This window comes from Stenotrophomonas sp. 1337, assembly GCF_031455455.1.
GTDB classification, from domain to species: domain Bacteria; phylum Pseudomonadota; class Gammaproteobacteria; order Xanthomonadales; family Xanthomonadaceae; genus Stenotrophomonas; species Stenotrophomonas indicatrix.
In genome coordinates, this window is record NZ_JAVDSR010000002.1 from 284,560 (window position 1) to 397,297 (window position 112,738).

The 112,738-nt window shown below is 66.1% G+C and carries 110 protein-coding genes, 1 tRNA gene, 1 pseudogene and 1 riboswitch (2 of these 113 running past the window's edge); of the genes and pseudogenes, 81 read left to right on the top strand and 31 right to left on the bottom strand.

What is annotated here, in order from left to right:
• The 3 genes from oleC to J2X70_RS05200 form a co-directional block, all read left to right on the top strand.
• A protein-coding gene (gene oleC, locus J2X70_RS05190) for an olefin beta-lactone synthetase (RefSeq protein WP_080150330.1) crosses the window boundary here: on the top strand, positions 1-572 show its final stretch. Its footprint begins 1,087 nt before the window's first position; 572 of the gene's 1,659 nt are visible here — the last part of the coding sequence; the start codon falls outside the window, past its left edge; its stop codon occupies positions 570-572.
• Positions 569-1,555, top strand: a complete 987-nt coding sequence (gene oleD, locus J2X70_RS05195) for a 2-alkyl-3-oxoalkanoate reductase (protein WP_025875844.1) — start codon at positions 569-571, stop codon at positions 1,553-1,555. The genes oleC and oleD overlap by 4 nt, the downstream gene beginning before the upstream one ends.
• A gap of 121 nt (positions 1,556-1,676) precedes the next feature.
• Positions 1,677-1,832: a DUF1328 domain-containing protein gene (locus J2X70_RS05200; RefSeq protein WP_025875842.1), complete on the top strand. Its 156-nt coding sequence runs from the start codon at positions 1,677-1,679 to the stop codon at positions 1,830-1,832.
• Between the two features lie 85 nt (positions 1,833-1,917).
• Here J2X70_RS05200 and ddlA read toward each other — a convergent pair whose 3' ends face one another.
• The gene (ddlA, locus tag J2X70_RS05205) at positions 1,918-3,015 is read right to left on the bottom strand and encodes a D-alanine--D-alanine ligase (RefSeq protein WP_033832740.1); all 1,098 of its coding nucleotides are present in this window, start codon (positions 3,013-3,015) and stop codon (positions 1,918-1,920) included.
• A gap of 385 nt (positions 3,016-3,400) precedes the next feature.
• On the opposite strand from ddlA, the gene J2X70_RS05210 reads away from it, so the two are divergent.
• The 4 genes from J2X70_RS05210 (at position 3,401) to J2X70_RS05225 (ending at position 7,156) form a co-directional block, all read left to right on the top strand.
• The gene (locus J2X70_RS05210; RefSeq protein ID WP_025875838.1) at positions 3,401-4,036 is read left to right on the top strand and encodes an SCP2 sterol-binding domain-containing protein; all 636 of its coding nucleotides are present in this window, start codon (positions 3,401-3,403) and stop codon (positions 4,034-4,036) included.
• Positions 4,033-5,688 (top strand): ubiquinone biosynthesis regulatory protein kinase UbiB, encoded by a 1,656-nt coding sequence (gene ubiB, locus J2X70_RS05215; protein ID WP_033832742.1) that lies wholly within the window; start codon positions 4,033-4,035, stop codon positions 5,686-5,688. Before J2X70_RS05210 ends, ubiB begins: the two co-directional genes overlap by 4 nt.
• Entirely contained in the window at positions 5,685-6,272 is a 588-nt protein-coding gene (locus J2X70_RS05220) for a class I SAM-dependent methyltransferase (RefSeq protein WP_309909426.1), read from the top strand. The genes ubiB and J2X70_RS05220 overlap by 4 nt, the downstream gene beginning before the upstream one ends.
• Before the next feature lie 146 nt (positions 6,273-6,418).
• The gene (locus J2X70_RS05225) at positions 6,419-7,156 is read left to right on the top strand and encodes a pseudouridine synthase (protein ID WP_025875833.1); all 738 of its coding nucleotides are present in this window, start codon (positions 6,419-6,421) and stop codon (positions 7,154-7,156) included.
• 84 nt (positions 7,157-7,240) lie between these two features.
• On the opposite strand, the gene J2X70_RS05230 is transcribed toward J2X70_RS05225, so the two are convergent.
• Entirely contained in the window at positions 7,241-7,759 is a 519-nt protein-coding gene (locus J2X70_RS05230; protein ID WP_032978115.1) for a DUF2059 domain-containing protein, read from the bottom strand.
• Between the two features lie 134 nt (positions 7,760-7,893).
• Here J2X70_RS05230 and arfB point away from each other — a divergent pair, with 134 nt between their 5' ends.
• From arfB to dcp, 3 genes are all read left to right on the top strand, one after another.
• On the top strand, positions 7,894-8,325 hold the full coding sequence (gene arfB / locus J2X70_RS05235; protein WP_025875829.1) for an alternative ribosome rescue aminoacyl-tRNA hydrolase ArfB: 432 nt from the start codon (positions 7,894-7,896) through the stop codon (positions 8,323-8,325).
• Between the two features lie 4 nt (positions 8,326-8,329).
• Positions 8,330-8,932, top strand: coding sequence for a lysophospholipid acyltransferase family protein (locus J2X70_RS05240; protein ID WP_025875827.1), 603 nt, complete (start codon positions 8,330-8,332; stop codon positions 8,930-8,932).
• Positions 8,933-9,043: 111 nt separating this feature from the next.
• The gene (gene dcp / locus J2X70_RS05245; protein WP_025875824.1) at positions 9,044-11,200 is read left to right on the top strand and encodes a peptidyl-dipeptidase Dcp; all 2,157 of its coding nucleotides are present in this window, start codon (positions 9,044-9,046) and stop codon (positions 11,198-11,200) included.
• 340 nt (positions 11,201-11,540) lie between these two features.
• Here dcp and J2X70_RS05250 read toward each other — a convergent pair whose 3' ends face one another.
• Both J2X70_RS05250 and J2X70_RS05255 read right to left on the bottom strand, forming a co-directional pair.
• Positions 11,541-11,987, bottom strand: a complete 447-nt coding sequence (locus J2X70_RS05250; RefSeq protein ID WP_025875822.1) for a hypothetical protein — start codon at positions 11,985-11,987, stop codon at positions 11,541-11,543.
• Positions 11,988-11,990: 3 nt separating this feature from the next.
• Positions 11,991-12,392 (bottom strand): hypothetical protein, encoded by a 402-nt coding sequence (locus J2X70_RS05255; protein ID WP_032978120.1) that lies wholly within the window; start codon positions 12,390-12,392, stop codon positions 11,991-11,993.
• Between the two features lie 233 nt (positions 12,393-12,625).
• Between J2X70_RS05255 and lepB the strand changes: the two genes are divergently transcribed.
• Together lepB and J2X70_RS05265 are read left to right on the top strand one after the other, a co-directional pair.
• On the top strand, positions 12,626-13,252 hold the full coding sequence (gene lepB, locus J2X70_RS05260) for a signal peptidase I (protein WP_025875818.1): 627 nt from the start codon (positions 12,626-12,628) through the stop codon (positions 13,250-13,252).
• Positions 13,253-13,372: 120 nt separating this feature from the next.
• Positions 13,373-14,629, top strand: coding sequence for an MFS transporter (locus tag J2X70_RS05265; protein ID WP_032978124.1), 1,257 nt, complete (start codon positions 13,373-13,375; stop codon positions 14,627-14,629).
• Positions 14,630-14,712: 83 nt separating this feature from the next.
• Here J2X70_RS05265 and J2X70_RS05270 read toward each other — a convergent pair whose 3' ends face one another.
• Together J2X70_RS05270 and J2X70_RS05275 are read right to left on the bottom strand one after the other, a co-directional pair.
• A complete protein-coding gene (locus J2X70_RS05270; protein WP_218788380.1) occupies positions 14,713-15,621 on the bottom strand; it encodes a LysR family transcriptional regulator in 909 nt (302 codons plus the stop codon).
• 349 nt (positions 15,622-15,970) lie between these two features.
• The gene (locus tag J2X70_RS05275; RefSeq protein WP_025875812.1) at positions 15,971-16,939 is read right to left on the bottom strand and encodes a LysR substrate-binding domain-containing protein; all 969 of its coding nucleotides are present in this window, start codon (positions 16,937-16,939) and stop codon (positions 15,971-15,973) included.
• 109 nt (positions 16,940-17,048) lie between these two features.
• On the opposite strand from J2X70_RS05275, the gene aceB reads away from it, so the two are divergent.
• From aceB to J2X70_RS05295, 4 genes are all read left to right on the top strand, one after another.
• On the top strand, positions 17,049-18,671 hold the full coding sequence (gene aceB, locus J2X70_RS05280; RefSeq protein WP_032978130.1) for a malate synthase A: 1,623 nt from the start codon (positions 17,049-17,051) through the stop codon (positions 18,669-18,671).
• Positions 18,672-18,740: 69 nt separating this feature from the next.
• Positions 18,741-20,042, top strand: a complete 1,302-nt coding sequence (gene aceA, locus J2X70_RS05285) for an isocitrate lyase (protein WP_309909293.1) — start codon at positions 18,741-18,743, stop codon at positions 20,040-20,042.
• A 366-nt stretch (positions 20,043-20,408) separates the two neighbouring features.
• Complete coding sequence (locus J2X70_RS05290; protein ID WP_025875806.1) at positions 20,409-21,449, top strand: GGDEF domain-containing protein; 1,041 nt, start codon at positions 20,409-20,411, stop codon at positions 21,447-21,449.
• 15 nt (positions 21,450-21,464) lie between these two features.
• A complete protein-coding gene (locus tag J2X70_RS05295) occupies positions 21,465-23,960 on the top strand; it encodes a putative peptide modification system cyclase (RefSeq protein ID WP_195762980.1) in 2,496 nt (831 codons plus the stop codon).
• A 7-nt stretch (positions 23,961-23,967) separates the two neighbouring features.
• Here the strand turns inward: J2X70_RS05295 and J2X70_RS05300 are convergent, their stop codons facing one another.
• Complete coding sequence (locus tag J2X70_RS05300) at positions 23,968-24,273, bottom strand: NHLP-related RiPP peptide (protein ID WP_309909296.1); 306 nt, start codon at positions 24,271-24,273, stop codon at positions 23,968-23,970.
• Positions 24,274-24,411: 138 nt separating this feature from the next.
• On the opposite strand from J2X70_RS05300, the gene J2X70_RS05305 reads away from it, so the two are divergent.
• On the top strand, positions 24,412-25,587 hold the full coding sequence (locus J2X70_RS05305; protein ID WP_309909298.1) for a putative peptide maturation dehydrogenase: 1,176 nt from the start codon (positions 24,412-24,414) through the stop codon (positions 25,585-25,587).
• A 45-nt stretch (positions 25,588-25,632) separates the two neighbouring features.
• On the opposite strand, the gene J2X70_RS05310 is transcribed toward J2X70_RS05305, so the two are convergent.
• The 3 genes from J2X70_RS05310 to J2X70_RS05320 are packed head-to-tail and all read right to left on the bottom strand — an operon-like array spanning position 25,633 to position 30,424.
• Positions 25,633-27,615: an acetyl/propionyl/methylcrotonyl-CoA carboxylase subunit alpha gene (locus J2X70_RS05310; protein WP_025875799.1), complete on the bottom strand. Its 1,983-nt coding sequence runs from the start codon at positions 27,613-27,615 to the stop codon at positions 25,633-25,635.
• A 26-nt stretch (positions 27,616-27,641) separates the two neighbouring features.
• Positions 27,642-29,252 (bottom strand): carboxyl transferase domain-containing protein, encoded by a 1,611-nt coding sequence (locus J2X70_RS05315; RefSeq protein WP_025875797.1) that lies wholly within the window; start codon positions 29,250-29,252, stop codon positions 27,642-27,644.
• Between the two features lie 8 nt (positions 29,253-29,260).
• A complete protein-coding gene (locus J2X70_RS05320) occupies positions 29,261-30,424 on the bottom strand; it encodes an isovaleryl-CoA dehydrogenase (protein ID WP_025875795.1) in 1,164 nt (387 codons plus the stop codon).
• A 159-nt stretch (positions 30,425-30,583) separates the two neighbouring features.
• On the opposite strand from J2X70_RS05320, the gene J2X70_RS05325 reads away from it, so the two are divergent.
• The 3 genes from J2X70_RS05325 to J2X70_RS05335 all read left to right on the top strand — a co-directional run bounded on the left by J2X70_RS05325 (position 30,584) and on the right by J2X70_RS05335 (position 33,585).
• Positions 30,584-31,192: a TetR/AcrR family transcriptional regulator gene (locus tag J2X70_RS05325; RefSeq protein WP_025875794.1), complete on the top strand. Its 609-nt coding sequence runs from the start codon at positions 30,584-30,586 to the stop codon at positions 31,190-31,192.
• A gap of 205 nt (positions 31,193-31,397) precedes the next feature.
• Positions 31,398-31,916, top strand: coding sequence for a c-type cytochrome (locus J2X70_RS05330; protein WP_025875793.1), 519 nt, complete (start codon positions 31,398-31,400; stop codon positions 31,914-31,916).
• Between the two features lie 229 nt (positions 31,917-32,145).
• Complete coding sequence (locus J2X70_RS05335; RefSeq protein WP_309909301.1) at positions 32,146-33,585, top strand: ExeM/NucH family extracellular endonuclease; 1,440 nt, start codon at positions 32,146-32,148, stop codon at positions 33,583-33,585.
• Positions 33,586-33,638: 53 nt separating this feature from the next.
• Here J2X70_RS05335 and J2X70_RS05340 read toward each other — a convergent pair whose 3' ends face one another.
• Positions 33,639-34,499, bottom strand: a complete 861-nt coding sequence (locus J2X70_RS05340) for a hypothetical protein (RefSeq protein WP_059064010.1) — start codon at positions 34,497-34,499, stop codon at positions 33,639-33,641.
• 43 nt (positions 34,500-34,542) lie between these two features.
• Here J2X70_RS05340 and J2X70_RS05345 point away from each other — a divergent pair, with 43 nt between their 5' ends.
• The 6 genes and pseudogenes from J2X70_RS05345 to J2X70_RS05370 all read left to right on the top strand — a co-directional run.
• Positions 34,543-35,214: an alpha/beta fold hydrolase gene (locus J2X70_RS05345; protein WP_223483419.1), complete on the top strand. Its 672-nt coding sequence runs from the start codon at positions 34,543-34,545 to the stop codon at positions 35,212-35,214.
• Complete coding sequence (zapE, locus tag J2X70_RS05350; protein ID WP_099844649.1) at positions 35,211-36,311, top strand: cell division protein ZapE; 1,101 nt, start codon at positions 35,211-35,213, stop codon at positions 36,309-36,311. Before J2X70_RS05345 ends, zapE begins: the two co-directional genes overlap by 4 nt.
• A 588-nt stretch (positions 36,312-36,899) precedes the next feature.
• Positions 36,900-39,311: a ribonucleoside-diphosphate reductase subunit alpha gene (locus J2X70_RS05355; protein WP_223483420.1), complete on the top strand. Its 2,412-nt coding sequence runs from the start codon at positions 36,900-36,902 to the stop codon at positions 39,309-39,311.
• Positions 39,312-39,438: 127 nt separating this feature from the next.
• Complete coding sequence (locus tag J2X70_RS05360; RefSeq protein ID WP_025875781.1) at positions 39,439-40,458, top strand: ribonucleotide-diphosphate reductase subunit beta; 1,020 nt, start codon at positions 39,439-39,441, stop codon at positions 40,456-40,458.
• Between the two features lie 311 nt (positions 40,459-40,769).
• Positions 40,770-41,369 (top strand): hypothetical protein, encoded by a 600-nt coding sequence (locus J2X70_RS05365; RefSeq protein WP_154231500.1) that lies wholly within the window; start codon positions 40,770-40,772, stop codon positions 41,367-41,369.
• Between the two features lie 80 nt (positions 41,370-41,449).
• Positions 41,450-41,680 (top strand): annotated as a pseudogene (locus J2X70_RS05370) (XVIPCD domain-containing protein); the annotation flags it as partial.
• Between the two features lie 125 nt (positions 41,681-41,805).
• Here J2X70_RS05370 and J2X70_RS05375 read toward each other — a convergent pair.
• On the bottom strand, positions 41,806-42,441 hold the full coding sequence (locus tag J2X70_RS05375; RefSeq protein WP_033832763.1) for a LysE family translocator: 636 nt from the start codon (positions 42,439-42,441) through the stop codon (positions 41,806-41,808).
• A 92-nt stretch (positions 42,442-42,533) separates the two neighbouring features.
• Here J2X70_RS05375 and J2X70_RS05380 point away from each other — a divergent pair, with 92 nt between their 5' ends.
• From J2X70_RS05380 to J2X70_RS05390, 3 genes are all read left to right on the top strand, one after another.
• Positions 42,534-42,944: an acyl-CoA thioesterase gene (locus J2X70_RS05380; protein ID WP_025875773.1), complete on the top strand. Its 411-nt coding sequence runs from the start codon at positions 42,534-42,536 to the stop codon at positions 42,942-42,944.
• A 43-nt stretch (positions 42,945-42,987) separates the two neighbouring features.
• Positions 42,988-43,794: an NAD-dependent protein deacetylase gene (locus J2X70_RS05385; RefSeq protein WP_025875771.1), complete on the top strand. Its 807-nt coding sequence runs from the start codon at positions 42,988-42,990 to the stop codon at positions 43,792-43,794.
• A gap of 166 nt (positions 43,795-43,960) precedes the next feature.
• Positions 43,961-45,064 (top strand): NADH:flavin oxidoreductase/NADH oxidase, encoded by a 1,104-nt coding sequence (locus J2X70_RS05390; RefSeq protein WP_105163262.1) that lies wholly within the window; start codon positions 43,961-43,963, stop codon positions 45,062-45,064.
• Positions 45,065-45,067: 3 nt separating this feature from the next.
• Here J2X70_RS05390 and J2X70_RS05395 read toward each other — a convergent pair whose 3' ends face one another.
• Complete coding sequence (locus tag J2X70_RS05395) at positions 45,068-45,979, bottom strand: LysR family transcriptional regulator (protein ID WP_025875767.1); 912 nt, start codon at positions 45,977-45,979, stop codon at positions 45,068-45,070.
• Positions 45,980-46,092: 113 nt separating this feature from the next.
• Between J2X70_RS05395 and purU the strand changes: the two genes are divergently transcribed.
• The gene (gene purU / locus J2X70_RS05400) at positions 46,093-46,944 is read left to right on the top strand and encodes a formyltetrahydrofolate deformylase (RefSeq protein WP_093820901.1); all 852 of its coding nucleotides are present in this window, start codon (positions 46,093-46,095) and stop codon (positions 46,942-46,944) included.
• On the opposite strand, the gene J2X70_RS05405 is transcribed toward purU, so the two are convergent.
• From J2X70_RS05405 to J2X70_RS05415, 3 genes are all read right to left on the bottom strand, one after another.
• Positions 46,937-47,656: an NYN domain-containing protein gene (locus J2X70_RS05405; RefSeq protein ID WP_309909312.1), complete on the bottom strand. Its 720-nt coding sequence runs from the start codon at positions 47,654-47,656 to the stop codon at positions 46,937-46,939. The genes purU and J2X70_RS05405 overlap by 8 nt on opposite strands.
• Positions 47,657-47,801: 145 nt before the next feature.
• Positions 47,802-48,428 carry a bifunctional nicotinamidase/pyrazinamidase gene (gene pncA, locus J2X70_RS05410; RefSeq protein ID WP_309909314.1) on the bottom strand — a complete coding sequence of 209 codons (627 nt, stop codon included), beginning with the start codon at positions 48,426-48,428 and terminating at the stop codon, positions 47,802-47,804.
• Positions 48,429-48,485: 57 nt separating this feature from the next.
• On the bottom strand, positions 48,486-49,157 hold the full coding sequence (locus tag J2X70_RS05415) for an epoxyqueuosine reductase QueH (protein WP_309909315.1): 672 nt from the start codon (positions 49,155-49,157) through the stop codon (positions 48,486-48,488).
• Positions 49,158-49,297: 140 nt separating this feature from the next.
• Positions 49,298-49,515, bottom strand: a riboswitch (cobalamin riboswitch).
• 154 nt (positions 49,516-49,669) lie between these two features.
• Here J2X70_RS05415 and J2X70_RS05420 point away from each other — a divergent pair.
• Positions 49,670-51,520, top strand: a complete 1,851-nt coding sequence (locus tag J2X70_RS05420; RefSeq protein ID WP_309909317.1) for a patatin-like phospholipase family protein — start codon at positions 49,670-49,672, stop codon at positions 51,518-51,520.
• Positions 51,521-51,569: 49 nt separating this feature from the next.
• Here J2X70_RS05420 and J2X70_RS05425 read toward each other — a convergent pair whose 3' ends face one another.
• A complete protein-coding gene (locus J2X70_RS05425; RefSeq protein WP_309909319.1) occupies positions 51,570-52,523 on the bottom strand; it encodes a DUF1028 domain-containing protein in 954 nt (317 codons plus the stop codon).
• A 404-nt stretch (positions 52,524-52,927) separates the two neighbouring features.
• Positions 52,928-54,322, bottom strand: coding sequence for a short-chain fatty acyl-CoA regulator family protein (locus J2X70_RS05430; protein WP_309909320.1), 1,395 nt, complete (start codon positions 54,320-54,322; stop codon positions 52,928-52,930).
• Between the two features lie 87 nt (positions 54,323-54,409).
• On the opposite strand from J2X70_RS05430, the gene J2X70_RS05435 reads away from it, so the two are divergent.
• Genes J2X70_RS05435 through mmsB form a run of 5 tightly spaced genes read left to right on the top strand, consistent with a single transcriptional unit; the run spans position 54,410 to position 59,950 of the window.
• The gene (locus J2X70_RS05435) at positions 54,410-55,915 is read left to right on the top strand and encodes a CoA-acylating methylmalonate-semialdehyde dehydrogenase (protein ID WP_025875748.1); all 1,506 of its coding nucleotides are present in this window, start codon (positions 54,410-54,412) and stop codon (positions 55,913-55,915) included.
• Between the two features lie 15 nt (positions 55,916-55,930).
• Positions 55,931-57,097: an acyl-CoA dehydrogenase family protein gene (locus J2X70_RS05440; protein WP_025875746.1), complete on the top strand. Its 1,167-nt coding sequence runs from the start codon at positions 55,931-55,933 to the stop codon at positions 57,095-57,097.
• Entirely contained in the window at positions 57,094-57,891 is a 798-nt protein-coding gene (locus tag J2X70_RS05445; protein ID WP_059064019.1) for an enoyl-CoA hydratase, read from the top strand. The genes J2X70_RS05440 and J2X70_RS05445 overlap by 4 nt, the downstream gene beginning before the upstream one ends.
• The gene (locus J2X70_RS05450; protein WP_309909323.1) at positions 57,888-59,063 is read left to right on the top strand and encodes an enoyl-CoA hydratase/isomerase family protein; all 1,176 of its coding nucleotides are present in this window, start codon (positions 57,888-57,890) and stop codon (positions 59,061-59,063) included. Before J2X70_RS05445 ends, J2X70_RS05450 begins: the two co-directional genes overlap by 4 nt.
• Positions 59,060-59,950: a 3-hydroxyisobutyrate dehydrogenase gene (gene mmsB / locus J2X70_RS05455; RefSeq protein ID WP_088100756.1), complete on the top strand. Its 891-nt coding sequence runs from the start codon at positions 59,060-59,062 to the stop codon at positions 59,948-59,950. The genes J2X70_RS05450 and mmsB overlap by 4 nt, the downstream gene beginning before the upstream one ends.
• Positions 59,951-60,098: 148 nt before the next feature.
• Here mmsB and J2X70_RS05460 read toward each other — a convergent pair whose 3' ends face one another.
• Positions 60,099-60,524, bottom strand: a complete 426-nt coding sequence (locus tag J2X70_RS05460) for an organic hydroperoxide resistance protein (RefSeq protein ID WP_004153735.1) — start codon at positions 60,522-60,524, stop codon at positions 60,099-60,101.
• A gap of 111 nt (positions 60,525-60,635) precedes the next feature.
• Complete coding sequence (locus J2X70_RS05465) at positions 60,636-61,592, bottom strand: cation transporter (RefSeq protein WP_025875736.1); 957 nt, start codon at positions 61,590-61,592, stop codon at positions 60,636-60,638.
• 382 nt (positions 61,593-61,974) lie between these two features.
• Here J2X70_RS05465 and J2X70_RS05470 point away from each other — a divergent pair, with 382 nt between their 5' ends.
• The 25 genes from J2X70_RS05470 to J2X70_RS05590 all read left to right on the top strand — a co-directional run bounded on the left by J2X70_RS05470 (position 61,975) and on the right by J2X70_RS05590 (position 84,527).
• Positions 61,975-62,487, top strand: coding sequence for a head-tail connector protein (locus tag J2X70_RS05470; RefSeq protein WP_309909326.1), 513 nt, complete (start codon positions 61,975-61,977; stop codon positions 62,485-62,487).
• Positions 62,484-62,834: a head-tail adaptor protein gene (locus J2X70_RS05475; protein ID WP_309909328.1), complete on the top strand. Its 351-nt coding sequence runs from the start codon at positions 62,484-62,486 to the stop codon at positions 62,832-62,834. Before J2X70_RS05470 ends, J2X70_RS05475 begins: the two co-directional genes overlap by 4 nt.
• Before the next feature lie 14 nt (positions 62,835-62,848).
• Complete coding sequence (locus tag J2X70_RS05480) at positions 62,849-63,205, top strand: DUF3168 domain-containing protein (protein ID WP_025875730.1); 357 nt, start codon at positions 62,849-62,851, stop codon at positions 63,203-63,205.
• A 78-nt stretch (positions 63,206-63,283) separates the two neighbouring features.
• Complete coding sequence (locus J2X70_RS05485; protein ID WP_025875728.1) at positions 63,284-63,943, top strand: phage tail protein; 660 nt, start codon at positions 63,284-63,286, stop codon at positions 63,941-63,943.
• Positions 63,943-64,251, top strand: coding sequence for a phage tail assembly chaperone (locus J2X70_RS05490; RefSeq protein ID WP_025875726.1), 309 nt, complete (start codon positions 63,943-63,945; stop codon positions 64,249-64,251). The genes J2X70_RS05485 and J2X70_RS05490 overlap by 1 nt, the downstream gene beginning before the upstream one ends.
• 47 nt (positions 64,252-64,298) lie before the next feature.
• Entirely contained in the window at positions 64,299-64,556 is a 258-nt protein-coding gene (locus J2X70_RS05495) for a DUF1799 domain-containing protein (RefSeq protein WP_309909331.1), read from the top strand.
• Between the two features lie 83 nt (positions 64,557-64,639).
• Entirely contained in the window at positions 64,640-65,788 is a 1,149-nt protein-coding gene (locus tag J2X70_RS05500) for a phage tail tape measure C-terminal domain-containing protein (RefSeq protein WP_256993999.1), read from the top strand.
• A complete protein-coding gene (locus J2X70_RS05505) occupies positions 65,785-66,114 on the top strand; it encodes a phage tail protein (protein ID WP_025875719.1) in 330 nt (109 codons plus the stop codon). The genes J2X70_RS05500 and J2X70_RS05505 overlap by 4 nt, the downstream gene beginning before the upstream one ends.
• 8 nt (positions 66,115-66,122) lie before the next feature.
• The gene (locus J2X70_RS05510; RefSeq protein ID WP_309909333.1) at positions 66,123-67,271 is read left to right on the top strand and encodes a hypothetical protein; all 1,149 of its coding nucleotides are present in this window, start codon (positions 66,123-66,125) and stop codon (positions 67,269-67,271) included.
• 68 nt (positions 67,272-67,339) lie between these two features.
• Positions 67,340-68,491 (top strand): hypothetical protein, encoded by a 1,152-nt coding sequence (locus J2X70_RS05515; protein WP_309909335.1) that lies wholly within the window; start codon positions 67,340-67,342, stop codon positions 68,489-68,491.
• 38 nt (positions 68,492-68,529) lie between these two features.
• Positions 68,530-69,684, top strand: coding sequence for a carbohydrate binding domain-containing protein (locus tag J2X70_RS05520; RefSeq protein ID WP_309909337.1), 1,155 nt, complete (start codon positions 68,530-68,532; stop codon positions 69,682-69,684).
• Position 69,685: 1 nt separating this feature from the next.
• The gene (locus J2X70_RS05525; RefSeq protein ID WP_309909338.1) at positions 69,686-70,156 is read left to right on the top strand and encodes a hypothetical protein; all 471 of its coding nucleotides are present in this window, start codon (positions 69,686-69,688) and stop codon (positions 70,154-70,156) included.
• A 10-nt stretch (positions 70,157-70,166) separates the two neighbouring features.
• Complete coding sequence (locus tag J2X70_RS05530; RefSeq protein WP_309909340.1) at positions 70,167-71,303, top strand: hypothetical protein; 1,137 nt, start codon at positions 70,167-70,169, stop codon at positions 71,301-71,303.
• Positions 71,304-71,306: 3 nt separating this feature from the next.
• Complete coding sequence (locus tag J2X70_RS05535; protein ID WP_170919629.1) at positions 71,307-71,456, top strand: hypothetical protein; 150 nt, start codon at positions 71,307-71,309, stop codon at positions 71,454-71,456.
• Positions 71,453-72,148, top strand: coding sequence for a phage minor tail protein L (locus J2X70_RS05540; protein WP_025875707.1), 696 nt, complete (start codon positions 71,453-71,455; stop codon positions 72,146-72,148). The genes J2X70_RS05535 and J2X70_RS05540 overlap by 4 nt, the downstream gene beginning before the upstream one ends.
• 62 nt (positions 72,149-72,210) lie before the next feature.
• Positions 72,211-72,951 (top strand): C40 family peptidase, encoded by a 741-nt coding sequence (locus J2X70_RS05545; RefSeq protein WP_309909342.1) that lies wholly within the window; start codon positions 72,211-72,213, stop codon positions 72,949-72,951.
• A complete protein-coding gene (locus J2X70_RS05550) occupies positions 72,944-73,537 on the top strand; it encodes a tail assembly protein (protein ID WP_218788422.1) in 594 nt (197 codons plus the stop codon). Before J2X70_RS05545 ends, J2X70_RS05550 begins: the two co-directional genes overlap by 8 nt.
• Entirely contained in the window at positions 73,534-77,022 is a 3,489-nt protein-coding gene (locus tag J2X70_RS05555) for a phage tail protein (RefSeq protein ID WP_309909345.1), read from the top strand. Before J2X70_RS05550 ends, J2X70_RS05555 begins: the two co-directional genes overlap by 4 nt.
• Before the next feature lie 11 nt (positions 77,023-77,033).
• A complete protein-coding gene (locus J2X70_RS05560) occupies positions 77,034-77,348 on the top strand; it encodes a hypothetical protein (RefSeq protein ID WP_309909347.1) in 315 nt (104 codons plus the stop codon).
• On the top strand, positions 77,348-78,058 hold the full coding sequence (locus J2X70_RS05565) for a hypothetical protein (protein ID WP_139784987.1): 711 nt from the start codon (positions 77,348-77,350) through the stop codon (positions 78,056-78,058). The genes J2X70_RS05560 and J2X70_RS05565 overlap by 1 nt, the downstream gene beginning before the upstream one ends.
• 208 nt (positions 78,059-78,266) lie before the next feature.
• Positions 78,267-79,727, top strand: coding sequence for a SulP family inorganic anion transporter (locus J2X70_RS05570; RefSeq protein WP_309909349.1), 1,461 nt, complete (start codon positions 78,267-78,269; stop codon positions 79,725-79,727).
• 103 nt (positions 79,728-79,830) lie between these two features.
• Positions 79,831-80,286 carry a hypothetical protein gene (locus tag J2X70_RS05575; protein WP_309909352.1) on the top strand — a complete coding sequence of 152 codons (456 nt, stop codon included), beginning with the start codon at positions 79,831-79,833 and terminating at the stop codon, positions 80,284-80,286.
• A gap of 210 nt (positions 80,287-80,496) precedes the next feature.
• Complete coding sequence (locus tag J2X70_RS05580; protein WP_309909354.1) at positions 80,497-81,363, top strand: lysozyme inhibitor LprI family protein; 867 nt, start codon at positions 80,497-80,499, stop codon at positions 81,361-81,363.
• A 129-nt stretch (positions 81,364-81,492) separates the two neighbouring features.
• Complete coding sequence (locus J2X70_RS05585; protein WP_099844663.1) at positions 81,493-82,083, top strand: lysozyme inhibitor LprI family protein; 591 nt, start codon at positions 81,493-81,495, stop codon at positions 82,081-82,083.
• Positions 82,084-82,124: 41 nt separating this feature from the next.
• The gene (locus tag J2X70_RS05590) at positions 82,125-84,527 is read left to right on the top strand and encodes a peptidoglycan-binding domain-containing protein (RefSeq protein ID WP_309909356.1); all 2,403 of its coding nucleotides are present in this window, start codon (positions 82,125-82,127) and stop codon (positions 84,525-84,527) included.
• A gap of 57 nt (positions 84,528-84,584) precedes the next feature.
• Here the strand turns inward: J2X70_RS05590 and J2X70_RS05595 are convergent, their stop codons facing one another.
• Positions 84,585-85,163 carry a hypothetical protein gene (locus J2X70_RS05595; RefSeq protein WP_080150386.1) on the bottom strand — a complete coding sequence of 193 codons (579 nt, stop codon included), beginning with the start codon at positions 85,161-85,163 and terminating at the stop codon, positions 84,585-84,587.
• A gap of 146 nt (positions 85,164-85,309) precedes the next feature.
• Between J2X70_RS05595 and dusA the strand changes: the two genes are divergently transcribed.
• The 4 genes from dusA (at position 85,310) to J2X70_RS05615 (ending at position 89,125) form a co-directional block, all read left to right on the top strand.
• Positions 85,310-86,341, top strand: coding sequence for a tRNA dihydrouridine(20/20a) synthase DusA (gene dusA, locus J2X70_RS05600; protein WP_080150388.1), 1,032 nt, complete (start codon positions 85,310-85,312; stop codon positions 86,339-86,341).
• Between the two features lie 212 nt (positions 86,342-86,553).
• Positions 86,554-86,922: a hypothetical protein gene (locus J2X70_RS05605; protein ID WP_025878314.1), complete on the top strand. Its 369-nt coding sequence runs from the start codon at positions 86,554-86,556 to the stop codon at positions 86,920-86,922.
• 72 nt (positions 86,923-86,994) lie between these two features.
• Positions 86,995-87,678 carry a response regulator transcription factor gene (locus J2X70_RS05610; protein ID WP_004136763.1) on the top strand — a complete coding sequence of 228 codons (684 nt, stop codon included), beginning with the start codon at positions 86,995-86,997 and terminating at the stop codon, positions 87,676-87,678.
• Between the two features lie 22 nt (positions 87,679-87,700).
• Positions 87,701-89,125, top strand: coding sequence for a sensor histidine kinase (locus J2X70_RS05615; protein WP_032978238.1), 1,425 nt, complete (start codon positions 87,701-87,703; stop codon positions 89,123-89,125).
• 73 nt (positions 89,126-89,198) lie between these two features.
• Here J2X70_RS05615 and J2X70_RS05620 read toward each other — a convergent pair whose 3' ends face one another.
• The gene (locus J2X70_RS05620) at positions 89,199-89,987 is read right to left on the bottom strand and encodes a M90 family metallopeptidase (protein WP_080150389.1); all 789 of its coding nucleotides are present in this window, start codon (positions 89,985-89,987) and stop codon (positions 89,199-89,201) included.
• On the bottom strand, positions 89,954-90,229 hold the full coding sequence (locus J2X70_RS05625) for a hypothetical protein (protein WP_025878320.1): 276 nt from the start codon (positions 90,227-90,229) through the stop codon (positions 89,954-89,956). The genes J2X70_RS05620 and J2X70_RS05625 overlap by 34 nt, the downstream gene beginning before the upstream one ends.
• 144 nt (positions 90,230-90,373) lie before the next feature.
• Between J2X70_RS05625 and birA the strand changes: the two genes are divergently transcribed.
• From birA to J2X70_RS05655, 6 genes are all read left to right on the top strand, one after another.
• Entirely contained in the window at positions 90,374-91,339 is a 966-nt protein-coding gene (birA, locus tag J2X70_RS05630) for a bifunctional biotin--[acetyl-CoA-carboxylase] ligase/biotin operon repressor BirA (RefSeq protein WP_032978357.1), read from the top strand.
• A complete protein-coding gene (locus tag J2X70_RS05635) occupies positions 91,336-92,067 on the top strand; it encodes a type III pantothenate kinase (RefSeq protein ID WP_025878323.1) in 732 nt (243 codons plus the stop codon). The genes birA and J2X70_RS05635 overlap by 4 nt, the downstream gene beginning before the upstream one ends.
• A 9-nt stretch (positions 92,068-92,076) precedes the next feature.
• Positions 92,077-92,910, top strand: a complete 834-nt coding sequence (locus tag J2X70_RS05640; protein WP_309909361.1) for an SPOR domain-containing protein — start codon at positions 92,077-92,079, stop codon at positions 92,908-92,910.
• Between the two features lie 41 nt (positions 92,911-92,951).
• Positions 92,952-93,027: transfer RNA gene (locus J2X70_RS05645), tRNA-Thr, on the top strand.
• A gap of 55 nt (positions 93,028-93,082) precedes the next feature.
• Positions 93,083-93,403: a type II toxin-antitoxin system RelE/ParE family toxin gene (locus tag J2X70_RS05650; RefSeq protein ID WP_059064042.1), complete on the top strand. Its 321-nt coding sequence runs from the start codon at positions 93,083-93,085 to the stop codon at positions 93,401-93,403.
• A 46-nt stretch (positions 93,404-93,449) separates the two neighbouring features.
• Positions 93,450-93,827, top strand: coding sequence for an addiction module antidote protein (locus tag J2X70_RS05655; RefSeq protein WP_309909365.1), 378 nt, complete (start codon positions 93,450-93,452; stop codon positions 93,825-93,827).
• Between the two features lie 21 nt (positions 93,828-93,848).
• On the opposite strand, the gene J2X70_RS05660 is transcribed toward J2X70_RS05655, so the two are convergent.
• Entirely contained in the window at positions 93,849-94,784 is a 936-nt protein-coding gene (locus tag J2X70_RS05660; RefSeq protein WP_025878327.1) for a hypothetical protein, read from the bottom strand.
• Between the two features lie 161 nt (positions 94,785-94,945).
• Here J2X70_RS05660 and J2X70_RS05665 point away from each other — a divergent pair, with 161 nt between their 5' ends.
• Entirely contained in the window at positions 94,946-95,722 is a 777-nt protein-coding gene (locus J2X70_RS05665) for a DUF3011 domain-containing protein (protein ID WP_309909367.1), read from the top strand.
• A gap of 59 nt (positions 95,723-95,781) precedes the next feature.
• Here J2X70_RS05665 and J2X70_RS05670 read toward each other — a convergent pair whose 3' ends face one another.
• Entirely contained in the window at positions 95,782-96,231 is a 450-nt protein-coding gene (locus J2X70_RS05670) for a hypothetical protein (protein WP_309909369.1), read from the bottom strand.
• Between the two features lie 286 nt (positions 96,232-96,517).
• Between J2X70_RS05670 and rocF the strand changes: the two genes are divergently transcribed.
• The 3 genes from rocF (at position 96,518) to J2X70_RS05685 (ending at position 98,176) form a co-directional block, all read left to right on the top strand.
• Positions 96,518-97,438: an arginase gene (gene rocF, locus J2X70_RS05675; RefSeq protein ID WP_032978254.1), complete on the top strand. Its 921-nt coding sequence runs from the start codon at positions 96,518-96,520 to the stop codon at positions 97,436-97,438.
• Between the two features lie 167 nt (positions 97,439-97,605).
• A complete protein-coding gene (locus J2X70_RS05680) occupies positions 97,606-97,743 on the top strand; it encodes an entericidin A/B family lipoprotein (RefSeq protein ID WP_019661832.1) in 138 nt (45 codons plus the stop codon).
• A 211-nt stretch (positions 97,744-97,954) separates the two neighbouring features.
• Positions 97,955-98,176, top strand: a complete 222-nt coding sequence (locus J2X70_RS05685; RefSeq protein WP_025878332.1) for a CsbD family protein — start codon at positions 97,955-97,957, stop codon at positions 98,174-98,176.
• Between the two features lie 78 nt (positions 98,177-98,254).
• On the opposite strand, the gene J2X70_RS05690 is transcribed toward J2X70_RS05685, so the two are convergent.
• Positions 98,255-99,067 carry a hypothetical protein gene (locus J2X70_RS05690; protein ID WP_309909373.1) on the bottom strand — a complete coding sequence of 271 codons (813 nt, stop codon included), beginning with the start codon at positions 99,065-99,067 and terminating at the stop codon, positions 98,255-98,257.
• A gap of 108 nt (positions 99,068-99,175) precedes the next feature.
• Here J2X70_RS05690 and J2X70_RS05695 point away from each other — a divergent pair, with 108 nt between their 5' ends.
• The 4 genes from J2X70_RS05695 to J2X70_RS05710 all read left to right on the top strand — a co-directional run bounded on the left by J2X70_RS05695 (position 99,176) and on the right by J2X70_RS05710 (position 103,787).
• Entirely contained in the window at positions 99,176-100,468 is a 1,293-nt protein-coding gene (locus J2X70_RS05695; RefSeq protein ID WP_309909374.1) for a tryptophan--tRNA ligase, read from the top strand.
• Between the two features lie 126 nt (positions 100,469-100,594).
• Positions 100,595-100,903 (top strand): hypothetical protein, encoded by a 309-nt coding sequence (locus tag J2X70_RS05700; RefSeq protein ID WP_309909377.1) that lies wholly within the window; start codon positions 100,595-100,597, stop codon positions 100,901-100,903.
• Between the two features lie 149 nt (positions 100,904-101,052).
• A complete protein-coding gene (locus J2X70_RS05705) occupies positions 101,053-101,985 on the top strand; it encodes an MBL fold metallo-hydrolase (protein WP_309909379.1) in 933 nt (310 codons plus the stop codon).
• Between the two features lie 149 nt (positions 101,986-102,134).
• Positions 102,135-103,787 carry a M28 family metallopeptidase gene (locus tag J2X70_RS05710; protein ID WP_309909428.1) on the top strand — a complete coding sequence of 551 codons (1,653 nt, stop codon included), beginning with the start codon at positions 102,135-102,137 and terminating at the stop codon, positions 103,785-103,787.
• 167 nt (positions 103,788-103,954) lie between these two features.
• Here the strand turns inward: J2X70_RS05710 and J2X70_RS05715 are convergent, their stop codons facing one another.
• Positions 103,955-104,290 (bottom strand): hypothetical protein, encoded by a 336-nt coding sequence (locus J2X70_RS05715; RefSeq protein ID WP_080150462.1) that lies wholly within the window; start codon positions 104,288-104,290, stop codon positions 103,955-103,957.
• A gap of 31 nt (positions 104,291-104,321) precedes the next feature.
• Positions 104,322-105,656: an MFS transporter gene (locus tag J2X70_RS05720; RefSeq protein ID WP_032978271.1), complete on the bottom strand. Its 1,335-nt coding sequence runs from the start codon at positions 105,654-105,656 to the stop codon at positions 104,322-104,324.
• A gap of 221 nt (positions 105,657-105,877) precedes the next feature.
• Here J2X70_RS05720 and yedA point away from each other — a divergent pair, with 221 nt between their 5' ends.
• Both yedA and rarD read left to right on the top strand, forming a co-directional pair.
• Positions 105,878-106,783: a drug/metabolite exporter YedA gene (gene yedA / locus J2X70_RS05725; RefSeq protein ID WP_025878341.1), complete on the top strand. Its 906-nt coding sequence runs from the start codon at positions 105,878-105,880 to the stop codon at positions 106,781-106,783.
• Entirely contained in the window at positions 106,780-107,679 is a 900-nt protein-coding gene (gene rarD, locus J2X70_RS05730) for an EamA family transporter RarD (protein WP_025878342.1), read from the top strand. Before yedA ends, rarD begins: the two co-directional genes overlap by 4 nt.
• 135 nt (positions 107,680-107,814) lie before the next feature.
• Here the strand turns inward: rarD and J2X70_RS05735 are convergent, their stop codons facing one another.
• The 3 genes from J2X70_RS05735 to J2X70_RS05745 form a co-directional block, all read right to left on the bottom strand.
• Positions 107,815-110,673: a TonB-dependent receptor gene (locus tag J2X70_RS05735; RefSeq protein ID WP_309909382.1), complete on the bottom strand. Its 2,859-nt coding sequence runs from the start codon at positions 110,671-110,673 to the stop codon at positions 107,815-107,817.
• A gap of 487 nt (positions 110,674-111,160) precedes the next feature.
• On the bottom strand, positions 111,161-112,477 hold the full coding sequence (locus tag J2X70_RS05740) for an ABC transporter permease (protein WP_025878344.1): 1,317 nt from the start codon (positions 112,475-112,477) through the stop codon (positions 111,161-111,163).
• A gap of 13 nt (positions 112,478-112,490) precedes the next feature.
• Positions 112,491-112,738: the final stretch of an FtsX-like permease family protein gene (locus J2X70_RS05745; protein ID WP_032978283.1), read on the bottom strand. The gene runs 910 nt beyond the window's last position; 248 of the gene's 1,158 nt are visible here — the last part of the coding sequence; the start codon falls outside the window, past its right edge; it ends in the stop codon at positions 112,491-112,493.

The window sequence follows — 112,738 nt, forward strand, 5'->3', positions numbered from 1 at the left end:
TCGACGATGCGCCGCTGCCGGACTGGTCGCAGGCGCGCGTACTGGCCGTGGGCGAGATCGGTGAGATCACCGTGGCCGGGCCGACCGCCACCGACAGTTATTTCAACCGTCCGCAGGCGACGGCGGCGGCGAAGATCAGCGAAACCCTGGCCGATGGCAGCGTCCGCATCGTGCATCGCATGGGCGATGTCGGCTACTTCGATGCGCAGGGACGGCTGTGGTTCTGTGGCCGCAAGACCCATCGCGTGGAAACCGCCCACGGACCGCTGTACACCGAACAGGTCGAGCCGGTGTTCAACACCGTACCCGGCGTGGCACGCACTGCGCTGGTGGGTGTCGGCGCGGCCGGTGCGCAGGTGCCGGTGCTGTGCGTGGAGCTGCAGCGTGGCCAGTCCGACAGCCCTGCTCTGCGCGAGGCGCTGCATGCCACGGCCGCGGCGCGTCTGCCCGAGATGAAGCTGGAACACGTGCTGATGCATCCGGCGTTCCCCGTCGATATCCGTCACAATGCCAAGATCGGCCGCGAGAAGCTCGCCGTCTGGGCCCGCGCCGAACTGGAGAAGCGCGCATGAAGATCCTGGTCACCGGTGGTGGTGGTTTCCTTGGCCAGGCGCTGTGCCGTGGCCTGGTCGAACGTGGCCACCAGGTGCTGGCATTCAACCGCAGCCACTACCCGCAACTGCAGGCGCTGGGCGTGGGCCAGATCCGCGGTGACCTGGCCGATCCGCAGGCGGTGCTGCATGCGGTGGCCGGCGTCGATGCGGTGTTCCACAACGGTGCCAAGGCGGGTGCGTGGGGCAGCTATGACAGCTACCACCAGGCCAACGTGGTCGGCACCGACAACGTCATCGCCGCCTGCCGCGCGCATGGCATCGGCAGGCTGGTCTACACTTCCACGCCCAGCGTGACCCACCGCGCCACGCACCCGGTGGAAGGACTGGGTGCGGACGAAGTGCCGTATGGCGAGGATTTCCAGGCGCCGTACGCGGCGACCAAGGCGATTGCCGAACAGCGCGTGCTGGCGGCCAATGACGCGACCCTGGCAACCGTGGCGTTGCGTCCGCGGTTGATCTGGGGCCCGGGCGACCAGCAGCTGGTGCCGCGTCTGGCCGATCGTGCACGCGCTGGCCGTTTGCGCCTGGTGGGCGATGGCAACAACAAGGTCGATACCACGTACATCGACAACGCCGCGCTGGCGCATTTCCTCGCCTTCGAGGCGCTGGCACCGGGCGCGGCCTGCGCCGGCAAGGCGTACTTCATTTCCAATGGCGAACCGCTGCCGATGCGCGAGCTGGTCAACAAGCTGCTGCAAGCGGTGGGCGCTCCAACCGTGGACAAGGCGATCAGCTTCAAGACGGCGTATCGGATCGGCGCGATCTGCGAGCGGCTGTGGCCGCTGCTGCGCCTGCGTGGCGAGCCGCCGCTGACGCGCTTCCTGGCCGAGCAGCTGTGCACGCCGCACTGGTACAGCATGGAGCCGGCGCGCCGTGATTTCGGCTACGTGCCGCAGGTCAGCATCGAAGAAGGGCTGCGACGACTGAAGGCCGCATCATGACGGCGGCATCACCGCGCTGAAGCCTTCATTACGCGCAGAGATCGCCATCACCGGTTGCACACCGGCAGATGCGCAGGATGGACACAACGCCACCCACGGCCGACCACCTGCGAGGAGCACCATGCTGCATTACGCCGTCATCTTCTTTGTCATCGCCATCATCGCCGCCGTGCTCGGTTTCTCCGGCATCGCCGGTGCCGCCAGCAACATCGCCTGGATCCTGTTCGTGGTGTTCCTGGTGCTGGCGGTGATCTCGATGTTCCGCAAGCGCACATGACCGCTTGAACAGTAGTGCCGGCCGCTGGCCGGCAACCTCGATTACCCGGGGTTGCCGACCGGCGGCCGGTACTGCCGAAGCGCGGTCAGCGCACCGCGCTGTGCAATCGGCGATCGGCGTCGTGCCGTTCCATCGCCAGTTCGATCAGGCGCGTGATCAGCGCCGTGTAGCCCACGCCACTGGCGCCCCACAGCTTCGGATACATGCTGATGCGGGTGAAGCCGGGCAGCGTGTTGACCTCGTTGATGACGATCCGACCATCCGCGGTCAGGAACACATCCACGCGCGCCATGCCGGCGCATTCCAGTACCTGGTACGCCTGAAGCGCGATGTCCTGGATACGCGCCTGCGTCGCCGCGTCGATCGCGGCCGGCACCACCACTTCGGCGCCATCTTCGTTGATGTACTTGGTGTCGTAGGCGTAGAACTCGTCGTGCAGCACCACCTCGCCACAGATGCTGGCCTGCGGCCGCTCGTTGCCGAGCACCGCGCATTCGATTTCGCGGCCGACCACGGCCGATTCCACCAGAACCTTGTGGTCGTAGCGCAGCGCAGTCTGCAATGCCTCGGCGAAACCGTCGGCGTCCTTGACCTTGCTCACGCCCACCGATGAGCCCTGGTTGGCCGGCTTCACGAACAGCGGCAGGCCGAGTGCCGCGATCAGGGCATCGACATCGACCGAATCGGCTTCATGGCGGCGGATGCAGACCCACGGCGCCACCTGCAGGCCGGCATCGCGCAGCAGGCGCTTGGTTACATCCTTGTCCATGGCTACCGCCGAACCCAGTACCGGCGAGCCGACGAAGGGCAGGTTGGCCATGCGCAGCAGGCCCTGCAGCGCACCGTCCTCGCCCAGCGGACCGTGCACGATCGGCAGCACCACATCGATCTGCCCCAGCGCGCTGCCCGCATCGGTCGGTTGCAGCTGGGCCTGCTCGGTGCCGGGCAGAACCGCCAGCGCGGTGCCGGAAGGATGCAGCGCGATGCGCGCCGGATCCTCGGCATTGAGCAGGAAGGTGTCCGGCTGGCTCAGGTGCCACTGGCCCTGCTTGTCGATGCCGATCAGCACCGGTTCGAAGCGCTCGCGGTCGAGCGCGTCGAGAATGTTCTTCGCCGACTGCAGCGAAACTTCGTGTTCGGAAGACCTGCCACCGAAGATGATGCCAACCCGTGTCCGTGCCATGGAAATGCGATGTCCTGTGCGTTGCGTGGCTCCATAGCATGAACCTTCATCGGCCTTCCGCGTGAGGCACAGATGAACCAGAAATCCCTTCGCACGCGTCAATTGCGCATGCCCCTGATCTACCGTGTCGACCAAGGTCGACACCTGCTGAGGTTGCCGGCCAGCGGCCGGCACTACCGCAAATGGCTACCGGAAACCTGTCGAAGGCGGGGTGGGTCCGGTTGCGGGGGTGTCCCCGGCATGGATGCCGGACCCACCCCGCCTCCCTACAGCAAGCCAGCGTTTGACGTTGACGTTGACGTCGCCGTTGCTCTGGCCGTTGCGTCTGCGGGTGCCGGGCGGCAGCCCGGCCCAAGCCCCCCACCCACGCAGGTAGAATGCGCACATGGCTCTTTCCCTGCTCAAGTCCCTCAAGCCGGTCGCTGGCCGTGCCCTGCAGATCGCCCTGAACCGCGCGCTGGCGCTGGATCCGGATACCCGCCACGCACTGGCCAGCCTCGACGGTCGCCATATCGACCTGACCCTGGACGCGCCGCCGCTGGCAATGCGCATCAGCGTCGACGGTGACCAGTTGCGTGTCGGCCCGGTGGATGCGCAGGAAGCCGACCTGGCCGTGCGCAGCAGCCTGGCCGGCGTGCTGGCACAGCTGCCGCTGCTGGCGCGTGCCCGCCAGGGCGCTGACAACGGCAAGGGGCGCGTACGCGTGGCCGGCGATGCCGAGCTGGCGCGCCGCCTGCAGCAGCTGGCCAAGGGCTTCGATCCGGACTGGCAGCAGCCGTTCGTCAGCGTGTTCGGTGACGTGCTGGGCGTGCAGGTGGCCAACACCCTGCGCAGCGCCCTGCAGCATGCCCGCCAGGGGGCGATCGACCTTGCCCACAGCGCCGCTGAATTCATCACCGAGGAATCGCGCGACGTGGTGCCACGTGCCGAGCTGGATGCCTTCCACGATGACGTGGACGTGCTGCGCGACGATGTCGAGCGCCTCGGCGCACGCGTGCAGCGCCTGCGGGGTGCCGCATGAAGGCGCTGCTGCGGGCCAGCCGCATCGGCCGGGTGATCCTGCGTTACCGCCTCGACGACCTGCTGCAGGGCACCCCGGCCGAGCGCTGGCTGCGCCTGGCCAAGCCGTTCGTTCCGCGCGCATCGGCCGCCATCGCGGCACAGTCGCGGGGTGCGCGCCTGCGCCTGGCGCTGCAGGACCTGGGGCCGATCTTCGTCAAGTTCGGTCAGATCCTGTCCACCCGCCGCGACCTGGTGCCGCCGGACGTGGCCAATGAGCTGACCCTGCTGCAGGATCGGGTCAAGCCCTTCGACGGCGAGACCGCACGCCGCATCGTCGAGGAAGCGCTGGGCCTGCCGGTCAGCGAAGCCTTCGCCAGTTTCGATACCGAGCCACTGGCCTCGGCGTCGATCGCGCAGGTGCACGCGGCCACCCTGGCCGACGGCCGCCAGGTGGTGGTCAAGGTGCTGCGCCCGGGCATCGAAAAACAGATCGACGCTGACATCGCCCTGCTCAACTCGCTGGCGACGCTGGTCGAGCGCACCCATCCGCGCGCCGACAAGATCCGCCCGCGCGAAGTGGTGGCCGAGGTGGAGAACACCCTGGCCGCCGAGCTGGACCTGCAGCGCGAAGGCGCCAATGCCAGCGTGCTGCGCCGTTTCTGGGAGAACTCCGACGACCTGTACGTACCGGAAGTGATCTGGAGCCATACCGCCGAGCGCGCGCTGACCCTGGAGCGCGTATGGGGCATTCCTTCCGACGACATCGCCGCGCTGGACAAGGCCGGCATCGACCGCAAGGCACTGGCCGCCAAGGGCGTGCGGGTGTTCTACACCCAGGTGTTCCGCGACAACTTCTTCCATGCCGACGCGCACGCCGGCAACATCTGGGTCGACATCGATCCGGCACGCCGCGACAACCCGCGCTTCATCGCGCTGGACTTCGGCATCATGGGCCAGCTCTCGCAGGAAGATCAGTACTACCTGGCCGAGAATTTCATGGCCATCTTCAACCGCGACTACCGCCGCATCGCCGAACTGCACGTGCAGGCGCGCTGGATGCCCGACAACGTGCGCATCGATGATCTGGAAGCGGCAGTGCGTTCGGTGTGCGAGCCGTACTTCACCCGCCCGCTGTCGCAGATCTCGCTGGCCGAAGTGCTGATGAAGCTGTTCCGCGTGGCCCAGCGCTACCAGCTGACCCTGCAGCCGCAGTTGATCCTGCTGCAGAAGACCCTGCTCAACATCGAGGGCGTCGGCCGCCAGCTGGACCCGCAGATCGATATCTGGGCCGTGGCCAAGCCGGTGCTGGCGAAGATCCTGCGCGAGCGCTACAGCCCGCGCCGCGTGGTGCGCGAGATCGGCAAGCGCCTGCCGGAAATCATGACCCATGCGCCGGACATGCCGCGCCTGGTGCACGCCTGGCTGACCCAGCAGGTGGAAGGTCGCCATGAGCTGGCGATGCGCTCGCGCGATCTGGTTGCGCTGGATGCCAGTGTGCAGCGCCTGCAGAAGCATGCGGTCGGTGCGATCACCGGCGTCGGCCTGCTGGCGATCGCCGCATTGATGTACGTGCTGCAGCCGCCGGGCTGGTACTGGGGCGACGTGCCGGCGTGGAGCTGGGTGTCCGGTGCGGTTGGAGCGTTCGCACTGGCGCGTGCGTGGTGGCGATGATGGATGCGCTGAGCGCGCTCAAACAGGAGCTCGCGCAGTTCGGCAGCGACAACGATGCGTGCGAAACCGAGCGCGGTCGGCGCATGCTCAACATCACCGCCGACACCGGTGAACTGCTGTCGGTGCTGGTGCGTTTCGGCAACGCCCGCCGCGTGCTGGAGATCGGTACGTCCAACGGTTATTCCACGCTGTGGCTGGCCGAAGCGGCGGCCGCGATCGATGGCCAGGTGACCACGCTGGAGTTCGCTGCCGACAAGGTGGCGATGGCCCGCGCGAATTTCGCCCGCAGTGGATTGGGCGAGCGCATCAACCTGGTCCACGGTGATGCCGGGCAGTGGCTGGCGCAGGCCGAGCAGGGCTGCATCGACCTGCTGTTCCTGGATTCGGATCGCCAGCAGTACGCAGGTTGGTGGCCGCAGCTGCGTCGGGTACTGTGCCCCGGCGGCCTGCTGGTGGTCGACAACGCCACCTCGCATGCCGGTGAGATGGAGCCGCTGCGCGCCCTGCTGGCCGCAGACGCGGCGTTCACCACCAGCCTGGTGCCGGTGGGCAATGGCGAACTGCTGGCGCTGCGCAACACCTGACCGGGCGTCGCCCCGGTAGCGCGGGTCGCTGGCCTGGTGCGGTAGTGCCGGCGGCTGGCCGGCAACCGCAGTCATCGGGCGACCTCGACGTTGCCGGCCAGCGGCCGGCACTACCCTGTTCAGCGCGTCATCCGGATAATCGCGCGGTGAGTACCGAACCTGACACCCTCGCCGCGGTCGAGACTGAAACCGCGCCCCTGCAGCTGCTGCACCTGGATGAACGACTGGCCGTGGTCAACAAGCCGGCCGGGCTGATGGTCCATGACAGCAAGCTGGCCCGTGGCGAAGATGATTTCCTCGCCGATCGCCTGCGCGAGCAGCTGGGCCGGCCGATCTTCCTGGTCCATCGCCTGGATCGCGCCACCAGCGGCTGCCTGTTGCTGGCCTTCGACCGTGATACGGCCAGTGCGCTGGGCAAGTCGTTGATGGGCGGCGAGGTGAGCAAGGATTACCTGGCCATCTGCCGCGGCTGGCCGGCCGAGGAGGCCTGGCAGGTCGACCACGATCTGGATGGCGGTCCCGGCAAGCCGGTGAAGAAGCCGGCGGTCACCGACTTCCAGCGCCTGGCTACCGGCGAACTGTCGGTACCGGTGGGCGAGTTCACCAGCTCGCGCTATGCACTGCTGCGCTGCCAGCCGCTGACCGGGCGCTTCCGGCAGATCCGCCGCCATCTCAAGCACCTGTCACATCACCTGATCGGTGATACCAGCCATGGTGATGGCCGGCACAACCGCAACTTCCGCATGCAGGGTGTGCACCGCATGCTGCTGCACGCCGAGCGCCTGCGCTTTCCGCATCCGGATGGTGGCACGGTGGATGTGCGCGCGCCGGTCGACGGTGAATTCCAGAAGGCGCTGGACCTGTTCGGCTGGCAGGCTCCGTAGCGGTAGCGCCGGGCCATGCCCGGCGGCTTCTGCGATGAAACGGCCGCGCTTCGCGCTCGCCGGGCATGGCCCGGCGCTACCGTCTTACTTCTTTTCCGGCTCGTTGACGATCGCTTCCAGATCCTTCTGCAGATCGGCGAACAGCGGCTGCATGCGCGTCTGGATCGCCACCATCACGTTCTGCATCAGCGCCGGGGTCTTGTCGAGCAGGCTCTGGCCGGCCGGGCTCTCGTAGAACTCGGCCATGGCCAGCACGTCTTCCTTGCTGAAGGTCTTCTTGTACAGGTCCACGTACATCGGCCGCAGCTGCTGCCACGACAGTGCCTGGCGCAGGGTCTGGCTGGTACGGGCCTGGATGCGCTGCAGCTGTTCCTGCTGCTGGGCGTTGAGCTTGCGCTGTGCGGCGACCTGCTGGAACTGCTGCTGCTGCATCGCTTCGATCTGCGGCAGCATGGTGTCGATCATGCTCTGCGCACGCGAGGCCGACAGCAGGCGGTTGATGTCGCCATCGGTGGGGGCTGCGGCCAGCACCGGCGCGCTTGCTGCGGCCAGCACCAGCAGCAGGGTCGCGCGGCGCAACAGGGAGGGAACGAAGCGGATCATGCGGAGCGTCCTGCAGTACACGGGATGGCAAGCATACCCCCGGCAAAGGCGAAGGCGGCGTGTTCGGTGCCTGATCGGCGGCATACGGGGCGTGATGGCAGCCACGGCAACGCGGCTGCCGCTACAATGCGCGGATGGGCAGTGGACCGGTCATCATCAGCGCGCAGCTTGAAATCCCCGACGGCGAGATCGTCGAGCGTTTCGTGCGTGCCAGTGGTGCCGGCGGCCAGAACGTCAACAAGGTCTCCACCGCGGTGGAACTGCGTTTCGACGTGGCCGGCTCGCCCTCGTTGCCCGAGCCGCTGCGCGAGCGCCTGTTGGCGCGGCGCGACCGGCGCATGACCGGCGAAGGCGTGCTGGTCATCGACGCGCAACGTTTCCGCACCCAGGATCGCAATCGCGAGGATGCGCGCGAGCGGCTGGCGGCCTTCATCCAGGCCGGGCTGAGCGTGCCCAAACCACGCAAGGCCACCAAGCCGACCTTCGGGTCGAAACTGCGTCGTCTGGACGCCAAACGCGGGCGCGCGCAGATCAAGCGCGGGCGCTCATCACGTGACTGGGAGTGATTGCTTGAACAACCCGACGCCGTTGCTGCCGGCCATTCCGCCGAACATGCCGCAGGTCAAGCCCAACCGTTTCCTGCGCTGGCTGGCGCGCTGCACGCTGCGCATGGGCGGCTGGAAAGTGACCGGTACGCTGCCGAACGTTCCCAGGCTGGTCTTCATCATCGCTCCGCATTCGTCCAACTGGGACGGGCTGTGGGGCATGGCCGCCAAGATCGCACTGGGCATGAAAGTGAAGGTGCTGGGCAAGGCCTCGCTGTTCTGGTGGCCACTGGGCCCGCTGCTGCACAAGCTGGGCGTGATCCCGCTGGATCGCAGCTCGCCGCAGGGCACTGTCGGCCAGGCCGTGGACCTGCTGCGCAACAACGAGAAGATGTGGTTCGCCATCACCCCCGAGGGCACCCGCAAGGCCGTGAAGGACTGGAAGGCCGGCTTCCTGAAGATTGCGCGGATGGCCGACGTGCCGATCCTGGCCGCGTATTTCCACTACCCGGAAAAGACCATCGGCATCGGCCCGCTGTTCACGCCGACCGGCGATGATGCCGCAGACATGGCGACCATCCGCGAGTTCTACCGGCCCTGGATCGGCAAGACCCGCGGCACGGTCTGAGCCAGCCGCTGCTGGCAGCGTAGACGCCACGTCCGGCACATGCCGGGCGCCCGTGACAGGAGTAGGGTGGACGGCTGCCATCCCGTACCGTCTGCCCAAGGAGCGTTTTACATGTCGCGTACCGTAGTCCTGGCCGCCGCCATCAGCCTGGCGCTGGCGGCCTGTTCCGGCAAGGAGTCCACCCCCGTGTCCGAAGCCCAGAATGCACCGGCCCAGCAGCCGGCCGAAGCCTCCACCAATCCGCTGCTGACCGCCAGCAGCCTGCCGTTCCAGGCACCGCCGTTCGACAAGATCAAGGACAGCGATTACCTGCCGGCCTTCGAAGAAGGCATGCGCCAGCATCTGGCCGACGTGCGCAAGATCGCCGACAGCGCCGAGCCGGCCACCTTCGACAACACCATCGTGGCGATGGAGCGCAGCGGCGAGACCCTGACCCGCGTGTCGCGCATCTTCTTCGGCCTGGTCCAAGCCGACACCAACGATGCCCGCCAGAAGATCCAGGAAGAAGTGGCGCCGAAGCTGGCCGCGCACCAAGACGAGATCAACCTCGATCCGAAGCTGTTCGCGCGCGTGAAGTCGCTGTACGACCAGCGTGAGACGCTGGGCCTGGATCCGGTGCAGAAGCGCCTGGTCGAGCACTACTACGACGGCCTGGTGCGCGCCGGCGCACAGCTGTCCGACGCCGACAAGGCGAGCCTGCGCAAGCTCAACGTGGAAGAAACCACGCTGTCCACCCAGTTCCACACCCGCCTGGTGGCTGCAACCGCCGCTGCTGCGGTCGTGGTGGACGACAAGGCCAAGCTGGCCGGCCTGGACGAGGGCGCGGTCAACAATGCCGCCGCCGCCGCCAAGGACCGCAAGCTGGATGGCAAGTTCCTGCTGCCGCTGCAGAACACCACCCAGCAGCCGGTGCTCGGTTCGCTGACCGACCGCGACCAGCGCGCCGCCGTGCTGAAGGCTTCGGAAACCCGTGCCGAGCGTGGCGATGCCAACGACACCCGGCAGACCGTGCAGCGCCTGGCCCAGCTGCGTGCGCAGAAGGCCAAGCTGCTCGGCTTCGACACCTTCGCCGACTACCAGCTGGGCGACCAGATGGCCAAGACCCCGGCGGCCGCACTGAAGCTGCTGACCGACACCGTGCCTGCCGCCACCGCCAAGGCGCGTGCCGAAGCCGGTGAGATCCAGAAGGTGATCGACGCCCAGAAGGGTGGTTTCCAGGTGGCCGCCTCGGATTGGGATTTCTACGCCGAGCAGGTGCGCAAGGCCAAGTACGATCTGGACGAGTCGCAGATCAAGCCGTACTTCGAGCTGGACAACGTGCTGCAGAACGGCGTCTTCTACGCCGCCACCCAGCTGTACGGCATCACCTTCAAGCCGCGCACCGACATTCCGACCTACAACCCGGACATGAAGGTGTACGAAGTGTTCGACAAGGACGGCACCTCGCTGGCCCTGTTCTACACCGACTACTTCAAGCGTGACAGCAAGTCCGGTGGCGCCTGGATGGACGTATTCGTCGAACAGGACGGCCTCACCGGTGCCAAGCCGGTGGTCTACAACGTCTGCAACTTCACCAAACCGGCCGCCGGCCAGCCTGCGCTGATCAGCTTCGACGACGTCACCACGATGTTCCATGAGTTCGGCCATGCACTGCATGGCATGTTCTCGAACGTGAAGTACCCGTCGATCGCCGGTACCGCCACCTCGCGCGATTTCGTCGAGTTCCCGTCGCAGTTCAACGAACACTGGGCGCTGGACCCGAAGGTGTTCGCCAACTACGCCAAGCACTACAAGACCGGCGAAGCGATGCCGCAGGAACTGGTCGACAAGATCCTCAAGGCGCGCAGCTTCAACCAGGGCTATGCGACCACCGAGTACCTGTCGGCGGCACTGCTCGACCTGGCCTGGCACACGCAGAAGGCCGATGCCCCGCTGCAGGACGTCGGGGCCTTCGAAGCGAGCGCGCTGAAGAAGTTCAAGGTCGACCTGCCGCAGGTGCCGCCGCGTTACCGCACCACCTACTTCGACCACATCTGGGGTGGCGGTTACTCGGCCGGCTACTACGCCTACTTCTGGGCGGAAGTGCTGGACCATGACGCCTACCAGTGGTTCACCGAACACGGTGGCCTGACCGCCGCCAACGGCCAGGAATTCCGCGACAAGATCCTCTCGCGCGGCAACAGCGTGGAGCTGTCGACCCTGTACCGCGATTTCCGCGGCAAGGACCCGTCGGTGGAGCCGCTGCTGAAGTTCCGCGGCCTGAAGTAAGCGCGGCCTGAAGTACGAAAAACAAAACGGCGGGGGCAACCCCGCCGTTTTTCGTTGTGTCGCTCATCCACGCATGGCGTGGATCCATGTGTCGACCAAGATCGACACCCATCAAGAGCAGGCCATGCCATTCCGACAGGTCGCGGAAATCTGTCGAAGGCGGGGCGGGTCCGGTTGCGGGGGCGTGAGCGCCATGGATGGCGCGATCGAGCTTACATGGACGTACTTGCAGCGTCCCCCGCAACCGGCCCCACCCCGCCATCCCCCAGGAAACCGGCTTTGGCTGTTGAGGTTGCCGGCCAGCGGCCGGCACTACCGGGTGCCGGGCGCAGCCCGGCCATCACGTCCCTACATGCACCCGGTTCGCCTGCTCGGCCAACCCCAGGTGATCCAGCGCGATATCCAGCGCCAGTACATAGCTCTGCGCGCCGTACCCGGCGGCGATGCCCAGGCGCTGGCCAACACCGGCCGGCAGGCACGGCTCGGCCACGGCGCCATCGTCATGCACTTCCACGTACGCGTTGTGCAGGTAGGGCAGCAGCCGCTGCAGGCGCAGGCTGTCGGCACATGCGCCCGGATCCAGCAGCGTCACCTCGCCACGGCTGTGGTCGGCCACGCGCAGCGCGTCCAGCAGTTCCTGCTCCGAACCGCAGGCGCGGATCGCCACGCTGGTGCCCGCATCGATCGCACGGTGCACCAGTGATTTCAGTACCGGCGCCGGCAGCGGCGCGGCGGTGCGGATCAATGCGCCCGCCGCTTCCGGGCCACGGATGATGAAGATCGACATGGCTCAGCCCTCCCGTGCCAGGCGACGGCTGACGATGGCCAATGACAGCGGATAACCCGCCTGCTGGCTGCGCTGGTCGACCACCACGGCGGCCGGGCCGTGCTGCAGGCGCAGGCGCGCTTCCAGACCGGGCTGGTGCGGCGACTGCAGTTCGATGTACTCCGCCGGCAGACCGTCCAGCGCCGCCTGCAGCGCACCGCCCTCGGCACACCATTGCGCCTCGTCGGCGACGCCGACATCAAGCAGCACCCAGTCCGCGGTGCGCGCCTGCGGCTGGCACAGACACTGACGCACATCGGCCAGGCTGGCGCAGTCGGTGCACAGCACCGGATGGCCGGACAACTCGGCCGGCAGCAGCGGACGCGGCACCGACGGCGACGCATGCCGGATCACCAGGAGGGTCATACAACACCTTGCGCAAAGCGCCCTGCGGCGCGGTAGGCACACGATGCGCGTGGGGGCCGTAAAGGTGCGATGCCCAGTGCCCGGCCCGGGCGTAAAACCTTCATAACGTCCGGCCGGAATGCACCCGGTGGCTGCCGACCGTTGATCGGCACGGGCATGGAGACCGGCATGATGCGCGGGAACCTCACGCCTGCCCTTGCGGTCTGACGCCCACCCACCACCCGGAGCCTGACATGGATGCTGTAGCCCGTCCGCCGTTCCCAGAGCGCGCGCTCACCTGGCTGAAGAAGGAGGCACTGCCGCTGCTGGTGATGCTGGGCCTGCTCGCTGCCGCCCGCGACACCCTCGCCAACCACTATGTCGTGCCCAGCGGTTCGATGCAGCCGACGCTGCAACCGGGTGACCGGGTGGTGGTGGACATGCGCGCCTACGGCCTGCGCCTGCCGTTCACCAGCCAGGAGCTGCTGGCTACCGGCACGCCGCAGCGGGGTGAGGTGGCGGTGTTCGATTCGCCGGCCGACGGCACCCGCCTGATCAAGCGCGTCGCCGCCGTGGCCGGCGACCACGTGCAGCTGCGCGATGGCCACCTGAGCATCAACGGCCAGCCGCTGCAGATCGCCGACCTGGCCGACACCGAAGCTTTCGGAGAGCGCCGCGCCAGCCTCGATCTGGACAGCGGCGGTGGCCCGGACATCGCGGATCTGCAGGTGCCCGCCGGCAAGGTGCTGGTGCTGGGCGACCATCGTGGCAACAGCTTCGACGGTCGCTTCTTCGGCTTCGTCGATGCGGACAAGATCTATGGCCGCGCAGTGGCGGTGTACTACCGCCGTGGCGACGGCTTCGAGTGGCAGCGGCTGTAAGCTTATCGATATGCCAGAAGTATCAATCATGACCTATCAGGTTATGGATCGACTGGATGGACGGGCCTAGTCTGGGACCCGTCCCCTCCAATCCGGCCGCCCCCACGGCCCACCGCTCCCATGACTGGCGATACCCCGGCGGCCCTCGCCGACCGTCCCCGTACTGACCACGCTCCCGTCGACACCCGCATCCAGCAGGGAACGCCGGCCTTCCGCCGCACCGCGCTGGCGCTGTTCCTGGCTGGCTTTTCGACCTTTGGCCTGCTGTACACGGTGCAGCCACTGCTGCCCGAGTTCAGTCGCCACTTCGGTGTGTCTGCTGCCGGCAGCGCGATGTCGCTGTCGCTGACCACCGGCACCCTGGCCGTGGCCATGCTGCTGGCGGGCCTGCTGTCCGATGCGGTCGGCCGGCGCCCGCTGATGATCGTTGCGTTGCTGGCCTCGGCCACGCTGTCGCTGTGCACCGCACTGGTCGACGACTGGGCCACCCTGCTGGTGCTGCGCACCCTGTTGGGGCTGGCATTGAGCGGCGTGCCGGCGGTGGCGATGACCTACCTGGTGGAAGAGATGGACAGCCGCGCGCTGGGCCTGGCGATGGGCCTGTACATCGGCGGCAACGCCATCGGTGGCATGAGCGGGCGCCTGCTGGCCGGCATCATCGCCGACCACTGGGGCTGGCGCTGGGGCATCGGCGTGGTCTCGATCATCGCCATCGCCAGCACCGTGCTGCTGTGGCTGCAGCTGCCACCGTCGCGCCACTTCCAGGCCAGTCGCAGTGGCCTGCGCCAGCTGCCCGCGCGCTGGCGCACGCTGTTCGCCGATCCCGGCCTGCCGTGGCTGTTCGCGACCTCGTTCGTGCTGATGGGTGTGTTCGTCACCCTCTACAACTACCTCGGCTATCACCTGCTGGCGCCGCCGTACCACCTCAGCCAGACCGTGGTCGGGTTGATCTTCAGCGTGTATCTGGTCGGCACCTTCAGTTCGGCGTGGATGGGCCAGCAGGCCACGCGCCATGGGCGCGGTCGCATCCTGGCGATCTCCTTCGGCCTGATCGCCGCCGGCATCGTGCTGCTGGCGATGCCGTGGCTGCCGGCGATGGCAGTGGGCATCGCGCTGGTGACCTTCGGTTTCTTCGGTGGTCATTCGGTGGCCAGCAGCTGGGTCGGCAGTCGTGCTGGTTCGATGCGTGCGGAAGCGTCGGCGCTGTACCTGTTTGCCTACTACCTGGGATCGAGCGTGCTGGGCGGCGTGGGTGGTCTGGCCTATGCCGCGTGGGACTGGCTGGGCGTGTGCGCATTCGCCGCGCTGTTGACCCTGATCGGCGGTGGCATCGTGTGGGCGCTACAGCAGCGCGCGCCGCAGCCGGTGACCGCCTGACGCCCGCCGGGCATGGCCCGGCGCTACCTGGGTGGGCCAGCGGTAGCGCCGGGCCGTGCCCGGCGAGCGCGCAGCGCGGCACCTCACGCTTCGGCAAACGCCTCGCGCAGCAGCCCGGCGAAATTGCGGATCAACGGCGTCACCCCCTCGCGGCGCCACGCCAACTGCACTTCCGAATGCGCGCCGGCATCGGCCAGCGGCACGAAGCGCGCACCTTCCACCCGGATGTGGTCGCACGACGAAGGCAGGATCGCCGCACCCAGTCCCGCAGCGGCCAGGCTGATCAGCGTTGAAGCCTCACCGGCTTCCTGCACGATGCGCGGGGTGAAACCCGCTGCCGCGCACAGCGCGATCATGTGGTCATGGATGCCCGCCCCGGCGCTGCGGCGGAACGCCACGAACGGTTCCTGCGCCAGATCACGCAACGCCAGCGTGCCGCCTTTCGACAGGCGACGCAGGGCAGGGTGGTCGGCATGCACGATCAACGCCAGTGGATCGACGAACAGGCTGTGCGCCACCAGCTCGGCCGGCAGCGTGCGCTTGCGGATGATGCCCACATCCAGGCTGCCATCGAGCAGCGCATCGATCTGCTGCAGGGTGTTCATCTCGCTCAACTGCAGCCGCACCTGCGGATACTGCTGGCGGTACTGCAGGATCGAACGCGGAATCTGCGGTGACAACGGCGTGGCCCGGGTCAGGCCGATACGCAGCTCACCCTGCTCGCCACGCTGCGCGCGCTGCACTTCATCCACCGCCAATTCCACCTGCTGCACGATGCTGCGCGCACGTTCCTGCAGCAGTTCCCCTGCAGCGGTCAGCTGCACACGCCGATGGCTGCGCACGAACAGGCGCGCACCGATCAGTTCCTCCAGCTGCCGGATCTGCTGGCTGAGCGGCGGCTGCGACATCCCCAACCGCTCGGCCGCCTGGCCGAAGTGCAGGGTATCGGCAACGGCAAGGAAGTAGCGCAGGTGGCGGAGTTCGATGGACATGGCCTCAGTCTATCCAGCCCGACGCCGGGAATCGTCATCCACGCATGTCGTGGATCAACCGTGTCGACCAAGGTCGACACCCACCAAGAGCAGGCCATGCCGTTCCGACAGATCGCGGAAATCTGTCAGAGGTGGGGCGGTGTGGGTGGGCAGGACCGTTGGCGCCATGGATGGCGCCATCGAGCCCCCAAGGACGGGTTTACGGCGTGTCCTGCCCACTCACACCGCCCCGCCATCCCACGGAATCCCCGCTGTTGCCTTTGACGTTGCCGTTGCCGTTGCCTCTGCCGTTGCCGTTGCCGTTGCCGTTGATTCGGCAGGTGCAGGGCGCAGCCCTGCCGACAACCCCTCACCGCTCCGAATGCCCGCTCTGGTCGTAATCGCGCGGGCTGAACAACTCTGGCTGGATCAGCTCGATGAACGCCCGCGCCTGCGCCGACAGCGCCTTGCCACGCCGCACGATCACCCCGTAACTGCGCTCCGGGAACCAGCGCTTCATCGACCGTGCGGCCAACCGTTCGCGGTCGGCATCGTTCAGGCACAGCGCCGGCACGATGGAAATACCCATGCCCATCGCCACGTACTGCTTGATCACCTCCCAGCCGCCCACTTCCAGCGCAACGGTGTAGGCGATGCGGTGACGCTGGAACACCTGGTCCACCAGCCGGTAGGTGATCTGCCGTTTCGGCGGCAGCACCAGCGGGTAACGGGCGATGTCGGCCAGTTCCAGCTCGCCACCGCTGGCCAGCGGATGGTCATGCGGGGCGATCAGCACCTGTTCGAAACGGTAGGCCGGCGCATAGCTGAGGTCAGCCGGTACATCGGTCATCGAGCCGATCGCCAGGTCGGCGGCATCCTCGCGCAGCAGGTCGGTGCCGTCGGCGCTGATGGCGTTGTGCAGGGTCAGGCGTACGTCGGGGTAATGCTGGCGGAAGCGTTCGACGATCTTCGGCAGCAGGTACAGGATGGTCGAGCTGTTGGCAGCGATGTTCAGCTCGCCCGCGTCCAGCCCGCGCACCTTGTCGCGGAAGCGCGCTTCCAGACCGTCCAGGCTCTCCACCAGCGGCTGCGCCATTTCATACAGCAGCTGGCCCTCGCGACTGGGCACCAGGCGCCGGCCGCTGCGCTCGAACAGCGGTACCCCCAGCTCACGCTCCAGCGCCTGCAACTGCAGGCTGATGGCCGGTTGGCTGACGAAAAGTGCCTCAGCCGCCCGTGAGACTGAGCCCAGGCGTACCGTCTGGCAGAACGCGCGCAGCGGCTTCAGCCGATCGGATTTGTAGGAAAAACGAGGACTTGGCGGGCTACGCGTGGTCATGGCGTCACAAGTATTAGCACAAATTATGTAAAGCATTGCAAAAACTGTTTTGCCAAATACAGGGCTGCGGCCGCACGGTGGAGTCGTTCCCCCACGCTGGAGTTCTGCCATGTCCGCCGTCGCTTCCGCTGTTCCCTCCACCGCAGCCAAGGCCACGCCGGGCATCGCCCTGGCGACCCAGGTGGCGGGCCAGGCCACCGTGCTGCCGGCGCCGTTGCTGGCCCTGCTGGTGTCCCTGCACCGGGCAGTGGAACCCGGCCGGCAGGCGCGGCTGCAGGCCCGTCGCGAGCGCCAGGCATTCTTCGACCAGGGCGGCCTGCCGGACTTCCGCCAGGACACCACCGCGATCCGCAGCGGTGACTGGACCGTGGCGCCGCTGCCGGCCGCGCTGCAGGACCGTCGCGTCGAGATCACCGGCCCGACCGACCCGAAGATGGTCATCAACGCGCTGAACTCCGGCGCCAAGGTGTTCATGGCCGACTTCGAGGATTCGACCTCGCCGACCTGGCGCAACCTGCTGGCCGGTCAGCAGTCGCTGGCCGCTGCGGTGCGCGGCGACCTGCAGTACACCGCACCCAATGGCAAGCACTACGCACTGCGCCCTTATGAGGAGCAGGCGGTGCTGATCGTGCGTCCGCGCGGCTGGCACCTGGACGAAAAGCATGTGCGCGTGGATGGCCAGTTCCTCGCCGGCGGCCTGTTCGATGCGGCGGTCTTTGCCTTCCACAATGCGCGCGCGCTGCAGTCCAGGGACCGCGGCCCGTACTTCTACCTGCCCAAGCTGCAGAGCATGGAAGAGGCGGCGCTTTGGGAGACCGCGCTGTCGCACATCGAAGGCATGCTCGGCCTGCCGCACGGGCAGATCAAGGTGACCGTGCTGATCGAAACGCTGCCGGCAGTGTTCGAGATGGATGAGATCCTGCACGCCCTGCGCGATCGCATCGTCGGCCTCAACTGCGGGCGCTGGGATTACATCTTCTCGTACCTGAAGACCTTCCGCCGCCACGCTGACCGCGTGCTGCCCGAGCGAGGCCAGGTGACCATGACCCAGCCGTTCCTGAAGGCGTATTCGGAACTGCTGATCCAGACCTGCCATCGCCGCGGCGCACATGCGATGGGCGGCATGGCCGCGCAGATTCCGATCAACAACGATGCCGCCGCCAACGAGCAGGCGATGGCGCGGGTGCGTGCCGACAAGCTGCGCGAAGTGAGCGCTGGCCACGATGGCACGTGGGTCGCCCATCCGGCGCTGATTCCGGTGGCGATGGCGATCTTCGACGAGCACATGCCCACGCCCAACCAGCACCACGTGCTGCGCCAGGATGTGCGCGTGGGTCGCGATGAACTGATCGCGCGGCCGCCGGGCACGATCACCCGCGCTGGCTTCGAAGGCAATGTCGAAGTCTGCGTGCGCTACCTGGCCGCATGGCTGGATGGCAACGGCTGCGTGCCGATCCACCACCTGATGGAGGACGCGGCCACTGCCGAGATCAGCCGCAGCCAGCTGTGGCAGTGGCTGCATACCCCGGGCCAGCAGCTGGACGACGGCACTGCCATCGATCTGGCGCTGCTCGATACCACCCTGGCGCAGCTGCCGGCGCGCCTCGGCGATACCTCGGCGCTGCCTGGCGGCGGCCGCATCGAAGAAGCCATCACCCTGCTGGCCGAGTTGAGCCGCAGCAACGAACTGACCGACTTCCTGACCCTGCCGGCGTACGCGCGCATCGACTGACCGCTGCATGCCGGTTTTCCCGCCGCTTCCTTCCCCGCTGCATCCGCACGAACCGAACTGGAGATAGACATGAGCATGCTGCCCACTGCCGAACAGATCCAGCACGACTGGGACACCAATCCGCGCTGGGAAGGCATCCAGCGCAACTACAGCGCCGCCGACGTGGTGCGCCTGCGTGGCACCGTCCATATCGAGCATTCGCTGGCCCGGCTGGGCGCGGAAAAGCTGTGGAAGTCACTGCATGAGCGCGACTTCGTCAACGCGCTCGGCGCGCTGACCGGCAACCAGGCCATGCAGCAGGTGAAGGCCGGGCTGAAGGCGATCTACCTGTCCGGCTGGCAGGTGGCGGCCGATGCCAACCTGGCCGGGCAGATGTACCCGGACCAGTCGTTGTACCCGGCCGATTCGGTGCCGGCGGTGGTCAAGCGCATCAACAACACGCTGCTGCGTGCCGACCAGCTGCACCATGCCGAAGGCAAGGATGACATCGACTTCCTGCAGCCGATCGTGGCCGACGCCGAAGCCGGTTTCGGCGGCGTGCTCAACGCCTTCGAGCTGATGAAGGCGATGATCGAAGCCGGTGCTGCCGGCGTGCACTTCGAAGACCAGCTGGCCTCGGTGAAGAAGTGCGGGCACATGGGTGGCAAGGTGCTGGTGCCGACCCGCGAGGCGATCGAGAAGCTCAACGCCGCGCGGCTGGCCGCCGACGTGCTGGGCGTGCCGACCCTGCTGGTGGCGCGTACCGACGCCGAGGCGGCTGATCTGCTGACCAGCGACATCGATGGCAACGATAAACCGTTCGCCACCGGCGAGCGCACCGTGGAGGGCTTCTACAAGACCCGCAACGGCCTGGACCAGGCCATCAGCCGCGGCCTGGCCTACGCACCGTATGCTGACCTGGTGTGGTGTGAGACCGGCAAGCCGGACCTGGAATTCGCGCGGAAGTTCGCCGAGGCGATCCATGCGAAGTTCCCCGGCAAGCTGCTGGCCTACAACTGCTCGCCCAGCTTCAACTGGAAGAAGAACCTGGACGACGCCACCATTGCCAGGTTCCAGAAGGAGCTGGGCAGCTACGGCTACAAGTTCCAGTTCATCACCCTGGCCGGTTTCCACGCGCTGAACTACGGCATGTTCAATCTGGCCCACGGCTATGCGCGCCGGCAGATGAGCGCCTTCGTGGAGCTGCAGGAGGCCGAGTTCGAAGCGGCCGAGCGCGGCTTCACCGCAGTCAAGCACCAGCGCGAGGTCGGCACCGGCTACTTCGATGCGGTGACCCAGGCGATCCAGCAGGGGCAGTCCTCGACCACGGCGCTGACCGGTTCGACCGAGGAAGAGCAGTTCCATGGCGAGCGCAGCGAACGGGCTGCGTGATCTGGTCGTGCCGGCCGCTGGCCGGCAACCCTTTGTGTTCCCGCAGTCCTTGATGCTGTCGGCCAGCGGCCGGCGCGACCAGGGCTCGGACTGATCAGGGTGGCCAGGGAAGGGCCAGACGACGCCGGCAGATCGGGGGATCTGCCGGCGTTGTTGTATCTGCGGCTGCTGCGACAATCGGCGTCGCGGTCACCGCAAGCTATTGATATGGCTTTCTTTCTTCCTGCGCCCAACGCGTGTGAATGGGCACGGTTGAGCCATGCAGGGCGGGGCACCGCGTCTTCACAAAAATGAGAAGCGGCGCACAGTTTGATTCACTGATATGCTCCGCGGCTCACCAGGGGACGCTGGCGGCGGGTGCAGGGAATGACCGGCAGGGGTGCGGCCGAGAACATCGACACGACAACCGGTATCGCCAAGGTGGCGATGGCCGAGATCGTGCATGCGCTGCTTTCCGACGAAGAGGTCGCCCTGTTTGCCCGGTTTGCCCAGCCCTGCCGGCTGCAGGCGGGCCAGTGGCTGTTCCACCGCGGCCATCGCGGCGAGTGCATGTACATCATCCTGGAAGGCCTGATCGAGCTGGATTTCGGCGAGGATCTGGTGCTCAAGACACTCGGCCGGCATGAGTTCTTCGGTGAGCTCGGCCTGTTGATGGGCGACCACCCGCGCAGCGCCAGCGCGCGGGTGATGGCCGACTGTCACGTGCTGGAGCTGGGACCGGCTGATTTCCATCGCCTGGTCGAGTCCGACCCGGGGCTGGTGGCCTACTTCCTGCGGCGCACGATCCTGCGTGTGCTGACCAACGAGCAGGCCCTGATCAGCCAACTGCGGCGGCGCAACCATGACCTGGAAGCCGCGCTGGACAACCTGTACATCACCACCCACCAGCTGACCCACACGCGTGAGCTGGTGCGCACCGACGAACTGACCGGCCTGCACAACCGCCGTGGCCTGGCCCTGTTCCTGCAGGAATGCCGCACGCAGGAAGAGGGGCCGCCGCAGGCGCTGCTGCTGATCGATTGCGACCGCTTCAAGCAGATCAACGACCGCCACGGCCACCAGGCCGGCGACCGGGTGCTGCAGAGCATGGGCAACATCCTGCGCTCGATGGCCGGCGAACATGACCTGGCCTGCCGCTTGGGCGGCGACGAGTTCTGCCTGATCCTGCGCCGGGCCAATGTCGAGATCGTGCAGCACGCGGCTGAATTCATCCTCAGCGCGGTGCACGGCCTGCTCGAGCGCAGCCATGGCACCCCGCACGTCAGCCTGGCCAGCATCGGTGCCAGCCTGCTGGCCCCTGACGCGGACTGGAGCGAGTGGTACGCTCGCGCCGATCGTGCGCTGTACCAAGCCAAGCGCGCAGGCGGCAACTGCCTGCGGTGGGCCAATGGCCCGGATGGACACTGAGCGGAGATCCTGGCGATGAATGGCGACAACGGAACGTCGGCCCCGCATAACGCCCAGCTGCGGGCGCTGCTGTTCACCGACCTGTGTGATTCGCTGCAACTGGTGGAGCGTATCGGCGATGCTGCCGCAGCCACCCTGTTCCAGGAGCACGACCGTCTGGTGCTGGTGTTGCAGCATCGCTGGAATGGGCAGTTGATCGACCGTTCCGACGGTCTGTTCCTGCTGTTCGAACGCCCGGTGGATGCGCTCGGGTTTGCACTGGATTACCAGCGCGACCTGCAGGCACTGGGCGAGCAACGCAGGGTCGAGCTGCGCGCACGAGCGGGCCTGCATGTGGGTGATGTGCTGACCTGGGAAAACAGTCCCGAAGCGGTCAAGGTCGGCGCCAAGTCGATGGAAGTCGAAGGCCTGGCCAAGCCGATGGCCGCGCGCCTGATGACCCTGGCGCGCCCAGGCCAGATCCTGATGTCGGCAGTTGCCGAATCACTGACCCGCCGCGCCACGGATGCCTTGGGCGAGCGTGGCCAACGCTTGCTATGGAAGTCGCACGGGCGTTGGCGGTTCAAAGGCATGCCGACCGTCCAGGAAGTGATTGAAGTTGGCGAGATCGGCTTTGCTCCGCTGCGCCCGCCGCGCGCCAACGCCAAGGCACGGCGTGATCTTCCGTTGTGGCGGCAGCCGGTGGTATTGCTGGCGGAAAGCCTGATCCTGGCGTCTGTGGTGGTGGGGGGCTGGTTCCTGCTGCGCCCGGAGCCAGCCATCGCATTCTCAGAGCGCGATTGGGTGGTGCTGGCCGACCTTGAAAATTTCACCGGTGAGCCGGTGTTCGATGAATCGACACGCCATGCGATCCTGATCGCACTGGAACAGTCGCGCTACGTGAATGTGCTGTCCGAAGGCAAGATCCGCGAAAGCCTGGAAATGGCGCGCTTGTCCGGCGATACCCGCTTGAATCGCGGTGCAGCGATCGATGTGGCCATGCGCGAAGGTGCTCGAGCGGTCCTGCTGCCGACCGTACGCCCCAAGGCAGGGGGCTATCAGCTGGGAATCGACGTGGTGGCCCCCGGCAGCGGGCAGGTGGTGCGCAGCTTCACCGTCGCCGCCGACGGCCCCGACCAGATGATGTTCGCGGTGGACGATGTCGTCGGTCGTCTGCGCCGTGGCCTGGGCGAATCGGTGGCCAGCCTGGAGCAGTCCTTGCCGCTGCCGAAAGCCTCTACCCGTGACCTGCGTGCTCTGCGCGCCTATGCCCTGGCCGAGAATGCCCTGGGTCAGCGGCGCTTCGAGGAAGCACGCAATCTCTACCAGGCTGCGATCGACATCGATCCCGGTTTCGCGCTGGCCTACATGGGCGTGGCCAAGCTGCTGGCCCGCACCGAAGAAGGGCGGCAGGCCCGCGAGGCGATGCAGCATGCGCTCGCCCAGCAGGAACGCCTGCCACCGCGCGAGCGCCTGTACCTGAAGGCCTGGCAGGAAGAACTGGAACCGGGCGGCTGGGCCCTGGAGCAATGGCGGACGCTGGCCAAGGTCTATCCCGATTCCTTCGCCGGGCTGTCCAATACGTCCTGGCTTCTGTTGCAGGACAATCGTTTCAGCGAAGCCGAATCCTACGCACATGCGGCGTCCGTACCGCAGGATCCGCTGCGGCTGTATCCGATGGTGCAGTTGGCACGCATCCAGATCGCCCACAACCAACCGCAGCTGGCCGCCGAAACGCTGATGCAGGCACAAGGTCTGCGCGGCCGCGATGATCCCGATGACACCGGCGTCGATGTATTTGTGGCGCAGCGCCGTTACGTACAGGCCGGCCAGCTGCTTGTGAAGCTGCGCACCGGAGATGCGCTGGCGCAGCGGATGCGGCTGCGTGCACAGCTGCTGCTGGCTGCCGACCAAGGTGATTGCGCGTCGATGCAGGCGGCCGTGCGCGCGGACGCACCGGCACCTGAGCTTGCGGACATGCAGGTACAGCAGCGATTGCAGCACGCCAGCGTGACCACGTTGTGCGCGGCGGGCGACAAAGCCGAACTGCAGGCCATCGCAGCGCAGCTGCAGCCGCTGCTGGAAGATCGCGACGATCCCATGCAGCAGGCCCGCAGCCTGCAGTGGCTGGCCCTTGTCTATCTGGCTCAGCGGCAGGGACAGACCGATGTTGCCGAAGCCTGGCTGCATGCCAACGAGGCGCTGCTGCGCGCCCAGCGCAGCCCGATGGTCGGTAAATGGATGCGCGTGGTTGCGGCGATGGGCGAACTGCAGAGGCAACGGCCGGACGCTGCGCGGGCCCTGATCGAGCCGATGCTCGATGGCAGCGAGCCGGTGCAGGCGCACGTGGTACTGCTGCATGCGCTACGTGCGCAGAGCGATGAAACAGGCGTACGCCGCGAGCAGGAATGGCTGGCCCGCCACCGTGGCCAGGCCATTGCCGAAGTCTCGGCGATGCAGGTCTGGCAGCCGCTGAACGTGCACGATGTATCGAGCTGGGCCGCACCGGTGAAGGCGGGCGGCGCGCCCTGAGCCGGTATCAGCCGCCGATGCAATCGTCGACTTTGCCCGCTTCGAAGCAGAACACCACATTCATCGCGGTCAGCGAGCTGGCGAGGTGTTTCTGCAGGCCGTCGCGAACGCGGCGAAGCTCCTCCACCGGGGCGAGCGAGTCGATCTTCATGCAGTCCTTCTCACCCAAGGCAGCATCCAGACCGATGCTGGAGAGGGCCTTGGCCGGCGATTCGGTGAAGCGTTCGCGGAAGGCTGTATCGTTGATGAGGTTGTCCAGAAGTACGCCGGCATCTTCAGCGGAAAGGCGAGGGTCGGTAGCCATGTCGATCATCCAGAGTAGAACTTACGGTATCGGCCACCACCGCTCGGCATTTAGGGCGATGTGTGCATTGCACAGAAGCGCCTCCACAGTACCGCGGCCGTTGCGGGCAACCCGCATACTACGGTTTCCACTGGTGGATGATGAAAGATGCAGATCCGACGTTGCGCTATCGTGATGTTCGAACCCCGCAGCGAGGTCTCGCTGGACCTCTCCCTGCTGCTGCAGGGCCAGGCGGGACTGGTAACGCGCATGCATTGGCAGGCCCTTGCCGCCCATCTGGACGCACCCGTGGGGGTGAGCATCGAGGAAATCGATGTGCTGGGCCGCATCGAGCCGGATCGCTGGGTGGAGCCTGCACAGGTCGGCCTCGAAGGCGCCGCGCTGGCACGCCTGCTGGAGATCGGTCTGGTGATCAGCCAGGAGCCAGGTGAGGCTTCGCATCGTGACCGCGACCAGCGCGTGCGCGACGCCAACTGGTGGCCGCTGTCGGCGTTGCAGCACCGGATGGGACGCTGGGGCGGCATCAACAGCGCGCGTGAGATGCGCGAGCACAAGCTGGTCACGGCGCAGGATCTGCATGCCAGGTTCGGTGCACCGCCCGCCGCAGTGGATGCGCCCGGTACCGACCCCTTGATGTTGCCCGATACGCCTGACGATGCGCGCGACGAGCTGCTGCGAAAGCGTGCAACCTGCCGAAACTTCGACGCGCAGCGCACGTTGGCGCTGCCGCTGTTGGCGCAGGTACTCAAGCGGACCGTGCAGGCACACGCCGCATTGCGGCCGGGGGATGGCATGGAGTTCCTGAAGAAGCACATTCCTTCCGGCGGCGGTCTGCATCCGTTGGAAACCTATGTGGTCGCCCTGGCTGTCGACGGTCTTGCGCCGGGCGTCTATCACTACCACCCGCTGGAACACGCATTGCGACTGGTCGCCGTTGCCACCGACGACCTGCGCACCTTGATGCTGGGTTTTGTGTCCGGGCAGGACTGGTTCGCCGACGCCCCGCTGCACCTCATCCAGGTGGCACGCTTCCCACGCAGCTTCTGGAAATACCGCCACCATCCAAAGGCCTACCGGGCGGTACTGCTTGATGCGGGGCACCTGTCGCAACAATGGATGCTGTCAGCCACCGAGCTTGGACTGGCCGCTTATGTGACCGCGGCGATCAACGAGATCGACGTGGAGAAGGCGCTGGGGCTGGATGGCATCGATGCCAGCCCGGTGATGATATGCGGCCTGGGGTGGCGCGCGGACGCGCAGGTCACCAGTGAATTCGACCCGCTGCAGCAGGTCTGGCGCGGGAATCCGGCTCCGCAACCTTGACCTCGTGGCAGCAGGTAGGCCGGACAACGCCCGGCCCACCCTCCATCACGCTGCTTCGAAATCCACCAGCACCGCGCCGTCGCCCACCTGGTCGCCGGCCTTGGCCCGATAGCCCTTCACCGTGCCATCGGCCGGTGCCTGCAGGGTGTGCTCCATCTTCATCGCTTCCAGCACCACCAGCGGCGTGCCGCGCTTGACCTGCGTGCCCGCCGCCACCAGCGTTGCGACGATCCTGCCGGGCATCGGTGCCAGCAGGCTGCCGGCATCGGCGCTGGCCTGCTCGGATTCGCCCACCGGGTCGTGCAGGGTGAAGCGGTGCTGGCCATCGCTGGCGAACAGGTACAGCTGATCGCCGTCGCGCTGCAGCTGCAGCCGCCAGCGGCGCTCGTCCATCTGTACCGACAGGGTCTGGCCATCGGCATGGCCGACCACCTGTTTCGGCGCTGCGTCACCGCACTGCACGCGCCAGCCATCGGCAGTGGTCCACACCTTCAGCGTGTGTGCCCGCTCTCCCTGCTGCAGCGGCACCGAGCGCGCGGCAGGCACGCCCAGCCGCCAGCCATCCTGTGCCTGCCACGGTGAATGCGGGTCGCGTGCATCGGCGGCAGCGGCAGGTGTGCTTGCCACCGCGGCGATCGCTGCCAGTTCCCACAGCGCCTGCTCACCGTCACCGGTGACCGCCAGTGCGGCCTGCTCGCGCTCGATCAGCGCGGTATCCAGCTTGGCGTTGGCGAACGAGTCGGTCTGCACCAGGCGCCGCAGGAAACCGGCATTGGTGGTTACGCCCACCACCTGGCAGTCGGCCAGGGCCTGGCTCATGCGCCGCAGCGCGGCGTCGCGGTCCACGTCCCAGACGATCAGTTTGGCGATCATCGGGTCGTAGTACGGGGTGATGCTGTCGCCTTCTTCCACACCAGTGTCCACCCGCACGTTGGCCGACGGGGTCGGCAGGCGCAGGCGGCGCAGGGTGCCGGTGGAGGGCAGGAAGCCGCGGTCGGCATCTTCGGCGTACAAGCGCGCTTCGAGGGCATGGCCGTGGATGGCCAGTTCGTCCTGGCGCTTGGGCAGCGGCTGGCCAGCGGCCACGCGCAGCTGCCACTCCACCAGGTCGGTGCCGGTGATGAACTCGGTGACCGGGTGTTCGACCTGCAGGCGGGTGTTCATTTCCATGAAGTAGAAATCGCCGTCCGGGCCGGCGATGAACTCCACCGTGCCGGCACCGACGTAGCCCACTGCGCGCGCGGCATCGACGGCGGCCTTGCCCATCGCGGCGCGGCGGTCGGCGCTCATGCCCGGGGCCGGCGCTTCTTCCAGCACCTTCTGGTGGCGTCGCTGCACCGAGCAGTCGCGCTCGAACAGATACACCGCCTCGCCCTGGCCACCGCCGAATACCTGGATTTCGATATGGCGCGGGCGCTCGACATACTTCTCGACCAGCACGTGGTCGTTGCCGAACGCCGAGGCCGCCTCGCGCTGGCAGCTGGCCAGCGCATCGACGAAGTCCTCGCTGCGCTCGACCTTGCGCATGCCTTTGCCGCCGCCGCCGGCGCTGGCCTTGATCAGCACCGGATAGCCGATGCCGTCGGCCTGGGCGCGCAGGAACTCCGGCGCCTGCTGGTCGCCGTGGTAGCCCGGCGTCAACGGCACGCCGGCCTTGGCCATCAGTGCCTTGGCTGCACTCTTGTCGCCCATCGCGCGGATCGCACTGGCCGGCGGACCGATGAAGGCGATGCCGGCCGCCACGCAGGCGTCGGCGAAGTCGGCGTTCTCGGACAGGAAGCCGTAGCCGGGATGGATGGCCTGCGCGCCGCTGCGGCGTGCGGCGTCGAGGATGGCATCGCTGCGCAGGTAGCTCTCGCGCGCGGCCGCCGGGCCGATGTGGATGGCTTCGTCGGCCAGCCGCACGTGGCGCGCATTGCGGTCGGCATCGGAATACACCGCCACGGTGGCGATGCCGAGGCGGCGGCAGGTGGCGATGACGCGGCAGGCGATCTCGCCGCGGTTGGCGATCAGGACTTTGCTGAACATGGCAACAGACTCGGTCATGGCACAGGTCACATGCGGAACACGCCGAAGCGCGTCTGCTGCGGGGGGGCGTTGAGGCTGGCCGACAGGGCCAGGGCCAGTACCCGGCGGGTATCGACCGGATCGATCACGCCGTCGTCCCACAGGCGCGCACTGGCGTAGTACGGGTGGCCCTGCTGCTCGAACTGGTCGCGGATCGGTGCCTTGAACGCATCCTCTTCCTCGCCCGGCCACTGCCCGCCCTTGGCTTCGATGCCATCACGCTTGACCGTGGCCAGCACGCTGGCGGCCTGTTCTCCGCCCATCACGCCGATGCGTGCGTTCGGCCACATCCACAGGAAGTTGGGCGAGTACGCACGGCCGCACATGCCGTAGTTGCCGGCACCGAACGAACCACCGATCACCACGGTGAACTTGGGTACCTTGGCGCAGGCCACCGCCATCACCAGCTTGGCCCCGTCCTTGGCGATGCCACCCTGTTCGTATTTGCGGCCGACCATGAAGCCGGTGATGTTCTGCAGGAACACCAGCGGAATGTTGCGCTGGGTGCACAGCTCGATGAAGTGCGCGCCCTTCAGCGCGGACTCGGAGAACAGGATGCCGTTGTTGGCGATGATGCCGACCGGATAGCCGTGCAGATGGGCGAAGCCGGTGACCAGCGTTGCGCCATAGCGCGGCTTGAACTCGTCAAAGCGCGAGCCGTCGACCAGTCGCGCGATCACTTCGCGCACGTCGTAGGGCTTGCGCGTATCAGCCGGGATCACCCCGTACAGTTCGTGTGCCGGCAGCAGCGGTTCTTCCACCGGCTGCAGCGCCATCGCGGCTTCGGGCTTGCGCCAGTTGAGCTGGGCGATGATCGCGCGCACCCGTGCCAACGCCTGCAGGTCGTTGTCGGCCATGTGGTCGGCCACACCGGAAATGCGCGTGTGCACGTCGGCACCGCCCAGTTCTTCGGCCGTCACCACTTCACCGGTGGCCGCCTTCACCAGCGGCGGGCCGCCGAGGAAGATGGTGCCCTGCTCGCGCACGATCACCGTCTCGTCGCTCATCGCCGGCACGTAGGCACCACCGGCGGTGCAGCTGCCCATCACGCAGGCGATCTGCGGGATGCCCTGCGCGGAGAGATTGGCCTGGTTGTAGAAGATGCGGCCGAAATGGTCGCGGTCCGGGAACACCTCGTCCTGCAGCGGCAGGAAGGCGCCACCGGAATCGACCAGGTAGATGCACGGCAGGTGGTTCTGCTCGGCGATCTCCTGCGCGCGCAGGTGTTTCTTCACTGTCACCGGGTAATAGGTGCCGCCCTTGACCGTGGCATCGTTGGCCACGATCACGCACTCCACGCCGCTCACCCGGCCAATGCCTGCGACCACGCCGGCGGCGGGCACGGCATCGTCGTACATGCCGTGCGCGGCCAGCGGTGCGATCTCCAGGAACGCGCTGCCCGGGTCGAGCAGCGCATCGATGCGGTCACGCACCAGCAGCTTGCCGCGTGCGGTGTGCTTGGCCCGCGCCGCCTCGCTTCCACCCAGGGCGGTGCGGGCGAGGGTGGCGTGCAGGTCGTCGACTACGGCCTGCATCGCCGCGCGGTTGCTTTCAAACGTTTCGCTGCCCGGTTGCAGCTGGCTGCCTAGGATGCTCATGGGGTGCCTTACAGGGTGCGCTGGAACAGTTCGCGGCCGATCAGCATGCGGCGGATCTCCGAGGTGCCGGCGCCGATTTCATACAGCTTGGCGTCGCGCCACAAGCGGCCGGTCGGGTATTCATTGATGTAGCCGTTGCCGCCGAGGATCTGGATCGCCTGGCCGGTCAGCCACGTTGCCTTCTCGGCGGCGTACAGGATCGCGCCGGCCGCATCCTGGCGGGTGGTACGGCCCTGGTCGCAGGCGCGCGCCACGGCATACACATAGGCGCGGCAGGCACCCAGGCCCACGTACATGTCGGCGATCTTGGCCTGGATCAGCTGGAAGCTGCCGATCGGCTCACCGAACTGGTGGCGTTCGTGCACGTACGGCATGACCACGTCCATGGCTGCAGCCATCAGGCCCAGCGGGCCGCCGGACAGCACCACGCGCTCGTAGTCCAGGCCGGACATCAGCACGCGCACGCCGCCGCCGACCGCGCCCAGCACGTTTTCTTCGGGAATCTCGCAGTCCTGGAACACCAGTTCGCAGGTGGGCGAGGACCGCATGCCCAGCTTGTCCAGCTTCTGCGCGGTGGAGAAACCCTTCATGCCCTTCTCGACCAGGAACGCGGTGATGCCCTTGGCGCCGGCTTCGACATCGGTCTTGGCGTACACCACCAGCACGTCGGCGTCGGGGCCGTTGGTGATCCACATCTTGTTGCCGTTGAGCACGTAGCGGTCGCCGCGCTTGTCCGCGCGCAGCTTCATCGACACCACGTCCGAACCCGCACCCGGTTCGCTCATCGCCAGCGCGCCGACCTTGGCGCCGCTGCACAGGTCCGGCAGGAAGCGCTGCTTCTGCGCTTCGGTGCCGTTCTTGCGCAGCTGGTTCACGCACAGGTTCGAGTGCGCGCCGTAGGACAGGGCGATGCCGCCGGAGGCGCGGGAGATTTCTTCCATCGCCACCACGTGGGCCAGGTAGCCCATGCCGGTGCCGCCGTATTCTTCTTCCACGGTCAGGCCCAGCAGGCCCTGTTCGCCCAACTTGGGCCATAGTGCCAACGGGAACTGGTTGGTTGCATCGGCCTCGGCCGCGAGCGGCGCGATCTCGGCAGCGGCAAAATGGGCCACGCTCTGGCGCAGCAGGTCGATATCTTCGCCGAGGTCGAAGTTCAGGGATGGCACGTGCATTGCGATGGCTCCACGAGGGAAGGTGGGGAATGGACGCACCCGGAAGGGGAAGCGGGCGGCCGTTCACAGCAGCGGCCCGCGCGGGCGATTGGACCCCAGCGTAGCGGGGTTCGGGTAAGAAGTGAATACAAATTCAAAAATTGAAACCAGACTCAGAACATGGCCTACAAACGCTCAGCATTGATGGAAGAACGCCTGGCCGGGGCCCGTGAACGGATCCTGCTGGCCACCCGCGAACTGGTCGCCACCGGCGGCTGGCGCAACGCGCCGGTAACCGCCGTGGCCACCCAGGCCGGGGTCTCCACCGGCCTGATCTACCGCCACTTCCCGTCCAAGGCCGAGCTGTTCGTGGAAGTGCTCAACGCTGCCGTGGCCCATGAGGTGGCGATCATGGAGCGCATCGCCAGTGCGCCGCAGCCGGCCAGCGTGCGCCTGCGCCAGGCCATCACCGCCTTCGTCCGCCGTGCCCTGGCCGGCCCGGGCCTGGCCCATGCCTTCATCGTCGAACCGGTGGACCCGGACGTGGAAGCCGAGCGCATGCGCGGCCGCCGTGCCTTCGGTGACGTGTTCCTGCGCCTGGTGGAAGAGGGCGTGGCGGCCGGTGAACTGCCGGCACAGGACGCGCACGCTGCCGCCGCCTGCCTGGTGGGTGCCTTCACCGAAGCGATGGTGGGCCCGACCGCACCCAGCCGCGAAGCGCACCGCGACGAGGACGCACTGGTCGAGGCCATCTGCAGTTTCTGCCTGCGGGCTGTTGGCGCAGGGTGATGCCGCCGTTGCGCGTGCCGGGCGGCTTCTGCCGCGCTTCGCGCTCGCCGGGCGCGGTCCGGCGCCACCCGCACGCGGCCACGGCCGCATGCTGCGCCGCACCAGCCGTGATGCCTGTTGTCGTGCGTGGCGTGCGTTCTATACTCGGCCCATCACGCAGTCGCTCAGCCGTGGTCCAACGACTATCAGCCAGGGGTAACGAAGAGTGCGGAATTACGATCTGGAGTTCCTGAAACGCTTCTCCATGGTGATCGCGCTGTTGATGGCCATCACCCTCGGTCTGATCCTGCTGGCCGCGTTCATCCACACCCGGATTCCGCCCGAGGTGTCGCCCACCGCCGCCAAACGCACTGAACAGCGCATCTCGCCCACTGGCGCGGTATACGCCGGCAGCACCGGCGCCGCCGCGCAGGCCGCGGCCAAGGCCGCAGCGCTGGCCAAGGCCGCCTCGCAGGTGGCCTACGGCGGTACCAAGGACGGCAAGGTGATCTTCGACAACCTGTGCACCGCCTGCCATACCACCGGCGTGGGCATGGCGCCGACGCTGGACCACTCGCACTGGGACAAGCGCCTGGCGCAGGGCAAGGACACCCTCTACAAGCACGCCATCGAGGGCTACACCGGCCCCGACGGCGGCATCATGCCGCCCAAGGGCGGCAACCCGGCGCTCACCGAGGAGCAGATCCACGCCACCGTGGACTGGATGCTGGGCAATCTGAAATAGCGGACGCCGCCGCGTCCGCTGGTAGTGCCGGCCGCTGGCCGGCAGCCTCATGATCTTTGGTAGTGCCGGCCGCTGGCCGGCAACCACGCATCGCATGAAGGTCATGAGGTTGCCGGCCAGCGGCCGGCACTACCCCGGCTTTGCCCACCAAGGCCGGAACCCCGCTGCGCAGGCGGGGTTTCGCATTTCGGGGTTAGTCTGTGCGCCTCTTCCGTGGAGTCGTCTGTCGATGCGTCGCCGTTCCCTCGCCCTTGCCCTGTCCCTGCTGATGCCGGCATCCGCTTTCGCCCAGGCCCAGCCACAGGTTGCGCCGACCTCGGCGCCTGCGCCACGCAGCCCAGCCACCGTCACCCTGGCCGCCGCGCCGGCCGACTGGCGTGCACTGGATGGACAGCACGTGCGCATCGCCGCGCCGCTCACCCTGGCCGGCACCGATGGCCTGGAACGCTTCGGCCAGCTCACCGTCGCCTTCGATGGCCGCCTGTGGCAGCCGACCGAAGTGGCCGCGCCCGGCAGTGCCGGGATCGAACAGGTGATGGCCGACAACCAGCGCCGCCGCCTGCTGCTGGACGATGGCAGCGATGTGCGTGATCCGGCCAGCGTCGCCTACCTGCCGGGCAACCCGGTGCTGCGTACCGGCATGCAGCTGCGCAACGTGGAAGGCACCGTGCGCGTGGACGCGCAGGGCCGGCCCAGCCTGCAGGTGGATGGTGTACTGAAGCTGCCGGACCTGCAGCGCCCGGCCGTGCCGAGCGTGCCCGGCCGCCTGCACATCGCTGCGTTCAACCTGGAGAATTTCTTCAATGGTGACGGCAAGGGCGGTGGGTTCCCGACCCTGCGCGGCGCGCGCACGCTGGACGAGCACAAGGCGCAGGTCGGCAAGCTGGTCGCCACCGTCAACGCGCTGGGCGCCGACATCGCCGCGCTGATGGAACTGGAGAACGACGGTTACGGCCCGCAGTCGGCCATCGCCGAACTGGTGGATGCGCTCAATGCCGGCCTCGCCGCAGACAGACAGTGGGCGTTCGTCGATGCCGGCCAAGGCCCCGGCAGCAATCCGATCCGCGTCGGCATCATCTACCGCAAGAGCGAATTCAAGCCGCTCGGCACGCCGCTGACCAAGCTCGACGGCCCCTTCGTCGAACACAGCCGTGCGCCGCTGGCACAGGCCTTCCAGGGCAAGGGCGGGCCGTTCATGGTGGTTGCCAACCACTTCAAGTCCAAGGGCTGCCGCGATGCCAGCGGCGCCGACGCCGACCGCAATGACGGGCAGGGCTGCTGGAACGCCACCCGCGTGGAATCGGCCAGGCAGCTCAACACCTGGGTGCAGGCCGAAGCCGCGCGCCTGAAGGTGAAGGACGTGGTGCTGATGGGCGATTTCAACGCCTACGCCATGGAAGATCCGATCCGCACCCTGCACGACCTCGGCTGGCAGGATGCCTTCAAGGTGGCCAAGGTCGAACGGCCCTACAGCTACGTCTACAACGGCTACACCGGCCGCCTCGATCATGCGCTGCTCAGCCCGACCATGGCCAAGCGCCTCGCCGGCGCCGCCGAGTGGCACAGCAATGCCGACGAGCAGGACGCCAGCGGTTACCAGGGCCGCAACGTGCAGGGCCCGTGGCGCAGCTCCGACCACGACCCGCTGCTGCTGGGCTTCGACAAGTAAGCCCTCGCCGGGGTCAGAGCCCATCCCGCAGGAATGGGCTCTGACCCCGGGCATCACTTACCCCAGGCGATCAACCCGATCGCCAGTACCGCCAGCGCCAGTCCGGCCCGGTTCCAGCGCGTAGTCGCCTCGCCGAAGGCGAATACACCCACCAGCGCACCCAGCACCACCACACCGATGTTCATGCCGGCGAACACGGTGGCCGGGCTGTCCGGCATCGACTGGTGCGCATGCACATAGAAAAGAATGTTGCCGCCGTTGAGCAGGCCCAGCAGTGCACCCGCACCCAGGTTGCGCCAGGCCAGGCGGCTGCGCCCACTGAAATGCCGCCACAACTGCAGCGCCAGCATCAGCACGAAGGCCACGCTGAAACTGGCCAGCACCGCCGCCATCGACGGCGTGCCCGACAGCGCCACCTGCTTGAGCAGCACGTCGACCACCGCGAACCCGGCCCACACACCCAGCAGCCAGCCCCAGCCGCCGGCGGAAGCGGCCACTGCCGGGGCGCGCGGACGCAGGCTGATGGCCACCATCGCCAGCAGGCCCAGGCCCAGCCCCACCAGCTTCCACGTACTGGCGCTCTGGCCAAAGAACAGGAACGCCGCCGCCAGCGACAGCAGCAGCGACAACCGCTGCGCCACATCACTGCGGACGATGCCGGCCACCGCCACCGCGCGGCCCAGCACCAGGAAGATCGAGGGCAGCACCACCGCCAGCGCCAGCAATGACAGCCACGGTGCATGCGGTCCGCGCAGTGCGTCCAGTGGCGGCTGCAGCACCACCGCCGTCATCGTCGCGGCGACCAGATAGTTCCAGGTCACCATCTGCGCAACGTCCAGCTGGCGACGGCCAGCCAGCTTCAACAACACCGAAACCAGCACACTGCAGATCACGGCCAGGGACAGGTAGAGCATGGGGCGGGCACAGGGCAGCGGCGGGGGACGCTATCATGGTGCCATGCACACGCCCTCGTTCCCCGTCGCCCCCGGCGAAACCGCCTGCATTGCACTGGAGGGCCCGGTTGGCCCGCTGGAAGTGCTCGTCGACCTGCCCAAGGCCGATGTGCCGGTGCAGCCGATCGTGGCCATCGTCTGCCATCCGCTGTCCACCGAAGGCGGCACCCTGCACAACAAGGTGGTCACCATGACCGCCACCACCCTGCGCGAGCTGGGCATTGCCACGGTGCGCTTCAACTTCCGCAGCGTCGGCGGCTCTGCCGGTGAATTCGACCATGGCGTGGGCGAGCAGGAGGACCTCAAGGCCGTCACCGCCTGGGTCCGCCAGCAGCGCCCGGACGACCGCCTGTGGCTGGCCGGTTTCAGCTTCGGCGCATTCGTTTCGCTGAAGGCTGCCGCCGAGCTGCAGCCCGAAGCGCTGATCTCGATCGCGCCGCCGGCGGGCCGTTGGGACTTCGATGGCATCGCGCCGCCGGCCCGCTGGCTGGTGATCCAGGGCGAGCAGGATGAAATCGTCGACCCGCAGGCCGTGTACCAGTGGCTGGACACCCTCGATGCCCCGCATGAACTGGTGCGCATGCCCGAAACCAGCCACTTCTTCCACCGCAAGCTGATCGACCTGCGCGGCGCGCTCACCCACGGCGTCAAGCATTGGCTGGGCACGGCGGCATGAGCGAGGCGGAACTGACCCCGACGCAGCGCTACGCGGCCGGGGTGGAACGCGGCGATTGGCAGAACGACCCGGCCCAGCATGCGGCCCTGGCCGAGCTGGACCGGATCCATCTGGCCCTGGTGGACAGCGCCGAGGACGGCTGGCTGGACCGCCTGTCCTCGTTCTGGAAGAAACCCGAGCCGGTCAAGGGCCTGTACTTCTGGGGCGGCGTCGGCCGCGGCAAGACCTTCCTGGTCGACCTGTTCTACGACGGCCTGCCGATCAAGCAGAAGTACCGCACCCACTTCCATCGGTTCATGCGCAACGTCCACGAGCGCCTGCGCGAGCACCAGGGCCAGAGCGATCCGCTGGCGAAGATCGCCCAGGAATGGCGCAGCAACCTGCGCGTGCTGGTGCTGGACGAATTCTTCGTCACCGACATCGGCGATGCCATGCTGCTGGCGCGCCTGCTGGAGCGGATGTTCGCCGAGGGCGTGACCCTGGTCACCACCTCCAACACGGCGGTGGAAAACCTGTACCTCAACGGCCTGCAGCGCGAGAGCTTCATGCCGGCCATCGGCCTGCTGCAGCGCTACTGCGTGGAGCTTTACGCCGAAGGCACCGAGGACTACCGCATGCGCGCGCTGACCCGTTCGCCGGTGTACCGCGCGCCGCTGGCCGCCGACAGTGACACCTGGCTGGCCACGCGCTGGGGCGAGTTGAGCGGTGGCCAGCCGGCCAAGGCGGGCAACATCGAAATCGAGAGCCGCAAGATTCCGGTGCGCGCGCGCGGCAAGAGCATTGCCTGGTTCGACTTCGCCGCCCTGTGCGAAGGCCCGCGCGGGCCGTCGGACTACATCGAGATCGCGCACGAGTTCAACACCGTGCTGCTGGGGGGCATTCCGGCCTTCGATCGCCTGAACGAGGATGCCGCGCGCCGCTTCGTCAATCTGATCGACGAACTGTACGACCGCCACGTCAACCTGGTCTGCACCGCCAGCACCTCGCCGGTCGAGCTGTACACCGGTACCCGGCTGCAGGGCGCGTTCGAGCGTACGGCCTCGCGCCTGATCGAAATGCAGAGCGCCGAGTACCTGGGTACCCCGCACCGGGCGTGACAACCGGGGCGGATGCCGGCCGGCATCCGCCCGATGCTTCCGCAGGTCATGGGCTGCCGGCCAGCGGCCGGCACTACCTGATGCCGCCCCGTCCACCGGCTGCCCACTGTCTGCCCACCACCTATCCACAGACTTGTCCCTCGCCTGCGTGGTCCTGTCATGTGAAGCTGTCATCGTTCCGCTGGTGGGGCGCTGATTGCCACCGCGATGACGTGTTTCGGGCTTGACTGCGCAGCCCGTTCCAGCAGGTCCAAAGCGTCCAAACCGGGCGCCGATGGCACGATCCTTGCGGCGCAAGGGATTGCCGAATTTCACTACATTTGGCGTTGACGGACCCAACTACCCCCACTATCTTGTGGCTGTCGGTTGTGGGGACCCCAAGCCGCCGGGTCCATGGAATGGATCGCCGGACCCTCCGGTGATACGCCCTCCATGCCCGCAGCGGCACCGGTCAGCACTGCCAGCGGCAGCCACAGGCGCAGGGTCTCAATTCCTGCGACACCGGTCTGCCACCCTGGGCTGTCATGTCCCGGGCCGCGTCACCCGATGCTCCGAGCCACCATCCATCACGCCAAGAGGACACACGCCGTGACCACCGAGACCAGCGCCACCATCGAGAAGGAAAGCGAATTCCTGTTGACGTCGCCGCCGACGTCCAACGCGATGAGTGTGACCAAGCGCAATGGCACGACCGAGCTGGTGGATCTGAACAAGATCGTCCGCGCGGTGCAGCGTTCCTCCGAGGGCCTGCACGCCGTCGATCCGATGCGTGTGGCCACCCGCACCATTTCCGGCCTGTACAACGGCGCCACCACCCAGGAGCTGGACGAACTGTCCATCCGCACCGCGGCGCTGCTGATCGGCGAAGAACCCGAATACGGCCGCTTGGCCGCGCGCCTGCTGGCCAACTTCATCGCCAAGGAAGTGTCCAACCAGGAAATCCACGCGTTCTCGCAGTCGGTGGGTCGTGGCCACGAAGTGGGCCTGATCAACGACCGCCTGCTGAACTTCGTGCAGACCAACGCACGCAAGCTCAACGATGCCATCGACAGCTCGCTGGACCTGAACTTCGATTACTTCGGCCTGCGTACCCTGTACGACCGCTACCTGCTGCGCCACCCGCACACCCGCAAGGTGATCGAGACCCCGCAGCAGTTCTTCCTGCGCATCGCCAGCGCGCTGAGCGAGGATGTGCCGGAAACCCTGGCGCTGTACAAGCGCATGGGCAACCTGGACTACCTGCCGTCCAGCCCGACCCTGTTCAACTCCGGCACCACCCACGAGCAGCTGTCCTCGTGCTTCCTGCTGGACTCGCCGCAGGATTCGCTGGAATCGATCTACTCCAAGTACGGCGACATCGCCCAGCTGTCGAAGTTCTCCGGCGGCATCGGCGTCAGCTACACCCGCGTGCGTTCGCGTGGCTCGCTCATCAAGTCGACCAACGGCCATTCCAACGGCATCGTGCCGTGGCTGAAGACCATGGATTCGTCGGTGGCTGCGGTGAACCAGGGCGGCAAGCGCAAGGGCGCGGCCTGTGTGTACCTGGAAACCTGGCACGCCGACATCGAGGACTTCCTCGAGCTGCGTGACAACACCGGCGACGAATCGCGCCGTGCGCACAACCTGAACCTGGCCAACTGGATTCCGGACCTGTTCATGAAGCGTGTCGAGTCGGACCAGGAATGGTCGCTGTTCGATCCGCGCGTGGTGCCCGAGTTCACCGACCTGTTCGGCGAAGCCTTCGAGGCCGCCTACCTGCAGGCCGAAGCACAGGGCAAGGCCAACCGCACCATCTCCGCGCGCAAGCTGTACTCGCGGATGATGCGCACCCTGGCCGAGACCGGCAACGGCTGGATGACCTTCAAGGACAAGTGCAACCGCGCCAGCAACCAGACCCTGCGCGCCGGCAACGTGATCCACCTGTCCAACCTGTGCACCGAGATCCTGGAGGTCACCTCGGCTGAAGAAACCGCGGTGTGCAACCTGGGTTCGATCAACCTGGGCAACCACTTCGACGGCAACGGCGAGTTCGATTTCGACAAGCTGGCCGACACCGTGCGCCTGGCCGTGCGCCAGCTGGACCGCGTGATCGACCTGAACTTCTACCCGATCGAATCGGCGCGCCGCGGCAACCTGCGCTGGCGCCCGGTCGGCCTGGGCTGCATGGGCCTGCAGGACGTGTTCTTCCGCAAGCGCCTGCCGTTCGATGGCGCCGAAGCCCGCGCGCTGTCGAAGAAGATTGCCGAGACCATCTACTTCCACGCGCTGGAAACCTCGGTCGAACTGGCCCAGGAGCGCGGCAAGCACCCGTCCTTCGCCGACACCCGTGCGGCCAGCGGCGAGCTGCAGTTCGATGCCTGGAACGTGGTGCCGGAAGATGCCGCGCGCTGGGATGCCCTGCGTGAACGCATCAAGGAACACGGCCTGCGCAACTCGCTGATGATCGCGATCGCCCCGACCGCCACCATCGCCTCCATCGCCGGCTGCTACGAGTGCGTGGAACCGCAGGTGTCCAACCTGTTCAAGCGCGAGACCCTGTCCGGTGACTTCCTGCAGGTGAACCGCTATCTGGTGAACGAGCTGAAGAAGCTGGGCCACTGGACCCCGGAAATGCGCGATGCAATCAAGCTGGCCGACGGTTCGATCCAGGCCATCACCCAGATTCCGGAAACGCTGCGCCACGTCTACCGCACCGCATGGGAACTGCCGATGCGTTCGCTGATCGACATGGCCGCCGACCGTGGTGCCTTCATCGACCAGTCCGCCTCGCTCAACCTGTTCATGGAAAGCCCGAGCATCGGCGCGATGTCCTCCATGTACATGTACGCCTGGAAGCAGGGCATCAAGACCACCTACTACCTGCGTTCGCGTCCGGCCACCAAGATCGCCAAGACCACCGTCAGCCACACGGCCAGCGTTGCGCCGGAAAAGGTGTTCAGCCCGGAGGAGGCCATCGCCTGCTCGCTGGAGAACCCGGAAGCCTGCGAAGCCTGCCAGTAACACCGCGCGGTGGATTAACGCGCGGTGGGTGCCGACCGTTGGTCGGCACTGCTGCCCGACTACGGAAATACCAAGGTAGCGCCGGGCCATGCCCGGCGTTTTGACCCGAGAAGACAAGGAAACACCCATGGCCGACAAGCCCAAGCAGATGCTGCTCGATCCCGGTTTTGAACTGACCCTGCGCCCGATGCGCTACCCGCAGTTCTATGACATGTACCGGAATGCGATCAAGAACACCTGGACGGTGGAAGAGATCAACTTCCAGATCGACATCAGCGACCTGCACAGCAAGATGTCGCCGGGCGAGCGCCACCTGATCCACCGCCTGGTCGCCTTCTTCGCCACCGGCGATTCGATCGTGTCCAACAACCTGGTGCTGAACCTGTACCAGCACTTGAACGCACCCGAAGCGCGCATGTACCTGTCGCGCCAGCTGTATGAAGAAGCGCTGCACGTGCAGTTCTACCTGACCCTGCTGGACAACTACCTGCCGGATCCTGACGAGCGCGTCAAAGCCTTCGCCGCGGTGGAGAACATCGACTCGATCAAGAAGAAGGCCGATTTCTGCTTCAAGTGGATCGATTCGATCCAGGACCTGAAGCGCATCGAGACCCGCGAAGAGCGTCGCCAGTTCCTGCTCAACCAGATCTGCTTCGCGGCGTGCATCGAAGGCCTGTTCTTCTTCGCCGCCTTCGCCTACGTGTACTACTTCCGTTCGCGCGGCCTGCTCAACGGCCTGGCTTCGGGCACCAACTGGGTGTTCCGCGACGAAAGCGCGCACATGGAGTTCGCCTTCGAGTGCGTGGACGTGATCCGCGAGGAAGAGCCGGACCTGTTCGACGACAAGATGAAGCAGGATGTCTATGACATGCTGGCCGAGGCCATCGAGTGCGAAGTGCAGTTCGCCGAGGACGTGCTGTCCGGTGGCGTGGCAGGCATTTCCACCCGTGACATGCGCCAGTACCTGCAGCACTGCGCCGACAACCATTTCCATCGCCTGGGCATGGAGCGCAAGTACAACGTGCGCAACCCGCTGAGCTTCATGGAACTGCAGGACGTGCAGGAACTGACCAACTTCTTCGAACGCCGCGCCTCGGCCTACCAGGTGGGCGTGAAGGGCGAAGTCGCCTTCGACATGAACTTCTGATCGATCCAGTCAGGCCTGTCGCGAAAACCCCGGCCAACGCCGGGGTTTTTCGTTTTTACGGTAGCGCCGGGCCACGCCCGGCGAGCGCGCAGCGCGGAAGTTTTTTCATGGACGCATGCCCAAGCCCGAGCCGTTGCCACCGGGCGCGTGGATGATGGATTCACATGCCATTATCGCCAGCCTTGAAGACTGTGGATCGATTTACCGAGCCGACTTGCCACATCGGCGACTGAGTGCCCACGGCCAGTGACCTGCTTGACTCCGACGTCGTGCTAGATTCGCGAAAGTGGAACTCCCGCGAGAAGTACTTCATGGATGCATGGGTCGAGAAATGCGCCTCTTCATCAAAAGGTGGACTTCGGCGCCGCGCTTGGGTAGCAGGGTATCGCTGCCTCACAATCACTATTGCAGCGTTGGTACTGTCAGCGTGCTCGAGCGGCGCACCACCAGCCCTCTCGCATCATTTGAATCAAAGACAGTCCGTCAAATCAGGGAGTGAAACTGGTATTGAGCGATTCAATAGCGACATCGAGCGTTTGACCAGCGTGCGTTTTGATGATGTCGATGCATTGAATGAACAGCTTCACACGCACCTGGGAGAGCCGACTCGACAGGGCTTGAGGGACGAGCGGATCGCAGAACGCGGAAGGTTGGGTGACCTTGAGGTCCGGAACATCACGCTGAGAAGTCCTGCCGACGATCCTGCGCATGCGAACCTGATCTTTGAGGTCGTGCCACCGAGCATTGTGCTCAAGGAAATCATCTGGGAGGACTCCACCCTGTATCCACCTCACCCCGATGCGCCTGATTCCCGCCCTTACTGGTCCGTGCAGGTGAACAGTGCCACGGTCGTGCTCGGGCTCGCCTCTGACAACGTGACGCTGACCTACGTATCGATCAGGCAGCGCTGACCCCCTGTCATTGCGTTGCGGAGAGAGTTGGCACTTCCATCGACGACTCGCCGTCGCTGCATCGAGTTTCTTCTTCAACAGCTGAACTTGGTGATGCGGACCGTTCTCTCTACATGCAGATTAGGGCTGGTGTGGAACGCCTGGACGCCGAGCATTGGAAGCCGTGGGACGAGTCGAGCCAGCGGATGACCGCGAGCCTGTTGGTACTGGCGAAGGAGCAGGGGCTTTCGCGGGTTGACCATGTTGTGCTCAACAACCCGACAGAAAGCCTGGCTCGTGGGGACAGGGTCTTCATAGTGGAGGGGGCAGTGCAGACTTCATGGAGAAGCCTGTCATGTCCCCACGAGGCGTGAAGGTGGGGTAGGCGATGCCCGCTGTTCCCTTCCGCCAAGGCTGCAGGGGCGTCAGGTGAAAAAGGCGACGCTGTGCAGGGTCATCACCGCCGCCCATCCACCGCCATGCGCACGGCCAACCCGGCCAGCACCGTGCCCATGAACCACCGTTGCACCGCCTGCCAGGTGGGGCGGGCCGCCAGGAAGCCGGCGATGCTGCCGGCCATTATCGCGATCACCGCGTTCACGCTCACGCTGACCAGCAGCTGGGTGGAGCCCAGCACCAGCGACTGCATCAGCACGCTGCCCTCGCTGTCCGGGTGCAGGAACTGCGGCAGCAGGGACAGGTACATCACCGCGACCTTGGGGTTCAGCACGTTGGTCAGGAAACCCATCGCGAACAGCTTGCGTGGGCCGTCCACCGGCAGGTCACGCACCGCAAACGGCGAGCGGCCGCCGGGCTTCAGCGCCTGCCACGCCAGGTACAGCAGGTACAGCGCGCCGCCGATGCGCAGCGCATCGTAGGCGAACGGCACGGTCATCAGCAGCGCGGTGATGCCCAGCGCCGCGCACAGCATGTAGAACACGAAGCCCAGCGCCACCCCGCCCAGCGAGATCAGCCCGGCCATGCGGCCCTGGCAGATCGAGCGCGAGATCACGTAGATCATGTTCGGCCCGGGCGTCAGCACCATGGCCAGCGAGACAAGGGCGAAGGCCAGCAGGTCGGACGTGGCGGGCATGGTGGGTTCACGCAGTGGGGGTGCCGAAGTGTAGCGCCGCCTGCACACCACCTGCCTTAAAATCCGTCTCACCCCACACCCGAACCGCCCCCATGACCCCCATCCCCGAGACCGTGCCGCCGACCGAAGTGCGCATGGCCGAAATCGTCTTTCCCAACCACACCAACCACATGGGCACCCTGTTCGGTGGCCAGGCCTTGGCATGGATGGACAAGGCCGCCTTCCTCGCCGCCGCCCGCTATTCGCGCCGCACCGTGGTGACCGCGCGCAGCGACCAGGTCGATTTCAAGCTGCCGATCCGCATCGGCCAGATGGTGGAAACGATCGGCCGCATCGTCGAGGTCGGCCGCAGCTCGATGAAGGTCGAGGTGGAGCTGATCGCCGAGGACCTGCACAGCGGCGAGCGCAAGCTGTGCACCCGTGGCCACTTCGTGATGATCGCCCTGGGCGACGATGGCCACCCGGTGACCGTGCCGCAGCTGCCCGGCGCGCCGGCGGCCTGAGCCGATGCTTGCGGGGGCGCCGGTGCGCCCCCATCTGGCTGCCATGACCCCGCCGCTCACCGACTTCATCGACCGCGCCCAGCGCTTGTTCGTGCTGACCGGCGCCGGCTGCAGCACCGCCTCGGGCATCCCCGATTACCGCGATGCCGATGGCCAGTGGAAGCGCACGCCGCCGGTGACCTACCAGGCCTTCATGGGCGAGGCCGCCACCCGCCAGCGCTACTGGGCGCGCAGCCTGCTGGGCTGGCCGCGCTTCGGCCAGGCCCGGCCCAATGGCACCCACCAGGCGCTGGCCGCACTGGAGGACAGCGGCAAGCTGCAGGTGCTGCTGACCCAGAACGTGGATGGCCTGCACCAGCGCGCGGGCAGCCAGAACGTGATCGACCTGCATGGCCGCCTGGACCTGGTGCGCTGCATGGGCTGCGAACGCCGCAGCGAGCGTGAGGCGTTCCAGCAGCGGCTGCTGCAGGCCAACCCCGGCTGGGAATTGCTGCAGGCCGGTATCGCGCCGGACGGCGACGCCGATCTGGAAACCGACTTCTCCGCATTTGCGGTGCCCGACTGCCCGCACTGCGGTGGCCTGCTGAAGCCGGACGTAGTGTTCTTCGGCGAAAACGTGCCGCGTGAACGCGTGGCTGCGGTGCATGAGCACCTGCAGCAGGCGGATGCAGTACTGGTGGTGGGTTCCTCGCTGATGGTCTATTCCGGCTTCCGCTTCGTGCAGGCCGCGGCCAAGGCGGGTCTGCCGGTGGCCGCGCTGAACCGTGGCCGCACCCGTGCCGACGACCTGCTGCAGTTCAAGGACGAGCGCGACTGCGCCGAGGCGCTGGCCGGGTTCGTCATCGGGTAGCGCCGGGCCATGCCCGGCGGAAACGGGCTGCCGCGCTGTGCGCTCGCCGGGCGTGGCCCGGCGCTACCCACAACGCGCCCCCACGAAACAGCGATCCACCCACATGGTTGATCTATCGGCCGCACAGCGGTGCAATACGCACCCCCTTTGGTACACCCCCACTGCCGTGAGCCAGCTGTTTTCGCCGATCTCCTTCGGCCCCCTGACCCTGTCCAACCGCATCGTCGTCGCGCCGATGTGCCAGTACTCCGCCGAAGACGGCCGCGCCAGCGACTGGCACGCCATGCATCTGGGCAACCTGGCGCAGTCCGGCGCGGGCCTGTTGATCCTGGAGGCCACCGCGGTCGAAGCGCGCGGCCGCATCAGCTGGGCCGATCTGGGCCTGTGGGATGACGGCACCGAAGCGGCCCTGGCGCAGGTGCTGGCCAGCGTGCGCCGCTGGTCGCCGATGCCGCTGGGCGTGCAGCTGGGCCATGCGGGCCGCAAGGCGTCGGTGAATCGTCCCTGGGACGGCGGTGGCCAGCTGCCGGCCGATGATGCCCGCGGCTGGGCGACCGTGGCCCCCTCGCCGCTGCCGTTCCATGCCGCCGATCCGGCACCGCAGGAACTGGACGAGGCCGGTATCGCCGAAGTCGTTGCCGCTTTCGCCGCCAGTGCGGTGCGCGCCGAGCGCCTGGGCTTCGAGCTGATCGAGATCCACGCCGCGCACGGTTATCTGCTGCATCAGTTCCTGTCGCCGCTGAGCAACCGCCGCACCGATGGCTACGGTGGCTCGCTGCCGAACCGCCTGCGGATGCTGGTGGAAGTGTTCGACGCGGTGCGTGCCGCAGTGTCGGACAAGGTCGCCGTAGGCGTGCGCATCTCCGCCAGCGACTGGGTCGAGGGCGGCTGGGACATCGTGCAGAGCGAGGCGCTGGCACAGGTGCTGGACGCGCGCGGCTGCAATTTCCTGCATGTGTCCAGCGGCGGCCTGCACGAGCGCCAGAAGATCAGTGTCGGCCCGGGCTACCAGGTGCCGTTCGCGGCGGCGATCAAGGCCAAGAAGGTGCGCATGCCGGTGATCGCGGTGGGCATGATCACCGAGCCGGAGCAGGCCGAATCGATCCTGCGCCACAACCAGGCCGATGCCATCGCGTTGGCCCGCGGCATCCTGTACGACCCGCGCTGGCCGTGGCATGCCGCTGCTGCACTGGGCGACAGCGTGGTGCCGGCACCGCAGTACCTGCGCTGCGAACCGCGCGACGCACGCGGCGTGTTCAGCCCGCGCTGAGCACTACACCTGCCAGGCCGGCGGCAGGCCGGCCTGCAGGTGCTCGAACAGCGCGCGGATCTTGGCGGTGAAATCGCGGCGGTCGCTCACGCAGAAGTAGACGTCCATCGGTTCCGGCTGCCAGTCGGTGCCGCAACCGAACACGCATTGCAGGCGACCATCGCGCAGGTAGGGCTCGGCCACGAACGCCGCCAGCCGGGTGATGCCGGCACCGGCGGCGGCCAGCTCGGCCAGCGCGTCGATGTCATCGCAGACCATGCTCGGCGGCAGCGCGGCATCCACCCGCTCGCCGTCCTTCAGCAGGCCCCAGCGCAGTGGCCGGCCATCGGTGGGAAAGCGATGCAGCAGGCCGCGATGGGCGGCCAGCTGCGCCGGTTGCAGCGGCGTGCCGTGCGCCTGCAGGTACGCCGGCGAGGCGCAGAACACGAACGGGATGCGCGCCAGTGGACGTGCCACCAGCCCGTCCTCCAGCTGCGCGCCGATGCGGATGCTGGCATCCACCGCCTCGGCACCGTGCTGCACGGCGCGATCGGTCAGGCGCAGCTCCAGCTGCAGCTGCGGGTAGCGCTGCTGCAATGAGGGCAGCAGCGGTGCCAGCACGTGCCGGCCGAACGCGCTGCTGCTGGCGATGCGCAGGGGCCCGGCCGGCTCCACGTCGCCGGCGGTCACCATCGCCTGCGCGCGCGCCAGGTCGGCTTCGATATGCCGCACCTGCGCCAGGTACACCGTGCCGGCCTCGCTCAGCGCCAGCTGGCGCGTGCTGCGGTTCAGCAGGCGGACGCCCAGATGGGCTTCCAGCCGGTTGATGTTCTGGCCCACGGCGGTGGCGCTGATGCCAAGGGTGCGCGCCGCAGCGGCAATGCTGCCGGTCTCTGCGGTGCGGGTGAAGCTGCGGATGAGCTGCAACAGGTTCATGACCGACCAGCTTGCCATGCGGAAGGCCAAGTATCGCTTGGGTCTGTCCCAAGCAGTCGGTTGCATCGGTGACCATCGTGCACCGCGCAGCGGCGCTGGCCTACACTCCGGCGATGCGCCCCGATTCCATCCTCACTCTCTCCTGTCCCGACCGTACCGGCATCGTCTACCGCGTGTCGGGCCTGTTGTTCGACCACGGCTGCAACATCCTCGACGCCCAGCAGTTCGGCGATGAGGAGAGCGGTCGCTTCTTCCTGCGCGTGCACTTCGACCGCGATGCGGGCCTGCCGCTGGACACCGTGCACGCCGCGATGGCCGCACTGGCCGCAGACTTCGGCATGGACTGGCAGCTGCATGATGGCCGCCGCCGGCCGCGCCTGCTGGTGCTGGTCAGCAAGCAGGGCCATTGCCTGAACGACCTGCTGTTCCGTGCCCACAGCGGCCAGTTGAAGGTGGACATCGCTGCGGTGGCCTCCAACCATGCCGACTTCGCAGCACTGGCAGCGTCCTACCAGGTGCCGTTCCACCACCTGCCGGTGAACGCCGACACGCGCGCGGCGCAGGAACAGCAGATCATCGATCTGGTCGAGCGCGAGCGCATCGACCTGGTGGTGCTGGCGCGCTACATGCAGATTCTCTCGCCCACGCTGTGCCGTGCGCTGGCGGGCAGGGCGATCAACATCCACCACAGCTTCCTGCCCAGCTTCAAGGGCGCGCAGCCGTACCACCAGGCGCACGCGCGCGGGGTCAAGATCATCGGCGCCACCGCGCACTACGTCACCGAAGACCTGGACGAAGGCCCGATCATCGAACAGGACGTGGCCCGCGTGGACCACGCGATGACCCCGCGCGAGCTGGTACGGCTGGGCAGCGATACCGAATCGCAGGTGTTGGCGCGGGCGGTACGCCGGCATGTGGAGCACCGCATCCTGCTCAACGGGCACCGCACGGTGGTGTTCAGGTAACGCGGGCAGTGCCCGGGATGGAGCCCGGCAACCGCCCACGACGCGCCCGCTGCTGCTGGACTGGCCTGGGACAGGTGGAGCGCACGCCATCGATATGTTCCCTCAGCCCTTTGGGAATGGATGACCACATCGGATCCAATACAAAATCGACCCCTTCACGCCGGGCGAGCTTCGCGGCGGGCACGAAGTCGGCATCGCCGGCCATCAGGATGATCTGGCGGACCTGGCGCTTGAGGGCGAGTGAGGAAATGTCGATGCCGATGCGCATGTCCACGCCTTTCTGTCGCACATCCGGTTGCAGCTCATCGGCTTGAAGATCGCCGAAGGTCCGCTTGCCCTTGAGCAGGTCGTCGAAGGTTCGCGATCCGGTCGTCCACGAACTGAAGTCGGTGAGGTGGCCAAGACGCAGGGCGACCTTCCGCTTCTGCTTCAGCGCCTCGTGCAGGCTGGATCTGAACAGTGCTTCGTCGGATCGCGAGTAGTCGATGCACAGCCCCGAAATCGGGTTGTGCATCCTCTTGCACAGCGGCGGGCAACCGTAGAAGAAGATGCGATAGAGATCGCGTCGCTCGCCACTTGCATGCTTCAGATGGGCGAGGGCCCATCGGTGAGCGACCTCGGCGGCGCGTTGAGCGTTGTAGGCGTTGTGGGGCTCGATGCGGCGAAAGCGTTTGATGAAATAGCCGCCATCAATGAGAACTGCCGTCGGCATACCGTTGCCCTCCTGGCTTCGTCCAATGAAAAAGCCCTCGGTTCGGCCGTCCCGCGATCTGTTGGGGGGCGTACTTGGAGGGCTGGATGGGCTCGATTCTGCAGGGGGCGAATCAGGCGCACAAGCGGCAGAGGCGACACGCTGCCTACAGGATCGCGATCCTCGCCTTCGCCAGGGCTTCGCGCACCATGCCGTCATTGGCCTCGGTCACCGGCCGGGTCAGCTCCCACAGGAATTTCACCCGGAAACCCGACTTCACCGCGTCCTGCGCGCTCCACAGCACGCAGTAGTCGCGGGCCAGCCCGCACACGTGCACCTCGCGGATGCCGCGTTCGTGCAGCCAGCCGGCCAGCCCGGTGGCCGGGCGCGTGCCGTCCGGGCCGTGGTTCTCGCGGAAGGCACTGTAGGAATCCACCTGCTGGCGGCTGCCCTTGCGCAGGATCAGGTCGGCCACGGTCCAGTCCACGCCGGGGTGCAGGGCGGCGCCGGTGCCCCCCTGCACGCAGTGGTCCGGCCACAGGGTCTGCGGCTGTGCATGCAGCAGGATGGCTTCAAAAGGCAGATGGCCCGGGTGCTGGCTGGCGAAGGAGGCATGGTTGGCCGGGTGCCAGTCCTGGGTGGCCACCACGGTGCGGTAGCGGCGCTCGGCCAGCAGCGCGTTGATCGGTGCCACCAGCGCATCGCCCTGTTCGCAGGCGAGGGCGCCACCGGGCATGAAGTCCGGCTGCAGGTCGATCACCAGCAGGGCGACATCAGCGGGCAGGGCGGTCATGGCAGGTCCAGCACAACGGAAGATGGGCGGCCAGCGTGGCCGCCCATCGCGCGCACGTCAATCGCCGCTGGCGGTGTCGTTGTCCTGCCCGTAATACAGCAGGCCGATCCTGATGCGCTCGCGGCCGTTCTCGCGACGATGGCGGTTGGCATCGCGCAGCGAGTAGACGCAGCCACAGTACTCCTGCGGGTAGAACTGCTCGCGCTTGCTGATCTCGATCATGCGGCTGGCACCGCCGCCCTTGCGCCAGTTGTAGTCCCAGTACTGCAGGCCCTCGTAGCGCGAGGCGGCGCGCACACCACAGTCGTTGATCTGCGCCATGTTCTTCCAGCGCGAGATGCCCAGCGAGGAGCTGATGGTGTCGTAGCCGTGCTCGTGCGCGTACAGCGCGGTGCGCTCGAAGCGCATGTCGAAGCACATGGTGCAGCGGATGCCACGCTCGGGTTCGTTCTCCATGCCACGCGCACGGCTGAACCAGTTGTCGGTGTCGTAGTCGCAGTCGATGAAGGGGATGCCGTGCTGTTCGGCGAAGCGGATGTTCTCCTGCTTGCGCAGCTCGTACTCCTTCACCGGATGGATGTTGGGGTTGTAGAAGAAGATCGCGTAGTCGATCCCGGAGGCGGTGATCGCCTCCATCACTTCGCCCGAGCATGGCGCACAGCACGAGTGCAGCAACAGGCGCTGGCCGTTGTCGGGAAGGGTCAGGGTGGGGCGTTGGAGCTCGGTCATCGTCGGGTGCATCTGGGCGTGGGCAGCGGGTCTGGACGGAAACCGTGAACAGGACGCGCGCGGCCACATCGCCTGCACGCGCAGGACGACGACGGCCCCGGCAACCTCCCCGCGGAGATTCCAGGTCGAGTCAGGGGACGGTCGTGTCCCCCGGCCGGGGCCGGTATTCGGGCTGATGGACACGGGCCGGCTGGCCCACCTACTACCTGCCGCTTCCCAGGCGCGAGCCCAGTGCTGTTGGCAGGATTCGTTTCCATTCACCGCTGCGGGGCAGCTCCGGAATGGGCGCGCAAGGCGCCTTCACCGGATTCCCGTTTAAATCCCTGCCGCCATCGAAGCCACGGCAGGGATACCTTCGGCGTGCCCACGGTGGACGCGTTGGCGGCAATGGTCAAGGGTCGATGAAAACGCAGGGCTGTGGCGCGTTTCTCAGGCTGTGAGAGTGCCTCTTGCCATACTGGTCACCGACAGACGGGAGGTGGCTCGTGGCGGCGAAGTACTGCGATCTGGTCATGAAAGGCGGCATCACCAGCGGCATCGTGTATCCCAACGCGGTGCTCGCATTGGCTCGCGAATACCGTTTCAAGAGCATCGGCGGCACTTCGGCCGGTGCGATCGCCGCTGCCGTGGCCGCCGCTGCGGCATACGGCGACCGCCACCAGCAACGGGGCGAACAGCTGCCTGGCGACGCCGGCTATGGCGGCCTGTCGGCGGTGTCGGCGCAGCTGTCGCGGCGTGGATTCATCTACAGCCTGTTCCAGCCCGCCGCCGGCGCGCGCGCTGCGTATCGGTTGCTGGTGGTGCTGACCGGCAACGCCGGCTGGCCACGCAAGCTGCTGTGCCTGGCCATCGCGGTGTTCCAGATCGCGCCGCTGGAAGTGCTGGTGTCGTTGGCACTGCTGCTCGGCCTGGGCTGGTGGGGCGGTGGCTGGAGCGGCGTGGCGGCGACCCTGCTGCCGTCGCTGCTGTGTGCCTACGGCGCAGGCGTGGCCGCCGCTGCGCTGCGCGTGGCTCGGGTGGCGCGGCGCAACCTGCTGGGCCTGTGCAGCGGGCTTAGCCGGGATGCAGGCAAGCCGGCGCTGACCGAATGGCTGCATGAAAGCCTGCAGCAGCTGTCGGGCAAGCCGATGGATGCACCGCTGACCTTCGCCGATCTGCACGACGCGCCGCGCTATGCAGGCGAACCGGATAGCCCGCATGCGATCACCCTGCAGATGATCACCACCTGCGTATCGCACAACGAACCGCGCACGCTGCCGTTGGGCGGGGCGCAGTTCTGGTTCCTGCGCGAGGAGTTCGAGCAGCTGTTCCCGGCCAGTGTGGTGCAGTGGATGGTCGACCGTGCCGGCCCAGCGCGCGAGGTTGAAGGCCGCAACTACTACCATCTGCCGCAGGGCGCGTCGCTGCCGGTACTGGTGGCCACGCGCATGAGCCTCAGCTTCCCGCTGCTGATCAGCGCGGTGCCGCTGCATGAGCCCTCGCGTCGCGAACGTCGCTGCGAGCCGACGTCGACGGCTGCAGGAGAGGCCGGACACAACGTGGCCGACAGCATGGAAGGGCTGACCAGCGCGGGCCAGGGCTGTGGTCCGGTGATCACCGCGTTCCGGGTGTGCTGGTTCTCCGACGGCGGCATCAGCAGCAACTTCCCGATCCACCTGTTCGATGCCGCACTGCCGCGCTGGCCGACCTTCGCCATCAACCTGGTCTATCCGCAACGCCCCGAGCCGGTGGTGCGCGAGAGCGACAGCCGCCAGGCGCTGGAACGCGCGGTGTTCCTGCCTACCGAGAACCGGCATGGATGGCAACGGCACTACCAGTCCATCGCCACGCCGCTGGCGGCCGGTGAGCTGGGCCGCTTCCTGTTCGCGGTGGTGGCCACCATGCAGAACTGGCGCGACCTGCTGCAGGCGCGTGCGCCGGGGTATCGCGACCGCATCGTGCATGTGAGCCTGCAGGGCGACGAGGGTGGCATGAACCTGGACATGCCACAGGAGGTGCTGACCCGCATCGCCGACAAGGGCAGCCTCGCCGGTGCGCGCTTCTGTTCGTTCTCGTTCGAGAACCATTACTGGATTCGTTGGCGCAACCTGGCCTCGGCTTACCAGCGCTACACGCTGGAGATATCGCGCACCGATGATCCGGCGCAGCAGGTGCTGGCCTATCGCGCGGCCTATGCGATGGTGGCCACCGGCACGCCGCCACCGCCGTCGTACAAGCTGGGTTCGGAAGACAAGCGGCTGGCGTCGCAGCAGCTGTGGGGGCTGATGGTGGAACAGGGCCGCAGCTGGGATGACCTTGGCCCCGACCTCACCGACGGCTCGCCACGGCCGTTGCCACAGATGAAGGTGACGCCGATCTATTGATCGCGGTGCGCCGCTGCGCTCGCCGGGCATGGCCCGGCGCTACCGTTGGCTATCGCCACGCCTCGACCACTGCATCGCCGCGCAATGGCGCATACAACGGCAAGGCCAATTCCTGCTTCACCCATCCCGGGTTGAGCGCGCGCAATCCCGCCAGGTACTCGCGGGCCAATGCGGTTTCATCGTGCGATATCGCCAGCCGCGCCGCGCGTGCCCATGTCCGGTCCCAACCATGCGCCAGCGCCAGCGAGGTGGCCAGCGACGCACGTGCGCCGGCCACGTCGCCCTGTTCCCACTGCTGTTCGGCGCGGATGATCGCTTCATTCGAAAGCCGCATGTCGTACAGCTCGCGCAGGCGCGCCACGGCACGCGGATCGGCATCCACGCGCAGGTCGGTGTCCTGCCAGTCGCCGCCAGGCGTGCGCACCAGCAATGCCGCCGACCATTGCCCGCTGCGTTGTCCACCCGCCGCTTGTCCCGCTTCCAGCGCTGCCAGCAGGCGCGCGGCAAGCGCACCGTGGGTGGTCGTAAACGCGCGTTGCATCGCCGCCAGCACGTCCGGCCCGGCCAGTCCGTTGCCTTGCACGCTCACCTTGCCCTCGCCAACGGCACCGGCCCAATCGGCCCGCTGTGCAGTGGCGCCGGTGTACTGCGCGTTGCCGCCTCGCGCACTGACCAGCCCGACCTGGCGCTCGGCGATGGTGGTGCCATCGAAGTCGCCATCCTCGTCCAGCAACTGCTTGAGCACCTGCGCCGGGGTGCGACCTTCGGCCAGCAGCGCCAGCCCCTTCGAGCCGTAGGTCGGGTTGGTTTCGAACTGGCTGGCGACCGCGCCGACCTTCGCCTGCGCCCACGGCACGCCGACACCGCCGACGGCGAGATTGTGCGTGGCGACAGCCACACCGCAGTCACCGGCTTCGTTGCAGGCGGCAATGGAAAAGGTCGCCCATGCCGGTGCAGCGACAGCAGCGAGCAGCAAGGCCAGGCAGGGGCGCAGCATGAACATGGTCGTCTCCGGTGAAGGCGTTGAACTGGGATGCAACGGACGCGCGGAAGGTTTAGTAGATCCACGCCATGCGTGGATGAATCCCCATCGAAATCGAATATTTCGACAATTCGTCGAAGAGCATCCACGCATGGCGTGGATCTACCGTGTCGACCAAGGTCGACACCCACCAAAAGCAGGTCATGCCATTCCGGCAGATCGCTGAGGTCTGTCGAAGGCGGGGTGGGTCCGATTGCGGGGGTGTCCGCGGCATGGATGCCGCGGCCAAGCCCCCATGGACGGGTTTACGGCGTCCCCCGCAACCGGACCCACCCCGCCATCCCAGGTATAGCCAGCTTTTGACGTTGACGTTGACGTTGACGTTGCCTCCGCAGGTGCAGGGCGCAGCCCTGCCGGACCGCCCCCTATCGCCCCGGCAACTGGGTAAACGCGCGCTGCATGCAGTCCTCGCGCGGGCACACCCGGCAACCCGGCCCGATCGACACCGAATTGCCCGGGCTCTGCACGTCCAGCCCCAGCGAATACACCAGCCGATCCGCATGCTGCAGGTCACACCCCAGTGCCACCGCGAAGGTCTTGCGTGGCTGGCCGTGGCCGACCGGGCCGCTGCTGACCTGCCGTGCCAGCCAGAAATGGCGGCGGCCATCGGGCATGCGCGCGGTCTGGGTGAGGATGCGCCCGGGCTGGTTGAACGCCTCATAGACGATCCACAAAGGGCAGGAACCGCCCACCTGCGAGAAATGGAAGTCGGTGGCCGAGTGGCGCTTGGACACGTTGCCGGCGCGGTCCACGCGGATGAAGAAGAACGGCAGCCCCGGCGCACTGCGGCGTGCCAGCGTACTCAACCGATGGCAGACCGCCTCGAATCCCACACCGAACTGATGCGCCAGCAGCTCGATGTCATAACCGCTGGCCTCGGCCGCGCGCAGGAAACGCATGTACGGCATCACCAGCGCACCGGCGAAATAGTTGGACAGGCCGATACGCGCCTGTGCGATGCGGGCCTCGTCGGTGAAGCCGGTGCGCGCGATCACCGCATCGATCTGCGGCAGGTAGCCGCGCAGCGCCAGCTCGACCGCCATCTGGAACGCCTGCTGGCCCGGCTCCAGGTAGTCGGGCAGCCACAGCGTACGGCTGCCGGCATCGTACTGGCGCTTCTCGCGCCCGGCCTGCAGCGCGGCCACTTCCACCAGCACCCCATGGCGGTCGGCCAGCAGCTGGCGCAGCCGTGGCGCCACGTGCCCCGGCGCCAGCCCCCATTCGGCGAACAACTGCTCGGCCAGTTCGTCCAGCTCGGGGATGTGGTTGTGCATGCGGTTGAAGAACTCGCGCACCTGGTCGCCGGCCGGCAACGTGCTGCCCGCGCCCGGCTCGCCCAGTTGGAACTCCAGCGCGGCGGCATGCTCGCGCAATGCCAGGTGGCGGCGATGCAGGTCCAGCAGCGCGCGGCTGACCTGCGGCAGGTTGCCGGCCAGCGCGCGCAGTTCGGTGGCGCTGACGTCGGCCAGGCCCAGATCGCGCAGGGTCTCGCCCAGCGACTCCTGCAGCGCGGCGGGCTCATCGTCGTCGAACAGGGTGGAAACATCGCCCAACACCTCGCCCAGCTTCTTCTGCACCGCAGGCGTCAGCGGGCGCTTGTTGCGCTCGATCTGGTTCAGGTAGCTGGCCGACAGCCCCAGGGCGCGGGCAAGGTCGGCCTGGCTGTAGCCGCGCTGCTCGCGCAGGCGCAGCAGACGCAGGCCGAGCTGGCGCTGGGGGGCTGAATAATTCACAGGATTAACAGGAACCGTGGCGGGCATTGGCCAGATTAAGCGGATTCAGGCCGGAAATCGAGGCGTGGCCTGTGAATAATGCCAAGCATCTTTCGCACCCCGTGGATTGTCGTCATGACTGTTGCAGCGCCCCGTATCCGCATGCTGATCGATGGCCAGTTCGTTGAATCGGCCACCTCCCACTGGCAGGACGTGATCAACCCGGCCACCCAGGACGTGCTGGCCCAGGTGCCGTTCGCCACCACGGGTGAAGTCGATGCCGCCGTGGCTGCCGCCAAGGAAGCCTTCAAGACCTGGCGCAAGACCCCGATCGGTACCCGCGCGCGCATCTTCCTAAAGTACCAGCAGCTGATCCGCGAAAACATGAGCGAGCTGGCGCACATCCTCACCGCCGAACAGGGCAAGACCCTGCCGGACGCCGAAGGCGATGTGTTCCGCGGCCTGGAAGTGGTCGAGCACGCGGCCGCCATCGGCAACCTGCAGCTGGGCGAACTGGCCAACAACGTGGCCAACGGCGTGGACACCTACTCGATCATGCAGCCGCTGGGCGTGTGCGCAGGCATCACCCCGTTCAACTTCCCGGCGATGATTCCGCTGTGGATGTTCCCGATGGCCATTGCCACCGGCAACACCTTCATCCTCAAGCCGTCCGAGCAGGACCCGATGGTCACCATGCGCCTGGTCGAACTGGCGCTGGAAGCGGGCATTCCCAAGGGCGTGCTGAACGTGGTCCACGGTGGCGAAGAAGTGGTCAACGCCATCTGCGACCACCCGGACATCAAGGCGGTGTCGTTCGTCGGTTCCACCCGCGTCGGTACCCACGTGTACAACCGCGCCTCGCTGGCCGGCAAGCGCGTGCAGTGCATGATGGGCGCCAAGAACCACGCCGTGGTGCTGCCGGACGCCAACAAGGAGCAGACCCTCAATGCGATGGTCGGCGCGGCCTTCGGTGCGGCGGGCCAGCGCTGCATGGCCGCCTCCACCCTGGTGCTGGTCGGTGAAGCGCGCGGTTGGGTGCAGGACCTGGTCGAAAAGGCCAAGACCCTGAAGGTCAGCGGTGGCACGGTCGCCGGCACCGACGTCGGCCCGGTCATTTCCTGCAGCGCCCGTGATCGCGTTGAAGGCCTGATCGCGTCGGGCGTGGAGCAGGGCGCCAAGCTGGTGCTGGATGGCCGCAAGCCGCAGGTCGATGGTTTCGAGAAGGGCAATTTCGTTGGCCCGACCATCTTTGCCGGTGTCACCACCGACATGCGCATCTACCAGGAAGAAATCTTCGGGCCGGTGCTGGTCATCCTCGAAGCGGAAACGCTGGATGAGGCCATCGCCATGGTCAACAGCAACCCGAACGGCAACGGCACCGCGCTGTTCACCCAGTCCGGCGCCGCAGCACGCCGGTTCCAGGAAGACATCGACGTCGGCCAGGTCGGCATCAACGTGCCGATCCCGGTGCCGGTGCCGCTGTTCTCGTTCACCGGTTCGCGTGCTTCCAAGCTGGGCGACCTGGGTCCGTACGGCAAGCAGGTGGTGCTGTTCTACACGCAGACCAAGACCGTCACCGCGCGCTGGTTCGACGACGAGACGCTGAGCCACGGCGTCAACACCACGATCAGCCTGAAGTAACCGCAGGGAGCAGCCATGAGCCACTCGATGACGACGGAACAGGAAGAAGCGCAGCAGGCGTACCGCGAAGCGGCGCGTGACTTCGCACAGGCCGAACTGGCGCCGCACGCCGCGCGATGGGATGCGGAGGGCATCTTTCCGCGCGAGGCGATCGCCAAGGCCGGTGAACTGGGCTTCTGCGGTCTGTACATGGACCCGGAAGTAGGCGGCAGCGGCCTGAGCCGACTGGACGCCGCCGTCGTCATCGAGGAGCTCGCCAACGTCGACCCGTCGACCGCGGCCTATATCAGCATCCACAACATGGCCTCGTGGATGGTCTCCAAGTGGGGCCAGCCGGCGCTGCGCGACGCGTGGGGCAATGACCTGTCTTCTGGCAGCAAACTGGCCTCGTACTGCTTGACCGAGCCGGGCGCCGGTTCGGACGCGGCCTCGCTGAAGACCACCGCCGTGCGCGATGGCGATTTCTACGTGTTGAATGGCTCCAAGGCCTTCATCTCCGGCGCCGGTGCCACCGAGCTGCTGGTGGTGATGGCACGTACCGGCGGTGCCGGTGCAGGCGGGGTCAGCGCGATCGCGGTGCCGGCCGACCTGCCGGGCATCAGCTATGGCCGCAAGGAAGAGAAGATGGGCTGGAACAGCCAGCCCACCCGCGGCATCACCTTCGAAAACGTCCGCGTACCGGTCAGCCACCTTCTGGGAGAGGAAGGCGGCGGCTTCAAGCTGGCGATGAAGGGGCTCGATGGTGGCCGCATCAATATCGCCGCGTGCTCGCTGGGTGCTGCGCAGGGCGCGCTGGATGCCGCACGCCGCTACATGGGCGAGCGCCGCCAGTTCGGCAAGGCGTTGTCCGAATTCCAGGCGCTGCAGTTCAAGCTGGCCGACATGGCCATCGAGCTGGTTGCCGCGCGGCAGATGGTGCATACCGCTGCGCGCAAGCTCGATGCCGGTGCCAGCGATGCCAACGTGTGGTGCGCGATGGCCAAGCGTTTCGCCACCGATGCCGGCTTCACCATCTGCAACGAAGCCCTGCAGATCCACGGGGGCTACGGCTACATCCGCGAATATCCGATCGAACGCCTGCTGCGCGACAGCCGCGTGCACCAGATCCTGGAAGGCACCAACGAGATCATGCGGGTGATCGTTGCCCGTCACCTGCTCAACACCGAAGAGGAACTGCGATGAAGGATTGGCGTACCCAGGAGCACGTGGGCCTGAAGGTCGAGGCCGATGGCCACACCGCCGTGGTCACCCTGAACAACCCGCCGGCGCATACCTGGACCGTGCACAGCCTGTCGGCGCTGCGCGACCTGGTGGGCGCACTCAATGCAGACCGCGACATCTACGCGCTGGTGATCACCGGTGATGGCGAGAAGTTCTTCTCCGCGGGGGCCGACCTCAACCAGTTCGCTTCCGGCGACAAGGCTGCCGCACGCGAAGCGGCACGCCGTTTCGGCGAAGCCTTCGAGGCGCTGTCCGCATTCCGTGGTGTATCGATCGCTGCGATCAACGGCTACGCCATGGGCGGCGGCCTGGAGTGCGCGCTGGCCTGCGACCTGCGCATCATCGAAGACCACGCCCAGGTTGCGCTGCCGGAGGCCACCGTCGGCCTGCTGCCGTGCGCCGGTGGCACCCAGAACCTGCCGCGCCTGGTCGGCGAGGGTTGGGCCAAGCGCATGATCCTGCTCGGCGAGCGCATCAACGCCGAAACCGCCGTGCGGATTGGTCTTGCCGAAGAAAAGGTCGGCAAGGGCGAAGCCAAGGCGCTGGCACTGGAATGGGCGAAGAAGGCCGGCAAGCAGAGCCCGACCAGCATTGCCGCCTGCAAGACGTTGGTGCAGTCCACCCGCACCGGCACCCATGCGTCGGCGCTGGTGGCCGAGCGCGAGGCCTTCGTCGATCTGTTCGACACCGCCGACCAGGTCGAGGGCGTGAGTGCCTTCCTTGAAAAGCGCGCCGCGCAGTGGAAGAACGCATGACCACCGACACCGTTGCCGAGCAAGCATCGGTGCTGTTCGAAGAGCGCGTGGCCGGCAACGGCACGCGCATCGGCATCGCCACGCTCAACGCACCGCGCACGCTCAATGGCTTCTCGCTGCCGATGGCGCACCTGCTGCTGAAGCAGTTGAATGCCTGGGCCGACGACGACGGCATCGCCATGGTGGTGCTGCAGGGCGCCGGTGAGAAGGCGTTCTGCGCCGGCGGTGACCTGCACAGCCTGTACCAGAGCATGCGTGCCTACCGCGACGCCGGCCAAAACGATATCCGCGGGAACGACTACGCCGCCGAGTTCTTCGACGTCGAGTACCGCGTCGACTACCTGATCCATACCTACGCCAAGCCGATCCTGTGCTGGGGCCACGGCATCGTGATGGGCGGCGGCATTGGCCTGATGTCCGGTGCCAGCCACCGCGTGGTCAGCGAACGCTCCAAGCTGGCCTTCCCGGAAATCACCGTGGGCCTGTTCCCTGACGTGGGTGGCAGCTGGCTGCTGCCGCGCGTGCCGGGCAACGGTGGCCTGTTCCTGGCCCTGACCGGTGCGCTGCTCAACCCGGGCGATGCGATCTATGCCGGCCTGGCCGACGTGCATGTGGCCGAGGAACGCCGCAGTGCGGTGTTCGATGCGCTGCTGCAGGTCGCGTGGTCGACCGATGCCGCACGCAACCACGAGCGCCTGTCACAGCTGCTGCTGTCGTTTGCCAGCGATGCGGCTACCGGACCGCTGCTGGCCAACGCTACGCAGGTCGATGCGCTGTGCGCAGGCGATGACCTGGCCGCCGTCGTCGAACGCATCAGCACCCTGCAGACCGATGACGCGTGGCTGCAGGCCGCACAGAAGACCCTTGCCGCCGGTGCGCCGGGTTCGGCACGGTTGGCCTTCGAACTGCAGCGCCGCAGCGCCGGCCAGGATCTGGCCAGCGTGTACCGGCTGGAATACATCACCGCCCTGCATTGCGCCGCGCATGGTGATTTTGCTGAAGGCATCCGCGCGCTGCTGATCGACAAGGACCGCAATCCCTCGTGGAACCCGGCCACGCTGGCCGATGCCGACCGCGCATGGGCCGATACGTTCTTCGCTTCTCCCTGGGCCGATGCCGCGCATCCGCTGGCCGACCTGGGTACCCCTGTCGCTGAAAGGAGCCTTGCATGAGCCGCGTTGCATTCATTGGGTTGGGCAACATGGGTGGCCCGATGGCCGCCAATCTGGTCAAGAACGGCCACACCGTACGTGTGTTCGATCTGGTGCCTGCCGCGGTGCAGGCGGCGGTCGACGCGGGTGCCAGCGCAGCGGCATCGGCACGCGAGACCCTGGCCGAGGCCGAGGTGGTGATCTCGATGCTGCCGGCCAGTCGCCATGTTGAAGGCGTGTACCTGGGTGATGACGGCATCCTTGCCGCGATTCCCGCCGGTGCGCTGGTCATCGACTGCAGCACGATTGCCCCGGCCAGCGCGCGCAAGGTCTCCGAAGCGGCTGCCGCACGTGGCCTGCAGATGATCGACGCGCCGGTGTCCGGTGGCACTGCCGGCGCACAGGCCGGCACGCTGACCTTCATCGTCGGTGGCGAAGAGGACGCGCTTGAACGCGCCCGCCCGGTGCTGCAGGCGATGGGCAAGAACATCTTCCATGTGGGTGCCAGCGGCGCCGGCCAGGTCGCCAAGCTGTGCAACAACATGGCGCTGGGCGTGATCATGGCCGTCACCGGCGAAGCCATCGCGCTTGGCGTTGCGCACGGTCTGGACCCGAAGGTGCTGTCGCAGATGATGGCGGTCAGCACCGGCCGCAGCTGGGCCACAGAAGTGTGCAACCCGTGGCCGGGTGTGCTGGAAAACGCGCCGGCGTCGCGCGGTTACAGCGGCGGCTTCGGCAGCGATCTGATGCTGAAGGACATGGGCTTGGCGGTGGAGGCGGCGATGAGCGTCGGCGCCTCGATCCCGCTGGGCGAAGTGGCCCGCAACCTGTACTCGATGAACCACCAGGCCGGCCGCGGCAAGCTGGATTTCTCCAGCGTCGTGCAGCTCATCACGAGCGAAAAGTGACCTGGTAATGCCGGCCGCTGGCCGGCAACCTCATGCCCCCTTGCGGGACAACGAAGGTGGGATGGGCGGATGCCCGGTTTCGACCGGCATCCGCCCATTTTTTTGCCCAGCCGCTTGGTAGTGCCGGCCGCTGGCCGGCATCACCGCATCAGGCAACGATCAGCGTCACGTCGATGTTGCCGCGGGTCGCGTTGGAGTACGGGCAGACGATGTGTGCCTTCTGCACCAGCTCTTCCACCTGCTCGCGCGGCACGCCCGGCACGTTGATGGTCAGCTCGGCTTCGATGCCGAAACCGGTCGGGATCTGGCCGATGCCGACCTTGCCGGTCACGGTGGTGTCGGCCGGCAGCGCGACCTTGGCCTGGCCGGCGACGAACTTCAGTGCGCCCAGGAAGCAGGCCGAATAGCCGGCAGCAAACAGCTGTTCCGGGTTGGTGCCCGGGCCGCCAGCGCCGCCCAGCTCGCGCGGGGTCGACAGCTGGATGTCCAGCACGTTGTCGGACGAGACGGAACGGCCTTCACGGCCGCCGGTGGACGTGGCCTGGGCGGTGTACAGAACCTTTTCGATGGACATCGGGATGCTCCTGGTCAGTGGGTGGGTAGTGCGTTGGAGCTTACTTTGCCCGGATTCTGCACACCTTTGGTTGCAATAAATCCGAAAAATTTGATTGAACGTCCTGCCGGCCTAGATCGTCCATTCCCGGTCGGTGGTGAACATGATGGTCAGCCAGCGGTCCGGCGACGATTCGCCCAGCGCATCGCCGATCTCATCACGCAGGTGATCCCATTCCAGCAGGGGCCGCGGCGGGTCGTCCTCACGCACCACGAAGAACAGCTCGATCTGCTCGCCACGGCCCACCTGCGCCACGTAACTCCGGTGCTCGACGAAACCGTGCTTTGCAACAATCGCCCGCGCCACCGCATCCACATGCGCCTGCAGTTCCGGCGGGGTAACCAGCAGGATGCCGGCCAGCGCGCGCCGCACCGTGCCCAATGGCGCGATCATCACCAGCACGCAGACGAAGGCGAGGATGGCCGGATCGATGTACGGGCCGACCCACGCCAGCGACGTGCCACGCACCAGCACGCCACCGAGGAAGGCCAGCAGATAGCAGGCCGACATGCTCGCGGCGATCACCCAGTTCTTCGCATCCAGTGCGATGAACTCCGAACCGATGCGCTGGTTCGCACGCAGCACGAACCAGGCCAGCGCGCTTTCAGCCACGATCGACAGTGCCGCGAAGATGATTGCGGGGCCAAGCGCGATCTGTCGCCCACCCGACATCAGCGCATCGACCGCATTGACCAGTGCGTACAACGCCGCACCGATCATCAGCGTGCCACTGACTCCCAGCACGATCGGTTCCAGATGCCAGAAGCCCATGGTGAAGCGCTGGTTCAAACGCGACTGCACTGCGTCGGTCTGGGTGGACAGCGCGATCAGCCGCGCGACCAGCAGCGACAGCCACGTCATCACCACGTCGATCAGGCCGTAGATGCCATCGAAGATGATCAGCGACGAATTGGCCAGCAGGCCGAATACCACTGCGGCGGCGGCCAGCAGCAGCGAGGCGGCGATGGACAGCCGCAGCACACCCTGCTCGGTGCGTGGATCGAGGAAACGTTCGGAACGGGAAGACATGCAGAAATCCGGCTGGGAAAGCGCCGCGGAAGCGGTGCCGCACCATTCTATCCAGACCACCGCTCGCCTCTGTGACTGCACCGGCGCAGGGCCCGGAAAAGTCACCAGACTGGTGACGGTTTACGGATTGACGGGTGCACACCTCAGGCGTATCTTTTCAACCACGATGACATACAAGCCTCTGGCGACCGCCGGGGGCTTTTTGCGTTTACGCCGCCCGTCGGCACCTTGTCATCGTATTTGCGGCCCTGCCAGTCCTGGTGGGGCCGTTTCTGTTTCCGCCCCGACCCTGCCCTTCTCGCACCGTCCTTGATGACAGCGTGCGGCGTAGCCGCGTGCGCAGGGTCGGGGCATCCAACATCCATCAACGAAGGAGGATTCGATGCCCCTGCTGACACTTGAGCAGTGCCGCATGCACTGCCGTATCGACGGCGACTACGACGACGCCATTCTGGACGACCTGCTGGCCGCGGCGACCGACGCGGCGTCGGCCTACCTGCGGCGGGCGCTGTTTGCCGACCAGGCGGCACTGGATCTGGCGCTGGACCAGTTGCCGCAGGACATGGCGGCGGCGGTGACCGGGCATGAAGCCGCGGTCGCCGCCGCCAATGCCGAGACCAACGCGGCCAAGGCCAAGGCCATGCGTGACGTCGCTGATCGTCGCCTGGCCGTGGCCACCGAACGCAGCGCACAGCTGCTGCAGGGCCTGCCGGCCAACGACAGCATCCGCGCTGCGGTGCGCCTGCTATTGGGCCATCTGTATGCGCATCGGGAAGCGGTGGTGGTTTCCACGCACGCCTTGGATGTACCGGTCGGTGCTGCCGCCCTCGCGATGGAGCTGCCGTTTGGCGTCGCCGCACTGCTCGATCCCTACCGACTGGCGGCGACCCCATGAACGCCGGTCACTTCAACCGTCGCATCCGCATCGAGCGCCAGGATGGGCGCGTCGATGCCTGGGGCCAACCTCTGGATGCGTGGGTGAGCGTTGCCGATCTGTGGGCGGCAATTCCTCTTGAACGTGCCGACACGGTGCAGCGGGTGAAGCTGGACAGCGGGCTGTCCGCAGCGATTCGCCGCCAGCGCTTCCAGGTGCGCCTGGCGCCGGCGCAGCGAGCCGGCATTGGCATCGGAATGCACATCGTGCACGACGGCCACACGTTCGATATTACCGGTGTGGTGCCCGACCTTGGCACGCGACACACCGCCGTGCTGTTCACCGAACAGCTGGCTGCAACCGCCTGAGCGAGGACACTGCGATGAGTTACGAACCGAAGTTGCAGCAACTGCTTGGCGGATTGCTGCAGGGGCGCCTGTACCCGGATGTTCCACCGGACCGAGTCACCTATCCCTGCGCGGTCTACCAGCAGGTGGGTGGGCAGGCGCTGTGGTTCAACGAAGGGTCCATCCCCGACCAGAAGCACGCTCGCGTGCAGCTGACCGTCTGGGCAGACACCCGTGCCCAGGCCAACACCCTGATCCGTGACATCGAAGATCAGGTCTGCGCGGGTCTGCCGAAGTCTGAATCCTTTGGCGCCGCCATTGCCGTGCATGAACCGGCACTCAGGAAGTACGGCGCACGGCTCGATTTCGGGCTGTGGTACGCCAACCCGTAGTTCCACTGCTCCACGTACCACCTGAAGCCCGGCACGCGCCGGGCTTCGTCTTTTTCAATCCACATGAGGAAATGCAACATGGCACTCAAGCTTCCCAAGGGCACCCAGTTCGGCTTCGCACCGGTCGTCTCCACCGCCATCGCCACGAGCGCGATCTCCAAGGCTGCGCCGGCACTGGCCAGCGTCGCCGCCAACAGCGTCGACACCGGCGATGTGGTGGTCATCGAGCTGCCGGGTTGGCCGGCCCTGAACAACCGCGCTACCCGCGCCGGTGCCGAAGCCACCGGCAGCGTTGAACTGCTGGGCATCGATACCACCGACAACGTGCTGTTCCCCGCCACCAGCGGTGCCGGCGTGCTGCGCAAGGCCGGTGCCTTCGTCGACCTGGACCAGCAGGGCGACCCGACCACCGCAGGTGGCGAGCAGCAGTACTGGAGCGGCACCCTGCTGGAGGACCCGACCGGTCGCCAGGTGCAGATGCCGACCTTCAAGAACGCCAAGACCATCACCCTGCCGCTGTTCTACGATCCGAAGAAGCCGTGGTACTCGGCCCTGAAGAACGTCGACGCCAAGGGCGAACCGGTGATCCTGCGCGCCAAGCTGGTCGGTGGTGACGTGCTGTACTGGTACGGTTACCTGAGCTACAACGGCGACCCGACGATGGCCGCCAACACCCCGATGGGCACCACCGCGACGTTCACCGCGCTGGCCGACTCCATCCTGGTCGAGGGCGCCTGATGTTCCAGGTAAAGGCGCCAGAGAGCTTCAAGAGCACCCTGACCATCGTCGGTCACGGTCGCGAGCAGAAGCTCAACCTGACCTACCGGCACCTGCCGGTGGCCGACTATGCGCAGCTGCTGGAGCGGTTGGCCGAGGAGGAACTGAGCGTGGCACAGGCGATCCTGGACATCGTCGTCGACTGGGATGCCGACGTGGCCCTGGATACGGCAGGCGTGGAACTCGCCCTGCAGCAGCAGGCCGGCCTGGATGGCGCCATCATCGGTGGCTACACCCAGGCTCTGCAGGTCGCACGCAAGGGAAACTGATCGAGGCGGTGGGGGCCCTGTACTGGCAGGCCCCCACCGAGTCCGAGTTGCTTCAGCTCGGACTGAAGGCAAGGCATTTTCCGCCACCGCAGGTAACGCTGTGGCCGGAGTGCGTGCTTCCCATCGAGATCTTTTCGCGGGTCTCCACCCAGTGGCGCGTTGGCGCGGGTGGCCCGATCGGGCTGGACTACAACGTGGTCTACCAGGAGCTGCAGCGCGAGGTACTCATACCTGAAAAGTACGATGAAGTGATGGCGGGAATCCGCATCATCGAGCGTGCGGCCTTGCAGCACATGCAGCACTAGTTACAGACAGCCACTGGTTCATGCCGGTGATCCCTTCGCGGCCCCGCCATCTGGTGGGGCCGCCCTCATGCCAGGAGAATTTCATGAGCGATACAACGCTCAACGCTTCGGCTGCCGCAGTCGAGGTCAGTGCCATTCTGGACTCTGCCGCACAGGCGGCAAAGCGGAGCATGGCCGAGTTCAATGCGCTGACTCAGCTCCAGCAGCAGTATGTACAGAAGAGCACTGTGCTGCAGTCCGCGCTCAACGGCGTACTTCAAAGCAGCATCTCCCTCGCCGACACCATGGTGAGGAAGCTGGCCGGAACTCTCGCGGTGGTGCAAGCCGCGTTGGACCAAGCGCAGATCGCCGCTGAAGGCGGCAAGCGGGAAACCAGGATGCCAAGTGAAGTCGCCTCCGACGCAACTGCGCGCAATCTGGATCGATTGTCCGCCGACGGCGAGCATCGCAGTGGCTTCCTCGTAGATGCACGGCTTTCGGCCAGGAGCAGATACCTGGCTGGAACCGCAACTGGGAAGGCCGGTGCTGAGAAGGGCAAGAAGGAAGATGACTCGCGGAAGGTAAAGACAGGTAAGCAAGGCATCGAGAACGGATTCCTGGATGCCTTCGAGGCTTACACCGCAAAAGCGCAGGACGCCGCAACGACGACACAGAGTGTCTTCACCAAGGCATTCGATGCAGCAGGAACGGCGCTCTACAACTTCGTCGCTACCGGAAAATCGAATCACCATGAACTTACCAAGGCGTTGATCGCGGATCTGAAGAAGATCGCGATACAGCAAGCCATCGTATGGGGCGTCAAGATGCTCTTCGGCGGCAGCGTGGGTCCGGTGCAGAAGGAGTCGATACCAATTGCCGGTTTTGCCAAGGGCGGGGCGATCAGGTCCCCCAGCCTCTCCGCCTACTCCGGCGGTATCTACAACACCCCGCAGCTGTTCGCATTCGCCAAGGGCGCCGGCGTGTTCGGTGAAGCGGGGCCTGAAGCGATCATGCCGCTGCAGCGCGGGCCCGATGGCCGCCTGGGAGTGGCGGCACACGGTGCCGGCGGCGGTGGCGGGGTGGGTGTGAACATCCGCATCGACAACAACGGTGGCAAGGAAGTCACCAGCAACGAAAGCATGCTGCAGCAGTTCGGCAACGAGATCGGCCAGTTCGTGGAGCGCAAGTACCGTGACCTGCAGATGCGTGACATGAAGGCTGGCGGTGTCCTCAGCAGGAGTGCAGCACGATGACCGACACCTTTACCTGGGCAGCAACCAGCCAGAGCACTGGCACCACCACTGCCACCGTCAAGCGCGCGCGCTTCGGCGATGGATACGCACAGGCCGCGCCGGATGGGCTCAATGCCCGCCTGCGCAGCTACCAGCTGCAGTTCGTCGGTAATCGCAGCACGATCAACGAGATCGTTGCGTTCCTGGATGGCCATGTGGGCCAGAGCTTCTTCTGGCGGGGACCGCTGGGCACCGGTCTGTATGGCTGCGACACCTATACCGACAGCCATCTGGGTGGATCGGTGTTCAGCATCACTGCGACGTTCGAACAGACGTATCAGCCGTAGGAGCGGACATGGATCTTCAGCAGATCGACCTGGACACCATCCAGCCCAACGGCAAGCGGGGCGAAACGCAGCGCCCCGCTTTCACCAAGATCAACCAGAATTTCAAGGAAGTGGGCTTGGCGGTGGATGCAGTTCCCGAGGCGGTCGCACGTGCGGTCTCGGGAAGAAATCGCCTGATCAATGGCAATTTCGACTGCTGGCAGCGGGGTACCAGCTTCAACACATCGGGAAGGTACACGGCCGATCGCTGGTTCCTTCAGATGCAGGGCATCGCCGATCCGGTATTCAGGCGGAACCCCACGGCTATGGGAGACAACAATTTTCCCCGGAGCAAGTACACGCTGTCCGTCAGCTCGAGTGGAAACACCGACGCAGAGAAGCATTTCTTCGTGTTCGAGCAACGTGTGGAGGACGTGCGAACCTTCGCCGATACCCCAAGCACGGTGTCCTTCCTGGTATTCAATGCAGGCGCGGGGGGGCGCAGGATCGCACTGGAGTTCGCGCAGACCTTCGGCGCAACGGGCAGCGCTCCGGTACTGGCCGTTGCACCTGAGATTTTCGAGCTCGCTCCTGGCCTGAACAGAATCCGCAAGACAGTGACGCTGCCCTCCATCTCGGGAAAAACACTATCTGATGAAGGTGCCGCCGTGATGTGCGTGTGGGTATCTGCGGGCACGCAGTTTGCCAACCGCACCGCCGGCCTTGGTGCGCAGCATGGCCAGGTCTACTTCGGAGAATTCCAGTGGGAGCGCGGCGCTACGGCCACGGCTTTCGAATGGCGTCCGCTGGACGAAGAAGTGCAGCGTTGTCGGCGCTACTACCAGGCCGATGCCACGGGTTCCTACTTTGACGGCGGAGTTCGCTTCAACGCCGGTGTCGGCCTCATCCGTGGTGACAACAAGGTGTACCTGATCTATCCATTCAGCCAGCGGATGCGGACCATCCCCACGGTCGGATTTTCAAACCTGCCGCAGTGGCGACTCCTTACGGGATCGGGGGCGACGAGCCTGACGGCGCTCAACGCGGTCGAAGTGTCTTCGACGAGGATGACCATCATCGGGTCCTTGAACGAAGCCGCTGCCGGTCAGGCCGGGATCCTGCAGAGCGCAGACTCCGCCGACGCGGGTACCGGAATCATCCTGGACGCGGAAATCTGAGATCCGCGAGCACCGCTGCGGAATGCGCTGCTTGGTGCAATCCCCGAAAAGACAAGGAAACAGCAGAAATGTCACGACGAATCATCGACCTCGATTCCATTCAACCGAATGGAAAGCGGGGTGAAACACAGCGCCCGGCCTTCACCAAGATCAACGAGAACTTCGCAGAGGTCTACGATGCCCTGGCCGCGGTGGAAAAGCTTCCAGAGACGGTGGACCACGCGATCAGTGGGCGGTTGCCCGGGCGCAATCTCTTCATCAATGGCGGCCTGCAGTTCTGGCAGCGTCGCACTTCTGGACGTGTCGGCAGCGGCTCGGGAACACTGGGTGCAGAAACGCTCTTTGCTGATCGCTTCTCCAACTCTGCGTTGAGCTGCAGTCATGACATCCAGCGTGTACCGTACGAGGGACAGTTGGGCTATCCCGAAGACACCCGCTCCATCCTCGTGTGCACGGTATCCGGTGCAGTCGCCAACAGCGGCGCCTGGATGGGCCAGAGAATCGAAGGTGTGCGAAGCGCCAGCGGCGCCGTCACGATCTCGGTCTGGGCGAACAGCGACGTAGCCGGGCGCAAGGTGGGTGTGCGTGTCATCCAGGACTTTGGAACCGGTGGGACGCCTTCGCCTCAGGTTTCCACCGAGGCGGGCGTCCTCACGTTGAGCACTGGAGCGTCGCGTCAGTCACTCACCGTGACGTTGCCGAGTACGAAAGGGAAGAAGCTGGGAACCAACGGCAACGACCACATTTACGTGGTCTTCGATCTATGCGCCGGTGGATATGGCGGGGCGTTGGCAGGCCAGAATGGATCCTTCGGCTTTACCCAGTTCCAGGTCGAACCTGGGCGCAATGCAACGAACTTCGACTGGCGGCCGCCCGGCGTGGAGCTGGCCCTGTGCCAGCGCTACTACGAGAAGAGCTACAACCTGGATGTCCCGCCCAATACGCCGCACAACGAAGGACGCGAGGCATTTTCGTTGAACAACCCGGGGGTTGCCCACTACCAGAGCGTGCGCTTCCTGGTGGCAAAACGTGCGCACCCCTACGTGATGATCATTTCGGCTGATACCACCCAGCAGGATGGACACATCGCCGAGGACAACATCTCCCGTGTTCCCTGCGTAGTGAACTACGCCTCGCCATCCGGCTATGAAGTGAGTTGGTCGAACAACCCGGGCCGATGGGGCGGCTGGTGGCATTGGTGGGCCGACGCTGAGTTCTGATCCGTAGCGGTCTCTCACCAGAACAATAGGACCCCGATATGGCAAGAAAGATCATCGACCTTGATTCCCTTCAACCGAATGGAAAACGAGGTGAGACACAGCGGCCGGCGTTCACCAAGATCAACGACAATTTTGCCGAGGTGTATAGCGGCCTGAAGGACGCTCAAGAGGCCGTCACGGCAATTCCAGCAGCCCTGGATGCAGCGTTGGCTGGTAGATCACTGGCCAGGAACTACCTCGTCAATGGTGACTTCCGCTTCTGGCAGCGCGGGTGGGGCCTGGCACAGGGCACAGGTTCGAACTATCTGGCCGATCGCTGGAAGCGTGACAACGGCAACGGAACGCTTTCGATGGCACGCTTCCCGCTGGAGCCGGGCCAGACCGCAGTTCCCGGCAATCCGCGCTGGTACATGAATGTCAACGTGGGCGCCTCCTCGGCCAGGAACAGCTACCAGCGCGTTTCGCAATTGATCGAAGACGTAACACTGCTCAGTGGCAGGAAGCTGACGCTTTCCTTCTATGCGAAGGCAGCGCCCGGATCAAAGATTGCCGTGGAAATCGAGCAGGATTTCCGTGGCCAGGACTCATCGACACAGATGTTTGCTGGCATCGCCACGCTGACAGGAACCTGGAGCAGGTACACGATGACGTTCGATGTACCCAGTGTTTCCGGAAAGAATACCAACGGTGCCGGACACTGCACATGGGTCTCGCTGTGGATGTCCACCGGTCCGGACTTCAACAATCGGGTTCCAGGCCTGGGGCATCAGACAGGCAACTTCGACATCGCGATGGTGCAGTTGGAAGATGGCGCTGCAGCCACCGACTTCGAGCGTAGACCAGACGCATTGGAGCTGCTGCTGTGCCAGCGCTACTTCGAGAAGAGCTACAACATAGATGTACCGCCTGGCACCGCTGATGGGGCCGGTCGGGACAACCAGTTCTATGACCGCTCGGTCGGCGTGGGCAGTACCTCGCACATCCGCTGCCGCGTACTGAAGCGGGCGACGCCTGCTTACACCGTCTACAACGACACAACCGGTGCCGTCAGCCAGGTGTCTGGTGCATCTGGTGGTGCGGGCACGGTGACGTCGATCGTCAACCCAGGCCAGTCCGGAGCCCAGGTCAACTATGTGTCGGCACCCGGGAACTGGGGTTCCTCCTTCCACTGGACTGCAGATGCGGAGCTTTGACATGTATCAACTGACGCACGATCCGGACATCATCAAGTGCACACGCACCGGAGCGTTCATTCCGCGTGGCCACTGGATGTGGCGAGACTATGAGACTTGGATCCTGGCTGGCAACGCGCCTTCGCCAGCGCCGCCGCCCTACCCGGCGGGTTCCACCGAGCACCTCCATCTGCTGCGCCGCCAGGCGGAGCAATGGATGTGCGAGTACGTCCAGACACTGGGGCATACATCCATGGAAAGCTGCTGTAGCTACATCAGCAGCGTGATCTCGGGACTCTCCTGCGAGGCCCGAGCGATGGTGGCGTGGCGCGATGCAGTCAATCTGGCATTGACAAATCTGACCATCGCATCGCCCGAAGATGCGCAGACCTGGGAACAGATCAGGCAGAGACTACCGCAGCCGGAGACATTCGACTGGTTGTGCGGGACTTCCAACAGCGGTCCGCCGGAGCGCGGGTCCGCAGGAATCTAGAGGAGCGTTCATGGCAAGAAAAATCATCGACCTCGATACCATTCAAGCGAATGGTAAGCGAGGGGAAACGCAGCGCCCGGCGTTTACCAAGATCAACGACAACTTCGCCGACGTCTACGCAGGCCTGGAGGGCGTACAGACCGCCGTGGACGGCCTGGAAAGCCGAATGGCAGGCCGCAACCGCCTTATCAACGGTGACTTCCGGGTCTGGCAAAGGGGTACGGCGTTTTCCGCATCCACCGGTGCCCGTCCTACCGCCGATCGCTGGCTGGTGAACGCGCACGCGACCACTCTCTCTGCATCGCGCGACGACATTGCGGCAGGCGGTGGTGCGGCGGGAAGGCTGATCGCAGGTTCCCGTCACCTGCTGAAGCTCGTCGTCGAAAGTGTCGCCGGCGCCGACAGCATGGCACTCGTCCAGCAGCGCATCGAAGACGTGCGTACGTTCGCGGGAAAGCGGGTCACCGTCAGCTTCAAGGCGAGGGCCACGGTCGACAACTTCAAGGTGGGCCTGGAATTCCAGCAGTCGTTCGGCGCCGGCGGCTCAACGGCAAGGGACAGCATCGGCGGCGGCGTCACGCTCGATACGATGTGGCGCTGGCACCAGTTGACCGTGGATGTGCCTGGCATCGCAGGGCAGACCCTGGGCGCCGACAGCTATCTACAGCTCAGCCTGTGGCTGGACGCGGGCGCGAACTTCGCAGGTCGCGCGTTCGGGGCGGGACAGAAGAGTGGCGTGGTCTGTCTGGCTGAAATGCAGGTCGAGGAGGGTGACACCGCGACCGATTTCGATCGCCGGCCCGAAGCGCTTGAACTGTTGCTGTGCCAGCGCTACTACGAAGCAGTTGATGTGAACCGGATCCTGGGAATCACCTACACCGCCAACGGCGATTCGCGCGCCTGCATCCCGTTCAAGGTACGCAAGCGCGTGGCGCCCAGGATCACCTCGCCCTCCACCGCGCTCAACCTGGTGGGCTTCGGCTCCGAAGGCAGTCTCATCAACTTCAACGGCGGCGATCCGGGCTGGCAGTCCACCGTGGACGCGGCCGTGTTGTCCTCGATGTCCAACAACATGCAGCAGTACGGAGCGGTCGTGGTGTGGTCGACCACCTCCCAGGTTCTGGTGCACGCAGACGCGGAGCTCTGAGCCATGAGCGCAATCACGACCGAAACCGGCCGCGTCAGCGGCTTCACCACCAATGCGTCACTGCGCCCCGGACACCGTGTGATCGTGCCCTGCGGTCAGCCGTCCCATCCCGTACCGCCTTATCCCGCCACCGCCCAGGAGCGCACCTCATGATCACCGCCGATGCCCAGCAACTCGAGCCGGGTGGCCGCATTACCGTCTTCGAACTGGACGCCAGCAGTTTCGGTGCCGACCAGCTGTTCTTCCACGCGCACCTGCAGAGCGGTGTGATCATCTGGCAGGGTCAGGAGTACGGCCCCTGGCCGATCGAAGCCAGCGGCTTTGAACGAACCAGCGACCAGCCGCCGAACCCCAAACTTCGGGTCAGCAACATCGATGGCCGCATCACCGCGATGTGCCTGCTGTTCGATGATCTGGTCGGCGCCCGTGTCATCCGTCGGCAGACGCTCGCCAAGTACCTGGATGCAGCCAACTTCGAAGAGGGCAATTCCAGCGCCGATCCGGCAGAACACTTCCCCGACGAGGTCTGGTTCATCGAGCGCAAGGTCGGTGAGGACAAGCAGACGGTGGAGTTCGAACTGACTACGGCCATCGACCTCAATGGTGAGCAGTTGCCTGGTCGGCAGATCATCGCCGGCATGTGTGGCTGGCTGGTGCGGGGTGGCTACCGCGGCCCTTATTGCGGCTACAACGGGCCGGCGGTTGCCGATGGCGACGACGTGGCCACCGATGACCCCGCCCGCGACCAGTGCGGGGGCCGTGTGCGCAGCTGCAAGATGCGTTTCGGCCAGGACAAGCCTTTGCCCTATGGCGGCTTCCCGGCGGCCGGCCTGCTCCGCTCCTGATCCAGCGCTTCCGATTCTCCACTTCCAGGCCCGCTCGCGCGGGCTATTTTTTTGGGTGAAACATGCAACCAACAACCCTGCAGGCCATCCAGGCACACGCCGTGGCCGAGTACCCGCGCGAGTGCTGCGGGCTGATCGTGGCCATCGAAGGCCACGAGCACTATCTGCCGTGCCGCAACCTCGCGGGCACACCCAGTGAACACTTCCGCCTGCCGGCCGAGGACTATGCCGCGGCCGAGGACAAGGGCGAGGTGCTGGCCCTGGTGCACAGCCATCCGGACGCAGCTGCCACACCGTCCGACGCGGATCGGGTGATGTGCGAGCACAGTGGCCTGACCTGGCACATCGTCAGCGTCGGTCAGGTGGATGGCGAGGCACCCGAATGCGGTGACCTGCAGACCATCCAGCCGAACGGCTATGTTGCGCCGCTGGTCGGCCGCCAGTTCGCCCACGGCGTGCTGGACTGCTACAGCCTGGTGCGCGACTTCCACGCGCGCGAACTGGGCATTTCGTTGTCCGACTATACCCGCGACGACGACTGGTGGGACAAGGGCCAGGACCTGTACAGCCTTGAACGGCTGCATGCGGAAGGCTTCGACCTGATCGAGGGCGAACCGCAGCGGGGCGACATGATCCTGATGCAGATCCGCTCGCCGGTGACCAACCACGCAGGCGTCTACCTGGGCGACGGGCAGATGCTGCATCACCTGCATGGCCGCCTGTCCGAAACCGTGCCCTACGGCGGGATGTGGGCCGAGCGCACCCGTTGCATCGTCCGCCATCGCGAGGTGCACCATGACTGACCGTCTTCGTACCATCCGCCTGTACGGCAAGCTGGGTGCGCGCTTCGGGCGCAAGTTCCGGCTGGCGGTGAACAGCCCGGCCGAGGCCGTGCATGCCCTATGCGTGATGCTGCCTGGCTTCCAGCAGTACCTGATGGGTGCAAAGGCCAAGGGCATGGAGTTTGCCGTGTTCAACGGCCGGCAGAACCTGTCGCGGGATCAGCTGCACGACCCGCCAGGGCAGGATGACATCCGCATCGCGCCGGTGATGGTGGGCAGCAAACGGGGAGGCGTACTGCAAACCATCATTGGCATCGTGCTGATCGTTGTGGGGAGCTACACATCTTGGGCTGGCGGAGCTGCACTGGTATCAACCGGCGTCAGCATGGTGGTTGGCGGGATCACCCAGATGCTCTCCCCCCAGCCAAAAGGCCTGGGGGCCAAAGACACACCCGAAAACGCCCCCAGCTACAGCATGAACGGCACCGTCAACACGCAGGCGCAAGGCAATCCTGTTCCGGTGGCCTACGGCGGCCATGACAAGAAAGGCATGTTCATCGGCTCGGCCGTGATCAGCGGCGGCATCCTGGCGGAGGACCAGTTTTGAACCAGATCATTCATTCCGCACAGCGTGAGCGCAGTGCACCCATACCCACACTGGCCGGCGCAAAAAAGGGCGCCAGCAATGCACGCACGCCGGTGGAAACGCCGGACAGCCTGCACTCGATGGCAGTGGCCCGCATCATCGACCTGGCCAGTGAAGGCGAGATCCGCGGTCTGGTAGCGGGCAAGCAGTCCATCTACCTGGACCAGGTGCCGATCGAGAATCCGGACGGCACGCTGAACTTCTCGGGCGTGGACGTGCAGACGCGTTCGGGCACCCAGGACCAGGAGCACATCAGCGGCTTCCCCTCGATCGAGAACGAAGTCGGCGTCAACGTCGAACTGCGCAGCGATGCGCCGGTGGTTCGCACCGTGTCCGGTGCCGATCTGTCGGCGGTGCGCATCCGCTTTGCGGTGCCCGCGCTGCAGAAGACCAACACCGAAAACGGTGATACCGAGGGCTATCGCATCATGTATGCGGTGGACCTGTCCACCGACGGCGGCCCGTTCAGCACCGTGTTGAACGACGCTTTCAGTGGCAAGACCACCAGCCAGTACGAACGCAGCCGGCGCATCGATCTTCCGGCAGGCAGCCAGTGGCAGGTGCGCATCCGACGGCTGACCGCGAACGCCAACAGCAGCACCATCGCTGATACCGTCAACGTGCTGTCGATGACCGAGATCATCGATGCCAAGCTGCGCTATCCCAACTGCGCGCTGGCGGCGGTGCAGGTCGACGCCAGCCAGTTCCAGAACATTCCCACGCGCTCGTATCAGCTGTGGGGGCGCATCGTACGCATTCCGTCCAACTATGACCCGCTCACCCGCGTCTACAGCGGAGTGTGGGATGGCACCTTCAAGAGCGGCTGGACCAACAATCCGGCGTGGGTGTTCTTCGACATCGTCACCAACGATCGCTTCGGCCTGGGTCATCGCATCCCGCTGGACTGGGTGGACAAGTGGCGCCTCTACCAGATCGCCCGCTACTGCGACGAACTGGTCAGCGATGGCCAGGGCGGCAGGGAGCCACGATTCACCTGCAGCCTGTACCTGCAGACCCGCGCTGAGGCATACAGGGTGCTGCAGGACATCGCCACCATGTTCCGTGGCATCAGCTTCTATGCAGCCGGCCAGGTCATGGCTTCGGCCGACATGCCCAAGGACCCGCTGCTGACCTACAGCCAGGCCAATGTCATCGAGGGCCGCTTCCACTATGCAGGCAGCAGCCGCACGGCGCGGCACACCGTCGCTCTGGTGTCCTGGATCGATCCGGATGATTTCGGCCGCCAGAAGGTCGAAGTGGTGCAGCACCTGCCGGGTGTCGCCCGCTATGGCATCAACCAGACCGAAGTGACGGCGGTGGGTTGTCATTCGCGTTCGCAGGCGCAGCGCGTGGGCAACCACATCCTGCACACCGAGATGCTGGAAACCGAGACGATCAGCTTCTCGGTGGGGCTGGATGCCCTGGGTTGCGTGCCCGGCGACATCATCCAGGTGGCCGACCCGAACCGCGCCGGTCGCCGCAATGCAGGGCGCATCCGCAGCGCGGCTGCGCGCACCTTGGTGCTGGACCAGCCGCCGGAGAAGATTGAAGCCGGTGATACCCTGCGTGCGACGCTGCCCAATGGGCATTCCGAAGCACGTACCGTGCAGTCGGTTGATGGCGAGACGGTCACCGTCACCGCGCCGTGGTCGGCAGTACCGGTCGCGCAGTCGGTCTGGGCACTGGAGTCGCCGGAGCTGGCGCTGCAGCAGTACCGCGTGCTGTCGATCAGTGAAGGCGAAGAACTGACCTACCAGATCACCGCGCTCAAGCATGTGCCGGGCAAGTACGCCGCCATCGACGATGGCACGCGCCTGGAGCAGCCGCCGATCAGCATCGTGCCACCCAGCGTGCAGCCGCCACCCGCGAACGTGCGGATGGCCTCGCATGTGGTCGTCGACCAGGGTATCGCCACTTCCGTACTCACCATCGAGTGGGACGCGGCGGACAAGGCGATTGCCTATGACGTGGAATGGCGTCGTGGTGATCTCAACTGGGTCCGTGCCGGTCGCGTGGGTACGCAGAGCCTGGAAGTGCGCGGCATCTACGCCGGCCAGTACCTGGCCCGGGTTCGTGCGGTCAATGCGCTGGGTGCGGTGTCGCAGCCGATGGTCAGCGCGCTGACGACGATTGAGGGCAAGACCACGCCACCGCCAGCGCTGTCTTCGCTCACGGTCCGCAGTCGCGTCTTCGGCATCGAGCTGGACTGGCAGTTCCCTGTTGGTGCTACCGATACCGAGCGTACCGAGCTCTGGTACAGCACCAGTCCTGACCGTGCAGCGGCCATCAAACTCGGTGACTTTGCCTATCCGCAGGCACGGCACCAGATGAATGGCCTGGCAGCCGGCGCGCGCTTCTGGTTCTGGGGTCGCCTGGTTGATCGCAGCGGCAACATAGGTCCATGGCACCCGGTGGGCGCTGGCGTACTGGGAGAGTCCAGCAGCAACCAGGCGGACTATGACGCCTACTTCGCCGGTCGCATCAACGAAAGTGCACTTGGCCAGCAACTGCAGCAGAAGATCGAGCGCGTCAGCGAGGTGCTGCCGCTGGTCTGGGATGCGGAGGCGACCTATACCGCGGGCCAGACCGTCATCCATGACGGCCGGATCTGGAGCTGGCAGGACACTGCAGCGGGCAACGAAACGCCGCCGGGCACGCATTGGAAGGATGTGGGCGATGCGATCGCCGATGCCGGTGCCATTGTCGGTCGGGTCGATCAGCTTGAGATGGATGTCACCGACGTCGACGGCAAGGTGGCTGCGCAGGGGCAGAAAGTCGATGGCCTGTTCGCCCAGGTCAGCGACCACAGTGCGGGCGAGGAGGACTACAACGTCGGTGAGAACGACGTTACCGCCGGCGCCATCACCGTCTACAGCGTGATGGCCGAAAAGGACGCGGCGCTGGCCAAGCGCGTGGACACGGTTGAAGCCTCCATCGATGGCGTACCTGGCAAGATCGAAGGCGTCAGCGCGGCCGTGCAGCAGGTCTCGCAGGCCGTGGTGAATCTGGATGGCAAGGTCAGCGCGACCTATACGGTCAAGGCGCAGATCAGCAGTGCAGGTCAGATCTACATGGCCGGCATGGGGCTGGGCGTGGAGCAGCAGCCCGATGGCAGTTACCAGAGCCAGATCCTGATGCAGGCCGATCGCTTCGCATTGTTCAACACCAACAGTGGCCAGGTCAGTGCGCCGTTCGTGGTACAGGGCGGGCAGACCTTCATCAATCAGGCATTGATCGGCACTGGCTGGATCCAGAACGCCATGATCGGCGATGTGATCCAGTCCAACGCTATGGGAGCTAATGGCCAGCCCCGATGGAGACTCGACAAGAACGGCACGTTGACGATGAATGGCCCCGAGAACGGCGGCCGCCTGACCATCAATGACAGTGTCATCCACGTTTACGACAGCAGCGGTCGCGTGCGCGTCCGCATGGGGATCTGGTAATGGCAACAGGAATGCAGATTTTCGGCCCGGATGGGCAGATGTGGTTCGACACCAACGATCGTGCCGGAAAGGTGATGGGCGATCTCCATGTAAGCAGTAGTGCCAGCACCTACGTCGGCATGGCCGGAATGGGGGAGCCGTTCGCCATTCTGCCAACGACCTTCTGGGACAGCTGGCAAGATCAGAACGGCAACCAGTTCTCGGCGCCGAACATGGCCAGCATGAGCTTTAGGAGCCAGGGGGCCTACGGAGACCACCTGACCCTCAGTTTTACCTTCATGACCACAACCAGTCCCAATGCCTATCTTTTCTACGGGAGTTTCTGATGACCGTCGGTCTTGAGGTAACAAATGACAGCGGTGTTCCCGTTCTTGTCAATTCACACGCGATGGCTTTCTTTGCCGCTGGCAAAGGTGTTGAATCAATCGGTAGCAACACATCGCCGCTGGGCCAGAGTGGCTCTGTCACCCTGCCTAGGCAGAGCGTGCCGTACCTGGTATTCATCCGCTGCAATAACGGCTCCACGCGTATCGGTACCGGCACCGACGGATTCGGCTGGAACATGGCACAGGGGACGACCAGCTTCGAGTGGTGGGCTTGGGGGCGCGCAGCGCCCAGCACCAACGTCGGCATGCAGGTCTACAACGCCGATGGCTCTGTGCAGTGGGACATGAGCAGCCGTCCGCTGCGAATGGCAGGTCTGGTGGATATGACTGGGGCAAGACCTCCGGTGCCCAGCGAGATGTCCAACGAGAATATTCTGACAGGTGATCTGGTAAACGGGCCCGGCGATAATCTTGCCTACCTGCTGTCCGATATCGGCATGTGCCACGATGTCTACGCCATGCCGAGTGGCAATCCCACCATTCGCACCAACATGCGCTACATGGCCGCTATAAGCACGCCGACCGCATCGCAACTGCGCATCAACTTCTGCAGGCGGGCCGCCAATCGTCAGCGGTCCCTGAGCGGAGCGTCCTATCAGACCTTCGCCTCGCGTCTGCCGAGCTTTGTACTGGCAGCCTATACCTACTGATGTGCCTCAATCGACCCGGGCGGCCATTTGAGCCGCCCGGCCCCTTCCCGTAGACTGCGCCCCTTCCACGCTCCCCGACGACGCACTGCAGTGATCACGCCACCCTGACCCTTGCCACCCCTCGGCAGCCGGCCCAACCGGCTCAGGAACCCGCGTCTTTCCACTGCAGCGCCACGTGGCCTCGCCCGCGTGTGCGCGGAGTTTTCCCATGCAAACGTCTTACCCCCTGCGCCAGCAATGGCTCGGCAACCTCCGTGGTGATCTGCTGTCCGGCACCGTCGTCGCGCTGGCACTGATTCCCGAAGCCATCGCGTTTTCGTTGATCGCCGGCGTCGACCCCAAGGTCGGCCTGTATGCTGCTTTCTCCATTGCCGTCATCACCGCGATTGCAGGCGGCCGCCCCGGCATGATCTCTGCCGCCACCGGCGCGATGGCCCTGGTGATGGTCGACCTGGTCAAGGACCACGGCCTGCAGTACCTGTTTGCCGCCAGCATCCTGGCCGGCCTGCTGCAGGTGCTGGCCGGCGTGTTCAAGCTGGGCTCGCTGATGCGCTTCGTCTCGCGCTCGGTCATCACCGGCTTCGTCAACGCGTTGGCCATCCTGATCTTCCTGGCCCAGATGCCCGAGTTGATCGGCCGCGGCCCCACCGTGTATGTGCTGTGCGCCGCCGCGTTGGCGATCATCTACCTGCTGCCGCGCATCACCCGCGCAGTGCCTTCGCCGCTGGTGGCGATCATCGTGCTCACCGCCGTGGTCATCGGCTTCGGCATCGATGTACGCAGCGTGGGCGACATGGGCCAGCTGCCCGACAGCCTGCCGCACTTCCTCATCCCCGATGTGCCCTTCACCTGGGAAACGCTGCGCATCCTGCTGCCGGTGTCAGCCACGCTGGCGGTGGTCGGCCTGCTCGAATCGATGATGACCCTGCAGATTGTCGAGGACATCACCGAGACGCCCAGTGAGCGCAACCGCGAGTGCGTCGGCCAGGGCCTGGCCAACACGGTCACCGGTTTCCTCGGTGGCATGGCCGGCTGCGCGATGATCGGTCAGTCGGTGATCAACGTGACCTCCGGCGGTCGAGGCCGCCTGTCCTGCCTGGTGGCCGGCGTGCTGCTGCTGGTGCTGGTGGTATACGGCAGCGACCTGGTGCGGCAGATCCCGATGGCCGCACTGGTGGCGGTGATGATCATGGTCAGCATCGGCACCTTCAGCTGGCGCTCGCTGCGCGACCTGCGCACGCATCCGCGCAGCTCGTCGGCAGTGATGCTGCTGACCGTGGTGGTCACCGTGGCCACCCACGACCTGGCCAAGGGTGTGCTCAGCGGCGTGCTGTTGTCTGCCCTGTTCTTCGCCCGCAAGGTGGGCCGCATGCTCGACGTGCAACGCGAAGACGTTGCAGACATGGACATGCAGGTCTACCGCGTGCGCGGCCAACTATTCTTCGCCTCCGCCGGACAGCTGGGTGCGGCGTTCGACTACCAGCACGTGGCGCCGAAGGTACAGATCGACCTGAGGGAGGCCCACCTGTGGGACCTGACTGCCGTCGCCGCGCTGCAACGCGCGCAGGAAAAGCTGACCGCGCATGGCGCCGAAGTCAGTGTTGTCGGCCTCAACGCGGCCAGCCAGACGCTGATCGAACAGGTGGGGGGCAGAGGCAGCGCGCACTGATGGCCGCTTGCTGTTTTCGTCTGCAAGTTTTCTGATTGAGGCCTGCCTTCACCGGATGCACTGTGATTTCGTGCATTCGGCACAGATCGGAAAAGGACGAGAGATGAGCGCAGCTCGCGTGTTTCCTTTATTTCTATATTTCGCACTGGGGCTTGGTTTGACGGCGCTATCGCCCAGTGCGGTTGCGACCTCGCCCCGCATCGTTATCGAACATGTTTCCCACCACCGCGCGGGAACCGCTGAGGCGGCGGCGATCGCACGGTGGCTGGACAGCATCCCGGATGCGGATCGGCGGACGATGGAGCTGGGCACGATTACGGTGCAGCAGCGCCGGCCCCCCTCCGATGCCTGGGCCTCTGCCGCAGTGGCCCCTCCCGTTCCGCTTCCGGCCTCGGGTGCTGCCGGTGAGAAGATCACCATCACCAATGAGCTTCCCGGTGGCTTCGTGGAAACCTGGACGTTCCAGTGGGTTGCGGAAGAGGGTGGGGGCGGTTGGAAGCAGACCGATTACGAAACGCACGCGCCGATCGTGCAGCCTGATCGGCCCAACGAGCTGTGATGGAGCGGTGGTGGCCGGTCGCAGCAGGCCACCACCGCTCCAAAGTTGGTCGCGTCAGGTTTCTGCGACGCCGTCCGCGCAAGCTGAATTCAGTCAGCCATCTGAAACCGCCGCTGTCGTAGGATCTGCACCGTGATCGGGGCCGATGGACGGACCCTCCCGGCCGGCACCCGCTGGCCACACGCAAGGGAGATGCAAGCAATGCAGGTAATGGATGCCCATGGGGGCAATGAACAGATCGCCTCCGGCCGTCGGTACTGGAAGGTGCTGGCCCTGTGCCTGGCGCTCACCGCGTGCCAGGCGCCTTCTACCCCGGCATCGGCCGAAGCGGCGGCCGCTCCGGTTCCGCTCGCCGCGGCAGCGCCGGCAGCGCCTCCCCATGCAGTGACCGGTGATTCCTCTCGGTACCCGGATGCGTCCTACACGGACGGTCGCCTGCGCCCGGCTTATGGCTGGTGCGTGGATGGCGTGGAGGATGCGGGCAAGCTGCAGGCCTGCGGCAAGGATGAACTGGCCTATCAGGAAGGGCGCCTGCAGGAGGGTGCCAGCAAGACTGTGACCGGGCTCGACGCTGCTGCGAAGCAGGCTTTCCTTGCCACCCAGGCGACCTGGCGCAGCGATACCGACCGTCATTGCTCCGCTCCGATCAATGCCGGTGTGGATGACCTGCAGAAGGCACAGGAGTGCCGCCTGTTCCGCGTGGCCAACCGTGCCGACGCATTGATGGCGCAGAGCGGCCCGCCCGATACCTCCTACACCCAGGCAACGCTTCGCCCGGAATTCATCCGCTGTGTGCAGCAGGCCCGTGGCATGAACGACCATATCCAGGCCTGCGGCGATACCGAGCTGGCCTACCACCAGACGCAGCTGCAGGCCGAAGTGGCGCGCCTGATGAACGGCCCCGACAGTCCGGCCAAGGACCGCTGGATGGACGAACAGGCCACTTGGGCCGAGGACACCGACAAGCGCTGCAGCCCGGCTACAGAGAGCGTGGGCCAGGCGCTGGACGCGCAGTCGTGCCTCATCAACCGCTACGCCAACCGCGCGGTGGAACTGCAGGCGCGCGAGCGCCGTTGATGTCGGCTGAAACCTGAATTCAGTCAGGCATCGGCATTCTGCGCTGGCGTAGCATCCTCACCGTGATGGGGCCGATGGACGGCTCCTCTTTGCCGACCCACCCGGCGACTCACCAGGGAGAAGCAAGCAATGCAAGCCTTGAGCGCGCCTGCGCGCATTGATCGATCCGCCTTTGAAATCCGACGCGGAATTGCGCTGGTGCTGTGCCTGTTGCTGGGCGCCTGCCAGGCCCCTTCGGCCGACAGCGCCACGGTTGCCGCTGCCGCCAGCGCAGATGAGCCCACACCGGCAGCCACATCGACACCGGCCAGCGCGACGCCTGCAACTACAGCCGCCGATGCCGACGCGGATGCCGATGACTTTCCCGCGCCGCTGCCCGATGCCTCCTACACCCAGGCCAACCTGCGTCCTGCGTACACCCGTTGCGTGGACGCCAGCGAAGCGGTGACAGCACGCCTGCAGGCATGTGGCGACGAGGAGTTGAGTTACCAGGAAGACCGCCTGGCCGAGATCGTCGCCGGTGTCGTGGCAAGTCCCGACAGCAAGGCCAAGGATGACTGGATGGATGCGCAGGCTGCCTGGTGGTCGGACACCAATCGTCATTGCCGCTGGGATCCCAAAACCGATGGCCAGGGCCAGAGGCTGGACGCGCAGTCGTGCCGCATCAATCGCGTGGCCAACCGCGTTGACCAGCTGCAGGCCGCTGCACGGAGCAAGTGACCTCAATCCACCGCATTGCCAACTGAGAGGAGTCCTTCGACATGGATGTAGTGACCGATGCAAGGAAGGCGATGGAACACTGGCATCGCGGCCAGACCTCCGCCCGTTTTGAAACCGACAACCGTGGTCCAGGCTGGATTTCCTCGGGCAAGGGTGACCATGGCGGCGTGTCCTATGGCAGCTACCAGTTCGCCAGCGCCGTTGGCGGGGTGGACGAGTACCTGAAGTCGTCCCGCTATGCGGACCAGTTCCACGGCCTGAAGCCTGCGACGGAAGCCTTCAGCGAGCGCTGGAAAGCGGTGGCCGCACGCGACGAAAAGGGCTTTGCCCAGGAACAGCACGATTTCATCCAGCACCAGTATTACGACGTGCAGATGGATCGCCTGAAGAAGGTCGGCGTGGACCTGCAAGGTCGCGGCCCTGCCGTGCAGGACGCGCTGTGGAGCACGTCGGTGCAGTATCGCAACATGACCCGTGGTGTATTCCAGAATGGCCTGAAACAAGCCTATGGTGATGATTACAAGCTGTCCGAGCTGAGTGACGAGCAGATTGTCAGGGCCGTGCAGGATTACAAGCACGCCAACGTTCAGCGCCATTTCGAGAGCTCGCCCAAGCAGTGGGATTCGCTGCGCGAGCGCACGCTCAATGAAAAGTCCGAGCTGGTTGCGCTGGCGCGCTACGACAGGATCAACCACGACCCGCAGCCGTACCGGGGCAAGACCTACGAACAGGCGTTCGGCGAGCCGGCGCATCGTCAGTCCGCCGCGCGCCCGGCGCGTGCACCGATGGCCGACGGTATGCTGGTGCAGGGCGAACGCGGCAATGAAGTGCTCGCGCTGCAGCAGAAGCTGGCGCAGGCCGGCTACACCGGTGTGGATGGCAAGGTGCTGAAGCCCGACGGCGATTTCGGCAGCGATACCTACCACGCGGTGCGTCAGTTCCAGAAGGCGCATGGGCTGGAAGAAGACGGCAAGGCGGGGCGTGACACGCTGTCTGCACTGAACGCCGGGGTTCGCCCACCCGCACAGACACCTGCACCGCCATCGGCACCCTCGCCGGAACGCCACGAGCCGAAGGCGCCCTCTACGGATGGTGCGCCGGTGGCGGCTGCCCCCGGTGGCGGCCGCATCACGGTGATCGAGCCCTACGGCAATGTCACCAGCAACCGCACGCTGGCCCACGGCATCAGTGGCGAAACGGCCTATCGCGAACTGAAGATCCATCATCCCAACACCAATGCCGAAGCCGTGCGCACCGGCGATGCCCGCAAGGCCGACCGCCAATCGGGCATGGTCGAAGGCGAGATGGAGAACATCCGCACACGTGAGGACAAGAATGACATTCCGCTGGTGCGCAAGGACCTGATCCTCACCGATCGCCTGGGCAGCCGCGATGTGATGATTCCGAACCCGGTGGCCGGCTACGCGCAGTTCAACAAGGACGCGACCAATTCGATCAGCCTCTACAGCCACCCGGCCGGCGATCCGCGCCGTGAGCTGGTAGGCCAGGTGCTGCACGGCGCCGCCGGCACGTCGCCCTACAAGAACGGTGACTTCGTCGAGTATGGCGCCCCGCTGATCCAGCAGTCGAACGCCGGCAGCAAACCGGTGCATGCGCATATCGAAGTGGAGCCGGCGCAGTTCCGCCGCTACCTCGGCGACATGCTCAACGACCGCATCACCCTCGGCGGCAAGGTACACGCGCAGGGGCCGGAAGCAGCGCAGGCCGCACGCGCCACGCAGCAGGCGCCGATGGCCGACGGCATGCTGGTGAAGGGCGAACGCGGCGATGAGGTCAAGGCGCTGCAGGGCAAGCTGGCCGCGTTGGGTTACACCGCCGCCGACGGCAAGGCGCTGGGCACCGATGGCATCTTTGGCAAGGACACGCTGGCAGCGGTCAAGCAGTTCCAGGCCAACAACGGCCTGGAGCAGGATGGCAAGGCCGGCCGCCAGACCCTGGCGCGCCTGGACGACCCGGCCGCAGTGAAAGCCGGCGCGCAGACCGCCGCCGCCCCGGCACGCGCCGAACCGACCGCACCGGCAGCGCCCAGCATGCGCGATCCTTCGCATGCCGAGAATCCGCGCTTCAACCAGGCCCTGGAGAAACTACAGGAGCTGCAGCAGCAGCGCGTGCAGGCTGGCCTGTGCCCGCTGTTCGCCAATGCGCAGGAAACCGAACGCGCCGCCGGCCAGCTGGCCTACGAGAGCAAGGTCGCCGGCATGCGCCAGATCGACCATGTGGTCGCACGCCCGGATGGCAGCGGCTTGTTCGCCGTGCAGGGCAATGTCGGCGACCCGGCTGCGCAGCGCACCTTCGTCGACAGCCGACAGGCCGTGTCGCAGTCGGTCGAGGCCAGCACCCGCCAGACCGAGGAACTGGATGTCCAGTTCAACCAACGCGTGCAGGAACAGCAGCAGGAGCAGGTGCGCAACCGCGGCCTGTAAGCCTGCTGCACTGTGGCCGAAGGCTCCGGGCCCAACGACCCGGGGCCTTCTGTCGATTCATTCTGCAGGGTCGACCCGCCGGTACACCCCGAACTGGGTCCTGCGCTGGCCCATCGGGATGATCAGGGCCAGCAGGACCGCGCCTCCGTCCACCTGCTTCACCACCAGATCGTTTTCCACCGTGCAGGACAGTTCCACGCGCGACCAGACGCAGCCGGCGCCGGCCTCACCCGGTTTGCACGATGACCACCGGTTGATGACCAGCTGTTCTCCTTCGGCGCTGTAGCTCTTGCTGGAAGCGCTGCCTGCAGCCTCGATGCCGGTGCCGTCGGCGGCATGGAAGCGGGCCACCAGCCGGCTCGCCTCCTGGCGGATCGTGACCTGGTGGATGTCCTTGTTGTAGACGCCAAAGAGCCTGGAAAGCGCGCCGATGGGCGCATTTTCCTGTCCTGCCGACAGGTAGGACGGTCGGTTGTCGAAGGTGGCGCCTTCGGTGAAGTCGCATCGTGGGCCCGGCCTGATTTCGGCAAGGCGCGTGTCGCGGACGCTGCTGCAACCACTGCCCAAGGCCAGTCCCGCCAGCAGGGTGAGGCAGGCGAGGCCAGAGCCCGCCAGCGAGGATGCAGTCGGTTTCATTGTGGCTTCCCTTCCAACAGATGCGGTGCAACAGGAACCCGCGTACCGAGTATCCCCACGCAAGGGCGGCAGCGGCAACCCGGCCTGCATCCCCGGCTGCCCGCCGCCATTCATCCGCCCGGTGTAAACTATTGATCTCACTGGCAATGCCAGTCTCCACGATCAACCGCCCGATGACGTCCGCCACCGCCCGTTACGCTGATTCCCTGCGCCTGTCCGTCGCCCCGATGATGGACTGGACCGACCGCCATTGCCGGGTGTTCCACCGCCTGCTGGCGCCGGGTGCGCGGCTGTACACCGAAATGGTGCACGCCAATGCGGTCATTCATGGCGATCGCCAGCGCCTGCTCGGTTTCGATGCCAGCGAACAGCCGCTGGCACTGCAGCTCGGTGGCAGCGATCCGGCGCTGCTGGCGCAGGCCGCGCGCATCGCCGCCGACTGGGGCTACGACGAGGTCAACCTCAACTGCGGCTGCCCGTCCGACCGCGTGCAGGCCGGGCGCTTTGGTGCCTGCCTGATGCGCGAGCCGGTGCTGGTGGCCGAATGCGTGTCGGCCATGGTCGAGGCAGTGGACATCCCGGTGACGGTGAAATGCCGCTTGGGCGTGGACGAAGACGACAACTACGAGGTATTCGCCAGTTTCGTCGATCGCCAGGTCGAGGCCGGCGCCGCGATGGTGGTGGTGCACGCCCGCAATGCCTGGCTGAAGGGCCTGTCGCCGAAGGAGAATCGCGAGGTTCCGCCGTTGAAGTACGACTGGGCCTACCGGCTGAAGCAGGAGCGCCCGGCACGGCCGGTGGTGCTCAATGGTGGCCTGGCCAGCATCGAGGCGGTGCAGGCGCAGGCCGCGCACGTCGATGGCGTCATGCTCGGTCGCGCGGCCTACCACGACCCCTACCTGCTGCATCAGCTGGAAGCGCTGCAGACCGGCGCGCCGCTGCGTCCGCGCGGTGAGCTCCTGCGCGCCCTGCGCCCGTACATCGAAGCCCGCCTGGGCGAGGGCCTGGCCCTCAAGCACATCACCCGCCACATCCTCGGCCTGTTCCACGGCCAGCCCGGCGGCCGCGCATTCCGCCAGGTGCTGAGCGAGGGTGCCCATCGCCCCGGTGCCGACTGGGCGCTGGTCGAGCAGGCGCTGGCAGTCACCGAACGCGAAGCCGACCGCGCCGCTGCGTGACGTCAGTCACATTCCTGACTTGACAAGGGCGGCCATTTCGTCCCGAATGTTCACTTAGCTGAACAACGGTCTGGAGCATCTGGAAAAGTTCAGACCGGATTCACTGCCCGAAACCAAGAATTTGCAAAAGATTTGTAAAACGCCGGGTTCCATTCCGGTGCCCGGATTTACGACTTTTGAACGAATCGCCGTGCTCGGCTAGGATCGCATCGATGTCTTCCGCTCCCTTCCACCGCTGTATTGCCCTGGCCACCTGCGTGGTCCTGGCGGCTGCCCCGCTGTCTTCGGCGCTGGCGCAGGACCCGCAGCGGGAACAGGGGCGCGCAGAAATGATGGAGCGTGGAGGCCGTGGCGCCAGCAACGAGCGCTCGCTGTCCGATGCCGTGCGCCGCGTGCAGCGCACCACCGGTGGCCACATCCTGGGCGCCGAGCGTGTGCCGTTCGATGGTCGTGACATCAACCGGGTCAAATACATGGACGACCGCGGTCGGGTCCGCTACATGGACGACCCCGCCCCGGCACGTTCACAGCCGCGCACGCCGCGGTCGGATATGTCATCACTACGCGGCGATAACCCCTGAACAGGGATAGTTGTCGCTATCAACCCGTACCCACAGGCCTCCGGGCCGCACCCAGCACACTAGGGAGAGTTCATGCGTATCCTTCTGGTCGAAGACGAAGCCCCGCTGCGTGAGACCCTGGCAGCCCGGCTCAAGCGCGAAGGTTTTGCCGTCGATGCAGCGCAGGACGGCGAAGAAGGCCTGTACATGGGCCGCGAAGTGCCGTTCGACGTCGGCATCATCGACCTTGGCCTGCCCAAGATGTCGGGCATGGAGCTGATCAAGGCCCTGCGCGACGAAGGCAAGAAGTTCCCGGTGCTGATCCTGACCGCGCGTTCGAGCTGGCAGGACAAGGTTGAGGGCCTGAAGCAGGGCGCCGACGATTACCTGGTCAAGCCGTTCCATGTGGAAGAGCTGTTGGCCCGCGTCAACGCGCTGCTGCGCCGCGCCGCCGGCTGGAGCAAGCCGACCCTGGAATGCGGTCCGGTTGCCTTGGATCTGGCAGCGCAGACCGTCAGCGTGGCCGGCAGCAATGTCGACCTCACCAGCTACGAGTACAAGGTGCTGGAGTACCTGATGATGCATGCCGGTGAACTGGTCTCCAAGGCCGACCTCACCGAGCACATCTACCAGCAGGACTTCGATCGTGACTCGAACGTGCTGGAAGTGTTCATCGGCCGCCTGCGCAAGAAGCTGGACCCGGATGGCGAACTGAAGCCGATCGAGACCGTACGCGGTCGTGGCTACCGCTTCGCGATTCCGCGTAACGAGGGCTGAGGCCTTCAACAGGCGATAAACGATGTCCGGCCGTCTGTGGTTCTTCCGACGCTGGCGGCCGCGCTCTCTGCAGGCGCGCCAGATGTTCGCCGCGTCAGTGGGTCTGGTCGCGTTCCTGGCCCTGGCCGGTTACGCGCTTGATGCCGCCTTCGCCGATACGGCGAAGGCGAACCTGCGCGAGCGCCTGAAGAACTATGCCACCGCCTATGCGGCCGGCATCGACTTCACCCGCGACCGCTCGCTGTACATCCGCGAGCAGCCGCCGGATCCGCGTTTCGACGTGCCCGGCAGCGGCCTGTACCTGCAGGTCGTCATGCCCGATGGCAAGGGCAATTCGATGTCCGCCGAAGGCCCGATGCTGCCTACCGTCGGCGGCGGCCTGCTGGCTCCGCGCCAGGAAGTGTTCGAAGGCCCGCTGCCGATGATCCAGATCGACGGCAGCCAAGGCTCGGTGTATCGCTATGGCCTGGGCCTGGTGTGGGATGCCGACGCCGACCCGGCCACCGAATTCCCGTACACCATCTACGTGATGGAAGACTCGCGCGCGCTGGGTGCGCAGCTGCGCGTGTTCCGCAGCCGGGTCTGGTTCTACCTGGGCGGCATCGGCCTGATCCTGCTGCTGCTGCAGACGGTCATCCTGCAGTGGAGCCTGCGCCCGTTGCGGCGGGTGATCACCGAACTGACCAAGGTCCAGCGCGGCGAGACCGAGCGCATGAGCGAACGCCACCCGCGCGAGCTGGAGCCGTTGACCGACAGCATCAATGCCTTCATCGAGGGCGAGCGTGAGAACCTCGAACGCCAGCGCAATACCCTGGCCGACCTGGCGCACAGCCTGAAGACGCCGATTGCGGTGCTGCGTACGCAGATGGACAGCGGCGCCGGCGATGGCGCCCTGCGCGAAGAGCTGGACGTGCAGCTGCAGCGCATGAACAACCTGGTGTCCTACCAGCTGGCACGCGCGGCCTCGTCGGGCCACAAGCTGTTCTCGGCACCGCTGCCGATCGAATCCAACGCCGAGGAAATCGTGCGCGGCCTGGAGAAGGTCTACGCGTCCAAGGGCGTGCTGTGCGAATTCGATATCGACCCGGCCGCGCGCTTCCACGGCGAACCGGGCGACCTGCAGGAGCTGCTGGGCAACCTGCTGGAGAACGCGTTCAAGTGGGCCAAGCGCCGCGTGCTGCTGACCGCGCAGCCGTTGCCGGCGCCGAATGCGCGTCGCGCCGGCCTGCTGCTGGCAGTGGATGACGATGGCCCGGGTATTGCTCCGGAGGACATCGGCAAGGTGCTGCAGCGTGGCGTGCGCGGCGATGAGCGCGTACAGGGCCACGGCATCGGCCTGTCGATCGTGCAGGACCTGATCAAGGACTACCGCGGCGAGCTGCAGGTGTCCCGCTCCAGCGAACTGGGCGGCGCCCGTTTCGAAGTGCGGCTGCCGCCGGGGCCGTAACGATCCGTTGCAACCCGATCCGGTCGACGTAGACCCTCGGGTAGCGCCGGGCCATGCCCGGCGGACGGATGAATCACCCGACCATTGCCGGCGGCTCACCATAGAACCGCCGCAGATGCGCAGCCACCTCCGGCAACGCTTCTGCCAGCAGGTCCGGCGCAGAGAAGTGGTACTCGCTGGCCACCGCGAAGAACTCTTCCGGCGCCTCGGCCGCATACGGATCGATCCGTGTTTCCACGCCGGCATCCACCTGCGCACAGAACGCGTCGTACGATCTCTGGAAGTCAGCTGCCCACTCGCGTTGCCACGCACGCGGCAACGGTGGCGTGCCGTCCATCGCACCGTCGAGCGCATCCAGCTTGTGCACCATCTCATGCACGGCCACGCAGTAACCCTCATGCGGTGCCGCCAGGTCGGCCTGCACATCGGCCCACGAAAGAATCAACGGACCGCTGTCCCACGACTCGCCGATCAGCTCGTCATCCCACTCATGCAGTACGCCGGCGGCGTCCATATGGCTGCGATGCACGCGGAAGGCATCGGGGTAGACGATCAGCTGCGACCAGCCTTCCAGCCCCACCTCGCCGAACTCCAGCAGCGGCAGGCAGCACAGCGCGGCCAGCAGCACGCCATCGGCCGGCTGCAGCTGCAGGTCGCCGATCGGGGAGATGGTCTTCTCATGCAGGAAACGCGTGGTCAGCGCGCGCAGGCGTCTACGTCGTTCGTCGTCCAGGCCGCGCAACCACGCTGCGCGGTGGCAGGCATCGTTCCAGTGTGCGTCTTCGATCGGTCGCGGCGCGGGCCGCAACCACTGCAGCAATGCCTTGATCAGCGGAACATACCCGGCAGGTAGCTGTGCCATTTCGGCGCACGGATGCGCTGCAGTACATCGTCGTCACCGCCACCGCCGCTGCTGGTCGCGGCGGCCGGACGTACCGGTGCCGGCTTGGCGGCCGTCGCTGTCGGCGCGTTGGTCGGTGTGCGCTGCGAGGCTGCATCGCTGGCCGAGTAGACGCAGGCGCCACGGCTGTCATCAAGCGCTGCTGTGGCAGATGCCGCGAAGGGCATCGTCAGCAGGATCAGGCAATGGGCATAACGGCGCATTGACGACATCCACGTTAAGGGAAGGTGAGTTCCCGATTCTAGCCCGAACCCGGCGCCAGATTGGAAGCCCGCCGGAACGGGGGGCCGGCGGGCGTCGCTGGCGGGTTTCCCGCATAATTCCGTCCTGACCTTGTGGAAGCTGCCGTGGACGATCGCCAATTGCTGGCCAAACTCGCTGCCGGTCGCCTGTCCGGCGACGCCCTGGCCCGTGAGCTGGGCCAGACCCGGGCCGCCATTTGGAAGCGAATTCAAGGGCTTAGAGCCGCTGGCGTCGAGGTTGAAGGTCGCGCAGGCGAGGGCTACGGGCTGACCCGGCCTGTCGACCTGCTGGACGCCGGGGCCATCCGCGCCGGCCTGCCCAAGGAGGCCGCAGCACTGCTGCACGACCTGCAGGTGGCCTGGACGGTGGACTCCACCAACGCCGAATTGCTGCGCTGCAGCGCGCCCCAGCGCGGTGTCAGCGTCCTGTTGGCCGAGCGCCAGACTGGCGGCCGTGGCCGTCGCGGGCGCACCTGGGCGTCGCCGCTGGCCGCGCATGTGTATCTGTCGGTGCTGCGCCTGTTCGAGGGTGGCCTCGGCCGCTTGGCCGGGTTGAGCCTGGTCGCCGGCGTCGCCGTGGCCGAAGCCCTGCACGACCTGGGCTACACGCAGGCGCAGCTGAAGTGGCCGAACGACGTGCTGGTCGATGGCCGCAAGCTGGTGGGCCTGCTGGCCGAGGGTGGTGGCGAATACGCCGGCCCGGCGCGTGCAGTGATCGGCATCGGCATCAACGTGCACATGCCGCCGGCCTTCGCCGAACAGATCACCCAGCCGTGGGTTGATCTGGACACACTGGCCGGCGCTTCGGTGGATCGCAACACGGTGGTGGCGGCGGTGCTGGCACGCCTGCTGCCGGCGCTGGAGGAATTCGACCGGGAAGGGCTGGCGCCGTTCCTGCTGCGTTACGCAGCGTTCGACATGCTGGCCGGGCGCGAAGTGCGCGTGCAGCTGGATGGCGAATGGCAGCACGGTACCGCGCTCGGCTTGGCTGACGATGGCGCGTTGCGCGTGCGTATCGATGGCCGCGAGCGCCTGCTGCATGCCGGCGAAGTCAGTGTGAGAAAAGCATGAGCGATTGGTTGTTCGATCTGGGCAATTCGCGCTTCAAGTTCGCGCCGTTGCAGGGTGACCGTGCCGGTGACGTGCAGGCCTGGGCGCATGGCGCCGAAGGCATGGCCGGGCAACCGCCGCACAGCCTGCCCAGTGGCGGCACCGCGTTTGTGGCCAGCGTCGCCGCGCCATCGCTGACCAGCGCGATGCTGGATCAGCTGCAGCGCCGCTTCGAGCACGTGCATGTGGTGCGCACCAGCGCCCAGTGTGCGGGTGTACGCATTGCCTACGCCAAGCCGGAAAAATTCGGTGTCGACCGCTTCCTGGCGCTGCTGGCTGCCGCCAAGGCACAGCGGCCGGTGCTGGTGGTCGGTGTCGGCACCGCGTTGACCATCGACCTTCTTGATGCCAACGGCCAGCACCACGGTGGACGCATTTCCGCCTCGCCGACCACCATGCGCGAGGCGCTGCACGCGCGCGCGGTGCAGCTGCCGGCCAGCGGCGGTGACTACAGCGAATTCGCCAACGACACCGCCGATGCGCTGGCCTCCGGCTGTGATGGTGCCGCCGTGGCGCTGGTTGAGCGCAGCGCCCGCCAGGCACAGGCGCTGTTGGGCGTCATGCCGTCGCTGCTGGTGCATGGCGGTGGTGCACCCGCGCTGATGCCGCTGCTGGACGGCGCCGACTATCACCCCTCGCTGGTGCTGGATGGCCTCGCCCGCTGGGCGGTGCACCAGCCCGCAGGCTAGTATCGGCGCATGCTGACCCGTGCCCTGATCGTCGTGCTGGCGATCCTCAATCTTGGTGTTGCCACCTGGTGGCTGTTGCGCGATGAACCCGCGCGCGCGCCGTTGCCACCGCCCCCGACCGGCGTGGCCGAGCTGCGCTGGTTGCCCGGTGGCACCGATGCGGCCGTGGCCGCGCAGGCCTCGGCAGCGGCACCCACTGAAGCACTGGTGGAGCGTGAGGCGGCGCCGGCTACCGCAGTGGCCGCTGCACCCGCACCGGCAGCGGCGACACCTGCAGCACCCGGCAAGCCCGCCGAACCAGTGAAGGCGCCTGAGCCGATGGCCGCCGTCGCCAAGCCAGCGCCCGAACCGGTGGCTGAGAAACCCGCAGCCCCGGCCGTACCGCCGCGCTGCCTGGCGCTGGGCCCGTTCGCCGACCGCGCCGCTGCCAGCGCTGCGCAGAGCCGTGCGGGCAACCTGTTGAGCCAGGTGCGCCTGCGCGAGCAGCCCGCCGCCAGCGGCAGTGCCCGTTACCGCGTGCTGCTGCCCGCCGCCGCCAGCCGCGATGACGCGCAGGCCACGGTCAAGCGCATCGTCGCTGCCGGGCTGAGCGACTACTACATCATCAGCCAGGGCGACGAGACCAACGCCATTGCGCTGGGCCAGTACCGCAACCGCGAGGGTGCCGAACGGCGCATGGCCGCGGTGCAGGCCGCCGGCTTCCAGCCGCGTCTGGTGGCCAGCGGCGATGCCGGCCAATGGTGGCTGGAAGGGCAGCTGGCCACCGGCAGCGAACCGGCCCAGGCGCAGCAGCGCAGTGGCGCCGCGCAGCAACGGTCGCTGGAATGCACGCGACTGCGCTAGAATTCCCAAACCACGGCGCTGCCGTCGGCGTTTCACCCCGTGCCGCTTTAGCTCAGTTGGTAGAGCAACTGTCTTGTAAACAGTAGGTCATCCGTTCGATTCGGATAAGCGGCACCATCCACTGACTGCGATCAGTGCAAGCAATCCAGTGGCGTTCCCCACTTGATTTGCCATGGCCGCATGTGTCCATTATAGTGGACATGTGGCGAGAATTCAGACAACCACTGAGTTCAACAGTTGGCTCAACGGTCTGCGTGACAAGCAGGGCCGTCAGCGCATCGCTGTACGCATCACACGGCTGGCGCTGGGTAATCCCGGCAAGCACCGGGTGCTCGCCGGCGGTATCGCCGAACTGAAAATCGACTTCGGCCCGGGATACCGCATCTATTACACGCAGCGCGCGGGGATTACCTACATCCTGTTGTGCGGCGGCGACAAAGACAGCCAGTCACGCGACATCGAGCAGGCCCGCAAGCTCGCCAGTCTGCTTTGACCACGTGGCTGCAGCGTATACGCGACAGAAGATGAGGCAGACCGTCATGAGCAACAAAGTACAGCTGCACGATTGGGACGCTGCTGAACACCTGCGCGATGAAGAAGACATCGCTTTTTTCATCGAAGCCGCGCTGGAAGAGGCTCCCGATGACTCGGCCTTCATCGCATCCGTACTGGGTATCGTGGCGAGAGCACGGAACATCTCAGATCTTGCACGCTCTACGGGAATCGCCCGCGAAACGCTCTACAAGATGCTGCGTGGAGAAGGAAACCCAACCATGGGCAACCTCAGCAAGCTGGCCAGATCGCTCGGGTTCCGTCTGAGCCTGGTACCGGTCGACAGCAACGGCAAGCCGATCAAGGCGAAGTCCAAAACCAAGCCAGGCAAGACCACTTCGAAGAAGGTGAAGAAGGTGGCGTGAGTTGGCAATGTTCGTGTGCGATCAACGCGTCCCCGGATCACCCGGCACCAGGTGTCGCCACGGAAACACATCCTTGGCGAAATGGCTGGCATAGCCCCCCGTCGCGGCCTGAATGACCATGAACGACAACCGTGGGCGCATGGCCTGCAGCGTCTGCAGCTGCGCCACATCCAACGCGCTGTTGCGCAGCCGGAAGGTATGCAGCGCATCGAAGGCTTGGCTGGCGAACAAGCGCTCATAGGCCGCGAAAGGCGTGACCGCATCGGTCTCACGGGCATCAGCCCAGACGAATTGCAGCTCCGTCGATTCGCAAAAATCCAGCAGGCCCAAGGCAGGCAGGTTGCGTGATCCGGCAAGGTTGTCGATGAAGCGCTGCGTATCTGAGCCACCGCCGATGCGCAGGCTGTGCAGGTGCGGCAGCGGCACCTCGAAAAACGCGGCGTCCGGTGCATTCGGCACGACCAGTTCGCTCAGATACGGGGCCTTGGAAACGAAGCGGGCGATCTCGCCGTCTTCTTCCATGATGGTGCCCGCGCGCTGCACCAGCGACATGTTGTGGTCGGCCGGCTCTGTGGGGGAGATCGACAACGCGCGCAGGCGCGGGAAACGCACATCGCTGTCCAGCAGCGCGGTGAACTCCCACTCGCGCGTGCCATTGGCCCCTTCGTCCGGGCCGGTGAACGACAGCGACATGATCGCATCGGCCACGCGCTGGTCGGACAGGCAGGCCAACGTCCACGCGAACGGCTCTTCCCATGGGTTGCCGAAGAACTCCACGTGCAGGCCGCCGTACAACGGCGCCACGGTCACCCGTTCCTGCAGCGCTGCCCACAGCGGGCCGGCCGGGTCCTGGATATCCAGTTCATGCTCGGCGGCACTGTCCAGATTGAAGGCATGGATGCGTTGCTGCAGCGCCAGCAGCTGCTGCTGCGCGTGGTCGAAGGGAGGAGCTGCCATGTGTGCATACCGGACGTCCGTGTGATCCGCCCGATGATAGCGCTGGCCTGATGGCGGTGGTCTGCAGCCCGTGATCGGTTGCTTGATATTCCTCACGGTCGAGCAACTCCGGCAGCCCCCATACTGGCGCCCTCCGCTCAATTCTCACAAGGAAGCCGACCATGCGCCGCCACCGCTTGCCGTTGACCGCCGCGCTGCTCGCCAGCGCCTTCACAGCACCGGCGATGGCCGCCGTGCCGTTCTTCAATGCCAGCTGCCCCGGTGGGCTGGATGTCCATGCAGACGAGGGCGGGCCGGTCTACGTGCAGGGCCGCGAGACCACCCTCAAGCGCTTCAACGATCGCTATTTCGAAGCGCGCGATGCCAGCAGCGGCACCACGCTTTCAATCAGCACCGGTGACGACGGTACGCCGCAGGTCAGCTACACCGGACGCGGCGGTGCCAACGGCATCTGCCAGGTCAGCAACAACGGCACGTCGGCGGCTGCCGTGGAAGGTGGCAGGCACCACCGTGATCAGGATCGCGATGACGATGCAGCACTGCCACGCGAGGTGACCTGCGAATCCACCGACCAGCGCCAGGTGTCCTGTGACATGGACACGCGTGGCAATGTGGAGATCGTGCGCCAGCTCAGCCGTACCCGTTGCGAGCAGGGCAGCAACTGGGGCCTGTCGCGGCATTCGGTCTGGGTCAACGGCGGCTGCCGCGCGACGTTCCGCAACATGTCCAAGGCTGCAGCCAACGCGCCAGCGGGCGATACCGCGCTCGGTTCATGCAATGCAAGCAAAGGTGCACAGGGCACGCTGGTGACCCAGGTGCCGGTCGGCACCGATTACCAGGAACTGATCATCGATTATCCCGATGGCCGTTTCCTGTGCATGATGCGCAACGACGGCCGGGTGCAGAGCGTGACGCCACTGCGACGTCGCGGCGGGTGAGTCACAGGTGACAGCGCAGGACCTGCCATGCGATGGCAGGTCCTGTCCCTGCAGCGGCGCTACTGGATTTCGACGGGGTCATTGCCCCGTTTGAACTGGTAGCCGGTCATCTCCCAGCCGCCGCCATGGCCGCTGGAGGGTTCCACCCAGCGGAATTCCCACGACTGGTACGTGCCATCCGGCAAGGTGTTCTCGACCTTGTACTGTTCGCCTGGGTAGCCGCTGTCAGGCAGCTTTCCAAGAGGAGAAGGATCGGACATTCGGGCGACTGCCCCAGAAGAAAAGGCACTACGCTCGACATGGACCGTGCCAGCACCCAGAGGTGCGAATGACGGGCGGACGTGCCTGCCCACCCACGTCAAAACATCGCGGGCTTCAGGTTGGTGCAGTGCAAGTACATCGTTGGTTACCGCGTATGTCACGCGCTGAGGTGCGGCCCAAGCACTGGTGGATGCCAAGCATGCAACGCCAACGGACAACAACAGAGTGCGGTGGATCAGCTGTTTCATGGAAAGATCCTTCGAAGACCGAGGGTGATGGGACTCGCACTTCGCCGTTGGCGCGTGCGGGACCACTGTTCTGTCCTCACCAGACCATGGATAGAGCCGATACCGACCTGCGTGTGAAGCCTGTCCCAGGAAAGGGAATTCCTGACGCTACGCTTGGCTGAAAGCCGACCTCCGTCATCGGGGCCGCCTGGATGGGTGATCGACGGGCCGCCCTGCTGCACCGCCGCGAGTGGTGTCACATGCGTCTGGCTAGACTGTGCTTCTTTTTCGTTCGCAGGAGGCACCCATGGCCCATCATCCCGCCGTTACCCTGATCGGCGTCCCCACCGACATCGGGGCGGGCCATCGCGGCGCCCGGCTGGGGCCGGAAGCCCTGCGCGTGGCCGGCCTGCCTGAAGCACTGGAAGCGCGTGGCGTGGACGTGCGCGACCTCGGCAACCTGGACGGCCCGCGCAACCCGTGGACCGCGCCGGTGCAGGGCTACCGTCACCTGGACGAGGTAGTGGCGTGGAACCACGCGCTGATGGAAGCAAGCTACGCCGAACTGCAGGCCGGCCGCATGCCGATCATGCTGGGCGGCGACCACTGCCTCGGCATCGGTTCGATCACTGCCGTCGCGCGCTGGTGCCGCGAGCAGGGCAAGGACCTGCGCGTGCTGTGGCTGGATGCGCATTCGGATTTCAACACCAGTGAGGTGACCCCGTCGGGCAACATCCACGGTATGCCGGTGGCCTGCCTGTGCGGCCTCGGCCCGGATGCGCTGACCAGGCTGGGCGGCACTTCGCCGGCGATCCAGCCTTCACAAGTGCACCAGATCGGCATCCGTTCGGTGGACCCGGAAGAAAAGCGCCTGATCAAGACCCACAAGGTCGATGTCTACGACATGCGCTACATCGACGAGAACGGCATGAAGCGCACCGTGGAAGCGGCGCTGGCCGGCATCGACGAGAACACCCACCTGCACGTCAGCTTCGACGTCGATTTCCTCGACCCGAGCATTGCCCCGGGTGTGGGCACCACCGTCCCGGGCGGGGTGAACTACCGCGAAGCGCAGCTGGTGATGGAGATGATCGCCGACAGTGGCCGCATGGGCTCGCTGGACATCGTCGAACTCAATCCGCTGCTGGACAACCACAACAGCACCGCCGAACTGGCCGTGGACCTGGTCGAAAGCCTGTTCGGGAAATCGACCCTGATGCGCGACTGAGAGGATCCAGCCTGAACGGTTGGACGAACCGTTCACACGCGCTCCACGCCCCTGCCGCCAGATTGCACCTCACGCGGCAGTGTTGGCTTCGAGCCAGCCTGCCGCCCCGATCAATACAACCGAACCCCGTGATTGAGCGGTGTAGCGGCAAACCCAAGGAGAAGCCCATGAAGCGCGTAGTTGCCCTGATGCTGTTGTCGATGTTCTCGGTGGCCCTGCTGGCCGGTTGCAACACCGTTGCCGGTGCCGGCAAGGACGTGCAGAAGGCTGGTGAGAAGGTTGAGGATGCCGCCAAGGGCAACTGAGCCTGAGGTGGTGCGCACTACGGAAAAGGCCGGGATCTTCCCGGCCTTTTTCATGCGCGCTTGCTGCGTGTGTACGCCGCGTGCCGACCGGTAGTGAACCATTCAAGCAGGTGAGCGGCGCTTTCATGGCCGGTTGACCGTGCTTCAACGTGCACTGCGCGATGCTGCAGCCACGGTAACAACGCCGTTGCATACCAAGGAAGCCTCAGCAATGAACAAAGACATCATTTCCGGCAAGTGGTCCCAGCTCAAGGGCAAGGCCCAGGCGAAGTGGGGCGATCTGACCAATGACGATTTCGATGTGGCCGAGGGCAATGCCGAATATCTGGCGGGCCGCCTGCAGGAGCGCTATGGCTGGGCCAAGGACCGCGCAGAAACCGAAGTGCGCGATTTCGAGAAGGCGATGCACAAGGATTACCCGGACTACAAGTAACCGGGCGTCGAACGCCCGCGTTATGCCCCCACCGACAACGCCCGCGCCGGAAGGTGCGGGCGTTGTGCTGTGTGCAGATCAACGCGCCGGCGGGTCGGGCACGTAGCGGTTGGGGAAGGCCTGTGGCTGGCGGTCCAGGCGCGAGGGCGAATCGAGCAGGATGCCGCGTGCACGCAGGTTGCGGGCGCTGTCGTAGCGCAGCTGCAGCACCTGTGCCGGGCTGCGGGTGGCGCGTTCGAAATCGGTATCGCGCACCGAAGAACTTTCGCGCGCACCATGCCCGGTGCCCAGCGCGGGTGCCTGCGACTTGGCCGAATAGCCTTCAATGCGGCTGGCGCTGGCGCTGGCGTCGGCCGCCGCCGAGGCTTCGGCCGCCGCCGGTGCCGGCCCGGCGCGACCGCGCAGGATCGGCTGCGGACGCGGGTACCAGCGACGCGCTTCCTCGAACACCGCCACGCCGACCACGCCGACGTTGTCCGGGCGGCCGGTACGGCTGGCATAGCTGCCGCTGGGGCTGCTGAAGACGAACTGGGCCACTTCGTCCTGGGTCTTGCGCCAACCGGTGATGTCGGCGCGCTGGCCAGGGTTGAGCACGTAACCGGTCTGCGAGGGATCGGCGTCTTCGCCGGAGATGGCGTTGACCCCGTCCACCGACAGCACCACCAGCACCCGTCGCGGGCTGTCGTTGTACAGGCGCACCGCATAGCGGTGGCCGCGCTCACCGGCCACCCAGCGCTGGCCGTCGGCCGGGTAGCTGCGCAGCTCGGTGCCGCGGTCGCGGTCGACCAGGGCCACGCGCACCGGGCCGTCCTGCGGCATCGGCGGGGGCAGCGGAGCCGGGCGGAAGCCGGCCAGGGGCAGGATCAGCAGCAGGGGCAGCAGGCGTTTCATCGGGCGTCTCCAGCGGGGTTGGGTGAATGAACGCGCCGGAGGCCCTGACGGGGTTGACCGTGTGCACGGTAAACTGGCCGCGTTCATAGAAGGTTTCCGCACGCAGTCATGACGACCCGAGTCCTTACCGGCATCACCCCCTCCGGCACGCCCCACCTGGGCAACTACGTTGGCGCCATCCGCCCGGCCATTGCGGCCAGCCACGCGCCGGACATCGAGAGCTTCTTCTTCCTGGCCGATCTGCACAGCCTGATCAAGTCGCAGGACCCGCAGCGCACCCAGCGCGCGACCCTGGAGATCGCTGCCAGCTGGCTGGCCTGTGGCCTGGACCCGGAACACGTGTGGTTCTATCGCCAGAGTGACATCCGCGAGACCACCGAGCTGATGTGGTTCCTGACCGCCATCGCCAGCAAGGGCATCCTCAACCGCGCCCATGCCTACAAGGCGGCGGTGGACAAGAACCGGGAGGAAGGCCAGGACGAGGACGCAGGTGTCAGCGCCGGCCTGTTCATGTACCCGGTGCTGATGGCGGCCGACATCCTGATCTTCAAGGCCAACCAGGTACCGGTGGGCCGTGACCAGATCCAGCACATCGAGATGGCGCGCGACTTCGCCCAGCGCTTCAACCATGTGTACGGCAAGGAGTATTTCCCGCTGCCGGACGTGGTGATCGACGAGCAGGTGGCAACCCTGGCGGGCCTGGATGGCCGCAAGATGAGCAAGAGCTACCACAACACCATTCCGCTGTTCGTGCCGCGCGAGGAGCTGAAGAAGCTGGTGTTCTCGATCCTGACCGACTCGCGTGCCCCGGGCGAGCCGAAGGACACCGAAGGTTCGGCGCTGTTCCAGATGTACCAGGCGTTCGCCACCCCGGAGCAGACCGCTGCCTTCGCCAAGGCCTTCGCCGATGGCATCAGCTGGGGCGATGCCAAGCAGCAGCTGTTCGAGCGCATCGACAGCGAACTGTCGCCGCTGCGCGAGCGCTACAACGCGCTGATGGCCGAGCCGGAGAAGATCGAAGCACTGCTCAAGCGCCGTGGCCAGCAGTTGCGCGAGCAGCTGGCAGCACCGCTGCTGGAAGAACTGCGCCATGCGGTGGGCCTGCGTGATCTGTCCGATGCCGGCGACATCGCCAGCGAAGATGCCGGTGAAGCCCGCGCCGCTCCGCCGCTGTTCAAGCAGTACCGCGAGAAGGACGGCCGTTTCTACTTCAAGCTCACCGCCGGTGACGGCACGCTGCTGATCCAGAGCGAAGGCTTCGACTCGCCGCGCGATGCCGGCCAGCTGATCGCCGTGCTGAAGCAGGCCGAGCAGGGTGACCAGCTGCAGAGCGACCTGTTCAAGCTGGAAGCCGAGGTGGATGCGGTGCTGGCGGCGCTGGCTGTGCTGCGCGCCGACTGATCGGTAGATGCCGACCTTGGTCGGCGCTGTTGAAGGCGAAATGCCGGCCAGCGGCCGGCACTACCACGGCATTGCACCCATGGCATGATGTCCGCGCGCCTCAGGCGCGATGACATGGAGTCTGCAATGGCCTGGTTGTCGCTGCTGCTGTTCCTGCCCTGGTTCATTCTGCTGGGCAGCCTGTACTGGCTGTTTCCGCGCCAGCCGCGTACCGCGCGGCGACGCCTGTTCGATGGCACTACGCTGGCATTGGCGCTGGCCCTGAGCATCGTGGCGATGCTGTGGGGCCACCACATCGGTCTGGTACAGCCGGGCGCCGGGCCGATCTGGCCGCAGGTGCTGGCGGTGCTGTATGCCTATGGCGCGTTCCTGGCGGTGCTGGTACTGGCGCTGCTGCTGAGGCCGCGATTTGCATTGCGCCAGGCTGATTGGTAGTGCCGACCGCTGGCCGGCAACTGCATTCAACTGGCTAACCCGGGGTTGCCGGCCAGCGGCCGGCACCATCCGACCAAAGCCGCATCGATCACGCCATGCCGGCGCGCCTACCATGGGTGTCTGTTCCCGATCCTGCCAGGTGAGCGTCGATGACCGCCGATCCCAGCATCCACACCATCGATACCGGTTTCCAACGGCGTGATTTCGATGCCGCCTACCTGATCATCGAAAACGGTCGCGCCGCGTTCGTCGACTGCGGTACCGGCCTGTCGGTGCCGGCGATGCTGCAGGCCCTGGCCGACAACGGGCTGGGCGTGGAGGCGGTGGACTGGCTGCTGCTGACCCACGTGCACCTGGATCATGCCGGTGGCGCTGGCCTGCTGATGCAGCAGTTGCCCAATGCGCTCGCGGTGCTGCATCCGCGCGGCGCGCCGCACATGATCGATCCGACCCGGTTGATCGCCGGTGCCACCGCCGTCTATGGCGCTGAGGAAATCGCCCGCAGCTATGGCCGTATCGAAGCGATTCCCGAGCAGCGCGTGGTAGTGGCTGACGACGGCCAGCGCATCGACCTGTCCGGCCGCGAGCTGGTGCTGCTGCATACCCCGGGCCACGCGCTGCACCACTACTGCGTGTGGGATGCACGCAGCCGCAGCTGGTTCACCGGCGATACCTTCGGTATCTCCTACCGCGAGCTGGACAGCGCGCAGGGCGCTTTCATCTTCCCCACCTCATCGCCGGTGCAGTTCGATCCGGAAGCGATGAAGGCGTCGATCCAGCGCATGCTCGGTTACGCACCGCAGGCGATGTACCTGACCCATTACGGTCGTGTCGAACAGGTCGAAAAGCTGGCCGAGGATCTGTTCGAACAGATTGATGCGATGGCGGCAATCGGCCGCCAGTGCGACGGCCGCCCCGATCGTCATCGCTGCCTGCTGGCCGCGTTGCAGGCACTGTACCTGGAGCGTGCACAGCAGCATGGCTGCGCGCTGGACCAGGCTGCAGTGAGCGAAGTACTGGCGATGGATATCGAACTCAACGCGCAGGGCCTGGCCTGCTGGCTGGACCGTGTATCGCGCTGACCTGCGCACGCCCTGGCGGCGGAGATCCGCTGCGCCCCTGGTAGATCCACGCCATGCGTGGATGACACGGTCCCGGGCCGCGCCGCGATGTCACGACCACGTTACACTCTGGTGACTTTCAAGCTAGCCGTGGTGTTGCCGTGAACCCGATGCGCGTGTTGCTGCTGTCGTCCTGCCTGTTCGTCGGTGGCCTGGCCCATGCGGCCAATGACCTGCCCGGCGGCGGCATCGATCCGCAGGCGCTGTCGCGTCATGTGCGCGTGCTGGCATCGGACGAATTCGAAGGCCGTGCACCGGCCACCGAAGGCGAAGAACGCACCGTGCAGTACCTGATCGAGCAGTTCCGCAGCTACGGCCTGCAGCCGGGTGGCGTGGACGGCAGCTGGGTACAGCCGGTGCCGCTGGTGCGCGCGCAGCTGGACGGCCAGGCCAAGGCCAGTCTTGCCCTGAAGGGCGGCAAGCGCGCGCTGGCCAATGGCGTGGACGTGACCCTGCAGAGCCTGCAGCCGCGCAAGCGCGTGCAGATCAAGGAGGCGCCGTTGGTGTTCGTCGGCTACGGCATCGACGCGCCCGAGCGCCACTGGAATGACTACAAGGACGTGGACCTGCACGGCAAGATCGCCGTGGTATTGATCAACGATGCCGATTTTGAAGCCGACGCGCCAGGTGCGTTCGATGGCAAAGCGGTGACCTACTACGGCCGCTGGACCTACAAGTTCGAGGAAGCCGCGCGCCGGGGTGCCGAAGGCGTGCTGATCGTGCACGAGACCGCACCGGCCGCCTATGGCTGGGCCACGGTGAAGAGTTCGGGCACCTCGCCGCTGTTCGACATCGAGCGCGGCCAGGCCGAGGCGATGGCCCAGCACACGCCGCTGCGTGGCTGGATGCAGCGTGAGCTGGCCGAACAGATCTTCGCCGACGCCGGCCTGGATTTCGATGCAGAGAAGCGCAAGGCGATGAGTGCGGACTTCCGCCCGGTTGCGCTGGACAACGCGAAGCTGAGCGTCGATTTCGCGCTCAAGCGCGAGCAGGTGGTGACCCGCAACGTGGTGGCCAAGCTGCCCGGCGGCGAGCACGCCGATGAGGCGGTGATCTTCTCGGCGCACTGGGATGCCTTCGGCATCGGCCAGGCCGACGCCAAGGGTGATCGTATCCGCCGTGGTGCGATCGACAACGCCACCGGCGTGGCCACCGTGCTGGAACTGGGCCGGGTGTTCGCCGCCGGCCCGCAGCCGCAGCGCACCCTGTACTTCGTCGCCCTGACCGCCGAAGAGAAGGGCCTGCTGGGCGCCAGCTACTACGCCGCGCACCCGCTGGCGCCGCTGGACAAGACCGCTGCGGTGCTGAACATCGAGATGTTCAGCCCGGATGGTGCCACCCGTGACATCGCCTCGTGGGGCAAGGGCCGGGTGTCGCTGGAAGGCGACCTGGAACGCGTGGCCAAGGCCCGTGGCCGCAGCTACAGCCCGGATCCGAACCTGGAAGCCGGCTTCTTCTACCGTGCCGACCACTTTGCCTTTGCCCGCCTGGGCGTGCCGGCGATCACCATCGGCCCGGGCCTGGACAAGCTTGAGGGCGGCGTCGAGGTCGGTCGCGCGCTGCGCGAGAAGTACTTCGCCGACTGCTACCACCAGGCCTGCGATGCATGGACGCCGAGCTGGGATCCGGCGGGCCACGCGGCCGACACCCTGCTGGTCTACGACCTCGGCGCCGAACTGGCCAACAGCCGTCGCTGGCCGCAGTGGGAGAAGGAATCGGAATTCCACGGCGCCCGCGAGAAGAGCGAAGCCGCCCGCCGGTAAACGCACGGCAATGCCGGCCGCTGGCCGGCAACCTTCAAACGCACGGCAATGCCGGCCGCTTGCCGGCAACCTCCAAACGCATGGTAGTGCCGGCCGCTGGCCGGCAACCTCATGGACCTTCCGAAAGGATGTGCAGATGCCGGCCAGCGGCCGGCACTACCGCATCTTCAGCCACGTGGCCGCAGCAGCTTCCACGCGCCCCAACCGGCGAAGGCAAGCGCGCCCAGGTAACAGGCCACCATCGTACGCAGGCTGGCCACCGGTGCGGGGTTGATGCCCCGGCTCAGACGCAGATGCAGGGTGCTGGCACCGCTGCCCAGATCCACTGCCAGCTGCAACACCAGGGCAACGCAGAACGCCAGCAGGGCAGTACCGAAGCCGATACGTGGCCAACTCGCCTGGGCGTCGGGCCGGCGGATCAGCCATGCCAGCAGGGTCGCCGCGCCCAGGCCCAGTGCGAGCCATACCAGCGGCGTGGCAGGAGACGCGGCGGCCACCGGCATTGCACCGGTGGCCGCCATCACTACGGCGCGCTTACTTGCGCGTGCCGTCGAGCCAGTTGGGGCCCTTGTTGGTGAGGAAGAACACATAGACCACCAACGATACCGCGATCGTCGCGGTGACGTAGATGGCGAACCAGTCCACGTGGCCGGTCTTCAATGCGCCCTGGTACAGCAGCGGCGCGGTGCCGCCGAACAGCGAGTTGGCCAATGCATAGCCGAAGCCCACGCCCAGCGCACGAATGTGGGTGGGAAACAGCTCTGCCTTCACCACGGCGTTGATGGAGGTGTAGCCGGTGAGGATGACAAAGCCCAGTGCCAGGGTAAGGAAGGCGAGGGTGGCATCGTGCTGGTGCGGCAGCTGCGTGATCAGGTACCAGCTGTACAGCACGCCGCCCACACCGAAGAACACCAGCAGGCTCTTGCGGCCGATGATGTCCGACAGCCAGCCGCCGACCGGCTGCAACACCATCAGGAAGGCCAGCACACCCAGGTTGATCAGGGTGCCGGTCATCGGGTCGTTGCCGGCGAAGGCGCTCTGGATCATCTTCGGGCCGTTCACCGAGTAGGTGTAGAAGGCGATGGTGCCACCGGCGGTGATCAGGAAGCACAGCAGCAGCGGACGCCACTGGTGCACGAATAGTTCGTACATCGAGCCGGACTTCTTGTCCTTGCCCTCGCGCGCGGCTTCGATGGAGGATTCCGACAGCGACTCGTCCATGCCACGGCGCAGCCAGAACACGACCACGGCGGCGATGCCACCGATGCCGAAGGCGATGCGCCAGCCCCACTCGGAGATTTCCGGCTTGGCCCAGAACGTCAGCATCACGAACAGGGTCAGCTGGGCCAGCACATGGCCGCCCACCAGGGTGACGTAGTGGAACGAGGACAGGAAGCCGCGGCGGCCCGGAATGGCGGCCTCGGACATGTAGGTGGCGCTGGCACCGTACTCGCCACCGGTGGCGAAGCCCTGCAGCAGGCGCGCGAACAGCAGGATGATCGCCGCCCAGATGCCGATGCTGGCAGCGGTGGGGGTGATGGCGATGATGAACGAGCAGAAGGCCATCAGCGTGACCGACACGGTCAATGCAAGGCGACGGCCATGACGGTCGGCGAAGCGACCGAAGAACCATGCGCCGATCGGGCGCATCAGGAAGGTCGCGGCGAAGATCGCCCACACGTACAGGGTGGAGTTCTTGTCTTCAGGCGAGAAGAACTGCGATTCGAAGTACACGGCGAACACCGAGTACACGTAGACGTCGTACCACTCCACCAGGTTGCCGGCGGAGCCTTTGAGGGTGTTGGAGATGGAACGCCGCAGGGCGGCGCCGTCGGTGCTGGGGACAGCGGATTGGGACGTAGTGCTCATCCGGGTGGGGATCCTCGATGCGGTGCGTCCATGCGGGAAATTGCGCTGCCAGGCGCGCGGTGCGCTGCCGGCCAGCCTCCTTGGTACTGCAACCCACGTCAACGCCGGGTGCCGGAAGGGGCGGGCGGGGCATGGATGGATGACAGCGTGCCACTACATGGGCTGCCGGACCATAACCAAAACGTCCTAAAATCCGTGTTCCCCCAGCTCCCTGGTGTGTCATGTCGGCTCCCCCCGTTCCGTCTGCGGCTGCCCCACGGGGCGGCCTTGTCGTGCTGGCACTGCTGCTGGTCTATGTGGTCTGGGGTTCGACCTACCTGGGTATCGCCAAGGCCCTGCATGGCGGCGCGCTGCCACTGACGATGGTCTCCGGCAGCCGGTTCATCATTGCCGGCGGCCTGATGTACCTGGCGCTGCGCCTGTTCTGGAAGATGCCCAGACCCACCCTGCGGCAGTGGCGCAACCTGGTCATCATGGGCGTGACCATGCTGGTGCTGGGCAACGGCATGGTGGTGCTGGCCGAACGCGAGGTGTCATCCGGCCTGGCCGCCACCGCGGTGGCCTCGGTGCCGTTGTGGATGGCGCTGTTCTCGGCCCTGCGCGGGCAGCATGCCAGCAAGGGCGAATGGCTGGGCATCGCCGTTGGCTTCGTCGGCGTGGTCTGGCTCAACGCCGGCAGCAGCCTGACCGCATCGCCCACCGGGCTGGTGCTGCTGCTGATCGCGCCGGTCGGCTGGGCGTTCGGCTCGGTGTGGGCACGCGGGCAGGATCTGCCGGGGCCGTTCATGACGGCCGCCGGGCAGATGATCTGCGGTGGCGTGCTGCTGGTGCTGATCGGCCTGGTCGTCGGCGAGCGCCCCACCACCCTGCCCGACAGCGGTGGCCTGCTGGCGATGGCCTACCTGTGCGTGTTCGGTTCGATCGTGGCGTTCACCGCTTACGTCTGGCTGCTGCAGAACGTGCGCCCGGCGCTGGCCGGCAGCTATGCCTACGTCAATCCGGTGATTGCTGTCCTGTTGGGGGCTGCATTGAATGGTGAACGCTTTGGTTGGCGCGACTTCCTGGCCATGGCGGTGATACTTCTGGGTGTGGTGGTACTGACGATGGCAAGGACACGCAAGCGATGAGCATGGACGAGAAAGAACAGCGACGGGGCCTGTTGATCACTGCCTCCACCTTCGTGCTGTGGGGGCTGGTGCCGGTGTACTGGCATCTGCTCAACGAAGTGCCTTCGTTCCAGATCATCGCCCACCGCATCATCTGGAGCACCGTGCTGGTGGTGGCCTGGCTGCTGATCGCATCACGGCTGGGCTGGTGGAAGAAGATCGCCGCGCAACCGCGCGCGCTGCCGATCCTGGCGGTATCGAGCCTGACCATCGCCTTCAACTGGGGCCTGTACATCTGGGCGATCAACGCAGGACATGTGATCGAAACCAGCCTGGGCTACTTCATCAACCCGCTGGTGAACGTCCTGCTGGGCGTGCTGGTGCTGAAGGAGCGCCTGCGCCGCGTGCAGTGGCTGGCGGTAGCCATCGCCGCGGTGGGCGTGGCCTGGCTGACCATCGATGCGGGCACGCCGCCGTGGATCGCGCTGGGCCTGGCGTGCTCGTTCGGCCTGTACGGCCTGCTGCGCAAGCTGGTGTCGGTCGATCCGGTGGCCGGGCTGGGCGTGGAAAGCCTGTACCTGTTCCTGCCCGCGCTGGGCTTCGCGCTGTGGTCGGAAAACGGCCATGGCGGTGGCTTCTTCGGTGGCTGGGGCTGGGCCAACGACCTGATGCTGATCTTCGGCGGGGTGATCACGGCGGTGCCGCTGATCGGCTTCGCCTACGGGGTCAAGCGCATCCCGCTGTCGCTGGTCGGCATCCTGCAGTACATCGCACCGAGCCTGCAGCTGCTGCTGGGCGTGTTCTTCTTCCACGAAGCGTTCGACACCGGCAAGGCGATTGGTTTTGCGGCGATCTGGGCCGGGTTGGTCCTGTACGTCGGTGACAACGTACGGGCGATGCGCGGCGCGAAACGGTAGCGCCTCCGGGGTCAGATCCCTTCGCGACGCAAAGGGATCCGACCCCGCAAAAAAGAACGGCGCCCCGAGGGGCGCCGTTCTGCTTCCATCCACGGCCAGGAGAGAGTTGGCCGGGGCGGGAACGCGGTTGCAGGCTTAGAAGCGCTGCTGGTACTTCATGTACATGAAACGACCGATGTCGAAGCCACCGTAGTAGGTGAAGCTGCTGTTGGGCTGGCTGTACATGATCGGACCCTGGTGGTCGAACACGTTGTTCAGGCCCAACGACACGGTGCCATCCCACGGCAGGCTGTAACGCACCTGCAGGTCGTGGAAGGTGTTGGAACCCACCTTGCGGCTCGGCTGTGCATCGGTATACGGCGAAACAAAGTCGGCCATGTTGCAGTCCGGGCCACCGCCCAGGTCGTACGAGCAGGCTTCCTTCATGCCCGAGTAGTAACGGGCGGTCCAGCCGATGCCGAGGTTGCCGTACTGCCAATCCAGGTTGAAGGTCGAACGTACGCGGAAGTCACCGGCCCAGCCCACGCGCTGCTCCACCGGGGTGGTGGCGGCGCTGTCGTTGCGCTGCTCCAGGTAGTCGGTGTAGGTGGTGTTCCAGTTGATGGCGAACTTGCCGTATGCGGTTTCCGGCAGGCGGTAACGCACACCGATGTCATAGCCGGCGGTTTCGCGGTAGCCGGCGTTGACCAGCGAACGATCCAGCGCCGAAACCTGGCCGCGGGTGGCCGCAGCGGTGGAACGGGTGAAGCGACCGCATGCCGAATCCACGCCCTGCACGTAGCACTGGTTGAGGATGTCGGTAGCCGACTCGCCCACGATGGCGTTGTCGATGCGGATCTTCCACCAGTCCAGGCTGACGTCCAGGCCCTGCACGAATTCCGGGCTGTAGACCAGGCCGACGGTCCAGGTCTTGGCGGTTTCCGGCTTCAGTTCCGGGTTGGAACCGGAGTTGAAATCGGAGGTGGCCTGCTGGCCCGGGCGGTTGGCAAAGTTGCCGTCCGAACCGGTCTGCTGACGGAAGTTGGCGGGCACGTTCAGCGCCTGGCAGCGTGCTGCCACGGTCGGGCTGCTGGCGGCGATGCCGAACTTCGTATCGCACGGATCGGTGAACGAATCGCGGCTGGAAACCGCGCCGCCGTAGAGATCGTCCACGGTCGGTGCACGGAAGCCGGTGCCGTAGGTGGCGCGTACCAGCAGGCTGTCGATCGGCTTCCACTTCAGGCCGAACTTGCTGTTGGTGGTCGAACCGAAGGTGTTGTAGTCGGTGTAGCGACCGGCCAGGTCCAGCGACAGCTCGCGGGCGAAGGCCATGTCGGCCAGCAGCGGCACCTGCATTTCCAGGTAGACCTCGTTGAGCGAGTAGTCGCCACGGGTCGGCTGGCCGGTGGTGCCGGCGATCTGGCCCTTCTGCACCATCAGGTCCGGGGTGTAGCTGGCTTCTTCGCTGCGGTGCTCAAAGCCCATCGCGCCCATGATGTCGCCGGCCGGCAGGGTGAACAGCGAGCCGGAGATGTTGGCGCTGGCGACCTTGGTGGTGCTGCGCATCTTGTCGACGAAGCGGGTGAACAGGTAGTCCTGCACGTCCTGGTTGCCCAGCGAGCCCGGGCCGGTGTAGCCCATCGGCGCAGCCGGATTCCACGGCACGCAGCCGGCGATCACCGCACCCGGCGTACCGCAGCGGGCCACGTCGCCGTCCATGAAGGACGGGCCGACGGCGAGGTTGACGTTCGGCTGGTACATGCTGCCCGTGCCAACGCGCTCGCCTTCATTGCGGTTGTACATGTAGCTGACGTTCCAGTCCCAGTAGCGCGAACCGGTTTCGAAGCTGCCTTCCAGGCCGAGGCTGGCACGCTTGGTTTCCAGCGTGTTCTCGGTACCGCGCGGCAGCTCTTCGGTGCGGTGCGAGAACAGCACGTCCTGGCCCCACTTGTTGAAGGTGCTGTCCTTGGACAGCGCAGCGCGCGTGCCGTTGCGCGACTGCGCAGCCGAGACCGAGTACGGGTAGCCGGCCAGGTGCTTGGTCGACTCGCGCTTGCTGTACAGCGCATCGGCGACGATGCGCAGGTTGTCGGTGATCGAGAAGCCGCCGTTGGCGAACACCGAGGTGCGCTCCAGGCCGCTCAGCAGGCTCATGTTGGTCTTGGCGTTGGCGCCGTCAGCCGGATCCGGCGTGTGGAAGTTGCTGGCGCTGCTCGGGTCGCCGCCCGGGCCCACGGTCAGCGGCTTGCCACCGACGGTGACCGTGCCCCACTGGGTGGTCGGGCTCAGCGCGTCGACGTCGTCGGCATGGCGCGGGCCACCCGGGTAGCGGCTGAACTCGCGCGCATCGCCGAGGATCTCGTCTTCCTTGGTGCGCTCGGCGCCGACGCTGAACCAGCCGCGGTCGAAGGTCTTGCCGAAGGTGGCGCTGTAGGAGCGCTTCTGGCCGTCGCCTTCACCGTACTGGCCGACATAGACGCTGGCTTCGCCACCGTCGAAGTTCTTGCGGGTGATGATGTTGACCACGCCGGCGATGGCGTCCGAGCCGTACAGCGCCGAGGCGCCATCGGTCAGCACTTCCACGCGTTCGACGATCGCCGACGGAATCGAGGCCAGGTCGGAGTAACCGCCGGCGCTGACGCCCATGCGGCGGCCGTCGATCAGCACCAGGCTGCGTTCCGGGCCGAGGTTGCGCAGGCTGACATACATACCGCCGAAATCGCGCGACGAGCTCAGCGAGGACGAACGGCTCAGGCTCGGTGCGCCGGCTGCAGTGACGTCCTGCAGGATGTCGGCAACGTTGACGTAGCCCTTCTTCTCGATGTCGGCGCGGTTGAGTGCCACCACCGGCTGCGCGGTCTCGACACTGGCCTGGCGGATGCGCGAGCCGGTGATCTCGATGCGGTCGAGGTTGGTGGGGGTATCGCCGGCTTCCTGTGCGAAGGCGGGCGTGGTGCAGCTGGCGGCCAGCGCGATGCTGATCGCGTTGCGCAGCGGGGTGGTCTTCAGGGACATCCGTGAAATCTCGTGTTTCAGAAAAAACATGCGTCCGTTCTATGGACGCGTGGGGTGCTGCAAACCAACGTGGGGGCCGGATTCTAGAGTGTTTTCATCGGTAACTGTTTGTCCGCGCGCGCTGTAACGCCGCGAAAATGAATCGCAACCAACAATCCACAGGTGCATTGTGCGCAACGTCACGCGCGATGCGTTTGCGATGGGCAGAGGCACCGATAGCGGCGGTGTTTGCGCAATCTGTAATCGTTGTTGCGTGCGTACACGCATCCATCCACGCATGGCGTGGATCTACTGCAACAACGTCGGCGTCCCACACCATGCGGATAGGCCAGTAGATCCACGCCATGCGTGGATAGGGCACCAGTAGATCCACGCCATGCGTGGATGGGCCAGTAGATCCACGCCATGCGTGGATGACGCGCAAAAAAAAGGGACGGAGCCTTCGCCCCGTCCCCTGCGCAACGTCCATTCAATCAATGCGTGATGCTCAGGTCTCGCGCAGCGCCGTGGTGATCGGCAGCCGTGCCGCGCGCAGCGCCGGGAACAATCCGCCGACCAGGCCGATGCCCAGCGCCCACTTCAGCCCGCTCCACAGCAGTTCCGGCGATACATGGAACTTGAACACCACCGCGCTGAAGTTGCTGCCGATGGTGGACACGCTGTAGCCGTTGAACAGCAGCCATGCCACCGCGCAGCCAAGCAGTCCGCCGAGCAGGGCCAGCAGCATGGTTTCCAGCATCACTGCAGTCACCACCGGCAGGCCACGGAAGCCGATCGCACGCATGGTGGCGATCTCGCGTGCGCGCGTGGCCACGGCGGCATACATGGTGTTGAGCGCACCAAACACAGCGCCTACGGCCATGATGGTGCCGATCACCTTGCCGAGGATGTCGATCAGCTTGGTCAACCCACCACCCTGCTTGCTGTAGTAGACGCGGGTGGTTTCCACGTCCAGCTTCAGGCGCGGATCGGCGGCCACGGCGGCCTTGAACTGCTCGAAGCCGGCCTTGCCGTCGGTACGCACGCTGATCGACTGCCAGGCACTGCGCTGGTAGGTGGTGGCCAGCGTGTCGGCGTCGGTCCACAGTTCCGAGTCATGCGCATCGCCGGTAGCGAACACGCCCACGACCGTCCAGGTCTGGTTGCCCAGGGTGAGCGTTTTGCCAACATCCATGTCGCGGAACTGGCTCCTGGCGCCCTGGCCGACCACGATCTCGCGCAGGCCGGCGGCGAACCGGCGGCCTTCGACGATCTTGACCTTGTCATGCACGGCCCACGCCTGCGGGCCGACACCGCGGAACTGCGCATTGACGTCGGTGCCATCGGCCTTGGACACCAGGTTGACCACCTGCGAGAGTTCCGGCGACAGCAGCGGCCGCCCCTGCGCATCGCGGGTGATGCCGGGCAGGGTGGACAGCGTCGGGACCTGTTCGCGGGTGATGACCGAGTTGGTCTCTGCCTGCGAGCCGCCGCGCAGCACGATCGCGGTGGTGTCATCGCCGGTGTTGTTGAGCGTGGCCTGGAAGCCTTCGCCCATCGCCAGCATCGCGACCAGTACGCCGACCACGCCGGCGATGCCGACCACGATCACCGAGGAGGCACCCCAGCGTTGCGGCAGGCTGGCGATGCCGATGCGGGTGGCGGCCAGGGCCAGCCGGCCACTGCGGGTGAGCGCCAGCCACAGCCCCAGCAGCACCGCGATGGCAGCGACGCCGATCCACGGCAGGCTGATCCAAACCACCAGGCCAACGACCAGCAGCAGCACGGTCACCGCGTTCCCCAGCCACTTCTTGAGCTTGTTCATGTCGGTGTCCTCTTCAGCGGCCGGCGAGCGCGTCGACGATCTTCAGGCGCTTGGCGCGCAGTGCGGGCAGCAGCCCGACCACGATGCCGATCACCACGATCAGGACGATGCCCACCAGCCAGGTCGGCGTCGGTACGTGCGGCGGCAGCATGCCCATGCTCTTGGGGCTGATGGCCGGCAGGATCAGCGCCGCCAGGCCCATGCCGATCAGTCCACCGAGGCCGATCAGCAGCACCGATTCGACCATCACCAGGGTCAGCA

Coding starts and splice junctions, on each gene's coding strand:
- J2X70_RS05735 (WP_309909382.1), bottom strand. CDS start 110,673: ATGTCCCTGAAGACCACCCCGCTGCGCAACGCGATCAGCATCGCGCTG.
- J2X70_RS05685 (WP_025878332.1), top strand. CDS start 97,955: ATGAACAAAGACATCATTTCCGGCAAGTGGTCCCAGCTCAAGGGCAAG.
- J2X70_RS05335 (WP_309909301.1), top strand. CDS start 32,146: ATGCGTCGCCGTTCCCTCGCCCTTGCCCTGTCCCTGCTGATGCCGGCA.
- J2X70_RS05740 (WP_025878344.1), bottom strand. CDS start 112,477: ATGAACAAGCTCAAGAAGTGGCTGGGGAACGCGGTGACCGTGCTGCTG.
- J2X70_RS05425 (WP_309909319.1), bottom strand. CDS start 52,523: ATGTTCATGCTGCGCCCCTGCCTGGCCTTGCTGCTCGCTGCTGTCGCT.
- J2X70_RS05625 (WP_025878320.1), bottom strand. CDS start 90,229: ATGCGCCGTTATGCCCATTGCCTGATCCTGCTGACGATGCCCTTCGCG.
- J2X70_RS05415 (WP_309909315.1), bottom strand. CDS start 49,157: ATGACCGAGCTCCAACGCCCCACCCTGACCCTTCCCGACAACGGCCAG.
- J2X70_RS05620 (WP_080150389.1), bottom strand. CDS start 89,987: ATGGCACAGCTACCTGCCGGGTATGTTCCGCTGATCAAGGCATTGCTG.
- J2X70_RS05690 (WP_309909373.1), bottom strand. CDS start 99,067: ATGAAACGCCTGCTGCCCCTGCTGCTGATCCTGCCCCTGGCCGGCTTC.
- J2X70_RS05360 (WP_025875781.1), top strand. CDS start 39,439: ATGGCCGACAAGCCCAAGCAGATGCTGCTCGATCCCGGTTTTGAACTG.
- J2X70_RS05305 (WP_309909298.1), top strand. CDS start 24,412: ATGCAGATCCGACGTTGCGCTATCGTGATGTTCGAACCCCGCAGCGAG.
- J2X70_RS05480 (WP_025875730.1), top strand. CDS start 62,849: ATGAGTTACGAACCGAAGTTGCAGCAACTGCTTGGCGGATTGCTGCAG.
- J2X70_RS05220 (WP_309909426.1), top strand. CDS start 5,685: ATGATGGATGCGCTGAGCGCGCTCAAACAGGAGCTCGCGCAGTTCGGC.
- J2X70_RS05570 (WP_309909349.1), top strand. CDS start 78,267: ATGCAAACGTCTTACCCCCTGCGCCAGCAATGGCTCGGCAACCTCCGT.
- J2X70_RS05270 (WP_218788380.1), bottom strand. CDS start 15,621: ATGTCCATCGAACTCCGCCACCTGCGCTACTTCCTTGCCGTTGCCGAT.
- ubiB (WP_033832742.1), top strand. CDS start 4,033: ATGAAGGCGCTGCTGCGGGCCAGCCGCATCGGCCGGGTGATCCTGCGT.
- pncA (WP_309909314.1), bottom strand. CDS start 48,428: ATGACCGCCCTGCCCGCTGATGTCGCCCTGCTGGTGATCGACCTGCAG.
- J2X70_RS05575 (WP_309909352.1), top strand. CDS start 79,831: ATGAGCGCAGCTCGCGTGTTTCCTTTATTTCTATATTTCGCACTGGGG.
- J2X70_RS05395 (WP_025875767.1), bottom strand. CDS start 45,979: ATGAACCTGTTGCAGCTCATCCGCAGCTTCACCCGCACCGCAGAGACC.
- J2X70_RS05550 (WP_218788422.1), top strand. CDS start 72,944: ATGACTGACCGTCTTCGTACCATCCGCCTGTACGGCAAGCTGGGTGCG.
- J2X70_RS05210 (WP_025875838.1), top strand. CDS start 3,401: ATGGCTCTTTCCCTGCTCAAGTCCCTCAAGCCGGTCGCTGGCCGTGCC.
- J2X70_RS05475 (WP_309909328.1), top strand. CDS start 62,484: ATGAACGCCGGTCACTTCAACCGTCGCATCCGCATCGAGCGCCAGGAT.
- dcp (WP_025875824.1), top strand. CDS start 9,044: ATGTCGCGTACCGTAGTCCTGGCCGCCGCCATCAGCCTGGCGCTGGCG.
- J2X70_RS05255 (WP_032978120.1), bottom strand. CDS start 12,392: ATGACCCTCCTGGTGATCCGGCATGCGTCGCCGTCGGTGCCGCGTCCG.
- J2X70_RS05385 (WP_025875771.1), top strand. CDS start 42,988: ATGACCCCGCCGCTCACCGACTTCATCGACCGCGCCCAGCGCTTGTTC.
- J2X70_RS05545 (WP_309909342.1), top strand. CDS start 72,211: ATGCAACCAACAACCCTGCAGGCCATCCAGGCACACGCCGTGGCCGAG.
- purU (WP_093820901.1), top strand. CDS start 46,093: ATGCGCCCCGATTCCATCCTCACTCTCTCCTGTCCCGACCGTACCGGC.
- J2X70_RS05660 (WP_025878327.1), bottom strand. CDS start 94,784: ATGGCAGCTCCTCCCTTCGACCACGCGCAGCAGCAGCTGCTGGCGCTG.
- J2X70_RS05325 (WP_025875794.1), top strand. CDS start 30,584: ATGGCCTACAAACGCTCAGCATTGATGGAAGAACGCCTGGCCGGGGCC.
- J2X70_RS05525 (WP_309909338.1), top strand. CDS start 69,686: ATGTATCAACTGACGCACGATCCGGACATCATCAAGTGCACACGCACC.
- J2X70_RS05315 (WP_025875797.1), bottom strand. CDS start 29,252: ATGAGCATCCTAGGCAGCCAGCTGCAACCGGGCAGCGAAACGTTTGAA.
- mmsB (WP_088100756.1), top strand. CDS start 59,060: ATGAGCCGCGTTGCATTCATTGGGTTGGGCAACATGGGTGGCCCGATG.
- J2X70_RS05465 (WP_025875736.1), bottom strand. CDS start 61,592: ATGTCTTCCCGTTCCGAACGTTTCCTCGATCCACGCACCGAGCAGGGT.
- J2X70_RS05485 (WP_025875728.1), top strand. CDS start 63,284: ATGGCACTCAAGCTTCCCAAGGGCACCCAGTTCGGCTTCGCACCGGTC.
- J2X70_RS05540 (WP_025875707.1), top strand. CDS start 71,453: ATGATCACCGCCGATGCCCAGCAACTCGAGCCGGGTGGCCGCATTACC.
- J2X70_RS05405 (WP_309909312.1), bottom strand. CDS start 47,656: ATGCCGACGGCAGTTCTCATTGATGGCGGCTATTTCATCAAACGCTTT.
- lepB (WP_025875818.1), top strand. CDS start 12,626: ATGGATGCTGTAGCCCGTCCGCCGTTCCCAGAGCGCGCGCTCACCTGG.
- J2X70_RS05375 (WP_033832763.1), bottom strand. CDS start 42,441: ATGCCCGCCACGTCCGACCTGCTGGCCTTCGCCCTTGTCTCGCTGGCC.
- J2X70_RS05345 (WP_223483419.1), top strand. CDS start 34,543: ATGCACACGCCCTCGTTCCCCGTCGCCCCCGGCGAAACCGCCTGCATT.
- J2X70_RS05310 (WP_025875799.1), bottom strand. CDS start 27,615: ATGTTCAGCAAAGTCCTGATCGCCAACCGCGGCGAGATCGCCTGCCGC.
- aceA (WP_309909293.1), top strand. CDS start 18,741: ATGAGCATGCTGCCCACTGCCGAACAGATCCAGCACGACTGGGACACC.
- aceB (WP_032978130.1), top strand. CDS start 17,049: ATGTCCGCCGTCGCTTCCGCTGTTCCCTCCACCGCAGCCAAGGCCACG.
- J2X70_RS05500 (WP_256993999.1), top strand. CDS start 64,640: ATGAGCGATACAACGCTCAACGCTTCGGCTGCCGCAGTCGAGGTCAGT.
- J2X70_RS05505 (WP_025875719.1), top strand. CDS start 65,785: ATGACCGACACCTTTACCTGGGCAGCAACCAGCCAGAGCACTGGCACC.
- J2X70_RS05720 (WP_032978271.1), bottom strand. CDS start 105,656: ATGAGCACTACGTCCCAATCCGCTGTCCCCAGCACCGACGGCGCCGCC.
- J2X70_RS05715 (WP_080150462.1), bottom strand. CDS start 104,290: ATGCCGGTGGCCGCCGCGTCTCCTGCCACGCCGCTGGTATGGCTCGCA.
- J2X70_RS05710 (WP_309909428.1), top strand. CDS start 102,135: ATGCGCGTGTTGCTGCTGTCGTCCTGCCTGTTCGTCGGTGGCCTGGCC.
- ddlA (WP_033832740.1), bottom strand. CDS start 3,015: ATGGCACGGACACGGGTTGGCATCATCTTCGGTGGCAGGTCTTCCGAA.
- J2X70_RS05705 (WP_309909379.1), top strand. CDS start 101,053: ATGACCGCCGATCCCAGCATCCACACCATCGATACCGGTTTCCAACGG.
- J2X70_RS05265 (WP_032978124.1), top strand. CDS start 13,373: ATGACTGGCGATACCCCGGCGGCCCTCGCCGACCGTCCCCGTACTGAC.
- J2X70_RS05680 (WP_019661832.1), top strand. CDS start 97,606: ATGAAGCGCGTAGTTGCCCTGATGCTGTTGTCGATGTTCTCGGTGGCC.
- J2X70_RS05440 (WP_025875746.1), top strand. CDS start 55,931: ATGAGCCACTCGATGACGACGGAACAGGAAGAAGCGCAGCAGGCGTAC.
- dusA (WP_080150388.1), top strand. CDS start 85,310: ATGCCAGTCTCCACGATCAACCGCCCGATGACGTCCGCCACCGCCCGT.
- J2X70_RS05515 (WP_309909335.1), top strand. CDS start 67,340: ATGTCACGACGAATCATCGACCTCGATTCCATTCAACCGAATGGAAAG.
- J2X70_RS05565 (WP_139784987.1), top strand. CDS start 77,348: ATGACCGTCGGTCTTGAGGTAACAAATGACAGCGGTGTTCCCGTTCTT.
- J2X70_RS05530 (WP_309909340.1), top strand. CDS start 70,167: ATGGCAAGAAAAATCATCGACCTCGATACCATTCAAGCGAATGGTAAG.
- J2X70_RS05590 (WP_309909356.1), top strand. CDS start 82,125: ATGGATGTAGTGACCGATGCAAGGAAGGCGATGGAACACTGGCATCGC.
- J2X70_RS05605 (WP_025878314.1), top strand. CDS start 86,554: ATGTCTTCCGCTCCCTTCCACCGCTGTATTGCCCTGGCCACCTGCGTG.
- yedA (WP_025878341.1), top strand. CDS start 105,878: ATGTCGGCTCCCCCCGTTCCGTCTGCGGCTGCCCCACGGGGCGGCCTT.
- J2X70_RS05560 (WP_309909347.1), top strand. CDS start 77,034: ATGCAGATTTTCGGCCCGGATGGGCAGATGTGGTTCGACACCAACGAT.
- J2X70_RS05275 (WP_025875812.1), bottom strand. CDS start 16,939: ATGACCACGCGTAGCCCGCCAAGTCCTCGTTTTTCCTACAAATCCGAT.
- J2X70_RS05585 (WP_099844663.1), top strand. CDS start 81,493: ATGCAAGCCTTGAGCGCGCCTGCGCGCATTGATCGATCCGCCTTTGAA.
- arfB (WP_025875829.1), top strand. CDS start 7,894: ATGGGCAGTGGACCGGTCATCATCAGCGCGCAGCTTGAAATCCCCGAC.
- oleD (WP_025875844.1), top strand. CDS start 569: ATGAAGATCCTGGTCACCGGTGGTGGTGGTTTCCTTGGCCAGGCGCTG.
- J2X70_RS05595 (WP_080150386.1), bottom strand. CDS start 85,163: ATGAAACCGACTGCATCCTCGCTGGCGGGCTCTGGCCTCGCCTGCCTC.
- J2X70_RS05295 (WP_195762980.1), top strand. CDS start 21,465: ATGAATGGCGACAACGGAACGTCGGCCCCGCATAACGCCCAGCTGCGG.
- J2X70_RS05365 (WP_154231500.1), top strand. CDS start 40,770: ATGGATGCATGGGTCGAGAAATGCGCCTCTTCATCAAAAGGTGGACTT.
- J2X70_RS05535 (WP_170919629.1), top strand. CDS start 71,307: ATGAGCGCAATCACGACCGAAACCGGCCGCGTCAGCGGCTTCACCACC.
- J2X70_RS05460 (WP_004153735.1), bottom strand. CDS start 60,524: ATGTCCATCGAAAAGGTTCTGTACACCGCCCAGGCCACGTCCACCGGC.
- J2X70_RS05450 (WP_309909323.1), top strand. CDS start 57,888: ATGACCACCGACACCGTTGCCGAGCAAGCATCGGTGCTGTTCGAAGAG.
- J2X70_RS05200 (WP_025875842.1), top strand. CDS start 1,677: ATGCTGCATTACGCCGTCATCTTCTTTGTCATCGCCATCATCGCCGCC.
- J2X70_RS05490 (WP_025875726.1), top strand. CDS start 63,943: ATGTTCCAGGTAAAGGCGCCAGAGAGCTTCAAGAGCACCCTGACCATC.
- J2X70_RS05300 (WP_309909296.1), bottom strand. CDS start 24,273: ATGATCGACATGGCTACCGACCCTCGCCTTTCCGCTGAAGATGCCGGC.
- J2X70_RS05695 (WP_309909374.1), top strand. CDS start 99,176: ATGACGACCCGAGTCCTTACCGGCATCACCCCCTCCGGCACGCCCCAC.
- J2X70_RS05615 (WP_032978238.1), top strand. CDS start 87,701: ATGTCCGGCCGTCTGTGGTTCTTCCGACGCTGGCGGCCGCGCTCTCTG.
- J2X70_RS05520 (WP_309909337.1), top strand. CDS start 68,530: ATGGCAAGAAAGATCATCGACCTTGATTCCCTTCAACCGAATGGAAAA.
- J2X70_RS05650 (WP_059064042.1), top strand. CDS start 93,083: ATGGCCGCATGTGTCCATTATAGTGGACATGTGGCGAGAATTCAGACA.
- J2X70_RS05420 (WP_309909317.1), top strand. CDS start 49,670: ATGAAAGGCGGCATCACCAGCGGCATCGTGTATCCCAACGCGGTGCTC.
- J2X70_RS05320 (WP_025875795.1), bottom strand. CDS start 30,424: ATGCACGTGCCATCCCTGAACTTCGACCTCGGCGAAGATATCGACCTG.
- J2X70_RS05340 (WP_059064010.1), bottom strand. CDS start 34,499: ATGCTCTACCTGTCCCTGGCCGTGATCTGCAGTGTGCTGGTTTCGGTG.
- J2X70_RS05435 (WP_025875748.1), top strand. CDS start 54,410: ATGACTGTTGCAGCGCCCCGTATCCGCATGCTGATCGATGGCCAGTTC.
- J2X70_RS05665 (WP_309909367.1), top strand. CDS start 94,946: ATGCGCCGCCACCGCTTGCCGTTGACCGCCGCGCTGCTCGCCAGCGCC.
- zapE (WP_099844649.1), top strand. CDS start 35,211: ATGAGCGAGGCGGAACTGACCCCGACGCAGCGCTACGCGGCCGGGGTG.
- J2X70_RS05380 (WP_025875773.1), top strand. CDS start 42,534: ATGACCCCCATCCCCGAGACCGTGCCGCCGACCGAAGTGCGCATGGCC.
- J2X70_RS05470 (WP_309909326.1), top strand. CDS start 61,975: ATGCCCCTGCTGACACTTGAGCAGTGCCGCATGCACTGCCGTATCGAC.
- J2X70_RS05430 (WP_309909320.1), bottom strand. CDS start 54,322: ATGCCCGCCACGGTTCCTGTTAATCCTGTGAATTATTCAGCCCCCCAG.
- J2X70_RS05290 (WP_025875806.1), top strand. CDS start 20,409: ATGACCGGCAGGGGTGCGGCCGAGAACATCGACACGACAACCGGTATC.
- J2X70_RS05230 (WP_032978115.1), bottom strand. CDS start 7,759: ATGATCCGCTTCGTTCCCTCCCTGTTGCGCCGCGCGACCCTGCTGCTG.
- J2X70_RS05580 (WP_309909354.1), top strand. CDS start 80,497: ATGGATGCCCATGGGGGCAATGAACAGATCGCCTCCGGCCGTCGGTAC.
- J2X70_RS05445 (WP_059064019.1), top strand. CDS start 57,094: ATGAAGGATTGGCGTACCCAGGAGCACGTGGGCCTGAAGGTCGAGGCC.
- J2X70_RS05655 (WP_309909365.1), top strand. CDS start 93,450: ATGAGCAACAAAGTACAGCTGCACGATTGGGACGCTGCTGAACACCTG.
- J2X70_RS05250 (WP_025875822.1), bottom strand. CDS start 11,987: ATGTCGATCTTCATCATCCGTGGCCCGGAAGCGGCGGGCGCATTGATC.
- rarD (WP_025878342.1), top strand. CDS start 106,780: ATGAGCATGGACGAGAAAGAACAGCGACGGGGCCTGTTGATCACTGCC.
- J2X70_RS05510 (WP_309909333.1), top strand. CDS start 66,123: ATGGATCTTCAGCAGATCGACCTGGACACCATCCAGCCCAACGGCAAG.
- J2X70_RS05635 (WP_025878323.1), top strand. CDS start 91,336: ATGAGCGATTGGTTGTTCGATCTGGGCAATTCGCGCTTCAAGTTCGCG.
- J2X70_RS05670 (WP_309909369.1), bottom strand. CDS start 96,231: ATGAAACAGCTGATCCACCGCACTCTGTTGTTGTCCGTTGGCGTTGCA.
- J2X70_RS05610 (WP_004136763.1), top strand. CDS start 86,995: ATGCGTATCCTTCTGGTCGAAGACGAAGCCCCGCTGCGTGAGACCCTG.
- J2X70_RS05700 (WP_309909377.1), top strand. CDS start 100,595: ATGGCCTGGTTGTCGCTGCTGCTGTTCCTGCCCTGGTTCATTCTGCTG.
- rocF (WP_032978254.1), top strand. CDS start 96,518: ATGGCCCATCATCCCGCCGTTACCCTGATCGGCGTCCCCACCGACATC.
- J2X70_RS05640 (WP_309909361.1), top strand. CDS start 92,077: ATGCTGACCCGTGCCCTGATCGTCGTGCTGGCGATCCTCAATCTTGGT.